The following is a 115,343-nucleotide window of genomic DNA, read 5'->3' on the forward strand; positions in this document are numbered from 1 at the left end:
CTTGGTGTAATTGCGTCCGGATTTTGAATTGTGCTCGCACGATTCATTCCTTTTAAAATCTGTGACATCCGCCGGAGGCTTTATCTTCATTCAGTACGTGTTTGAACACCCACTGAAAAGGAACCGCAACCGAACTCATTTCAACACCTTCAGAGGTGGGAGTCTTTCTACTGAATGAAGATAAAGTTTTGTATGACAAGCCAGGTTGGTCGTTTTATACGCGTCTCTTCAAGGTGAGGACGTTGGTATCGGCTCTTTGTATATAAATGATGAAACTGCCATTTTAGCCGCATCTGCCGTGAAACCAAAAGCCCGGAATCAAGGGATTCAACAAGTATTAATACAGTTTCGTATCAACGAAGCTCTTCAACAAAATTGTAGTTTAATGATAGGTCACGCAAAATTTGCATCTATAAGCCAAAATAATATGGAGCGCTGTGGATTAAGAATGGCTTATACAAAAAGTATATGGACAGAAGCAAAGTGAACGGCTTACAGAAGGTGGAAGGGGATTCAATGCTTGAAATAGAATAAGTAATTGATGCTTTTATCTTCATTCAGGAAAAATGTTTTCTGTAACGAAAGCAAAGCGTCAGCGGCAAATGTTTTTTGTAGCGAAAGCGCAGCGACAGCTACAATTACGCCAAGGCGAAATTGATATAAAGGAGAGAATGGGATGAATCGTTTAAATTTGATTACATTGGGTGTAAAAGATATGGTCGAGTCTCTTAGCTTTTATCGAGAGGGTCTGGGGTTTGAAGTGATTGTTTATGGTGAGGAAACAAACCCGGATGTTATTTTCTTTAATAATGGAGGTACAAAAATCTCACTGTTTCCGATTAACCGTTTAGTAAAAGATATTAACGAAGCAAATCCCCCGGCTATGGGCAATGGCTTTAACGGAATTACACTCGCTTATAATGGGAAATCTAAAGAAGAGGTAGATCAAGTATTTGATTTAGCTAAAAAGGCAGGAGCGAACATCGTCAAGGAGCCCGAAACTGTATTCTGGGGTGGCTATAGTGGCTATTTCCAAGACCCAAACGGCTACTATTGGGAAGTTGCTTATGGGGACATGTGGCAGTTTGATGATAATGATATGTTGATTATTACTAATAATTAAAGATATAGACGTATTTGGGGAATCCAAATACGTTTTTTTATTGTTAGTTTACTTTATCGAGAATTATTGTTAATTTATCGCAGAAATAGAGGAACTCAGTCTAAGAACGCCTCGTTCTGTGGCAACGACTGAGTGACCAACATCTTGCCGCTGACGTTGCGTTAGCACTACGCTTTCGCGCAAAAACATTTGCAGGTCTAAGCACAAAGCCGATTCCGGAATCAATTATGCTGAGGCATAATTGATTGTTATCGCCCAACTTTTTGATTTTATCATCCAACCTTTAAAATTTATCGCCCAACTTTTCGATTTTATCACCCAACTTTTAAAATTTATCACCTAACTTTTTAATTTTATCGACATAACTAGTCCTAAATGTGGTGTTATTAAATGAATCTCTCACTTTACAGACAACGATTGAGTACAAATCTATGAAGTCGTATAATACAGAATAACATTTATTTCTAAAATATAGATTAGATTGGGAGGATTACCATTGTATCGCATATTGTACATAGAAGACGAAAAAGAGATTGCTCAATGGGTTACAAAGGATTTATCAGAAAGAGGATATGAGGTTACATGGCTTGAATCTGGTGAAGAGGTCGATCAGCACATAGCCTCTAAGGATATCGCTATATTGGATGTGATGCTTCCAGGCTTAGATGGCTTTTCGATTGGCAAAAGAATTAAGCGCGAAAATAAAGAAATCCCAATTTTGATGCTGTCAGCACGAACTGCTGTAGAGGATAAAATAGAGGGTCTTAACTTCGCAGATGACTATTTGACAAAACCATTTCATCCAGATGAACTTATAGCTCGTGTTGAGGTTTTACTAAGAAGATATCAAAAGAATGATGATGTGCTAGATCTTCAACATTTAAAAATTTATACGAAAGATATGCGGGTTATCAATAAGCAGACAGATGAAGAAATTCAATTAACGGGTAAGCAGTTCTATCTATTACAGTATTTTATCCGCCACTTAAATCAAATTTTAACGAAGGAACAGCTTTATGAAGGTGTTTGGGGTGAAAGTTACATAGAAGGCGATAAAACATTAATGGTGCATATTCGATACTTAAGAGAAAAAATAGAAATTAATCCAGCCAAACCGACGATTATCGAAACCATTCGAGGCATTGGATATAGGGTGAAGCTATGAAATTTTTTCGATCATTATTAGCAAAGTATATGTTGATTATTTTTTCAGCCATTTTTATTGTTCAATTATCTTATTTTGCTATTGCCGCTTTTGTGTTTGGAATAGGAAAAACTGATTTTTCAAGTGAAGTTCTCAGGGAAAGCGAAGTAGAGGAAAAATGGTTTGAAGAAGCTAAGAGTATAAAAAATGTCACAGAGGAAACGATTGCTCAACATTTTAAAGATTGGAAGGGTCAATACCCTAAATCATCCATGTTCTGGGTAAGTGAGGACGGTACATTACTTACAACATTGAATGTGACGGAGCAATTACCATTAAAATGGACACCAGCATTTACGACAAAATTTATAAAAGATCATTATGGAGAAGATCCGTTTACAGTGATAGCTTTTTTAGGACAGGACGAATCAAATGGGTTTATCGTTTTTGAGATTCCTAGAGAAGTGTTTAATCCACCTCTTAAAAATGTTTATGAACAGTATGGGAACCTTTTAATTGTTGGCGTTATTGCGGTTATTTTATTTTTCATTGCTATATCTTTCTTATTCTTCAGAGGGATTCGAAAACGATTATTGCATCTTCAGGAAGCGATGGAAATTCGTGATGTAGACGGCTTACCTATTGCAACAAAGGTCAAGAAGAAGGATGAAATCGGTCAGCTTGAACATAGCTTTAATCACATGGTATGTGAGCTTAGGGAAAGTAAGAATCGTGAGCAGAAGGAAGAACAGCTAAGACGTGAATTGATTGCTAATTTATCACATGATTTACGAACGCCATTAACGAAAATACGAGCGCAAGCATATTCAATTAGTAAAGAGACATTATCAGAGGATGGAAAACAAGCGATTAAGGCAATGGAAACTTCAATTGTTAATATTGACACTTTAATAGAAAATTTAATGTCCTATACATTGCTGACTGCTAGTAAATATAAATTCGAGCCGAAGGACATCAACGTTATACGTTTTGTACGTGAGCAAATGACGACATGGTATCCGGTGTTTGAAAAGGAAGGTTTTGAAATCGATATTGAGCTACATCCATTTGAGAAAAATGAATGGCAAGTCGATTCGATTTGGCTTGGACGTATATTCGATAATCTATTTCAAAATATTTTACGACATGCGAATAGCGGGAAATACATTGGTGTGGAAACCGAATCTACGGAGCACTATGATGCATTTATCATAAAGGATCACGGAAAAGGAATGAAAAATGAATCCGATGCCAAAGGTGCTGGTATTGGCTTATCAATTGTTGATATTATGGTGAAGGGCATGGATTTAGACTGGGATATTGAGTCCAGCGAATCCGGCACAAAGATTAAAATTAAACACTACAAATAGAATATTTCATGAAGCATGCTAAGGCATGCTTCATTTCAGTAATTGTCCAAACAGTATGCCAGCAAAGCTTATGGCATGCTGTTTTTTTATTCATAATACATATAGACTTCTTGGGAAAGTAGAATGGAGCAGTACTTTATAGTAAGGCGATTGGAATTGAATTGCTATCTTCTTTTTAATGCTCATCACAAAAGTAGGGATGCCATTTGTTAAAACGTACGCCATGTAAATAAGTTGATTGGAGTGGAGGCTGGGTGACTCCTCGGGGATTGCAATAGAGGAACGAAGGCTAAAACCATCACGTCCTGTGATAACGCCTTCGTGACCAACATCCTGCTGCTGACGCTGCGTTAGCACTACGCTTTCGCGCAAAAAACATCTGTTGGCCCGAGACCCTGCAGCGAAGCGAAGCGGCTCATCGGACGCCCCCAGGAAGCTCTGCTCTGCGCGAAAGCGAAGCGTCAGCGGCAAATGTTTTATCTGTGCGAAAGCGAAGCGACAGCAACAAAGCGCCCGGCCGGAACGGAAATCAACCCACGTTATGATAAAGTATCTTTTTTAAACAAAATTTAAACTTGGACCTTACCTGTTTTTAACCTTCATTACTTATGATAATTACAGAGGTGAGGACAATGGAATATATCGTACAAACAGAAAATTTATCGAAGAACTTTGGTAAAGAGCAAGCTGTATCAAATATAAATTTAAAAATACGTAAAGGTGAAATATATGGATTTTTAGGACCTAATGGAGCGGGGAAAACTACGACGATTCGTATGCTTCTTGGATTAATGAAGCCATCTTCTGGGACAATTAAAATCTTCCAAAAAGATTTAAAGAAAGAACGAATTAATATTTTAGCAAAGGTTGGTTCATTAGTAGAGAACCCTTCCTATTATCCACATTTAACAGCCTATGAAAATTTAGAAGCGTTACGGAAAATTTTAGGTGTACCGAAGTCACGCATTGATGAAGTATTAGAAATTGTTCGTTTGAAGGATGCTGCAGATAAAAAAGTAAAAGGCTTTTCTCTTGGGATGAAGCAACGTTTAGGTATTGCTGCATCTTTGTTACATAATCCTGAATTACTTATTTTAGATGAACCAACGAATGGGCTTGATCCATCTGGTATCATTGAAATTCGTAATTTGATTAAACGACTTCCTGAAGAACATGGAATGACGATTATTATTTCTAGCCATTTATTATCTGAAATAGATCAAATGGCAACGCAAGTGGGCATTGTTACGAAGGGGAAAATGATTTTTCAAGATTCTATTGAAGCAATGCGTAGATTTGCTCAGCCAAAGGTAGTAATCAAAGTGAGCGATAGTGAAAAGGGCTGGCGTTCACTAGTTGCAAATGGCATTAAGGCAGAACATAAGGATGACCTAATTTTATTCGATGAATGTTCAGATGAAAAAGTAGCGCATATTGTACAAATCCTTGTACAAGAAGGCATTTCAGTTTATCGAGTAGAGGAAGAAAAGCGATCTTTAGAGGAGATTTTCCTTCAAATGACAACAGGAGAGCAAACGCTATGATAGGGAGACTATTAACTTCTGACTTTTTGAAAATTAAACGCAAAGGATTATGGTTTTTAACAGCTTTAGGACCAATAGGTGTTGTTGCCCTACAAATGGTTAACTATGGTATAAGAAGGGACTATTTGTTAGAGCAAAGCGAGGACGATTGGGGCTACTATTTATTAAACGTTCATTCATTTACACCACTTGCTATAGTTTTAGGGATTGCTATTTTAACTTCATTTATTGCGAGTATTGAAAATGAAACGAACGCTTGGAAGCAATTAATTGCGCTACCGGTATCTAAATTAACAGTGTATTTATCAAAATTCACTGTTCTAGCAATATTATTGTTTATGTCTTCCACGATTTTAATGTTGTTTTCAATGGCTTATGGTGTGTTTTTAGATTTAGGTGATAGCATACCATATGCGGAAATTGCTAAATTTGCGTATTATCCATTTTTTGCTTCGCTGCCAATATTGGCACTTCAGCTTTGGATTGCAAGCGTTTGTCATAATCAGGGGATACCAATTACAGTAGGTATTTTCGGTGTTATATTTGCTTATTCATCATTTGTCTTGCCTGACTGGATGATTTGGAAATGGCCATCTTTAATGAATCAATGGGATGAGCCCGTTATTAATGTCATGCTTGGAGTAGGCATTGGTATTTTACTGTATATTATCGGAATGATAGATTTTGCTAGAAGGGATGTAAAGTAATGGGGTCTATACTGAGCGCTGAATGGTTTAAACTGCGAAAATCTAAAATGGTGCCATTAATTTTTGCGGGGCCGATAATCGGACTTTTTATCGGATTAACATCAAATTTTAGTGACATGTCAGGTTCTGGAATTAACGAATGGTATAGCTCATTAATTTCTATGAATTTATTGTATGCATTATTATTCCTACCTTTAATTTCAGGAGTATTTGCGAGTCTTATTTGTAGATATGAACATCAATCTGGTGGCTGGAAACAACTTTTAGCATTACCTGTGACAAGAGGGAAAGTGTTTGTTGCAAAGTATGTATTAATTATGCTTCTTGTGTTGGCGATGCAGATACTATATTTATGTTCTATATATGTAGTAGGTATTATGAAAGGCTACTCAGATCCTTTCCCAATGGAAATTGTGTGGAAAAGTATTCTTGGCGGATGGTTAGCGACAATGCCATTAGTAGCGTTGCAGCTATGGACGTCCATCATGTTTAAAAGTTTTGCTGCTCCATTTGCAGTAAACGTCACTTTTACTTTACCATCTATATTAGCAGTCAATTCTGCACGTTTTGGACCTTACTATCCATGGGGACAGCCCTTCTTGATGATGAATGTAGGAGGCAATACAGGTGATGTTTTCTTCGTGCCTTGGGATCAATTATTAACAGTTGTAGGAGGAGGATTCGTACTGTTTTTCCTTGCCGGATATTTATATTTCCAACGAAAAGCTGTGTAAAGTTAAAGCCTCGGGACGCAATTATGCTGAGGTATAATTGATTCAGTGGGGATTTACTTCATCCTCACTAATTATTAGTCCTCACCAGTCGGGTGATTACAGGCATTTAATAGATTAAGGGAGATTTTTTAAAATGGTATTTGTTAAAAGGAGCTTTTTATTAATTTCAGCATTATTTCTTTTATTTGCTCTAGCGGGCTGCGGGAAGGGAGAAGCCGTTAAGGACGTTGCAAAATATACATCTGCGGTTGAGGATATCGATATTCCGAATGATGTGAAAGTAATAGGTTTTGGAGAAGCGACACATGGAAACGTTGAATTTCAAACATTAAAGAAGGATGTATTTCAGGCTCTAATTAAAAATGAAAATGTTCGTGTTTTTGTATTAGAAGGTGATTTTGGTGGTGCTCAGCAAATTAATCAGTTTATTTTAAATGGTACTGGCACAGCTGAGGAAGCGGTAAAAGCTTTGGATTATGGTATCTATAAAACGGAGCAAATGATTGAGATTGTTCAGTGGATGCATGATTATAACATGACTGCTGATGAGAAAGATAAAATTTATTTTTACGGTAACGATATGCAACGCTATGATTTTAGTAAAAAAGGGTTGCTGGACTATTACGAAGTAGTTAATAGTGAAGGTGCTAAGAAATATAATGCCCAGCTAAAAGATGTATCGAATAAAACAATGAGAGATTTATCAACTAGTCAGCTAGAGGAACTTGATAAAAATATTGATGCAATCATAAAGGATTTACAAACAAATAAAGACTCTTATGAAAAGCAATCGTCGAAAGAAGCTTATTTATTTGCTACTCAATATGCACAAATTATGAAGCAGCGAACGCAATTATTTTTAAATGATAGTAATTACATGAATCTTCGTGATGAATATTTAGCGAACAACTTACAATGGATTGTTGATTTTGAAGCTGCTCAAGGTCATGATAAAGTGCTGATGTCTGCTCATAATGGGCATATAGAGAAAACTTCTGCAAATGTGGCAGGATACAAATCTATGGGCCAATACTTAGATGAAGTGTATAAAGATGCGTACTTTGCTATTGGGACTGACTTTGTTAACAATACGTTCCAGGCACAAAATGGATCTGGCGAAAGAAAAGAATATACGATTGAACATCATAATGCTTTAGTAGACGCCTTTAGTGAGATCAAGGACAATATTTTCTATGTTGATTTTAAAAAGGCTAAAGAATCTCAGGAGTTAGCTGACATTGTAGCAAAAAAACAAAGAATGGGTAATATCGGAGATGATTTTAGCTTTTGGTACAAGTTCACACAAATGCTTTATACGATTAAAATGACACCTGCCGAGGCATTTGATGGCGTTATAATTGTTCAAGAGGCAACACCAACAAGAGTTATTGAATAACGTGGAGAAAAACTATTGTGACAATGAAATTAAACTATGACTCTTATGGCAAAATGAGGGGTTGATTTCCGTTCCGACTGGGCGCTTTCCTGGGGGCGTCCAATGAGCCGCTTCACTCGCGGTGCTCGCTCCAGGGTCTCATCTGTGACACTAATCCCCAAGGAGTCGCCCAGTCTCCACTCCAATCAACCACTACTTTGCATGTGTTTTTTTTAGATGTCACTCTAGTTTATAGTAATAATAAAATAAGTCAGCAACAATGGATTGTCTGTGCGAAAGCGAAGCGGCAGCAACATTCACAAAATTTTTCTTTGACCATTTTGTTTTTCAACACTATGAAATCGAAGTTTAGATGATGTATATTTCCGTTTCATTACACCTCTAAACTAAGTATTGAATACCTTAATTTTGTTAATGATAAAAAAAGAGGAGGTGTGGAAACGATGGCTCAAGAAATTCTTTGTGAAGTCAATAACTGTACATTTTGGAACTCCGGAAACAGATGTGGTGCAGAAAAAATCTATGTTGTAAGTCAAAAGGGACAACAGGCATCTAATAGTGAAGAAACAGATTGCAAAACATTTAATCCTGAAACACATTAAATTTTTTAAGGGTAACCATATTAATATGGTTACCCTTTTCCCATAGCTTTATAAATAGACATCAATTTTTTCCTTGTTAAATAAAAGCGTATGAGCATTTTTTACTTTTTCCTCTACATAATCTAATGAATACTTTCCATAGGAATCGGTTAAATCGCCAATTGCGCGAGATAAATTATCAATAATAGGAATCAACGTTTCTGAGTGAGTAAGTTCTTCACCTTTATTCATTTTATCAGTAATTTCATGAGCAAGATGTTGAATCTTTCTTAGTCGCAATTTTTCAGATTGCATGGAATCCTCCTTATTGAACAAATAATGATGTCTAACTATATGCCTAGCACCTAATTTTCATGAATAAGATTTAAAAGTAGTTATTAGGACTGCTAAGGGCGTGAGCAATTCCCTTTATACCGACTTCAATTTTTTGGTCAGCAACATTCGAAACATTTAATTTTAAAATTCGTTCTCGGTAAAATCCATCTAAATAATTACGATCAATTGTATCTAAATAAATGTCCTGCTGTGCTAAATGCTGTATAAGCATATTTGTATTGACCTCCCTCGGCAATACGATATGACTATGCATGCAAATTTCTGTAGACGCTTGATATTTTGATAAATAGGTTTTTATGGATTGTTGAAGTATATTGGCACGTACTGTATAGGCTTCGCTCACTTTCTTTTGGTAGCGTTCAAACATACCACTTTTTAAATATAGCTCTAGCGCAGCTTGTGAAATCATGGAACTATCAATATCTGTTGTATTTTTATGTTTCTGAAAACTATCAATGAATGCATTTGGTAATATAGCAAGCCCAATACGTAGGCCAGGGAACATAATTTTAGAGAAACTTTTTAAATATATAACATGCTCCGCAGTATCATCTGTAAATAATGGATCATTTTTTTTGTTTTGATCGAAATCCGCTAAATAATCATCTTCAACGATATAAACATTATATTTATAGGCAAGCTTACGAATATCATCCGTCTCTTTTTTACTAAAGGAAGTACCTAGAGGATTATGCAGGCGTGGCATTGTATAAAAAAATTTAATATCATGCTTCTTAAAGATAATTTCTAAATCTTCTAAATCTATGCCTTTTGATGTTCTTTTAATGCCCATTACTGGTATTTGATATGTTTTTAAATAATCCATGTATAGATGATAGCTAGGCTGTTCTACTAAAATTGTTGTTCGATTATTAGGAAATGGCATTACACTTAACAAGAAGAGAGACTGTTGTACACCAGAAGTAATAAAGATATTGTCTTCCTTTGTGAATATTTGATATGATTCTAACAATTTTTTTGCTTCTATAATTAGCGAAGGCAATCCTTTAGCTGTGCCGTATCGAAATAAGTCTGCTTGGTATGTTTCAATAGCTTTATTAATACAATGCTGAAAATCCTTGTAGGGGAATGCATACCAACTAGGTGATGATGTCGCAAAATCTATACAATTGTACTCTTGTGGCTTATCTGGGAGTTGATTGTCAACAACATAGTAACCACTTTTGGATAGGGCATATATAAGGTGCTGATCTTCCAGTTTCCTTAAGGCGGTCAAAATGGTGCTTTTACTACAAGAAAATTCTTGTGATAAATTACGAATAGAGGGAAGCTTTGCACCAGAATGTAGGGCACCTGTTTGTATTTGGTTCAATAGCTTGGAATAGATTAATTCATATTTAAGCATATACATCCTCCTACGCATCTGTATCGGTACAGATGTGTATTTTTTATATCGTGTGAGCCTTTACTTTTTATTACTATAGATTTACCGGCCGGAATGAAGCGAAGGAGTACATTATATGACAGTAAAAAGAAAGGCGTATTTGGCAGCAATTATTTATGCTTTTGTCATTGGGCTATCCTTTATGTTTGTTAAAGTAACATTGACAGTGGCAAGCCCTATTGATACACTTGCACATCGATTTACTATCGCACTTATTGGTATTGTCTTTTGGATAGTTATTACACAGAATAAGTTAAAAATTAATAAACAAGATGTAGCCAAAATTCTACCTTTGGCACTATTATATCCGATAGCATTTTTTACTTTTCAGGTGCTTGGACTCGCAAGAATTTCCTCCACAGAGGCTGGAATTATTCAAGCGACAATTCCTATTTTTACATTAGTGCTTGCAAGTGTACTTTTAAGGGAAAAAGCTACACGTGAACAAATTATTTTCATTAGTTTATCAGTATTTGGTGTTATCTATATGCTTTTTATGAACAATGGAAGTGCTAGCACAGGAAATTTAATCGGTAGTGGGTTTATATTACTGTCAGCTGGTGCAGCTTCGTTGTATAACGTTTTAGCGAGAAAACTTACAAAACAGTATTCATTACTGACATTAACATATGTGATGACGTTATGTGGGTTTGTCATTTTTAATGGAGTAGCAATTGGAAATCACTTAATACATGGTACACTTCTTCAATTTTTTAGACCGTTTGTACATGTCGGTTTTGTTATAGCCATTTTATATTTAGGCATTCTGTCATCTCTCGTTACTTCTTTCTTGTCAAATTATACTTTGTCAATATTGGAAGCTTCCAATATGAGTGTTTTTAGTAATTTTGCAACGCTTATTACAATACTGGCGGGCGTTATTTTCTTACAAGAAACATTTCATTTCTATCATTTGATTGGTGGAATAGTGATTATTATAGGCGTGATAGGAACCAATTATTTTGGGCATAGGAGGTGGCACAATGAGTAAGTATATTCTTTTACTTTTAATAAGTTTTATTTGGGGTTCTCAATTTTTCTTCGTGGCGTTAGTAACGCATGATGTTGGGGCAGTTACTCTATCTTTGCTAAAAGCTATTATTGGTGCTATATGTTTATCATTTATTAGCTTATTTTTAACAAGAGAAAAAAAATCGACCGATTTCAAATTGTATGTTGGGATTGCTTTTTTTGAAGTAGTGGTACCCTTTATCCTTATAGCCCAAGGGCAAAAGTATGTATCGAGCAGTATTGCATCTATGCTTATAGCTACAGTACCGATCATCACTTTAATTCTTTTCGTTATTTTCTTTAAAAAGAAAGTGAGTCAGTTTCAATTTTTCAGTATTTTTTTGGGCTTTTTAGGAATGGTTATTCTATCATGGCCGACACAAGCAACGAGCGGCTCAGGGACAGTGTTTGGAAATGTGCTCCTTTTATTGGCAGCGATTAGTTTTGCAATGTCATTAATTTTAATGGAAAAATTAGATGGTGGTTCGCCAGTTATTCATATGCGAAATGTGTTATGGATTGCTTCAATTATATTGTTACCATTAGCCTTTATCTTTGAACGACCATTACACATGGATATAAATGGGCTGCAAATAGCCTCAATTGTTATTTTAGGTATTTTTCACGCAGGCATTGTTTACATGCTATATAATCTTTTAATTAAAAAAGAGGGTGCATTATTTGCTTCCTTTAGTAATTACATGGTTCCTGTAGTAGGTGTACTAATGGGGTATTTTATTTTAAACGAATCATTAGTATTGCAGCATATAATAGGGATATTTATTATTCTTTGTGCGCTTTTGTTATCAAATAAACAGGCATTCAAAAGTGACTAGGCAAAGGGGAAGAAAAGTTGACCGTTTGGAGTTTTTAGTAATATCCATAAAAATCTACCTCTTAGATGTTCGCTTCTAAGAGGTGGGGTTTCTATTTTTTAGGTAAAGTAATAATAAACGTTGTCCCATTAGAAGGTTCGCTCTGTACGGAGATAGTGCCATTATGAGCTTGTACGAGTTTATAAACGATCGCCATACCTAGTCCAGTACCTTCAGAAGATGATTCTGTAGTAGTTCCACGATAATATTGTTGGAATATATTCTCCATCATGTGTTGAGACATCCCTACGCCGTTATCTACAATGTGGATTTCTACATGCTCTACCCTATCAAAAATCTGTGTATAAATATTTGTGTAAGGTGGATTGTGGATAACGGCATTCATAAGTATGTTTTGTAATATGCGTTGCATGAATTTCGTATCAAAGTCAATATTTATAGCAGTTGTATCAGTTTTAAAGTGCAATATATAGTCATTGGCCTGTGGATTGTTGCTTATATTGGCAACAATTCTTTTTGTAAAATCCACAATATCCTGATTGGTTTTATGTAAGGGTAACTTACCGTCTGTATTATTAAACTGTATGACGAGACTTAAATCTTGAATAAGTTCCTCCATATGCTTGCCTTTATCAGAAATCTCTTGAATAAAGGAACGAGCTTCCTCTTTGGACCAATCGTATTGATCGTTTAATAGTAGGGTAGAGTAGCCTGTAATATACGTTAATGGCGTTTTTAAATCATGGGATATGCCGGCGATCCATTCTTGTTTCGCTTGCTCAACGTTTTCGCGTTCGGTTTCAGCTGCCTTTAATTTTCCTGATAAGGATTGTAGGTGTTGAAGTACTTCTTGATATAACATATAACGCATGCGGAGCTTTCCTTTGCGTGTATAGATTTTAGGTAGTCCGACTGGCTGTTTGTAGTTTTCCTGTGATAGCTGATGAATCCAAGACATTATAAAACCAAGAGGTCCCCCGAAATACCAACCAAATACAGCGATACAAACAATAGTGCTGAATCCGAATATCCATGCGACTAGTAGACTCTGATAAGCTTCACTAACAGATTTTTTAAAGAGTGGAAGAATACCTTCGAGTCCGATAACAATACAAATTCCGCTTAATAGCATCCACAGAATAATCCCCAGTGCAAGGTGTAACGTAAACCGAGTGTTTATTCGCATAGTGAATCCTCTTTCGGTGGAATGAATTTATAGCCAATACCCCTTAAATTCACAATTATTCTAGGTTTACGTGTATCATCCCCGAGCTTTTTCCTTAGCTTTGAAATATGAATTGTTACAGTTTTCTCCTCACCATATACATCATTTCCCCACACGAATTCATAAAGCTGTGAAGTTGTAAAAATGCGATTTGGATTTTTACAAAAGAAATGCAGTAGCTCTAGCTCTTTCGCCGTACATTCGACGAGCTGATTGTGAACGGTTAATGTAGCAGATTCAGGGTTTAGAGCAAAGTAACCGAAATCAAATTTTGTACTCTGCTGTTGCTGAGAACTCTCATACATTTTTTGACGTCGAAGAATGACCTTTATTCGAGCGACGACCTCTAAAGGATTAAAAGGTTTTGTAATATAATCATCTCCGCCAATACCCAATCCTGTTAATTTATCAAAATCAGTAGAGCGAGCACTGACAAAAATAATGGGTGTATTTGTATGTTTGCGAATTTCTGTGCAAAGTTCAAAGCCACTTATATCTGGTAGCATTATATCGAGCAAAATAATATCGTAATGATTGTCTTTTACAAGCTGTAGTGTGCCTTTGCCTGTTGAAGCAGTATCAATATTTATAAAGTTTTCTTTCCGTAACGTTATTTCTAATAATTTTAAGATGCCAATTTCATCATCTACGATTAGGATTTTTTCAGCAGTTTCCATTTTTATCCCTCATTTCAATTTCATCATAACAGCTTCTGATCTTTATATCCTTACTCTCTTGAAAAAATTACTGTCATTTTCCATTGAATTTACTTTAATTTTACTTTCACTTATTAAGCTTAATGTAACGAATTCAAAATGGTAAGGAGTCAAAAACATGGAAACCGTTATTCAAATACATCAATTAACTAAGAGCTTTAAAGGAGTAGAGACCGTATCGAATGTCAATATGAATGTTAAGAAGGGGGAGATTTATGGGTTTCTGGGTTCGAATGGGGCTGGGAAGACAACGATTATGAAGATGATTTTAAACTTAGTAAAACCAACTTCAGGTGAAATTAAAATATTGAATCAAACCATTTCTACTACTTCCTATCAATACTTGAGCAAAATAGGCAGTATTATCGAGTACCCGGAATTTTACGACAGACTAACGGCAAAGGAGAATTTAGAGCTTCACTGTGAGTATATTGGAGTTTATGAAAAAGTAGCTACTGAAGAGGCATTAAGGATAGTAGGTCTTAATGGTGTTGAACATAAAAAAATACATGAATTTTCTCTAGGGATGAAGCAAAGGTTAGGTATCGCACGTGCCATTGTTGCTAAACCAGAAATTCTTATTTTGGATGAGCCGATTAATGGTCTTGATCCACTCGGAATTAAAGATATTCGAGAGCTCCTGCTACATCTAAAGGAGAAGCTTGGAATCACCATTTTAATATCAAGTCATATCGTGTCAGAAATCGAATCAATAGCAGATACAATTGGCATTCTTCATCATGGGGAATTATTGAAAGAGGTAAGGATGGACGTTATTCGAAAAGAGAACATGGAGTATCTGGAGATTAAAATAGACGATGCAAAAAAGGCGATTCACGTGCTAGAGAACAAGTTAGGAATTCGAAAATATGAGATTGTCAATCAGCATTGTATTCGAATTTTTGAACATGATATTTCTCAATCTCAAATTAATAAAGAACTTATATTAAATAACATTGCTGTTAATGGTATTGAAAAACAGCAACAGCATTTAGAAGAGTATTTCTTAAACCTTATTAATGGAGGGAATCAAATTGCTTAAACTATTAAGACTTGAATGGAAAAAGAATAGTATGTCTAGCTATTTTAAAGGCTTAATCATTTGTATTATTGGGATTTTTGCGGCAGTTGCACTTATGGCTGTTGGTTCTGGGGACGAAAAGATGTTTCTAGATTATACAGATTTTATGTCTTTAACAAATATTTTAATTCGCATTGTGTTTATCATTTTTTCGAGTGTGATTTTATCTCGATTAGTCATTGAAGAATACAAAAATAAGACGGTTCAATTATTATTTACGTATCCATTAAAAAGGAAAAGAATTATTTTTGCTAAGCTGTCGTTAGTTTTCGGATTTTGTTTCTTCAGCATTATTATCGCGACTTTTATGATGAATATCGCTGTATATTTTTTAAATCCAATGATGAACTTGTTTGAAGCTCCTGTTGAGATACTGGAGATGGTAGCTACTATACCGTCTACTTTTATCAATGCATTTATGATGGCTGGGGTAAGCCTAATTCCTTTGTACTTTGGTATGCGAAAAAAATCAACAGCTTCGACAATAACGTCAGCTGTCTTAATTGGATTTTTGATTAATGCAACGGTTTCAAATGGGGATACATCTACTAGTTTATCTCAATTTATCATTGTCCCAACAATAATGTGTCTATTAGGGCTCGTTATCGGCTATCTGTCCTATTATAAAATCGACAAAGTAGATTTAACTTAAAAATGTGAAATGAGGATGTAAAGTGAAAAAGGTAATTATAGCTTTGATATTCGTTATTGCAATAGGAGGAATACTCTTCACCCTTAAAATCAAAGGAGAAAAGAGCATCACTGAAGAGCAGTCCTTTGATGTTAAGCAAATTGAAGAATTAGAAATAAATGTTGAGTCTTGGAATATAGCATTAGAAAATACAGAATCTGAAAAATTAACAATTGAATTTGAAGGTAAGCAACAACAAAAGCAGCAAGACAATCCTGTTGAAATTAAGAAAGACGGAAATAAAGTAAAGGTACTTCAACAAGACACTGAAGAAGGAGTAATGAATAACTTTAGCTTTGGAAAAAAAGATACTATTCACATTTATATCCCTAAAAATGCAGTGAGCAAGATTGTATTAAAAAATAGTTATGGTGATATCAAAATTAACAACATTGAAACAGAAGAACTTTCGATTTCGACGGATTCTGGCGCTAAAATCATTAAAGGGTTATCGGCTGATAAAGGTACTATTACATCAAAAGATGGTGAGTTGAGTATCGTAGACAGTTCTTTAAATGAATTAACAATAACCGCTACAAACGGTGATAGCTATATTACTAGAGTCAATAGTCCGAAAGCGAAAATTACCTCGACTAGCGGCGAAGTCTTAATGAAAGAAATCATCGAAGGAAAAGCACTATTTGTAGAAACGGCTTCGGGAGATATTACAATATCATACAAAGAGGCACCAAAATCATTAGATCTTATAGCGAACAGTGAATCATCTGACATAAGCGTTAATTTAGAAGGTTATCAGAAGAAAGAACATACGGATCAATTAAAGACTGGTAATATTGGCGATGCGTCAAACAAATTGGAACTAATTAGCAAAGAAGGTATAATAACTGTAAAATAAAAACTTACAATCTGTGAGGTTAATGAATAATGTTAAGACGAGAACTTGTTTCAAAAGTAGCGGATCATATCTTAGATTTACAACTTCACCATCCAATTAAAGTAGCGATTAGTGGAATAACAGCTTCAGGGAAAACAACTCTTGCCAATGAACTTGCTGAAGAACTTCGTCGAAGAAAAAAGGAAGTAGTACGAACTAGCATTGACAATTTTCATAATCCAAGAGCAATTCGTTATAGACAAGGGAAGGATTCAGCAATAGGTTATTATGAAGATGCACACGATTATCAAGCACTAATGGAAAAATTGCTAATTCCTTTGGGGGAAAATGGAGATCGCCAGTATCAGACGATTTCATTAGATCTAGAAAAAGATGAATATGTATACGCTGAAAAGCAGGTAGCTAAAGACGATACCATTTTCATTGTTGATGGAACATTCTTATTGAAAAAAGAACTAATACATTTATTTGATTATAAAATTTTTGTACAGACAGATTTTGAGCTAGCTAGAAAAAGGGGAGCAAAGCGGGAGACGATTGCATTCGGAAGCTTTGAAAAAGCAGAGGAAATGTTTTTGGACAGGTATCACGCAGCATCGAACCTTTATTTAAAGGAACATAATCCTCAAGAAAATGCAGATATTGTGGTTAATAACAATGATATCGGTTCTCCATATTTTCTCTAGGAGGTAAGAAATGGCTAAACATATCTATGTAATAAGGCATTGCGAAGCCATGGGGCAGTCGTCAGATGCTTCTTTAACAGAACAGGGCTTTCACCAGGCTGAAGTTTTAGCTGAGTTTTTCGCTGACAAAAAAATTGATCGAATTATTACTAGTCCCTTTTTACGAGCAATTCAATCTATAGAACCGCTAAGTAGGAGGGGAAATATAAATATTGAAATTGATGAACGCCTTTCAGAACGCATTTTAAGCACTAGAAATTTACCAGATTGGTATGAAAAGCTTCAAGCGACTTTTACTGATATGGATTTGAAATTTGATAGTGGAGAGTCAAGTAACGAAGCGATGGAACGTATCGTTAACGTTGTTGAGGAAACTTTTAATAGTGAGTCTGAACATACAATTATCGTTAGTCATGGAAATATAATTACCTTACTTTTGAAAAATTATAATAGTGATGTAGACTTTCAATTTTGGGCTGAACTAAGAAACCCAGATGTTTTTCGGCTAAGTGTTGAGGATCATGAAGTGACTCTAGAACGTATATGGGAAGAAAACAAAACAGCAAACTAGGCACAGTCCTATCTTGCTGTTTTTTTATTTAATATTGAAATTTCACTCGAACAGTCGCATTAATGGCTATTTGACCTTGTTCAATAGGTGTCGAAATTTTGGAATCAACCATCGCCATTGATCTATACAGAACTGGGGCTTTTTCTAGTTCCTCAACAATTTCAATAGGTTGTGGTTGTAAAGGCAAATGCATCGTCTCTGCGATTGTTTTAGCCTTCATTTGAGCATTTTGAAGGGCTAAACTGAGAGCTTGTTGATAATAGGCATCTACATTGCCGATGTTGAATTGGATAGAGGAAATCCGATTTGCTCCATTTTCTACTGCTGTGTCGATAATTTCACCAATCTGGCTCGTATCCGTTACTTTAACGGTAATAGCATTTGTTACTTCGTAGCCTTTAAAAATCTGTTTGCCATCCTCATAATCATAAACTGGTGAAATAGTATAAAAAGCTGTTTGAATATTTTCTCTCGGGATATGGAGAGCTAAAAGAGATTGGATGACACGATTCATAATTATTGCATTTTCTTGCTGTGCCTCTTGTACATTTTTCCCTCTTGTCTGGACTTCTATTTGAATTTGAACATAGTTTGGAGTAGCCATAACTTTTCCATTTCCGGTGACCTCAATCACGCGAGATGCATGGGGCAATTGCTGACTAACATTTGCATAGTACATGGAATACCACCTTTCGAATGGTTCATATAGTTATGCTATGCTTGCTACAGAGAAAATTTGTTTATCATCATTTATTTTGCCTGTCTTTTCAATAATTTATCATGGAAATTTGTAAATAGCAGTAAAGTTAAAATTGTTCCAAGGAAGGCCGAAAACATGTCCCATTGTGCATCCCAGCGATCTCCCTGCATACCTAAAAAGCTCTTTACATAAGACAGAAGCAAAAAAAGCGCCTAGTCGTATTGCACTGACGCTTTGTGAAAAATTGTTATACCATTTTTAATAACGCCTCTACACCAGACATTCCCTCAGTAATACCAAGTTGATGCGCTTCATATGTCACTGATTCTAATGGAGCCGTCAATAGCTCATCAATTGTTTTCACACCAACTGCTCGACCAGCAATAATTTTTCGGTCTGCTAGGCGATCATTTAATAGACCAACATCTAAAGCACCACACATAATGTAGCCCGTATCATTTGAAATTGTCAGCAGTGTTGTTTTTGGCAATTGAACAACTACTGCAGTGAAAAAATGGCCTTTAATCATAATAGGCTCAATTATCACCATCCGAAATCACTCCTTTTCTCTATATACATATGGCGATAGATAAAAAGGTGTTCGACATTTTCACTAAAATTATTTGTTATCTAAAACGAACGACGCAAATGTATTATCCTCGATCATAACTTTTAAAAACCTTATAAATGATGTCACAACCGATTAAGTGAATTCGTTATAAGGAAAAAAGGAGGAGTTACGATGAAGAATATTGTCATTGTAGGCGGAGGTTATGCAGGAATAAATTTATTAGAGGGATTAAAAAAGGAATTTCAAGGTCAAATTGGGAAATCAGTAAGGGTTATTTTAATTGATAAAAATAGTTATCATTTTAAAAAAGTATTACTTGTTCGGGCTACGATAAGGGATATAAATTTGAAAATACCTTTTAGCGAATACTGTCAGAACGGAATCGAATTTATTCAAGGGGAAGCATTAGCTCTTCAGAAGCAAAATCAACAAATTACTATTAAGATGGAAAACGAGAAAACTATAAATTTACATTATGATTACTTGGTGCTGGCATTTGGAAGTGTAATTAGAGAGATATCTAAAGGTTTTGGAGGAATCACTTTAAAAGATAAGCAGAGCGCCATAGAAATAAAAGAACAACTATTGTCACTGATGGAATCATTTAAAGCCTTGGAAAAATCACAACAAAACCAAAGTTTATTTAAGGTAGCTGTTATAGGTGGAGGAATGGCAGGTATTGAAACAGCTGCTGAAATTGCCGTGTGGTCTAAAGAAAAGTTGGCAGAAGCAGGTGTTAATCCAAGTTTAGTGGAAGTTTTACTTTTTGATGCAAAGGATCGACTTTTACCAGAAGCACCTGTGAAAGTAAGTGAAAAACTCGTCAGCCATCTTAAAAATATTGGTGTAGTCGTCAAAAATAAAACAAGGGTTTCTCACTGTACAGAAGGTCAGATATTTACTAATGATGGTCAAAAATATTCTGTAGGAACTTGTATCTTTAATCCTGGGGTAGAAGCAAATCCAATCATTTATAGATTAGGTTTACCTATCTCAGAAGAACATCGAATTATTGTTAATCATTCCTATCAGGTTAAAGATGAGGAACATATTTATTCCATTGGTGATTGCGCATTAGTAGTAGATTATAAAAATAATCATCCAGATGGTATGACATGTAAGGAAGCTATTCCACAAGCGACAAGGCTAAGTAAAATATTGAAGGCATCAATAAACCAAACACCAGTGAACATATTACACGAATCATATCCCGTAAAATTCTTTTGTATTAGTTTAGGACCAAATAACGGGTTTATGTGGACACAAAAATGGGGGCTTGATTTTACGATAACTGGAAAAATAGGTGCAAGAATAAGAAACTACACTTGGGAATTAGCAAGTCTTCAAAAATAAATAGCTTAAGAGGTGAGCAATGGATAATGAGTTAATAAGTCAGTTGTATAAAGAGTATAAATCACTGCTTTTTTCAATTGCCTATCGCATGACAGGTAGTGCATCAGATGCCGAGGATATCGTACAGGATGTATTTGCACAGATAGGGAAAACCGGAGTAAATCATATGGACAATATAAAAGCTCTTTTATGCAAAATGGTGACGAATCGTTGCTTAGATTTGTTAAAGTCTTCAAGGAAAAAAAGAGAGTTATATACGGGAACATGGCTACCTGAACCTCTAGCATTACATGAGAATGATCCTTTGTTTACTATTTTAAATGATACGAGTATTTCATTGGCAATTATGATTTTGTTTGAGGAACTAAATCCAATTGAGCGGGCTATTTTTATTCTGAGAGAAGTTTTTGAATATGAGTATCCAACAATTGCTGCAATCGTTGATAAAAGTGAGATAAATTGCAGGAAAATTTTAAGCAGAATAAAAAAGAAATTACCTGAGTTAGTTAGAAAAAATGGTATAGTTACAGACAAGTTGGAAATAAAAAATATAGTGACTGTTTTCATGTCTGCTTTTCAACAAGGAAAGGTTAATGAACTTGTTCATATATTAAAAGAAGATGTTGTTTATTATGCAGATGGTGGAGGAAAGGCTACAGCTGCATTACATCCTATTTACGGTCGTGAAAAAGTTTTCCATTTATTATCTGCCCTTTTCCGTAAGTTTGAAAATAATGAAGAAAATTATAAATTAGAATTGATGAATATTAATGGTACAACTGGCTTAGCATTAATATTCGAAAATAAAATTCAGGCAGTAATTGGCTTCGAAGTTGGACATGGACAAATAGAAGCAATTTATTATATGGTAAACCCTGAAAAGTTAAGATATGTTGCTGAAAATTGAATTATACGTAAAAAGTAAAAGAATCAACTCGTATCATATGAGTTGATTCTTCTTTTGATTTATTTTGTATAAGAAAGCATAGCTGTTTGCTTGAAATTTTTTAATGCAACCGTTGCCTCGTTTTTAGTTTTATACTCGAACATACGATAAGTATTTTGTTCAAAAACTGTAATAATCCACATAATGGAACATCTCCTTTGTATTTTGTACTATAACAATTGTTAAAATAGTTAACTTTTCATCAAGTTGTTATATATCAGTTGTGCCTTTCATTTTACATCAATCAGTGAAAAAATAAAGTACTATGTGATTGTTTTCACATTTTGTTCAAAATATAACAGGAATTTTTTGAAATAGTTAAGAGGAGAAAACAGCCAAACCTATACAAGTATAATTCATTGTAATTCGCAAATAGTAAGTTGACGGAGATATGTGAATTTGAACTTGGGAGGTGATGCTTATGACACGTAAATATATATTGTTCTTATCCCTTTGTTTTTTAATCATATCGGTATTTTTTACAGGGCGGATAACCTATGCGGATAAAGGTCGACCTTATTATGAGGAGACAGGGGAAGTTGTGTGGGACATTAACACAAAAGACAAAATAATTGCTCTAACCTTTGACGATGGACCTCATCCTAAATATACGGCAGCTATTTTAGATTTATTGGCAAAGTATGATGCAAAGGCGACTTTTTTTATTATTGGAAAAAATGCAGAAAAATATCCAGACCTTGTTTTACGATCTTATTCTGAAGGGCATGAGCTGGCCAATCATACGTATTCACATCCGTTTAAAGCTTCCGTAGCAGAATTACATGCACAACTGCGTAAGACAAAGGAAATAATTTATGGTATTACTGGATTTTCGCCAGTTTTGTTCCGTCCTGTAGGTGGTAACTATAATGATCAAATGATCAATGCTGCTGTTAAGGATGGATACAAAGTAGTTATGTGGTCTTGGCATCAGGATACTCAAGACTGGAAACAGCCAGGGGTTAACAAGATTGTCCAAAAAGTGATGAAGGGGTCAAAGCCTGGAGACGTTATTTTGTTCCATGATGGAGGCGGCGATCGTATGCAGACTATTAAGGCACTGGAAGAAATCTTACCAGAACTTAAAAAACAAGGTTATACATTTGTCACAATATCCGAGTTGATTAAAAGTAAACAGCAACAAGAGAAAGTACAATAAAGGAAAAATAGGCCATCTCAGCAATGAAATGGCTTATTTTTTTCAATGACAGTAAAACTGTCATCGCGCAGCGGATAGTATAATTAGTCATTTCGATATTACCAGAATAATAGTGGTGCTAGTGCAATTCCGGCAACCGCTCCAAGTGCGATTCCAACACCAAAACCTGCTCCTGGTCCTCCCCAACCCCAATATCCTAAACCATAACCGCCAAATCGTCTATCAGGTTGAATCCATACCTGTCTTCTATCCACCCTAGTTATTTCTCCATAATGTACTCTGCCACATGTTTCTTCAATTCTTACGCGTTTACCATGATAACTACAACAAAGATTATAAGTATTAGCTGGATTCACAAACTATCCCTCCTTTCGACTTCCTTACAAGCTAATATATGCGGTTGCAATCATTATCACTAGCCGATTGTCTACTTTAAACATAAGCTATAGTAAGGAGGGAATGTATGCCGGTAATACCAACAGATGAGTGGCTCAATGAATTAATTGCTAGTCAAAGGCTTAATCACAGTAAAAATCCTGAGGACTTACAACGCTCTATTCTTTGCGGTTGTTTAGTAGAGATATTTATTGATGGATCTCCAGATGAAATTCAATTTGAACTACAGCAACAGGGGCTTTTCAAATCACATGAAAAAATAGACATTAACAAATTAAAAAAACAAAAGGTTTGGGAAGTAGTACAGAAGGAATTTATATATTTAAAGGAGAGATGGAGCGGTCCAAATATACCAATCTATATCTTTCCGATAACGCAGGAGCAAACTATTACTAATAAAAACGGTGTTGCCTATCCAAATGCTATGTTTTTATATATTGGAGAGCTTGAAAAACAGGAGCTTAAAGCGTTATTCGCACATGAATATAATCATGTTTGTCGTCTACAATATTTAAATAAATCTCTAGACGAAGTGACAATGTTAGATTCTTTAATTTTAGAGGGATTAGCAGAATGTGCGGTGGAGGAGATTTACGGTGATAAATGGTTAGCACCATGGTTGGGGTCCTACTCAGTGGATAAAATGTTAGAAATTTGGAAGGGGTATTTTTTACCTCAACTCAATATTCAGGGGTTAAACAATCATGCTGAATTTTTATATGGTGGAAAGCTCCCTCAATGGATAGGATATTGTATTGGTTATGAAATTGTAAGGACATATATAAAAAATCATTCATCCAATAGCCTGCATGTAAAAAGCTCAAAGGAAATACTGGCCGGGTCTGATTTTTCATTATAAACAAAAAGGCTCATCACCGAAAGTTGGGGATGGCATTTTGTTGAAATGTATGTGATGAAGAATGGTTGATTGTAGTGGGGACTGGGTGACTCCTTGGGGATTAGCAATAGAGGAACGAAGGCTAAAACCATCACGTCCTATGTTAATATCTTCGTGACCAACATCGTGCCGCTGAATAGCACTACGCTCTCGCGAAAAAAACATCTGTTGGCATGAGACCCTGCAGCGAAGCGGCTCAAAGGAAGCCCCCGTGAAAGCACCCAGCCGGAACGGAAATCAACCCTAAGTTATGATGATATAAAAACAACCAGTTGCCGATTAATATACGACAACTGGTACTCTGGTTTATTTAGATAGCAATAATTCCTATTGCTACAGCAATGAATAGTAAAGTAATGCTCAATCCCCACATCCAGAAGAAAGAGTATTTTAAGTGTTTCCCCATTTCTAAGCCTGATAAGCCTAAAGCTAACCACACAGCAGGGGCAAGTGGCGATACAAATGTACCTACAATATTACCAATAATCATTGCATAGGCAGTTGAAAGAGAATCAATATCGAAAGATAAGCCAATCTGTTCAACTACAGGGAATAAAGCGAAGTAATATGCATCCGTACTTAATAATAAGTCAAATGGTACCCCCAATACCCCGATAATAATATGTAAATAAGATGATAGGGCTGATGGTAGAATGTGTACGGCATTGTTGGCGATCGCAGTTAACATCCCAGTACCATTAAGTATTCCCAAAAATAATCCAGCGGCAATTATGATAGACGCCATCGTTAAGGCATTTGGAGCATGTGCTTGTACTCGAGCCATCTGTTCTTTAGGAGAACGATAGTTGATTGGCAAGGCGATGGCCACACCAATTAAGAAGGCTAATCCCGCTGGTAAAATACCTGCAACTAAAATACCAATAACAAGAACAGTAACAATTGCATTAATCCACAATAATTTTGGCCGTTGTAAGCTAGTGTCTACTTCTGATGAAACAACACCTTGTGTAATAGCATGATCATCGTTTGTGAAATCAAGGGTACCGTATTGTTTCAGAATACGGCGCTTTTCTCTAAAACCAAGGAACACCGCTAAAGCTAACATTAAAACGACACCAATGATTTGAATAGTGATTAAAGGATACCAAAGTTCAGTTACATCTGTCTCTAAAACTGAAGCAACACGACCTAATGGACCACCCCAAGGAATCATATTAATAACTGCTGCAGAACCCCCAACTAGTAACAGCAATAGATATGGATTCATGCGTAAACGTAAATATAAAGGCAACAATGCTGGAATTGTAATTAAAAATGTTGAAGCCCCAGAACCATCTAGTTGCGCTACTACAGCAATTATCACTGTTATTATTGCAACAACAATAATGTTACCTTTTGAAAGCGCAATCATTTTATTGATCAATGGCTCGAATAATCCTACATCCTGCATAATACCAAAGAAAATAATTGCAAAAATAAACATAACAGCTACGTTCATCACAGAGCTTAATCCAGAACTAAAGAACTCTCCTAGTTCTTCGAAATTAAAGCCGGCAATAAATGCTGCTACGATAGGTGGTATAACCATTGCTACAAGTGGTGATACTCGGCCACTAATAAGTAGAGCAACAATAATAATAATTGTTAAAAATCCGATTATACTTAGACTCAAAAACATTTCCTCCCTTCGCGATCAATCATTCAGATTATTTAAAAAATACCATAGTGCCAAAGAGAGGAAAATAATATAGTCATATGTTAAATAAAGACTATAATATTAGTTTTGTTCATAAGTTCCATGATAAACATATTTCCGTTCAGGTCTTCCGACGGTGCCGTAAATCAACTTTGTCTGTAAAAACTGCTCGCCAACTAAGTATTCTAAATAACGTCGAGCCGTTGACCTACTAGAACCAATGAGTTCGCTTAATTGTGAGGCTGTAAGCTCCTGAGTTTTGAGATCTTCAAAAATGCTTTTAACAATTTGTAATGTATGCAAATCAATACCTTTTACAAACGTTTCTTCATCTACTATTTTATTGTTTGATTCACTATAGAATAATGAATCAAGGTCATTTTGAGTGACATTTTTGCTATTTTGAAATAAACGAAGCTCCTGCAAATATTTCTGGAATGCTCGTTGAAGTCTTTGTTCTTCAAAGGGTTTTATTAAATAATCGAAAATTCCTAAGTCTACGATATCCTTTATTAAACTTATTTCAGTTGCTGCTGAGATTACGATAATTTTTATAGATGGATAGAGGTGGCGTATATGGCTTACTAATGAGCTACCTTCAACATCGGGAATATACAAATCTGTTAATATAATTTCTGGCAAACTAGAAGTCATCTTTAGTTTTTCAATCGTTTCTTTTCCAGTACGTAAATTTTCAGTAACGATACATCCTTTTATATTATGAACATAATCTGCATGAATTTTTGCTACTCTAAAGTCATCTTCAATAATCCATACATTTTTTGATATTGTCATTCTCAATGTCTCCTTTAGGAACTATTATTAAAAAACATGCTCCCGATAAATCACCTGAATCCAATAAAATTTCCCCATTTATCTCCTGAAGAGCTTTCTTGCTTATAGCAAGTCCATGTCCGCGATCTAATCCTTCTTTAGTAGATACCCCTTTTGTAAAAATTTTATCGTAAATATTGTTATCGATACCTGGTCCATTGTCTTGAATCTCAAATAAGTAATGGTTTTTATAATTGTTGATTGATAGTTGAATCACTTTATCTGAGGATTCCCAGCTTTTTAAAGTTTCAATAGCGTTTTGAAGTACATTACCAAGAGCTGTTAGGATAGCATTTTCTTGTTGCTTAGATAATTCGATAGATGAAGAAATTTCGTTTAGCCCGAGTTTGATGCCTAGTTCTGCGGCTTCTGCGATTTTCCCCTGGATTAATGCAAGTAGAAGAGGGGTTGTTACATTGCTATTTAAAAAAGCTTGATTTTTAAGTTGTATGTTTCGTTCTTCTTTAATAAATTCAATTGCTTCGTTGTAATGCTTATGAACAAGTAAACCTAAAATAATATGAAGCTTATTAGCAAATTCATGAGTATATGCCCGTTGAACATTTGCATACTGCTTCATCTGTTTTAATTCATCAATGATTTTTTGAATGTCTACTTTCTTTCTAAAGGTGTATAATGAACCAATTTTCCTTTTCTTTTCAACTAAAGGCGTTTTATTTAAAATTATAATATGCTCATCAAGTGGTAGCTCTAAATTATGAATGTTTTTCTCTGCAACAATTTGAGGCGTAAAAATATGTTCGATTTTTGTACCCATCCAATCTGATAGAGATTTATTGTGAGCTGAATCTAACATTTCATAAGCACTTTTATTAATGGTCGTAATTTGATTAAAGTGATCGACAGCCAGTATACCCTCTGCTGTTGTTTCTAAAATGACCTTGTTTTGTTGATATAACTTAGCAATTTGAATAGGTTCCATATTAAATAATAACTTTTTGATATAAATGGAAATAGCTATTGCACCTAATATGCCTATTAAAAGAATAATTACAGTGTATTTGATCCACTTGTGGATATAGCTTTCGATGATTGAGTCGATATTTTCTGTTAAAAAACCGACAGATACAACACCAATAATTTTATTGTCTAATATGATGGGGGCTTTACCTCGAATAGATTCGCCTAATGACCCTATAGTTTTAGAAATATAGGCTTGTCTATCTAGCAATGCAGCATCATTGTCTCCGCCAACCATTTTTTCTCCAATTTTATCTTTTAAAGGATGTGAATATCGAATTCCTTCAGAATTACCAACGACAATATATGCTGCGTCAATTTCTTTTCTTAAAGGCTCGACGATTGGTTGGATGATTTCACTTGGATTTTCTTTATCAAATGCTGTAATGATTTCTTCCATAGATGCGAGGGTTTTTGCAATATTTAATGCTTCCACTCCCATCTGTTTTTCAGTCGTATCCCGGATATGTTCTTGCAATAGATACATAAACATTCCACAGATTAAAAGGATCAGGATACTTATTAAAAAAATCATTCTAGCTGTAAGAGATTGGAACCAACTTTTCATATTTCACCTCTATGTAGTTTGATACTCGTAATCAATTTTTCTATTGTGTAAGGTGACAGACTGCTAATTTTGCGGAATAATAACTATCTCGAAAATAACGCATTTGTCTGATGCTTAGTCTATCATAAATATCAAAAAAATAGAGAGGGGCCTTCAAGCTTGATCTATTTTAGGTCTGCTTTGAATATAAGTTGATCGAGTGGAAGGCAAGGCGGTCGAGGGATAATCGGACGCTACCAGGAAGCTTTCTCTGCGCGAAAGCGAAGCGTCAGCAACAAATGTTTTATCTGTGCGAAAGCGAAGCGACAGCAACAAATGTTTTATCTGTGCGAAAGCGAAGCGACAGCAACAAATGTTTTATCTGTGCGAAAGCGAAGCGACAGCAACAAATGTTTTATCTGTGCGAAAGCGAAGCGACAGCAACAAATGTTTTATCTGTGCGAAAGCGAAGCGACAGCAACAAATGTTTTATCTGTGCGAAAGCGAAGCGACAGCAACAAATGTTTTATCTGTGCGAAAGCGAAGCGACAGCAACAAATGTTTTATCTGTGCGAAAGCGAAGCGACAGCAACAAATGTTTTATCTGTGCGAAAGCGAAGCGACAGCAACAAATGTTTTATCTGTGCGAAAGCGAAGCGACAGCAACAAATGTTTTATCTGTGCGAAAGCGAAGCGACAGCAACAAATGTTTTATCTGTGCGAAAGCGAAGCGACAGCAACAAATGTTTTATCTGTGCGAAAGCGAAGCGACAGCAACAATAAAGCGCGCAGTCGGAACGGAAATCTAATAATTGGATACATGCCCTTCAATGACATTGATACAAATTCTCCGTTACAATATAGGGAAGGAGTGATTGTAATGTCGAATGAACTTAAAAATGTATTATCACCAGTTATTGGCTTGTCAACGAAGGTGTTAATCGTCGGCTCAATGCCAGGGAAGCAATCATTAGAGAAGCAGCAATATTACGGTAACCCACGCAATCACTTTTGGCCGATTATTGGGGAAATATTAGAGATGGATGTACCTCAGGATTATGAACAAAGATTAAAATTGCTAAAGAACAATCATATCGGCCTCTGGGATACAATTGAATCGTGCGAACGTAAAGGGAGCTTAGATGCGGCCATTCGTAATGAAAAACCGAATGATTTTAAAATGCTTTTTGAACACTATCCGAATATTGAGTTAGTGCTATTTAATGGTGCAAAGGCATTCGAGGTTTTTAAAAAGCATATTGGTCTTGAGGTTTTAGATGGTCGGGCATATCAAAAAATGCCTTCGACTAGCCCAATACCAGGTAAAAATATTAAATCTTTTGAAGAAAAGCTTGAGGATTGGCGAGTAATGCACTCTTATTTGCCTAGATAATTACATTACTAAGAAAAGTGTAGCATTTATTATATAACTCCAACCGAAAAATACGAATGCGGTTAGTACGGCTGAACACAAGCTAATAGGCAACTGCTCAACGGTCATTAGCCCTTTTACATATATTGAATTATGTAAAGGGAGGGGTTTATCATGTACAATCCATATGAAGAAATTATGCCACTGCCAGAACCCGGTTTCGAACCATCATTTGGACTGCCCGGTTTTGGTCCACCATCATCTAGACCACCTAGTTTTGGTCCACCACCATCGTTTGGACCTCCAGGTTTTGGCCCGCCTGGTTACGGCCCGCCACCATCATATGGACCACCTAGTTTCGGTCCACCACCAGCAGGTCAAATGCCTCTTGGTCCACCACCTAGCTTTGCGCCATCACTTCCACCTTTTGGGGTAGGTACAAGTGGTATTCAATCATGCTTATTCAGGAATACGTATATATGGATGTTTAATGGATCAAGCTTTTGGTTCTTTCTAACTGCTGTAGGAAGAGAGTTTATTGCAGGATTCCGATGGAGTAGTAGAAGTGGTTGGCGCTTCCAAACTATTGCAAGAAGAAATATTCGCTCGTATGAATGTTCGAGATGGTAATTAAGCAAAACTAGGGGTTGATTTCCGTTCCGACTGTGCGCTTTGTAGCTGTCGCTTCGCTTTCGCTACAGAGCAAGGCTTCCTGGGGAGTCCAACGTAATAAGTAAAGATTTAAGGCATCCGATCTCGGGTGCCTTATTTTTGGGGGCACGCCCGGCATGGGTATGAACTAATGGTGCAAGTCTCGAATCGTGATAGCATTAAATTTTTCCAGCATCATCCACGAGTTGCTTATACTCCGCGAACCATTTCTGCCATTCTTCTATTGGGAATTCTTCATGTATAGTTCCATTTAATAAATCTGAAAGCAAGCCTAAGCATACATGCCAGCCGGCTAAATCTTTAGGTGTATGATCAGTTAACTCACCAATCGATTCAAGTAATACTAATATTGAGCCGCTGCTAGTAGGAGTGAGTTCAAATCTTACCGTATCTTTGCCCCAATCAAATTCGAGTACTTCCTTCTTCACATAGTCTGTAATTGCTATTTCCTTATAAGCATTTGTTCCATCATTCATATTAAAATGGATAATGCCATTTTTTCGAAGATCCATGATTTCTAAATTATTCATCCACTTTTGAAGCTTTTCATTCTCCGTTAATACTGCCCAAACAGCCTCAACTGAATGTAACAGCGGGCGGTTGAATTTTACGACATAGTTATTTTGTTGTTTTTGAATAGTAGCGAGCATAGGAATCCTCCTTATTTTCTTTTTCATTAACTTATCATAGACTACTTTTATAAATCGAATAATTCTCCTTCAAATCGGATGTTTATTAGGAAGAGTTTTAGGGAATATGACATTAGTAACGGAGTAAATAATCCCCTTTAATGGGTCATTTAAACCTAAAACTGTAAGTTAATAATGTAATTTATATCAAAAAAATTTTAGTGTTTTAATGGTAAAAACAATACTATTTCATTTTCTGATTAGATATTTATCTGAAAATTAAGTAAATACATAGGTCTAGCATTTGATGAAAACTATGATTCTGAGCATCTTTGCATTCTTCATTATCATGAATTTGCACAAGTTCACATTGAAATTATAACAAATTTGAGATCACGACATTTGCGAAAGTATGAATACTAAAAAATAATGGGATGAGGTTTTTATATGCGTAAAATAATTCAGTATTTAATAGAAAATCCTAATTTAATCACACTGTTAAAAGAAAAAAAGATATTTTTATAGCTTATGAATTTAAACAAATAAAATTAGAATTATAGAGAGTGGTGAAATACATGTCTTTAAAGTCTTCAAATAATAAAAGAAAAGGTATTATTATATTATTATTCTTTTTATTGTACAGTTTAATTTCAATTCTATATACAATTGTAAAAAATGGTACAATCGCAGGGTCACCGGTTACGTTAGCTTTTGCATCATTATATTTTTTAATCCTATTTACATCTAAAGAAAAGAAATAGCTTACTTTTGCATTTGCATTACGATTTACTCCACCGTCAACTTCAATTAACGTTTAAGGATTCATATTTTTTCAATTGAAACCCTCCCTTCTGAATAGTTGGCAAAAACTATGTCTCTACCCTTAACTAAAATATATCTATCCCACTCAGGTTACACAATTGCGTGAAAATAACTGACTAACATGCTATTTGCATTTCTGAGTAATAAAATTTAATGTGGATTAAAAAAGGAGAAATTACCATGCCATATCAACAAGCTTTAGAGAGCTATATTGCAGCTACAAATTCCCATGATTTTAATAACGTGAAGGAAATTTTGCATCCGCAAGCAGTGTATTGGTTTTCGGATAAAACATGCGTGACCGTAGAAGAAATAGGGGCTTATTTCAATAATGCATGGGATTTGATAAGGGAAGAAGTTTATTCGGCTACCGATGTCCAATGGCTTACGGTGGATGAAAAATCAGCTACCTGTATTTATACATACCATTATGAAGGCTATCATAACGGAAAATTTGTATCAGGTAGCGGGAGAGCAACGAATATTTTTACTGTCGTAAACAATGAATGGAAGTTAATTCATGAACATTTAAGTAGTTAAATTATTTTTATAGCTACTTGAATAAGTAGTAATGAAATGATGATTATTAAAAGTATTTTAGCTGCATTTATCGGAATTTTCGGTAGAATTAAAAGTCCGAGCTGAGAGCCGATAATGGAGCCTATTGCCATTGCAATTGCATAAGGCCATTGAATAAAACCAGTTTGGTAAAATACTATAAATGCCCCTGTACAGCTCCCGAAAATAAGTACGCGTGTGAGCTGTACTGCCTTTATGTAGGAGTAATGATAGCGTAAAAAATGTAGTATGCTGAAGGTTGAAGAGCCAGGTCCAAAGCCGCCATCATAAACCGCAATTAAAAATGGCTGCCATAATTTATTGCTATGTTTAGTGTCACTTTCTTCAGAGCTAACAGTCCATTCTTTATTTTTCAACGTTATAAATAAGGCGAATATAAGTAGAATACAAGCAATAATATTCATTGTTTTTTCCGAGATAGATACTGTTAGGAGTGCTCCACAAACGCCTCCTGCAATGGCTACAGCGACATATTTCATAATAGCTGCTAGTCGAAGCTCCTTATGATAAAGAAGATAAAAGATGCTCGACAACGCTGCAATGCCCGATGAAAATTTATTCGTAGCAATGCCTGTTTGAATAGGTATGCCAACAAGCATCATAGCAGGAATCGTAATTAGCCCAGCTCCTCCAGCAAGGGTACCGATAAAAGCAGCAATAATTCCGATACCGACGAGTGTCAGTGAAAGCTTTGTATAAGAAAGTCCCATTACAATGGCAAAGGTCACAATCAAAATAAAAGATTTTTTCATAAGTGTCTCCTTTAACGTTATTAGTTAAAGGGTACGGGTAAATAATTTATAAATCTAATATATTATTTTTCATTTTGTATAAATGATATTTATGCAAGGTACAAACCTGAGAATCATTAATAAGGAAACAGCGTAAGCATTGGTATGACAAATTCAGAGGTGAATGAAACTGATAAAAACAGAAGAAGAGCTAAAAAGATTAATTACAGCAGATGAATGGATGATGAACATTTTAACAACTTTAGAGAAACTACAATTACCTGATTCATGGGTATGTGCTGGATTTATTCGCTCGAAGGTGTGGGATCATTTACATGAAAAGGAATATAGAACACCATTAGCTGATATTGATGTGATATATTTTGATAAATTAAACTCTTTAGAAAAATATGAGAAGCAGTATGAACAAGAATTGACGAAGTATTTACCTAATAAGCCTTGGTCTGTGAAAAATCAAGCGAGAATGCATGTAGTAAATAATAATGAACCTTATCAATCATCTATTGATGGTATGGCTCATTTTCCAGAAATACCGACAGCTATTGGTGTGAGACTTACTAATGGAAGACTTGAGATAGCTGCACCTCATGGTATCAAGCACTTAGTTTCTGGAATTGTCGCTCCTACACCATATTTTCAGAAGGAGTCTCCAATGCATGAGGTTTATTTGAATAGAGTTCGTAACAAGCAGTGGGAATTAAGTTGGTCGAAGCTACAGATTGTCTACTAAAATGAAGCGAAGGAGCTAATGACTTGTATCACGATAAACATCAAATAATCTCGCATTATGAAAAATCTATCGTATTTGTGGAAAGTTTAGCAAACATAACAGAAGAACAATGGCGTACTCCTTTAGAGCCTGGGAAATGGACGGTAGCAGAGGTCATTGGCCATCTTACTCCATGGGATGAATTCGTGGTAAACCAACGTTTACCGTTTCTTTTTACGGAAGAAGACTTACCAAAAGGGCCAGATGTAGAAGAGATGAATGCTAATGCAGCAAAATCTAGTCGTGCACAAAGTAAAGAAGAGACAATAGCCAATTTTATCAATCAGAGACAGCAGCTAATTGACGCACTTTATCAAATAGTTGATGAGCAATGGCGACAGCCTTTCACAATAGGTGCTTCAGAATTAACACTTTACGGTTATTTTGCTAGTTTAGTAGATCATGATTTACATCATTTCTCACAAATCCAGAATATAGGAGCTTTAAAGTGGATATCAAGCATTTAATTGGTTACTATGCACATGCATCTGTAAGTTTTACGGATGTTTTTACAAATAAGATGGAGCCAGGTCAAATAGATATTGGTCGAACAACAGCCCCTGGGAAGTGTGGTTTGGTTGTGCCGCTTGCGGGTAGTGCTATATTTAGCTTTAACGGTATTCCTTATGAAATGGAGCCGGGTATGGTCGTACATGCAGGGCCACAAATGCCAATCGAAATTAAAGCTTCAGATGATAAGGAATGGGAGTATGCAGTTGTTCATTATCATATCCCTCCTGAAGAAATACCCCAATATCCATTTTCAGATCAGCACTTTTTAATCAATACAGGCTATCATACAAAAATTATTGACTATGTACAGCAGTTAGTAGAAAGCCAAGCAATGCCAGATAATATGTCAATATTCAAAGCAAAGACTTTATTTATGAATCTATTGGAAGCCATTCTTATGTCGGCAAAAGTGAAGGTTCTCGATACTGCTAGTGAACAGATAGAGCAAGCTTTACAGTATATACATGAGAATTATGCTAAACAACTTTCTGTTTCGAAAATTGCTGAAGAATTTGGCGTGGAGCGTCGTAGGTTTGCCTATTTGTTTGAACAGCATACTGGGATGAATCCTAGCGTTTATTTAACGGAATATCGCATACGACGGTCGAAGGAGTTATTAAAATATGACGATTCACCAGTAGCGGAAATAGCTGAATGTGTAGGATATGCAGATTGTTTTTATTTCAGTCGAGTATTTAAAAAATGTATTGGAATGTCCCCGACAGCTTATCGGAAATTAATGATTGAGGAAGCTAAATACGTATAAAAAGTTGTTTCTTGAAAAAAGAATCAGCTTTTTTATTGTTCAAAAATCGGCAAAAGTCCATGAGATTCATGAAATTGTCCATTCACAATAAGTTTTTTCTTTGTTAGGATAGTAACCGTAAATGATAATGAATATCAATTAAAATAATAAATTCTATTGACTTATAAATGAAAATGATTATCATTATCAATATAATCAAGTTCGTTAGGAGAGAATATCTATGAATAAATATTTTAAAATGTGTGCACCTGCTCTATTAGCATTATCCTTGGCTGCGTGTGGAACGGATAAAGCAGAAGAGTCTAATACATCTACAAATAATGCTGCAGAAACTAGTGCGACAGAAACACAAACAAATCAGGCGAAAACACAGACGATTACATACTTAGGCGAAAAATATGAACTTCCTGCAGAAGTGAACAACATTGTAGCAGCAAGCTTGGAATCTATGGAAGATGCAGCGATGCTTGGTATTAAGCCTGTTGGTGTACTTGATATCGGTGGGAAAATTCCATCATATCTTGCTTCTGAATTAGAAGGTGCTGAGCTTGTTGGAAATAAAATGACACCGAATACTGAAGCCATTCTTAAACTTGATCCAGATGTTATTTTAGGTTCCTCAAAATACCCTGAGGAAATGGCTGAAAAGCTTAAAAAAATTCAAACGATGATTCCATATTCACATGTCTCTACAAATTGGAAAGAGAATCTAACATTACTTGCCCAGCTTACAGGTAAAGAAGATGAGGCGAAAAAAATCATTGCTGATTATGAAGCGAAGGTTGCTGATTCTCAAGTGAAATCTAAAGAGCAATTAGCGGACAAGCAGGTTCTAGTTATTCGAGTACGTGGTGGCATAATGTATATCTATCCAGCAGGCGTTTACTTAAACCCTGTTCTATATGAAGATTTAGGGGCTCCGATACCAGAGGTTTTAAAAACAGCAAAGGCACAGGCCGAGCTATCGCTTGAAACATTAGCAGAGGTTAATCCTGATGCTATTTTCCTTCAATTCGAGGAATCAGAAAATGCTGATGCACCAAAAGCGTTAGAAGAGCTACAAAAAAATCCGATTTTCGCAAGCCTAAAGGCATCACAAAATAAACAGGTTTTCGTGAATGCAATTGAACCTTTAGCACAAGGTGGTACTGCATGGTCTAAGGTGAAATTCTTAGATATTGCCGCTGAAAAATTACTTAAATAATTTAGATAGGCTGGTAGTAGATTTGGTGGTATCACCAGGCTATTACCAGCCTTTTATAAGATAAAGCCTCTGGTGGATGTCACGGAATTATGCCGAGGCATAATTGATATAGAAAAAGGTGTGGAAGTTGAAAAAAACAAACATGGTGGCATTTTCAATAGTAGCAGCCTCTCCATTTCTAATTGCGATTGTGGCATTAGTATCCGTTATGTACGGCACAAAAGACATTAGCGCAATTACGGTGTGGCAGGCGATTACTGCATTTGACCCTTCAAATGTGGATCATCAAATAATTCGAACAGGGCGTATCCCTAGAATTGCCGCAGTTTTACTGGTGGGAGCATTTTTAGCAGTAGCTGGGGCAGTGATGCAAGGTATTACACGAAATTATTTAGCGTCCCCTTCACTAATGGGAGTGAATGATGGTTCTGCATTTATGATTACGTTAGCAATAGTATTTTTCCCAGGGCTTCCTAATTACCAAATGATTTTACTTTCAATGCTCGGTTCAGCATTAGGAGCAGGGATTGTCTTTGGTTTTGGCTCTTTAATTCGAAATGGTTTATCACCAGTAAGGCTGGCCATTATTGGAACCGTCATTGGCACGTTTTTAAGCAGTATTGCTACAGCCGTTGCGATGTATTTTCAAGTATCACAAACGGTAAGTGTTTGGTATAACACAAAGGTACATATGGTGGATATGGATATGCTCGTGCTAGCGATTCCATTCGGGCTAGTTGGTTTAGTTCTTGCTTTATTGTCAGCTAAGGCTATTACAATAACTTCACTAGGCGAAGATATCGCTATTGGACTTGGACAAAAAACAAAAGCGGTGAAAATTATTAGTATGCTTGCTGTTGTTTGTTTAACAGGTACAGCTGTTGCACTTGTTGGAAAGATTGCTTTTGTAGGGTTAGTCATTCCTCATATTACACGTTTCCTTGTTGGAGTCGATTATCGCTTCATTATTCCTTGTGCAGCTGTAATAGGTGCGTTTTTCTTAGCGCTCTGTGATTTACTTAGTCGCTTTGTTAATTATCCATTCGAAACTCCAATCGGTGTATTAACGGCCTTGGTTGGTGTCCCATTCTTCTTATATTTAGTTCGTAAACACGGAGGTGAAAAACGTGCGTAAAAAAACCTCAAGTGTATTCGTTATGACTGTTTCCGTCCTCATATTATTTATTTTAGGCGCCAGCTATCTCCATCTGACAAATGGTGTCTTTGATATGTCGGTGATGGATGTTTTAAAAACATTGCTACGCATTGAACCAAATCCAAAATTTGATCTTGTCATTTTTGAATTCCGTTTACCACGCATTGTCATTGCAGCATTAGTAGGTGTTGGCCTAGGGATAGCAGGGGTTGTACTACAAGGTATTACGCGTAATGGCCTAGCAGACCCGGGGATATTAGGGATTAATGCTGGTGCTGGTGCAGCAGTGGTCATATTTATGTTTTTCTTTCAATTACGTCTCACATCTGCAGATATGAGTAGCTGGTTCTCCATTTTGATGATGCCGATTTTTGGATTTGTCGGTGGCGCTATGGCAGCTGTGTTGATTTTCTCATTTGCCCGAAAAAATGGTCATTTAGATATGCAACGACTAATTTTAACGGGGATTGCGATTAATAGTGGCTTTGGGGCATTGTCACTGTTTTTATCATTGAAAATGAATGCTCAAGATTATGAAAATGCAGCAGTTTGGATGGCAGGCTCTATTTATAATGCAAACTGGATATTTGTTGTGACTATGCTGCCGTGGCTTATTTTATTAGGCTTTTATGTTTATCGGAAATCATATTTGCTCGATTATTTTCAATTAGAAGAGGATAGTATTACTAGCTTAGGGATAGCGGTAGAAAAAGAGAAAATGAAGCTGTTGTTGGCAAGCGTCGGCTTAGTAAGTGCTTGTGTATCGGTATCAGGTAGTATCGGCTTTATTGGATTAATGGCACCACATATTGCTAAACAGCTTGTTGGTATACAACATCGTTATGTCATGCCAGTAAGTGCGTTGATAGGCGCGGGACTACTTGTTTTAGCTGATTTTATAGGAAAAACAGTATTTGCGCCTTCTGAGCTGGCAGTTGGTATTGTTGTCTCGATTATTGGGATTCCGTACTTCTTATATTTACTAGTGAAATCGAAGGCATAGGAGGAAAAAGTGTGCAAACTGCATTTAGAATGGAAAATTTATCTTCTGGCTACGAGCAGGTTAGTGTGTTTGAAGGCTTGAATTTAACAATAGAAGAAGGAAAAGTTACGACCATTATAGGTCCCAATGGATGTGGGAAATCTACACTGTTAAAAACAATTGGTCGTATATTAAAGAAGCAGCAGGGCACGGTTTATTTACAGGATCAAAACATGCAAAATTTATCGACGAAGGAAATTGCGAAAAAGCTCGCTATCTTGTCCCAGACGCCAATTGCCCCGGGTCAGTTAAAGGTAGAGGAGCTTATTGCTTATGGTCGTTATCCACATCGTAATAATGTTAATCGCTTAACGAAAAAGGATGAGGAAATGATTGAATGGGCTTTAAAGGTGACAAATACGATGGAGTACCGAAATCGAGAGCTTTCTCAGCTTTCCGGAGGTCAACGCCAACGTGTATGGCTTGCAATGGCCTTAGCGCAAGAAACGAGTATTTTGCTATTAGACGAACCGACAACCTATTTAGATATGGCACATCAGTTAGAGGTGCTAGAAATTGTGAAAAACTTAAACGAAGAGCATCGTTGTACGATTGTTATGGTATTGCACGATATTAATCACGCGGCACGATATTCAGATCATTTAATTGCAATGAGGCAGGGGGCTGTAATGAGAACTGGAACACCTGAGGAAATTTTATGTGTAGATGTTATGCGTAGCGTATTCAATATTAATGCACGTATTATGGAAGATCCAGTTACGAAAACACCAGTATGTTATGGCTATGATGTTATGAAGGAGGCCGACAAATGATTGAGGAGAAAGTCGCGAAGGAACTTGATTATTCGACGCAGCAAATTACTTCGAAGTTTACGGATTATACGTATACGGTAAATATCTATGTACCGAATGGAGAAGTACCGGTAGGAGGTTTTCCAGTTTTATACGTATTAGATGGCTCGTCTTATTTCCATCTTGTAAAGGAAGCGGTTCGCCTACAAAGTCGGAATGCACCTAAAACAGGAGTCTTACCAGCCGTTGTTGTTGGCATTGGGCATGGTGCTGACATGCATGAACGACGATTTTTTGATTTTACAGGACAAGCCGAAACGTATAGTTATCCTGCAAGATTTAAAGGTAAGGGCCATGAGAAACATGGAGGAGCAGAGAACTTTAGTAGATTTTTAGAGGAGGAATTAAAGCCAAGTATTCAGGCTCAATTCCCTGTAAATATGCAGCATGAAGCACTGTTTGGGCATTCATTAGCAGGTTATTTTGTGCTGTGGCAATTATTCCATCATCAAGCAAGCTTCCAACGTTATATAGCGATTAGCCCTTCTATTTGGTGGAATGAGCATGAACTATTCAGTTATGCATCAAAATTTTTAAAAGAGCGTCCATTTGCTTACGAAAAATTATTCATCGGTGTGGGGGAGTTTGAAACCTTTATGGTGGATGATGCGCAACAAATTGCGAATAAATTACAGAAAATCATGGATATATCCTTCTATGAAGCGTCGGAGGAAAATCATGCTTCAATCGTCCCAACTGTTATGAGTAGAGCAATACGTTTTGTGAACAAAAAATAAACAGAAGTAACCGCATTATTTTATGGTAATGCGGTTTATTTGTGATTAAAAGTACATTGTATTGTATTTTAAATTAAAGGGAGTTTTTGATAATTGAACTTTATTTTGGCTCATTACCAAAAGTTGTGGATGTCATTTCTTAAAACGTATGCCATGCATATAAGTTGATTGGAGTGGAGACTGGGCGACTCTTTGGGGATCAGCAATAGAGGAACGAAGGCTAAAACCATCACGTCCTGTGATAACGCCTTCGTGACCAACATCGTGTTGGCCCGAGACCCTGGAGCGAGCAAACGATTATTCATCCGTTAAAGTCGTTGGTTAAATTTGTGATGAGGTCTATAAAATAATAGTTCGTATAAATTTTTCGGAATACTCTGTAACAATTTATTCGATACATTCGTTTCATAGGAAATAACTATGACTTGTAGGGAGTGTAGTAATGAGGCGATGGGTACTTATGATAACAGTGTGGTTATTGTTGGTGGGCTGTACAATGAATGAGAAGACAGTTGCTCTGCCAAATAATTTACCTGACTTTGTGCAAGAAAGTGACTTTAAATCAATTGATTGGGACAAAAAGGCAGTAGAATTTGGAGACAGAGGTATTGTCGGTAATGCAAATAAATCAGGTGTTATCGGGGCCAATATGCCAAGTTTAAACACACAAAAATGGATGTGGCATCTTTGGGGAATTGAAGAAGGTCGTGATAGCAAGTTAACCATTGTCGGGTATCATAAAGAATCTAAAACAGTGCATCCTATCTTAGTAGATGGTTGGACTATAGGGCTTGATGGACCTGTTAATGGTGCAGATGCTCATACACCTTCAAGTGTAAAGATACCAAAACCCGGTGAATGGGCAATTTTACTGTATATTAATGAAAGTTACTTTGATACGTTAATTTACGATATAAATGAATAGAGAGTGAATAATTCACACAATGACCCTCGTTTTGTAAGATGAAATTCTTACAAAATGAGGGTTTTGCATAGAAGAATTAATGCGAATGGCGACAAAAATATAAAATTGGTAATATAAAAAGTAAGAAAATAGAAATGGAGGAGAGCTACATGACCGACTTACGATATCCAATTGGACAATTTCAATTTCCAGAAGTAGTTACAGCACAGCAAGTACAGGAATGGATGAAGGATATTCGTCAATTACCTAAACAAATAGCAGAGGCACTTAATGGTGCGAGTGAACAAGCATTAAAAAAATCCTACCGAGAAAATGGTTGGACGGTTACGCAGCTTGTCCACCATATTGCAGATAGTCATATGAATAGCTTTATCCGTTTTAAGCTAGCTTTGACAGAGGACGCTCCAACGATTAAGCCTTACAATGAGGAAGAATGGGCAAAGCTCCCGGGTTCAAAAATGCCTGTCTCAACATCATATAAAATGATTGAGGGCTTACATGAACGTTGGGTTTATTTGCTGAAAAGCTTAACAGAAGAGCAATTACAGCGAGCGTTTCATCATCCGGATTCAGGGTTAATGACTCTTGAAAAAGCCTTAGCTTTATATGCTTGGCATGGGAAGCATCACCTTGCACATATTCAGATTGCTTTGGCGAAATAAAGGCTATAATTTTTGTATCTAAAAATAGGCGATTTCTTGATTTGAAGAAAATCGCCTATTATACACTTAAATTAATTTTGAGTGTTTTAAAATTTTGAACGGGTGATGATACTGTAAGCTAACCTTTTATCTAATTCAATAGTATCTCTTATACAATATTGATTCCTGCGCTTGCGTTACCTTCGACAGCAGCAACAATCCCTGAGGAAGTAATGGAGAACACCATTAATAAACGATCACCAGCAGCTACTGACACTGGTGTAACGTTTCTAGTACCAAATGTAATAGTACCTACTGCTATTGTTGACAGAGCAGGAGCTAAATCAACAAATGCATCTGTAGGACTGAAAACATTACTTCCCGCAACCGCGCGGTAAATTTGTGCTCTGACTGTTGTTGTTCCTGTAAGGGTTACAGCAACTGTTGCAGACAAAGATGCAGAAATAGATGTAATAGTACCATCACGTGGAACTGAAAAGGCTTCCGTTCCTGTAACAGCTGTTAAATCTATATTTGTGCCAGTAAGAGTTACCCCTGGAATAGAAGTACCGAATCCTACCAAACTTACTGTACCGATCGCACCGCCAAGAACTGATGTTAAAATAACAGGCACAATTCCTGATGAGAATGGGATAATGGAGCCTGTTGCTGGTGGAGTAGTAATACATGCAGCGTCTATAGCTTCAAAAGGACCAAGCGCATGACACTCATTTTGATTATTAGAGCCGCACATTGAATTATTCATACACATTTTTACACCCCCTTTCTCCATTATTCTATTCAGCTAAGATTAGGGGGAAAGGGCAGTTATCTAAATCGTAATTTATATATGTGGAATTTTTGAAGCTTCTATAGAAAGGCTTTGGCATTTTAAGGCTACTAACTGATGGGACTTATTTTTTCAATCGAACATAAAAAAGTCCAATATGTATTTTCATACTTATTGGACGTATTCATCATATAATCGTATAAATCTATGCACTGTACACCGCAGTTTTAAACTAACTCCATTTTCGAAAGAAATTGAAAAATAAAGAGCCTTTCTCTTTTTTATGACCTTCTTCGGCGGATTCTTCTTTTTGCTCAGGTTGCTTGTTTGTCTCTTCAATTGGTGTATGGGTTTCATACACTTCCTCTGAAGTAGGTTCAAAAATCTCGAATTCATCACTTTTTAAAATAGAGGAGTTATTTACGTCCCCCTGCTCATTAACCACCTTAGCTGCTTCAAGAATGACGGGCGCATTAACAGTATCAGCTGCTTCAGGAATGACGGGCGCATTAACAGTATCAGCTGCTTCGGGAATGACAGGTGCATTAACAGTATCAGCGGATTCAAGAATGACAGGTGTATTGACAGTATCAGATGCTTCAAGAATGGCGGGTGTATGGATAGGTTCATTAACTACTTCAGAAGTTACAGGAGTGGAAGGTTCATTTGCTATTACAGAGCTCATTCCATCTAAAGTGACAGTGTTATTAATATCTTCGGATTCTCTATAATTAGCTGAGCCTTCCGAATTAAGGTCATTGTCAGTGGAATTATGGATCTCGGCGTTCGGTAAAGTATTAGATTCATAAACACTAATTGGAATTTCCTGTGCATTGGTAGTGTTTTTAAAATGGAAGGTGGATTCTGTAGTAGTATTTCTATATAAACCATTATATATTTGGCTTGGATGAGTATTTTTTGATTGAAAATATTGTTGATTAAAATGGCGATCTTCGGGTACATTTCTTTGATTTCCATTGTGAGTAGAAGGTATACCGTTATTTACATCTAATTGCGCATTTCTTGCTTTACCTGCCAGACTTTGTAACATTTTATAAGATGGTTGTTTTAATGCAACCGCCGATTGACTTGTTGTCTGTGTAATGATCGGGTCGCTTTGTACACCGTTAGCAATAGATTTAGATGTGTTTTCAGTTTTAGGTGTAGTGGTTGGAGCTTCAGTATTTTCAATCGTGAGTAATTTGTTTAAAACCTTTAGTATTTCTAGGTTCATTTCCTCAATCATTTGATTCAGAGACTCAATTTGTGCCGATAGCAGTTTTATCTGCTCCTCATAGCCATTGATTTGTGAATTTTGCTTATCATCAATTGTTTCAGTTAGCCCTTCTAAAAGTTCCATTTGCGTTTTAATCCCGTCAAAGTCCATTTTCATAAATAGATAATCTTCAATTGAAGTTCCCGTTTTTAATGAAGCTAACGTGTCCTTGTAGGCTTCTAATTTTTGCTTCCACTTTTCAATGTCTTGAGTGCAGTACAATTTCGAATCTTCCATTGCATTTCACCCCTTTCAGTCCATTAATATTTTATTAAAAATATTTACTTTCTGTTACAAATATACCGGTCCTTTCAAATATTTTAGTTTCTCCTTAAGAAGAGGATATGTAAGCAAAAACGATACATATTGATACTTAAGTATTTTAACTTCTTTCAGCAATTATTTTCTGTAGCGAAAACGAAGCGGCAGCTACAATTATGCCGAGACATAATTGATTAATAAAAATCAGAACAAATTACTTTTTAGCCCATGCACTTTTAGTCAGAAAACATAAGATACAAACGAAAGGTAAAAAAAATATGGAGGTGTCAAAAGGATGCAAGATAATATGCCATCCCAGGCGCAGGAACAAATTTGTATAAACGTCGATAAGGTGTTTGACTGGATTGTAAAGGAAGCTACGTTTGAGTTTTCCCCTACTGGCCCAATTGCTTTTCCAGGAGTAACAGCAACGACTGATTTAACTGGTGCAATGGTTACATGTAATGTAGTTCCAAGAGCAACTAATCCTATTGTTATTTTGAACCGTGAGAATCGTCAATTCACTATTGATGGTGCAACGGTATGTCTTCAAAATCTGACTATTCAAAAGAACTTTACTGTTACGTTAGTTGTTACTTTACCAAATGGTACTAAGTTTACAAGCAATCCTATTACAATTTCACGTTGTGAACAAGTTACATTATGCGCGCCGAAAGGGACAGATGTAGAAATTTTATTCACAGATTTAGATTGTTTCGTTTGTTCAACAGGAACTCTAACTGCTGGAGAAGGCACAATTACGTTTACTGCATTAACAGTTACTATATCAGTTTGCCAAAGTATTCAATCTACATTCCCAGTTACTGTGGAATTCTTAGCGACTTTCTGCGAGCCAAGAGCAGAATTACCGTTTGCATGTCCGGGTGTAGTTCGCCCAGCGCAATGCCCAGCTGTATTCCCACCTGTCGGCTAATGGTACTAACACATAGAAGAAAATCATATTGTAAAGAGAGGATAATCCTCTCTTTTTTTTTATGAAAGGATTTCAGACAGTGAGTTGATTAATTTAATACTATTGGCAAGGGGGTACTAATTATGACTACTCGTATCGGTCATGTAGAAGAAAAGATAAATGAACTTAAAAAACAAACGGATTTTTATGTTCATGAAATAAAAAAAACGGTTGAGGAGCTTATTATTCCGGATAGTGTCAACATCATTAGTTATTTCACATCCTCGTTCAATATTTCTTATAATCCTGATGAGGAGAGCTTATGCTTGGGCTCTTATCATATTCGTAATATAGGTAATCAGCCTATAACAAATCCGTATCTATGTATAAAACTGCCTGAAGACTCTCCATTCTCTTTCTCTGGAAGGTATGTCTACGAACATTTCGCACCAAAATTAAAAGGAAACAGTAGCTGGGAGCGAATCAATGATCAATCAAGCAAGGAGGAATTCTGGCTTAGACCTATAGGAAAAACAACGTTAGAGCCAAACGAAACACTATCATTCCCTAACTTTCAAATCAAATGGGGTCATAATTTTTCTTATTCAGGAAGTATCATGGGTTTTACATATTGTGATCAGCTAAAAGATGGTGTCGTTGTCTTAAATCCTATTAATCTCAATGGAATTAGTCATACACAGGAGGATTAAAATGAATGAGTCTGAAAATATAAATCAAAAAATTGATAGTGTTGTCCATCAACTAATAAAGGAACAGCTTACGAATCTATCTAACTCTAGTAATATGAAAAATAACAGCTTTGCTTATCTCGAAAAAGGCACATTGAATCTACTTATTGCCTATTTAATGTCAGGAGAAAAGAGCCAAACTGGAGAAATTGGTGATGAGGAAATAGAAATTAAGATTATTAAGCAACTTGATGAGATGTTAGAGGATAGTAAGGAGCAATTTGAAGAAGTGATTAGTTTACTTAAAAAATTGTCGTGATAGGGGGTGCAAGTGTGGATAATGATATTGTTAAAAACAATGATCCTGTTCAGCTGCAGCAAATGATCATTTTTTTAAGAGCCGAATTAGCGAAATATAAAAATGAAGTTAAAAGGCTCAGAGATAGTGATTATTATTCACTAGTACTGAGATTAGAGCGAGAAAATGTTCAATTAATGATACAGAAAAAGGATCTTTCGATGGAGCTTTTAAAGCAGAAGAGAGAACATGAAAAAAAACTAAAAACTTACTATGAAGATATACAAGCAAGAGAAATCCAGAAGAAAAAACAACTTTCTTCGATAGAAGGGTTATTAAAAGAATTAGAAGAACTGCGTGCAAAAAATAAGCTAATAAAGGAAGCGTTAAAGTCTACTAAAGATGAAATTCTTTCTGTGAATTCAGATGCTAATTATAAGACTTTAGTAGATAGCCTTGAAAATAAGTTGAATGTTTTTACAAAGGATATTAGCCAACAAATGAAGACTATAATTGAAGCCATTGAAGGATCTCGTTTAGAACAAGCTAATTCAAACAATCTTAATAAGCAATTAGCCAAAGAAATAGAGTGGAAAAGCACTGAGATAGAAAAATTATCGGAAGGATTAGCGGATGTAAAAAAACATAAGTTTTCTTTGAGCGGAAAAGCGATAATGAATCCTGAGGTACTTACAAACTTAGATGCTCAAGTAAATAAAGTATTGGCTCAATCAATGGATTTTGAAAAGCAGTTGAATCATAAATTACGCTTGCTTGATGACTTGGAGCACAAATTAAACGAGTTAACTATAGAAATATATACTAATAAAACTGTATAAAGTATGTTGTCGTGGAGGTTGTTTCAAAGTAAGAGGAAACAGCTTCTTTTTTATGTTATTAGGAGATTACCGTGGAATAAACAAAAAAGATTTCGGCTAGGATTCCGAAATCTTTTTTTGAAATACATGATTATAATTTGTAGCATCTCGCAATGCCTTTTCCTCAATTGGAATGCGTACGGACAGCATTGTCACATTTAAAAGTGTAAAGCAAAATGCTGTAAAATACGCTTGGAACATTAATGGCAGAAGAATAATTTCTAAACAAACTACAGCGTAATTAGGGTGTCGCATAAATGTGTAAGGGCCTTTTCGTACAACTTTGGCATCAGGCAATATGAGTATTTTTGTGTTCCAAAAAGACCCTAGTGAACGAATACACCAAATGCGTAATGCTTGAACGGCAATAAATAGTAAGAACAATACCGGAAATAAAGGCGATAAACTTTTATGATTAGTAACTACTTCAATAATTAAAAATAAGAAAAAACCTACGTGTAAGGAAACCATATATGGATAATGAGAGGAACCAACTTCATATGCCCCTTGTGAAAGTATCCATTTTTCATTACGTTTTGCAATGAAAACTTCTGTCAATCTTTGTAGAATGACGAGGACTAAAATAATGTAAATAATCATGCTACTCCCTCCATTTAAGTAATACAGCTTCAGCACAGAAGCCAGGGCCGAGAGCGACGAGCAAACCAGTATCCTCTACTTGTCCTTCGTTTAACATAAATTGCTCCAATACATATAGCACCGTTGGAGATGACATATTTCCGTGAAATTTCAATATTTCCCGAGAAATATCAGTTTTTTTGGAAGCTAGATACAGAGTATCCTCATAAGCTTTTAACACTTTTTTACCGCCAGGATGTGCAATGAAATGGTTAAGCTGTTCACTGTATAGCTCATGTTCCAATAAAAATTGTTCAATGAATGGCCCGAGCCAATTGGTGATTATGGCAGGAATACTTTTCTGAAAAACGACATGTAGACCATTATTTTTAATATTCCAACCCATAACATTTTCTGAATCTGGCATCCATTTAGATCCAGTCCCGATAATAGCAGGTACTGATTTTTTTACTGTAATATTCACTTCATCTCCACAGACGAGTATGCATGCGGCTCCATCTGCAAAAAGAGAGGAACCGATTAAATTACTTTTTGAAAAATCATTTGGCTGAAAGGTTAGACTACAAAGCTCGACACAAACGACAAGAACTTTTGCTTCTGAATGGGCACGACAAAAATCATAGGCTCTACTAACGCCGGCCGCACCACCAGCGCAACCAAGTCCCCAGAGTGGAATACGTTTAAGTCTGTCTGAAAAAGGAAGTTTATTCATAACTCGTGCATCAATACTTGGTGTGGAAATGCCAGTAGAACTCACGAAAATGATGGCATCAATGTCTTTTGGAGAAATCGGTGATTGTAAAAACGCTTCATTTTGTAAACAGGCTTGAATGACGTCAACGCTATATTGTGTAGCTAGTTCAATATATAAATCGTTACGTTCCTCAAACGAATGATCGGTACGGTGCCATTCTGGTGGCACACAAAAATGGCGTGTTGCAATACCACCATTCTCAAAAACTTTTAAGTAGCGTTCTAATTTAGGAATCTTTGCATGAAAAAGCTCCTTCGTTAGCTCCTCCGCATTTGTCTGTTGTAATGTGTACGGTGGTTGGTATGTACTGATAGAAATGATTTTTGACAATTCAACATCTCCTTCGGAAATAGTGGTCTTGTTCATTGTATGCAGGGGGGGAGTGGATAAATGATTATTAGATTATAATTGACAATTTCGGAATATTTCGCTATATTGAAAATAACTAAATCGGAAGTAGGTGATGTGACATGATGAATAGATCCGTTTTTAACGAACTGCAATTCGGTTTGTTCAGTTTCACACGCCTAAAATATACCATTTGACCACTAGTTGTAGTGAGATTTAATTCACGATTGTGGTGATTTGTATATTCTCTTAAATGTGCCTGTGAACCTTGTAACTGCCGAATTGCGCAGAGATAAGGTTTTTTTATGTTTTTATCGATTAATTACAAATGATATGCACATTTAGGAGGAAAACAAATTGAATTTAACAACTTTAGGATTTTTAACATATTTTGAAGAACAAATGACTGGATTTAAGCAGGAGGCTAAACTGGCGAATTGTGTGCCGGCTAGGGTTACTTTAGAGCATAAGCATTCCTATCGTGTTCTGGCAGAAGAAGGAGAATGGCTAGCGACGATTGCTGGACATTACGCGTATACATCATTAGCACGTGAGGATTTCCCCGCTGTTGGAGACTGGGTGCTAGTTGAAAAAATGCCTGGTGAGGAAAAGGCAATTATTCATAAATTGTTTACACGAAAATCAGCCTTTTCCCGCAAGGCCGCGGGATTGGAAATACAAGAACAGATTGTAGCATCGAACGTTGATATCGTACTTCTAGTTATGAGCTTAAATGCTGACTTTAATATTCGTCGTTTGGAACGTTATTTAATAGCTGCGTGGGATTCAGGCGCGAAGCCGGTTGTTGTATTGACGAAGGCTGATCTCTGTGAAGATGTTGCAAGTATGATAAGTGAGGTTGAGTCTGTAGCGTTCGGTGTGGACATTTTTGTGACTAGCGCTCTGTCAGGAGAGGGAATAGAAGATATTCGTGCGCTATTTACGGAAGGTGTGACAGGAGCATTGCTTGGCTCTTCTGGTGCAGGGAAATCCACATTGACGAATGCGCTTAGTGGTGAAGAGCTTATGAAGGTTTCGGATATTCGAGAAGATGATGCGAAGGGGCGCCATACAACAACACATCGTGAGTTAGTTCTATTGCCAGGTGACGGTTGTATAATTGATACGCCTGGAATGCGAGAGCTTCAATTATGGGATCAGAGTGATAGCTTATCTTCTAGTTTTAAGGATATTGAGGAACTTTCTGCGGCCTGTCGCTACAGGGATTGTACACATAAGAAGGAGCCAAATTGTGCTGTGCAGCAAGCAATTACAGATGGCGTGCTTGAACAATCCCGCCTTCAAAGCTACTTTAAATTGCAAAGAGAGCTTGCTTTTATTGAACGCAAAACAAATGCTCAAGCAAAATTAAGTGAGCAACGCAAATGGAAGCAAATTTCGAAAGGCTTAAAGAAAGGTAAAAAATCAAATTTAACTTGATATAAGAGTGAGCGATTTCATAGTTGGAGGCACCAAAATGACAATCCAAAACATAAATCATTTATTATTTTCAGTTTCGAATTTAGAGGAATCCATCGCATTCTATGAAAAGGTTTTTGACGCAAAATTATTAGTGAAAGGTAGAAGCACAGCCTATTTTGATGTAAATGGGCTGTGGCTTGCCCTTAATGTAGAGAAGGATATCCCGCGTAATGACATACATCAATCCTATACACATATAGCGTTTTCTATCCATGAGGACGATTTTGACGATATGTATGAAAAGTTAGTTCATCTTAATGTCAATATTCTGGATGGCCGACAAAGAGATGTACGAGATAAAAAATCGATTTACTTCACGGATCCAGATGGTCACAAATTCGAATTCCATACAGGGACTTTACAGGATCGATTGGATTATTATAAGAAAGAAAAAGTGCATATGGAATTTTTTGATGTCTAATGTTGCAACACTCTTTCTGATGAAAACGTTGATAATAGTAGAAGGGGTGATTTTGTGAAAAAAGCTATTATTTTTGATATGGATGGTACTTTATTTCAAACAAATCTAATATTAGAGCCAGCGCTAGCGGCAACGTTTGATGTGTTACGTGCAAAGGGCCTGTGGCAGGGAGAAACACCAATAGAGAAATACCGCGAAATTATGGGGGTTCCATTACCTGTTGTCTGGGAGACGTTATGTCCTGTGCATACGCTAGAGACACGTGAAGAAAGCAATGCATTATTCCATGTTAAGCTTATTGAACAAATACGAAATCGTCAGGGCGCATTGTATTCAAATGCAGAGCAAACACTGTCCGCTTTGGCAGAAAACTATGATTTATTCATTGCTAGTAATGGGCAAACTGAGTATTTACAAGCAATAGTAGAAACCTATCAATTACAGCGTTTTATCAAAGGTACATATAGTATTCAGTCCATTTCAAGTGGTCATAAATCTGATTTAGTGAAAAAGGTCATTGAGGAAAATGCCATTGAACGCGGAGCAGTTGTAGGTGATCGTTCTTCTGATATTCAGGCGGCGCAAGACAATCAGTTACTCTCAGTCGGTGTCCGATTCGACTTTGCGCAGGATACAGAATTACAGAAGGCAGACATTGTTATTGATGATTTAAAAGAGCTACTTTATATAAAGGTAGGATAAAATATTTCTATCAACTACATTTTTTGATTTATCGCGTAACTTTTTCATTTTATCGAAAACTTTCAGTCATTTATCGACATGCATTGCAATTCAAGGGTAGAAAGAGTAAAATGGTGGAAATCTATAGTAAAAGCTTTGATAAGGAAAAGTAAATTGGGTAAGTATTATATAGAGAGCCTCTGTTGGTGGAAATGAGGTAAATGCCCCCTTTTGAAAATGACCTTTGAGCTTCGTACCGAAAGCAAGTTTGCGAGTAGATTACGACGAGATGGGCACTCGTTACAACAGCGGCAGTATCTTTCATTCCTTTTAAGATGGAACGTACTGATGGAGGCAAATAGTGTGAGCTATTTGTAAATATAGGTGGTAACACGGGTATACTCGTCCTAATCAATTTTGATTAGGGCGTTTTTTTTTTATCTTCATTCAGGGCTTACCTGAATAAAGATAAAACCTCCGGCGGATGTCATGGATTTTAAAAGGAAGAATTGTGCTAGCACAATTCAAAATCCAGACGGCAATTACGCCAAGGCGCAATTGATTTACAATTTTTTTGTACAATTTTTTCGAGGGGAGCAACTTAGGATGACAATCGTTATTGGAGGCGCGTGGCCATATGCAAATGGTTCTTTGCATTTAGGGCATGTTGCCGCATTATTACCAGGTGATATTTTGGCTAGATATTATCGACAAAAGGGCGAGAAGGTATTGTATGTTTCGGGAAGTGACTGTAATGGCACGCCGATTTCTATTCGGGCTGCACAGGAAAATACGACAACGGAAGCAATTGCTAATCATTATCACGAGGAGTTTTCAAGATGCTTCAATGATTTAGGATTTACCTATGATTTGTATACGAGAACCGACGCTCAGCATCATCATGAATCTGTTCAAACAATTTTTTTGCAGCTACTAGCGAACAATTTTTTATACAAAAAGAAAATTGAACAAGCATATTGTGAAACGGACAAGCAGTTTTTGCCGGACCGATTTGTAGAGGGAATTTGTCCAAACTGTGGAGCGAAGGCACGCGGTGACCAATGTGATAATTGCTCAACAATTTTAGACCCACTCGATTTAATCGATAAACGTTGTAAAATTTGTGGGAATGAGCCAATTATAAGGGAGACAGAGCACTTCTATTTTGCATTTAGTCAGTTTCAAGGGAGGCTGGAAACTTATTTAGCAGAAGCAAAGGCAGAAAAACGCTGGAGGGACAATGCTTTAGGTTTGACAGAGCGTTACTTGGCAGAAGGGGTCCCTGACCGTGCGGTAACAAGAGATTTACCAAATGGTATAGATGTGCCCGTACCAGGTTTTGAAGGTAAAAAAATATATGTGTGGATTGAAGCAGTAGCAGGTTACTTAACAGCGAGTATTGAATGGGCGAAGCAGCATCAAATAGCGATTGAAGATTTGTGGAATGAAGAAACGATTTCGTATTATGTGCATGGTAAAGATAATATTCCGTTCCATACTGTTATATGGCCAGCTATTCTTATGGGGATAGGAGCGAAGGCCTTACCTACACATATTGTATCGAACGAATATTTAACATTAGAAAAACGAAAATTATCGACGAGCCAAAACTGGGCGGTATGGGTGCCTTATATTTTGAGTCGATACGATGCAGATTCTATTCGTTATTTTTTAACAATGAATGCACCAGAAAATCGCGATACTGATTTCTCTTGGCGAGAATTTATTTATAGTCATAATGGCGAATTACTTGGCGCTTACGGTAATTTTGTTAATCGAACATTGAAGTTTTTAGAAAAATCAGTTGATCGTCAAGTGCCTCATGCCGAGATAGATGACACTATTCGAAAACAAACAATTCAGCTGTTTAATGAAGTTGGGATTCATATAGAAGCGGGGCATTTTAAACAAGCTTTAGAAGCTATTTTTGAATACATTCGTGGAGCTAATCGATATTTTGACGAACAGCAGCCGTGGCTACAGGTGAAAGAGAATGTGGAGGCTGGCAACCGAACACTTGCAACGTGTGTTTATATTATTGCTAATCTTGGACAGCTGTTACATCCATTTTTACCGTTTTCAGCAGAGAAGGTGAGAAAAATGTTAGGTATCAATGAAGTGATGTGGCATGAGCAAGTGGAGTTACCAACAAGCATTGGCGAAGTGACACCACTATTTGAACGTCTTGATGTTGAATTAATTGAAGAGGAATATCAAAAGTTAGTGGAGGGCAGCCAATAGGAAAAATGAAAGCAGTATGACTCAATATTGTCATACTGCTTTTAACTTCTTTCCGAAAGCATTGTTTATCTGTAGCGACAGCTACAATTATTTAATTCATAACAGGCGTTAATCTAGCAACAACAATACTATTGATAGCATTAATATAAGCTAGCGCACTCGCTTTTAAAATATCTGTATCCGCAGCTTTTGCGATATACTTTTCACCTTCATGCTCGATTGTAATTTTTACTTTACCAAGAGCTTCTTTACCACGAGATACACTATTGATATTATACTCTACAAGTTTCACATCGATATTTGTAATTTCTGCGATGGCTGAATATAGGGCATCAATTGGACCTGAGCCAACCGCACTTGCTTTAAATATCTCGTCACCTTTACGTACTCTCACACTTGCTGACGGAAAGCTTGCATTGCTGACGACTTGTAAATCATCAAAGTCAAAGAATTGATCACTATAATGAGTGGCATTAGCATGGTTTGCGTCATGTTTTTCATAATAGCTTTCCACAATAACATATAAATCGTGATCATAAACTTCTTTCTTTGCATCAGCCAGCTTTAAAAAGCCTTCGAAGATTCCTTCAAATTCATCTGCTGAAAGATTGGAAAAGCCAAGTTTTTCAAGGGCATTTTTCACCGCGTGACGCCCAGAGCGAGCTGTAAGGACTAGCTCCATATCGTCAAGACCTACATCTTCTGGATGTACAATTTCATAGGCATCACGAGATTTTAGAAGGCCGTCTTGATGAATACCAGAGGAATGGGCAAAAGCATTATCTCCAGTAATCGCTTTGTTTACTTGTACGTCTAAGCCCATAAAGCTTGAAACAAGACGAGACGTATTCATAATTTCTCTTGTGTTGATACGTGTCTCTGCATTGTATACAGAACTGCGTGTCTTCAACGCCATAACGACTTCTTCTAATGCTGCATTTCCTGCACGTTCGCCAATGCCGTTAATTGTACATTCTACTTTATCCGCGCCGTTTTTAATCGCAGCTAGTGTGTTCGCAGTAGCCATACCAAGGTCATTATGGCAATGAACACTCAACAAAACGCTATCGTCTAGGTTTTTCATACGCTCATTTAGTTTATAAATCATCGCTCCGAATTCTTCTGGTTCTGCAAAGCCGACTGTGTCAGGTACATTAATCATAGTTGCACCAGCCTTCATGACGGCTTCGATTGTTTTCCAAAGATACTCGAAATCTGAACGTGATGCGTCTTCTGTTGAATATTGGACTTGTGGTAGCAGCGTTTTTGCATACTTTACCGCATCAACGCCAATCTGTAGAATTTGATCCTTGGATTTGCTAAATTTTTTCTCAACATGAATATCTGAAGTACCAAGCACCATATGAATCATCGGATTTTCAGCGTATTTTACAGCGTTATAAACAGCATCAATATCTGCCTGTACGGCACGAGCTAAAGCGGTAATCATAATGTCATTTGTATTTCCGACTTTTTGTGCGACAGCTTTAACTGCATCAAAATCTCCTTGTGATGAAGCCGGGAAACCAGCTTCGATAATATCGACGCCTAATTTTTTGAGTTGCTGTGCAATCTCTACTTTTTCGTATAAATTCAGTTTTGCACCAGGCACTTGCTCGCCGTCACGTAAAGTTGTATCAAACACCCAAATTTTTCTTCCCATTTTCAAACACTCCTTTTGTTGTAGTTGTCATTATATTGATATTGTCTCTGCTTTGAACCGTTAGCTCTGTTAGAGACGAAATCCACACCTAGGCCAATAAACTTTTTGGAATCAATAAAAAAACCCGCCTCTATATAAAAATATAGAGACGAGTTATGCTCGCGGTACCACTCTAATTGACCTTCTCTTTACAGAAAAAGTCCCCTTATCGACAGCTGTCACTGTCTATCCCGTTAACGGAGGAAACCGACGTCCCTTACTCAAAATTCAGGGAGTGGCTCATGGACGAGTTCAAAATGTGTGCCTATCGGTTTACACCAACCACCGACTCTCTACAAGTACACTTGCATTTCTACTATTTCCAATCTTGGCCTACAATAATGTGTTGTTGAAAGCAATAATACTTGGATATTGTTGGTTTGTCAATAATATTCTAAAAATTATTTCTTTTCTGTCTTATGTAATGGCAGTACCTTATTATGGATTCGAACCTTTAATAATATTAAAAAAACTCCCTTATATTTGGCTGATCTCTGAAATTTTGGGATGGCGTTGTTAAAACGTATGCCATGATTGGAGTGGAGGCTGGGCGACTCCTTGGGGATTAGCAATAGCGGATCGAAGGCTAAAACCATCACGTCCTGTGATAACGCCTTCGTGACCAACATCCTGCTGCTGACGCTTCGTTAGCACTACGCTTTCGCGCAAAAGACATCTGTTGGCCCAAGCGGCTCATCGGACGCCCCCAGGAAGCTCTGCTCTGCGCGAAAGCGAAGCGGCAGCGATAAAAGCGCCCAGGCGGAACGGAAATCAACCCTACGTTTTGATAATAATTAATATTTCCCGCAATTAATGTAAATATTTATGAGATAATATTTGGGTAATTAACAGTTTAGAAAGAAGGCGTGACTATGAAATTTGTATTTGATTTAGACGGTACGATTTGTTTTAAGGGTCAACCATTAAGTAAGGGAATTACTAATGCTCTAGAAGCTTGCATCGGGAATGGCCATGAAATCATTTTTGCATCAGCTCGTCCAATTCGTGATTTATTACCTGTATTACCGGAAACAATGCGGAAATTTTCAATGGTAGGGGGAAATGGTGCATTTGTTGCACGGAACGGGGAAACTGTTGAGGTAACTGCATTTGCAGGGGGAATTGTAGAAGAGATTCAAAACATTATTTCAGCATTTCAACTACCGTATTTAGTTGATGGTGATTGGGATTATGCGTATACAGGTAGTGAGGCACATCCGATTTATCAAAATTTAGATCCACTAAAGCTTGCGAAAAATGTGTCATTACATGAGCTAAAAGATATCGTAAAAATTGTTTTATTTCCTGGAGAGCAACATAAAGAAATATTGGCTGAATTACAGAAATTACCGATATCGGTGTATGAACATACATCAGAAAATATTGTAGATATGAGCCCGAATGGAATTGATAAATGGAATGGCTTAATGAAATTAGGTGTTGCTGAAGGTGGATTTATCGCGTTTGGGAATGATGCGAACGATGCATCCATGTTTGTAAAGGCGAAGGAAAGCGTTTGTGTAGGTGTGCATAAAGTACGTGAGCTTGCATCTTTACATGTACCAAGTGAGGAAACAGCAGTGATCAAGATGCTAGATGTGTTAAATGAAAAGTACAAATAAGAGATGACATCAATGGATTTACGTAATGTGTTAAAACTTTTGCATGAGACGGAAGGCTTGAAACGTGAGCTACGACATAGTGGCTTTCAGAAGGAAGACAGGAAAGTGTAGTGGAGGCATACATAGCGAGTAGCATTATGTCGATGGTACCGCAAAAATATCAGCTATCCAATAAATGATATCATTAAAATATACTAGATTTAAAAGATATAAAAAAGTTATCCTCTCCCGAATTGTATTTAATAACCTAATACAATTCGGGATGGATAATCGATAACTTTAATAAAACAAGCTTCTTGAAAAAGATTTTTTACTCCACTTTAAAACGCGAAACCTGTGTTTGTAATTCTTCGGCCATATTTGATAGTGTAGCAGCAGAAGCGGCAACTTCTTCAATAGTCGCTAGTTGTTCCTCAGAAGCAGAAGCTACATTTTGTAGATTTGAAGAAGACATCTGTGCGATTGTTGCAATTTCATCGAAGGATGCGTAAATTTGCTCAGCACTCGATGACATTTCCTCTGAAACTGTTGTTGCTTCTTGAATTTGATGGGATACTTGTTCGATCAGTTCAACGATTTTAGAGAAGCCTTCCTCAGCTACCTTAACCACTCGCATACCCACTTGTACCTCTTGTGTACCAGTATCCATAACAGTTACGGCACGGTTTGTATCCTGTTGTATTTCTGAAATCAGACTTGCAATCTGTTCAGCAGATTGCTTAGATTGATCTGCTAATTTCTTCACTTCATCAGCTACTACTGCAAAGCCGCGACCATGATCCCCTGCACGTGCTGCCTCAATTGCGGCATTTAGTGCTAGTAAATTTGTTTGCTCTGCGATATCCGTGATAAGACCAATAATATTACCAATTTCAATGGAATGATTTCCTAAATTTTTCACAACGCTAGCAGATTCTAAAACAGCTGCATTAATTGTGTCCATCTGTGTAATAACACGGTGTAGCGATTCATTTCCTTTATTAGCTTCAGTATTTGTTTCTATGGCAAGCTCTGAAACGGCAGCTGTCGTCGCAGCCAATTGTTGAATGCCTCTTGTCATAGTTTTCATAGCTGCTGAACTTTCAGTAGCATTTTTCCCTTGCGCCTCGGAGCCACTTGCAACTTCTTGTATAGAGGAAGTAATTTGTTCGGTCGCTTGGATTGTTTGTTCAGCGCTTGCGGTTAATTCAGCAGCAGAACCACTTACTTGCACAGAGTTATGACGTACATTTGTAATAAGGTCCTTTAAATTTACCGCCATTTGATTAAAGGCAAGTGCTAAATCACCTACCTCATCACGATTCTTAATGTGAATTTGCTCAGCTGTTAAATCGCCATCAGCAATCTTTTTCGCAGTTTTTGCCATACTTTTGATAGGGCGAGAAATAAGGCTTCCCATGACCATAGCAATGATGAGACTGATAACAACAGCAAAGATGCCAAGAATAATCATTTGGAATTTAATGGATTCAATTTCTTTAGATGTAGCAGCGATATTTTCTTTTATATATTCATCTTGATAGTTAGCGAGGTTAGCTACACGTTCATCGAATTGTTTATTAATTAGGCGGCCTTGTGAACTATCAAGCTTTTCGTATTGCTCTGTTTCTCCGGCATCCTTTAATGCAAACATTCGATCTGCGAACTTTTGGACATCTTGCTCGCTTTTATTGATTGCCTCTAATAATTCAATAGATTTTTGAGAATCGAACGAAGCCTTTAATTCATCATATTTCTTTTTAAATTCTTCACGCGAAGCCTTATTACTTTGAAAATTTTGCTTGTCCCCAAGTAATAGATATCCTCTCATATTTGCAATTTCTTGTTTAGCAATTGCGCGTAGCTCTTGAATACTAATAGATTTAGTCGTTTGCTCTTCGAGTAACACACGATATGTCTTGTTAACGGAACTAAGCTGTTTAAAATTTAATCCGATTGTGCCAACTAATACTAAAATAACAATAAAAAAACCGAGTACTAACTTCTTGTAGATAGTAAATCGCATAGTTGTTGTTTCCTTTCTCAGTAATTTAGTAGAAATGTTACAAAAAAATGAAATATGTATATACCATTTATATCAGATTATATGAATTTTACAAAGTATTATGAGTATTTTTACATTAATTGATAGAATCAAAAAAGGAAGTAAATTGTAGATAGAATGATAAAAAAAGTAGAATAAATTGCCGATTGAATGTTGGTGAAAGCGGATATTTACTGATGTAACATTAGCAATTATGACAATTTTCACAAATTTGAAACTTAATGAATTGTAGTAACGTAGAATGGATAAAGGAATAAGCAAGGAAGTGGGAAGATGTATAGGCCAATTTTGAAATTGCCGAAAACGAAATATGAAAAGATTTGGGATTATATCGGTGGCGGGTTATTTGTACTGTCCATTCTTTATATTTTTGTAATGTGGGGCAACCTCCCCGAAGAGATTCCAGGTCATTTTAATGGAGCAGGAGAAGTTGATCGTTGGGGTTCAAAAATAGAGTTACTTATCCTTCCGTTCATCGGACTATTTCTATGGATCTTGCTAGGGTTGCTTGAAAAAGCTCCTCATATGCATAATTACCCGGCACGCTTAAACGAAAGTAATGTAGAGGCATTTTATTTGAATAGCCGAAAAGGATTGAATGAAATAAAAAACCTCTGTCTAATTTTATTTGCAGCTATATCATTCCAAATGATACGTATTGCACTAGGGGAGGCAGAGAATATCGGTTGGTGGTTCTTACCAATCGTGCTAATTGTAATAGCCATTCCGATTATTAAAGGAATAGTGGCGACTACAAAAATAAAGTAGTTGTAAACTTTTAACGCTCGAGAAAATTGTTCGAGCGTTTTTTTGTACGAAAATTTCACTAAATCAGCTATACTATCAAAACTAAGAGAAAATTGTATTGATAATTAGAAGAGGTGTCAAAACTATGCAAAAGAAATTTAAAATTAAGGATGGACTGTCCATTGCCATTCATAATCAACCACAGGAGATGCAATTAGAGGGAATATCCCAAACAGGAAATGCACCTTATGATCGAATAATTGCCTTTGTGTTTAATATAGATGAAATGGTAATGTATTTACAGAATGCACTAAAGTTAAACACTCTTACGGAACAAGGCTATTTATTTTTTGTTTATCCGAAAAAGGGGAATAAGAAGTATGAACAGTTTATTCATCGCGATGAAATCTTCCCAGCAATTCAAGTGGACGAGGAAAAATACATTGTTGGCAGTGATTATAAATTTGCAAGTCTTATGTCGTTAGATGAGACATTTTCTATATTAAGTATAAAGAGAGATGGTAAGGGACGCGGCAAGAAGAAGACAGCGAGCAGTCAGTGCGTTAGTGACTATGAAGGTGTGATTCCTCAATTGCGTGATTCACTTGCGGAAAATCAGTATGATTTAACATTTTATGATGGATTAACACCGGGTTATCAAAAGGACTGGGCTCGTTATATCTATAGTGCGAAAAAGGAAGAGACGCAAGTTGTACGCTTAGAAGAGATGCGTGAAATTATTAGATTGGGCTACAAAACAAAGGAATTATACCGTAAGGCAAAGGCCGAGGGTAAAGCATAAATAACATATAAAGATATACACTTGGCAATAATACTATGTTGAAAAGGGGACAGAGTATGAAAAACACTTATATTGAGCAAGTAGATGAAAAATGGCAGGAGGGCTTTGCTAAACTTGTAGATGTGGTAGAAAGCAATTTACCAGAGGGTTTTGAAGAAAATATGTATTATGACATGATAAGCTATGTTGTCCCGTTATCTACTTATCCGAAGGGCTACCATTGTACCCCGAATACTCCGTTACCCTTTATAAGTCTTGCTGCACAAAAACGTCATATTGCAGTGTATCATATGGGCATTTATGCAGATCAAGCGTTACTCTCATGGTTCCAGGAGGAGTATGCGAAACGAGTACCGACGAAACTCAATATGGGGAAAAGCTGTATTCGTTTTACAAACACTAAAAATATTCCTTATGATTTAATTGGAGAGCTTGTTTCAAAAATGACACCAGCACAATGGATTACAAAATATGAAGGGGAGTTAAACAAATGAAAAGTGCCACTACATTTTTAATGTTTCAGGGTCAAGCCAATGAAGCGATTCAGCAATATCAACAATGGTTTTCAGAATTACAGGTGGAAAGCTTAACTTATATGGAAGACTCACAACAGGTTGCGATGGCTGTTCTTAATATAAAAGGTTTGAAAATGATGGTGAATGATAGTGTAATAAAGCATAACTTTACATTTACACCGTCAACTTCTATTTTTATGGAATGTGAGTCTGAAGAAGAAATCGACAGTTTAGTTACTCAAATTTTAGAGGGTGGACAAGCGTTAATGCCACTTAATAATTATGGATTTTCTAAGAAATTTGCCTGGATTCAGGATCGTTTCGGTGTATCCTGGCAACTGACGTATAATTGATTTTCAAAAGAAATATATATAAATGGATGAAATAACTTCATTATGGTAGTAAAGAATGATACAAAATCCGTTGCAATAAGGATTTATCATATTAAAAGGAGAATAGCATATGGTAGTAACTTTAGTGAGACACGATATAAAATATGCGGAAGCGATGCATGCACTGTCCTCTATGCCTCAGGTTCGAGATGCACTAGGGTTACCTGCTGGCAAAGTGGAAGATACGATTAATTTTATTAAACGTGAATGTGTGGACGAAGAAGCTGGAAAGACAGTCCCTCGAGTTGTTCTGGATGAGGAAGGACAACTTATTGGTGTGACGGCATTAATGTTTATTGATCACAATAAAAAGAGCTGTCATATTGGCTCATGGCTTGGCTATGAATTCTGGGGAAAAGGCTATAATCTCCAATCAAAAGTTGCGATTTTAGATATTGCATTCTTTGAGTTAGGGCTAGAGCGTGTTTTTGCAGGAGCTAGAAAGGTCAATATACGCTCACAAAAGGCACAGGAAAAGTTGTCATTTATTCGATTAGGAGTTGAGAAGGATTTTCCGCAGGAGCATTCATGGCTAGAGGTCAAAGAAAAGCAGCCATGTGTTTTAAATGTTTTTGAGCGCGAAGATTTTGTTCGATATCGCTCAGCCTTAAAGAAAGTGGAAGGTGTGCGGGAAGACTATTTACCACAATTATTATTAGCTGATGAAAGTGAAGTAGCTGTTCGAGAATATTTAAATGATGGTGAATTATATGAGATTAAATGTGGCGAGCAGTTAGCGGGTGTAGCGTTACTTCTTGAACAGTCTGATACGACAGTTGAGTTAAAAAATATTGCGATTGTACCGAAGTATCAAGGTAAAGGGCTTGGGAAGGAAGCGCTGCGACAAATAACAACAGTTTGTCAATCTCAGGGATATAAAACGATAATAGTTGGAACTGCAAATTCAAGTATTGATAATATTGCCTTCTATCAAAAAGCTGGTTTTCGTATGGAAGCAATTGAAAAAGATTTTTTCAGTAACTACCCAGAGCCAATCTATGAAAATGGAATTCGTGCACTAGATATGATTTTCTTTTCTAAGGCATTGTAAAGTAATATAGACATAAAGAAATACCCGTCCAACTTGAGTTGTGCGGGTATTTTTATTCGCCAAGTAACAATGCCATCAACTTTTCTTTCGAATGTAAAAAATCATCTAGAGTATAGCGATCTAGGACGGCTAAATAGGCTTGTAGTGCTTCATATAATACGCCTTTTAGCTGACATTCTGGTGCAATTTTACATAGATTATTTTCTTTATCAAAGCATTCGACAAGATGAAAATCCTCTTCTGTATGGCGTACTATTTCACCAATTGTAATGGTCTTTGGATCAATTGCTAGGCGAATTCCTCCGCCACGCCCGCGAATCGTTTCAATATAGCCCAATAATCCAAGTTGGTGTGTCACCTTCATTAAATGGTTTTTCGATATATTATAAGCATCTGAAATTTCTTGGATAGTTGATAATTGGCCATCTTCCTTCGCACCTAGGTATATAAGTGTTCGAAGTGAATAATCTGTGTATAAAGTTAAGCGCATAAGAACACCCTACTTTCTATAGTTCCAAATAATTATAGCATTTTTACCTTGAAGTATTATAAATTCAATACTTTTTTAAAGATGTATTTAAAATACATTAATTATGTCCATTTTGTTAAAGATGTATTTTATATATTGCTTTAAGGGATTGATAGCGTTATATTGTAATCACGAAAGGATGGTATGCGATATGTTAAAACAAGAAACAGTACAAATTATTAAAGCAACAGTTCCTGTATTAGAAGTTCATGGAGTGGAAATTACTAAAACGTTTTACAAAAATATGTTTCAAGCTCATCCAGAATTATTAAATATTTTTAACCATACAAACCAAGAAAAAGGTCGTCAGCAAACAGCGTTAGCAAACACAGTTTATGCTGCAGCAGTCCATATTGAAAATTTAGAAGCGATTTTACCAGCGGTAATGTTAATTGCCCATAAACACCGGAGTCTAGGTATTTTACCTGAGCACTATCCAATAGTAGGAGAAAACTTACTAAATGCGATTAAAGAAGTGCTAGGTGATGCAGCAACAGATGACATTATTAATGCTTGGGCTGAAGCATATGGTGTCATTGCGGATATTTTCATTCAAGTAGAAGAAGAGCTATATCAAAAAGCTGAGGGTAATGGCGGATGGCGCTTATTTAAACCGTTGAAAGTGGCGAAAAAAGTAGTAGAAAGTGATCTTGTAACATCTATTTACTTTGAAAATGAAGATGGTTCCCCTCTACCAGCTTATGAGCCTGGTCAATATATCAGTATCCGTGTGAAAGTACCAGGTGAAGAATATTTAATGAACCGTCAATATACACTTTCACAGGCAAGTACTAAAGACGGCTACCGTATTTCGGTAAAACGTGAAAGCGATCATACGCCAAATGGTAAAGTATCTAACTTTATTCACGACGTATTAGAAGTCGGGGATTTAGTAGATGTAAGTGTTCCAGCAGGGCTGTTTGTCTTAGAAGAAACTTCTGCTCCAATTACATTTGTAAGTGGTGGTATCGGTGTAACTCCATTAAACAGTATGCTTCAATCACTAAAAGATGATGCGGCAAATGAAGTGAGCTTTATCCAATGTGCACGCAATGAAAAAGTTGTAGCATTTAGCGATGACATTAAAGAGAAAGTAAATGTGCTTCCAAATGCAACATATACAGCGTTATATTCTGATGAAGATAAGAAAATCACAAAAGAATTATTAGCTGAAAAAGTAGCCAATAATGCAGATGTTTACGTATGTGGACCTGTTGGCTTTATGGAAGCAGTTATTAAAAATTTACATGAGATTGGCGTGAAAGACGAAAAAATTCATTATGAATTCTTTGGTCCAGCAATGCAATTAGCAAAATAAAATTCAAAATTGTGGTGACGTGCTCTTATTTAAAAGCACGTCATCTTTTTATTTTTATAAAGAATTAGTCTTTAAAATAATCTGGTCGGTGAAATCCTTCGTAGTCCTTATTGGATTCAATAAATTTCTGGAAATCTGCAGAATGATATGCTTCAATTAAATCCTTTACAAACTTTTTATCTTTATCCTCAGTGCGAACTGCTAATAGGTTTTGGTATTCGAAGGGTGGGTCCTCTAATGCTAAATTCGATGATAGTTTTCTTCCGGATGACAAAATAAAGTTACCGTTTACAAGTGCAAAATCTACGTCAGACAGTGAACGTGGCAAATGTGCTTGCTCCATTTCAACGAATTCAATGGTGTATACGTATTTAGTGATATCTTGTTTACTCACTGCAATGGGTGAATAATCTTCTTTTAATTCAATCCATCCAAGATCGTCTAAGATTCGTAGGGCACGTGCAATATTAGCTGGATCATTAGGGATTGCTACTGTATATTCTTTATTTTTTTCTAAACTGTCGATAGAATCAAAACGGTCTGAATAGATTCCCATTGGTGCGGTAGGAACTTTAAGTATTTCTGTCAAATCTAAATGCTTCTCTTTTTTAAAGTTTTCCAAATAGGCCGTGTGCTGAAAGATATTAGCATCAATCGAGCCATCTCCTAAAGCGATATTAGGCTGGATAATATTACTGAAATTAATTGTTTCGATTGTGTATCCTTTTTCTTTTAGTATCGGTGCAATGCCATATTGAAATTGGTCGCTGTATGGACCAGGTGTAAAACCTATTTTAATGGTTTTATTTGATGTTTCTTGTGCAGCCCCGTTTGAATCACAAGCTGCTAATACTAATATCAATAGCATGGTACTTAAAAGGAAAAGAAGTTGTTTCATTATTTTGTCCTCCTAGAAAAGTAATATTGACACTGACTACTAGATATAAGCAATAAAAAAACGCGTAAACGACAATTGTTTACACGCCTCCGGTGATTCCGGTCAGTAATTATTTTAATACCAATTGGATTAGTAGGATTATAACAAACGCTTTTTTATAAATCAATAAGATTTTAACTTCTTTCAGTAAATGTCTTTAGCACAAACAAAACACATTGCTGACACTACTCTTTCGCGCAAAAACATTTGCTGGCCTAAAGCCCTTTGGACGCAATTATGCTGATGCATAATTGATAAATGATTTTTAAAATATACTTGACTTATCGGTTTTATTTGGTTTAATATGTAAATTAATTTATATAATGTGGCGACTGAAAAAATCGGAGCTTTGGTTTTAGGACTAAAAGCTCCGATTTTGTTTTTTCGGCCATAAATAATATTCATAGTGACCATAAAAATGGAGCTCTCATTAATGTCTTAAGCGAAGATTTGCGAAGGGGATTTGGTGGGAGCTTTTTGTGTTCATGAAAAAGGAGTTGGAGATAATAAATGTCTTTTAGTGGAAGTTTGAAAGATGGAAGAAGTGTGTGGCTGGACGGAGTAAAAGTGGACGTAACAACTCATCCTGCCTTTACGGGAACATTAGAAACTATCACGTATTTATTAGCGCTTTTAGATGATGAGAACAATCAAAGCATTGCTGGTTTTAAAAGTCCGAAAAGTAATCAATTTGTTCATAGTGCATTTTATATTCCACGTAGCTATGAGGATTTAATAAAGCGTAAGAAAGCATTTGCTCTATGGTCGAATAAAACCTATGGAGTGATGAGCCGTTTATCAGATTATGCTAATTCTCTAATCACCGGATACTATTTGGATCGTCATCAGTTTGCGCAATATGATGCTGGATTCGTTGAAAAAATAACGAAATATTATGAGTTAGCTAGAGACGAACGGCGAATTGTTACTACTGCAATTTTGGATCCACAAATTGATCGTTCGAAACCAGCAGAAGAGCAAGACGAAGATGCATTATTGCGTATTATACGGGAGACCGAGGAGGGGGTAGTTGTACGAGGGGCTAAAATGATTGCAACTGGTGCTCCTTATGCACATGATGTCATTGTCACCTCTCCGCAAAAATTATCACCAAATCAAATAGCGCAAGCAAATATGTTTATTGTGCCATTAAACTTACCTGGACTACAAATCGTTTGTCGAGAATCATTTGCTTCAAATAAAGAGCATCATAAATTAAGTTCGAGATTCGATGAAATGGACGCTGTTTTATTATTTGACGATGTTTTAATTCCGTGGGATAGGGTGCTTATTAAGGGTTCACCTGAGGGCGTGTTGAAAGCTCATCGGCATCAGCAAATCGATGCACTAGCACAGCATCAAACGGTGGTTCGTTTGCTATCAAAATTAGAATTTATTGCTGGAGTTACAACGGCAATAGCTCAATCAATTGGTGCAGATTACTTTCTACATGTTCAGGAGAAAATAGGGGAGCTTTATACACAAATTGATAGTATTGAAGCTTTATTAATTTCATCAGAAAAAGAAGGGCATCTAAATGAGCAGAATGTTTATTTACCTAATATTACTCCATTACAAACAGCAAGAAATTTAGGTACCCATTTCTATGGCCGTGCACTAGATATTTTAAAGCAGATTGGTGCAGGAGGCTTTATTCAATTATCGTCATCTCCGATTCTAGAAAATCATGAATTATACCCATTATTTTCTAAATACTATAAAGGGGCCAAGGTAGATGCACGAACGAAAGAAAATTTATTTAGAATCGGGTGGGAACTTATTGGCAGTCAACTTGGCTCACGCCACGATTTATACGAACGGTTCTACACAGGAGATCCAATCCGCGTTTATGCATTGCAGTATGAAACTTATGATAAGTCCTATTTGAAAAATAAGTTAAATCATTTTTTGAATAATTTGATTGAAAGGGAGGTAACCGAAGATGAATACGCCGATTCCGTATTTGCAGAGGTTGAATAATGGGCGAACAGTTTGGTTAGATGGGGAGATTGTTAATGATTTAGTAAACCATAAGGCTTTTAAAGGGACTGTTCAAACAATACAGCATTTATTAAATTTACAAACAGTGGAGCCGACAAAATCGATTTTAACGTATGAAACGGAAAAAGGTGCAAATGCCCATTTATCTTTTTTAGTTCCAACATCAATCAATGATTTGAAAAGGAAAAGTTTAGCTTATAAATGTTGGGTAGATGAAACATTTGGGGTAATGAGCCGTTTATCCGAATATTCTCGTTCGCAGTTAGTAGGTTGGTATGCAAGTAGACAACAATTAGATGTTTTGTCACCGGGCATTGCAACAAAGCTTGAAAAACTATACGAAGCGGCACGTGATTTAGATTTATTATCAACGGTAGCAGCACATGACCCGCAAAGAAACCGTTCAAAATCTGCAGAAGAGATAGAGCATGGGAAGTTGCGTGTAGTTACTAAAAATGAAGAAGGAATTTTTGTGAGCGGTGCCAAAACAATTGCTACAGCAGCGCCATATGTAGATGAACTGCTCATAACCTCTTATCATAAACGAGGGTTAGACGAAGCAGCAATGGCAAATATATTTTATGTTCCAATCTCAGCTCAAGGGCTACATATGGTATGTCGAGAATCGTTTGCTTCTACTGATACAAGCAACCACCCTTTAAGCTCTCGTTTTGATGAAATGGATGCTGTTTTAATTTTTGATAATGTTCTAATCCCTTGGGAAAGGGTGTTGGTAGCAGAAGATCCTGAATTAGCTTGGAAGCTACGAATTGAAACGGCATCATCCTTGTTAAGTCAGCATCAAACGGTTGTACGCCTGATTAGTAAATTAGAATCGGTCGTAGCAATTGGCAACGAACTAGCGGAAACAGCTGGAGCGACGGAGTTTTTACATGTAAAAGAGAAGTTAAGTGAGCTAATCATACAGTTGGAAACTATAAAGGGTTTATTAAATGCGGCTGAATATGAAGCTATTGAACACAATGGAATTTATCTACCTAAACAACGATTTTTAACGACTGCCCGAAATTTAGGTACACGTTATTATCCACGTGCTTTGGAAATATTACAGCAAATTGGAGCAAGTGGATTACTGCAAGTGCCATCTACTATTCAAGAAATCGATGGGCCAATAGGTGACAAGTTACAGGCGTATTATGGAGGTACACATACAGGTGCATTTGCAAGAACCAAGTTTATTAAACTAGCTTGGGATTTAATAGGTAGTCAGCTTGGAGCGCGTCACGAATTATATGAACGTTTTTATTCAGGTGATCCTGTTCGTACCTTTGCAGCGCAATATCAAAACTATAGTGAAAAGGATCGACTGTTAAAGTTAGTTGAAGAATTTAATTAGGTAAGGAGAGCGTACTATGAAACCACATTTTTATTGGTTTGCTCCTACAAATGGAGATGGAAGGTATTTAGGGTTAAAGCAGCCTGAAAGAGAGCCGACCTTTGAGTATTTAGTAGATGTAGCTCAAACGGCAGAAAAGGCAGGATTTGAAGGGATTTTGATTCCTACAGGTATTCCTTATTTAGATTCATGGCTTGTAGGGTCTGCTATCATTCATCAGACAAAGCATATAAAACCGTTAATTGCATTTAGACCTGGCTTTGTTTCACCGACAGTTGCATCTAAAATGGCAGCAACTTTAGATCAATTTTCGAAGGGAAGAGTGTTGGTCAATGTTGTAACGGGCGGTTCAGAAAAAGAGCTAGCACAAGACGGTGACTATTTATCACATCAACAACGCTATGAACGTACAGATGAATTTTTAACTGTAGTGAAAGAAACATGGCAAGGAGAATCGTTTCATCATGATGGCGAGTTTTTTAATATAACTGAAGGAAAGTTGATTCCTACTCTCTATCAAGAAAAAGGTATTCCTATTTATTTTGGAGGTTCTTCCGATGTGGCTAAGGAAATCGCTGCTAAAGCTGCAGATGTTTATTTGCAATGGGGGGAGCCAATTGCGGGCATTCAGGAGCAAATTCAAGATGTTGAAAATCGGGCTAAAAAGTATAATCGTCAATTAGAGTACGGTATTCGAATTCATATAGTTGTACGGGATACAGAACAAGAGGCTTGGGATGCTGCTTTTAACATTATTAGTAAAATTGAAAACCCTGTACAATCGAATCTTAATCGATATTACGAAACGGTAGATTCCGTGGCTCAAAAAAGAATGAACGTCCTTACTGCTGAAAACGAGCGATTTGATCAATACAGTTGGGCAGGTATCGGGAAAATTCGAAAAGGTGCAGGAACCGCCATTGTTGGTACACCAGAGCAAGTGAAAGCAGGATTGCAAGCGTATATTGATATCGGTGTAACGCACTTTATTTTATCGGGCTTCCCTCATAAAGAGGAAGCGGAAATTTTCGGTGAAAAGGTATTGCCATTATTTGAATAAATGGAGTGATCATTGAATGGAATTTGTTATTTGGGGCGCAAATTTAGCAGGTGGATTTTTACGTTCTAGGATAGAGCAAAATACAGAAGGAAGCTTTGAGTACAATAAAACATTGATAAAATTAGCAGAAAAATTAGATCTAAATGCTGTTTTATTTCCGATTCGATATATAGGGAATATTGGTGGTAATGGTAGTGCTGAAGAAGGACAGCTGGATGCACTAACGATTGCGGCAGCGTTATTTGCTGAAACGAAAAATATTCACTTTATAGCAGCTGTTTTGCCTGGGTTCATCCATCCGGCTACTTTAGCCAAAATAGGTTCAACGATAGACGTCATTTCAAATGGGAGATTTCATATTAATTTAGTGAGTGGCTGGTTTAAAAAAGAACAAGAAACCTTTGGTATTGAGTGGATCAACCACGAAGATCGCTATCGACGTTCAACAGAGTATTTAGAGGTATTGAAAGGTCTTTGGTCACAAGATAACTTTAGCTACGAGGGCGATTTCTATACAATAAAAAATGCGACACTTGCACCAAAACCAATTCAAAAGCCATATCCTCCAATTTATCAAGGTGGTAATTCAGAGGACGCTCAAGTTATGGCGGGCGCGCACAGTGATGTTTATTTTATGAACGGAGCTCCGCTTGTAGAGTTGCAAAAACAGATTGAAAATGTAACAGAGATAGCAAAAAGAAAGGGTCGGACGATAAAATTTGCTGTTAATGCATTTGTGATTGCCCGTAAAACTTCTGAAGAAGCATTCCAAGAATTTCAATCTATTATTGACCATGCCGATGAAGAGGCAATCCAGCAGTTCCAGAATCGCAAAGAAACGTTAGGGATGTGGAAAAATGCCACTCAGTTAAGTGATTTTGTAGCTAATAATGAAGGTTTTCGTACAGGGTTGATCGGTAGTTATGATGAAGTAATGGCTAAATTACAAGAATTAAGTAGCATTGGTATTGAAAAGGTGCTAATTACATTTAAAGAACCGTTAAAGGAATTACCGGAATTTCATGAACATGTTATCACAAAACTGAATAACAGTATTTTTAACCTTTAAAACATTGTAATTCTATAAGTTAAATACAAAATGTGGGGTGTTATAATTACAAAATTTATCGAAGAGATGTATTAGTAAGAAAGGTGTATTTGATGCGTTTCATCCAGCATCCTTGGAGATTCATGCTGGCGATATTTATGGAATTATAGGATATAGAATGCGGGGAATTAGCAAAATAAATATACAGACCCTTGTTATAAGAAGCGGTTATCTGCACTTGTAGCAAGGGTTTTTGCATGCATAGATATGGAAAATTATTAGATTTTTCAAAGTTATAAAAAAAAAGTAATTGAATTCATAGTAAAACAAGTGGTAATATACCTTATAAGAATACTTGGGTATTGGAAGGGGAATGATAAATGGGTCAAATGATTATTACAGGACTTATTTGTGGAGCTTTGCTTGGATTTGTTATGCAGCGGGGGCGTTTTTGCTTAACTGGCGGATTCCGCGATATGTATTTGGCAAAAGATAACCGTATGTTTTACGCATTGCTTATTGCGATAGCAATTCAAAGTGTTGGTGTATATACATTAATTAGTTTGAAGGTGTTTGAATTCAATGCTGGTTCTTTACCAATCGTAGCTGTTATAGTTGGTTCATTTATTTTTGGAATTGGCATTATTTTCGCTGGTGGTTGTGCAACAGGGACTTGGTATCGTGCAGGAGAAGGTTTAATTGGCAGTTGGATTGCGCTAGCTGGTTATATGCTTGTAGCAGCAATGGTGAAATCGGGCGTATTGTTGCCATTGGATAAGGCTATTAAAGAAACGAGCATTGAAAGTAATTCTATTGCCGAGACAATTGGCGTAAACAACTGGTTGATTATAACGATTTTTGTGGTAGTTGTTGCTTTTATCATTTACCGTGAGCTAAAGAAGCCACGATTGAAAATCCCTGGGTTAAAGCCGAAGAAAACGGGATTAGCACATATTTTATTTGAAAAACGTTGGCATCCATTTATTACTGCAACAATTATTGGTGTGATTGCGACTTTAGCGTGGCCATTAAGTGTTGCTACTGGTCGCATAGGTGGGTTAGGCATTACAACACCTTCCGCTAATATTTTGCAATTTTTAGTGACTGGACAAATTAGCTTCATCAACTGGGGTGTTTTCCTAGTACTAGGGATTTTCTTAGGATCATTATTCGCAGCAAAAATGAGTGGTGAATTTAGATTCCGTATTCCAGATACAAAAACAGCGATTAACAGCTTTTGTGGTGGACTTTTGATGGGATTCGGCGCAGGTTTAGCAGGAGGTTGCTCAATTGGTAATGGATTGGTGATGACAGCGATGATGACTTGGCAAGGTTGGATTTCATTAGGGTTTATGATTTTAGGTACATGGACAGCATCTTACTTTGTATTCGTTCGACCAAGTAAAAAAGCTAAGCAAGCCGCTCGCGTAATAACAGCGTAAAAAAGGAGTGTTTTTATATGAAAAGAACATTAGAAGTGATGGGGATGGTTTGTCCATTTCCTTTAGTAGAAGCAAAAGAAGCGATAAAAGACTTAAATTCAGGCGATGAATTAGAAGTGCAATTTGATTGCACGCAAGGTACAGAATCCATTCCTCGTTGGGCTGCTGAAGAAGGGCACGAGGTAACAGAGTATGAACAAGTTGGCGAAGCTGCTTGGACAATAACTATTAAAAAGAAATAAGTCTTCATAAAGTGAATTTAAGCGGGAAATTCGATGATAAAATCGTCGGATTTCTCGCTTTTTTTGTAACTGAAAGATAAGAAAATAAGGGTAACAACCTGAAAGTGACAGATTAAAGCGTTGATAAAAGAGGGAAATGACATTGTAACGATGATTAAAAAAATTAGAGCCTGCATGTTGACATTATACCTAATGGGGTATATTATGAATCACGTAAGCAAGTTCAATCAATCGTTATGAAAGGAGGCGTGATAGTATGGCTTACGGTACAAAAACAGCTAATCGAGTGAAGCGAATAGAAGGTCAATTGCGTGGTGTTTTACGCATGATGGAAGAAGAAAAAGGCTGTAAAGATGTGATTACACAGCTATCGGCCGTGCGTTCTGCGGTTGATCGGACTATTGGAGTAATTGTGAGTGAAAATTTATTGGAATGTGTAACGACTGCTGAAGGGGATGCGGAAAAAGTGAATATAGTCATCCAAGAAGCGATGGATTTAGTCGTGAAAAGCAGATAAATTTATATACCCTAAATAGTATGTGGAAGGAGGCAGTGTTACTTGGGAACGTGGATTTTACTTGCCGTTGTTATAGCGTTTTTCGTTTGGCGAATGAAACCGACGAAAGGAGTGCGGTCAATTTCGGCGGCGCAATTGAAAAATATTTTGCATGATAAGGATAAAGTTTTTATCGATGTCCGTACACCAGCTGAATATAAGGGTCGAAATATCCCGCAATTTAAAAATATGCCACTTGGTTCAAGTTTTGATAAATTACCGAAGGATAAAGAGATAGTGGTCATTTGTCAAAGTGGGATGCGTAGTAGTCAGGCGTGTAAGCAATTAAAAAAGCAAGGATTTGAACGTGTAACAAATGTCCGTGGAGGCATGAGCGCGTATTAGGAGGAGAACGGCATGAAGGAAATTTCAACAAAGGAAGTACAACAAGCTTTAGAGCAAGGTCAGGCAATAAATTTAGTTGATGTACGTGAAGTGGATGAAGTGGAGTCAGGACACATACCGGGAATTATTCATATCCCACTTGGCTTACTTGAGTTTCGTATGCATGAGCTAAATAAAAATGAATCATATGTTATGGTCTGTCGATCAGGTGGTCGTAGTGGCAGTGCTACTCAGTTTTTAGAAAGCCAAGGCTTCAATGTATCCAATATGGTTGGTGGCATGCTTGCTTGGGATGGTGAAGTAAAGTAAGAAGATGCATGGAACCTGTAGCGCTTACTATATTTTTTTAGTAAAAATAATACCCGTGTAGGTATGAGGGAGGAAGTTATGAGTATTAAGGTGGATTTTCAACTAGATGCCAAGGGGCTTTCTTGTCCTATGCCGATTGTTAAAACGAAAAAGGCAATGGCTGATTTAGTAGATGGTCAAATTTTAGAAGTATCAGCAACAGATAAGGGCTCGAAGGCGGATATTGCTGCATGGGCTGAATCTGTGGGTCATCAATACATTGGGACAATGGAAGAAGAAAGTGTGCTTAAACACTATATTCGTAAATGCTCAGACGACACAATGGATGAGAAAATATTTGAACGAACAATTGGGTTAGAAGAAGCGATGGAAAGGGAAGGCCTTATTCTCGACGTTCGCGAGGAGGCGGAATTCGCTTTTGGACACATCAAGGGAGCGAAGTCTATTCCTATGGGTGAACTAGATGCACGTCTTTCTGAACTTGATAAAAAGCAAGAGGTTTATGTCGTATGTCGAACAGGGAAGCGTAGTGATTTAGCTGCTCAAAAGCTTACGGCACATGGCTTTACAAAGGTATTTAACGTTCTGCCAGGTATGACTTCCTGGACAGGTGATTTAACTGCTTTCAGCTCCGTTGAAATGGAGGAACTCAGTCTAAGAACGCCACGTCCTGTGGCAACGACTGAGTGACCAACTTCGTGTTGGCCTAAAGCCTCCGGTGGGTGTCATGGAAAGGGAAGGGAGTTCAATAAAGGATCTTAGGCTAACTGACCTGCATCACGCAGGCCTAAGCACAAAGCCGATTCCGGACGCAATTATACCGGGGCATAATTGATCAAAAAAACTTTTAGGAGGAATTTATTATGTCAAATAAAGTAGCAATTATTGCAAGTAACGGTGGTCTTTTCGATGCATATAAGGTGTTCAATATCGCAACAGCAGCGGCGGCTACTGAGAAAGAAGTAGCTATCTTCTTTACATTCGAAGGGTTGAATTTAATTCATAAACAAGGAATGCATGCATTACCTATGCCTGCGGGAGCGGAGCATTATGCAGAAGGGTTTGCTAAAGCTAATGTACCGGCAATTCCTCAATTAGTGGAAATGGCACAAGAATTAGGTGTGAAATTTATCGCGTGTCAAATGACTATGGATGTAATGGGTTTAACGACAGATGATTTTGTTGAAGGTATCGAGGTCGGGGGAGCTGTGACGTTCTTAGAGTTTGCAAAAGATGCAGCACCGTCATTAACATTCTGATTAATTTGAAGCTAAACTAACAATACAGGCGGAGAGGGCAACCTTTCCGCTAAAAAAATCAATAAAACAATACCTTGGGGGGTAATAAGAGTGTCGGTTTTAAAATGGAGTGCAGCGCAGGTAGCGAAAAAAGTAATTAATAATGAAGAATTATTTATTTTAGATGTTCGAAATACAGATGCATTCGAAGATTGGAAAATTGATGGCCATAAATTTGAATACCTTAATATTCCGTATTTTGAGCTGTTAGACGGCGTAGAGGATATTTTACCGAAGATACCAGCTGATAAAGATGTGTTAGTCGTTTGTGCGAAAGAAGGTTCATCGCTGATGGTGGCTGAGATGTTATCGGAAGCGGGACGTACTGTAGCTTATTTAGAAGGTGGAATGAAAACGTGGAGTGAATATTTAGAACCTATTAAAGTTGGAGATTTAACAGGTGGTGGTGAGCTTTATCAATTCGTACGTTTAGGGAAGGGTTGCCTTTCTTATATGGTCATCTCTGAGGGTGAAGCGGCGATTATCGATGCTGTGCGTTTTACAGACGCATTCACAAGCTTTGCAGAAGAGAAAAATGTAAAGATTAAATATGTGTTCGATACACATTTACATGCTGATCATATTTCTGGTGGTCGACATATAGCAGCTACTACTGGTGCGACTTATTATTTACCACCAAAAGATGCCGAAGAGGTTGTGTTTGACTATACACCTTTGCTTGACGGAACAGCTGTACAAGTTGGCGCCTCTAAAATTGATGTAGGAGCGATTTATTCGCCTGGTCATACAATTGGTTCAACGTCATTTGTTGTGGACAGCAAGTATTTATTAACTGGAGATATTTTATTTATTGATTCAATTGGACGCCCTGATTTGGCGGGTCTTGCAGAAGACTGGGTTGGTGATTTACGCGAAACGCTGTACAAACGTTACAGAGAATTATCAGAGGATTTAATAGTTTTACCGGCGCATTTTATGATTATTGATGAACTAAATGAAGATGGGACTGTAGCAAAACATCTTGGACAATTATTTGCTGAAAATCACGGCTTAAATATTAAAGATGAAGCAGAATTCCGAAGTGTCGTAACAGAGCATTTGCCTCCGCAGCCAAATGCATATCAAGAAATTCGTCGAGTAAATATGGGGAAGATTACCCCAACGCAGGATGAGCAAACAGAGATGGAGATTGGTCCGAACCGCTGTGCAGTTCGATAGTTAAATTTATAAAAGAATGTTGAAATGCAATGATTACGCATGCGTGGTTATAGCGTGTAAATACCGCGAAGCGAAGGCGCTCATCCTTCGAAAAGTCGTGAAAAAACAAACAGAACTGGCAAAATCGCTTACAACCTTTGCCGTTCCAAAGGAGAAAAATATGAAATCAAACTTACAACTAGACGCAAAGGGTTTATCTTGTCCGATGCCTATAGTGAAAACAAAAAAAGCGATAGATACATTAGCTTCAGGGGAAATTTTAGAGGTTCAAGTAACAGATAAGGGGGCTCTAGCGGACATCCCTGCTTGGGTAAAAGCAGGTGGTCATGCAATTTTAGACAAATCTGAAGATGCTGGTGTCATTACATTCTTTATTCAGAAAGCTTAAGACTGGTGGGGTTGTCTCTTCTATTTGAAGGTAGAACAACCCCCCCTTTCATTTAATATTAGTCCTTAGTGAAGTAACCAGAAAGAAGGAAAAGTATGGATTTGGCATGGATCATTACAATATTTTTAATTGGCTTTGTAGGTTCGTTTGTATCAGGTATGCTAGGAATTGGCGGAGCAATTATTAAATATCCAATGTTATTATATATCCCACCTTTACTTGGTTTTGCAGCATTTTCAGCACATGAGGTATCGGGGATTAGTGCAGTAGAAGTGTTGTTTGCTTCTATGGCAGGGGTATGGGCATATCGAAAAGGTGGGTATTTAAATAAATCACTGATTATATATATGGGTGGTGCCGTATTAGTAGGTAGTTTCGTTGGTAGTTATGGCTCCAAATTTTTATCTGAAGTGGGAGTTAACATCGTTTATGGTGTATTGGCGTTGATTGCTGCAGTGATGATGTTTATTCCTAAGAAGCAAATTGACGACAAGCCTTTAGATGAAGTAACGTTCAATAAAACAGTAGCAGCCGTGTTAGCGTTTATAGTTGGTATTGGATCAGGGATTGTAGGGGCAGCTGGTGGTTTCTTGTTAGTACCTATTATGCTAGTGGTATTAGGGATACCAACGCGTATGACAATCGCTACAAGCCTTGCTATTACCTTTATATCCTCAATAGGCGGGACGATTGGAAAATTGATGACGGGACAAGTTAATTACTATCCTGCGATCATTATGATTGTAGCTAGCTTAGTAGCTGCTCCTCTAGGTGCAAAAGCGGGGAAAACATTAAATACAAAGATTTTACAAGCTATTTTAGCGGTGCTTATATTGGCAACTGCTATTAAAATTTGGGTGGATATATTGTAGGAGGCAGTAGCATATGAAAATTGAGGTTTTTTCGGATTTTACATGTCCGTTCTGTTATATTGGCAAACGGGAACTGGAACGGGCTATTGACTTAGCGGGTTATTCAGGGCAGGTAGAAATTGAATATAAAACACATCAAATTGGACCACATACGCCTAAGGAAGACGCACCAACTTTATATGATGGGATGGCTGCGAAATTTAACTCTACATTAAAAGAAGTGAAGGAAATAATTGAGGGTATAGCAATGCGGGCTGGAGAGGTTGGCTTGCGTTACAATTTTGAAGATATGAAAACAGCTCATACTGAAAAAGCTCATCGATTGGCAAAATGGACAAAGCAGTTTGGTAAAGAGTCGGTTTATACGGAAGAGCTAATGAGGGGTTATTTTACGGAAGGAAAAGACTTAAACGATGATAGGTTCTTATTAAAAGTCATTGAAAATTTAGACTTAGATGTTGAAATAGCAAAGGGTGTACTAGCATCAAACGACTTCGGTGAAGCTTTAGACAGAGATCGTTATGATGCCCAACAACTAGGTGTACAAAGTGTTCCGTTCTTTGTTTTTGAAAATCGCTACGGTATTAAAGGTGCAGAGCCTACTGAGGTTTTCGTACGAACTTTACATCAAGCAGCAGAGATAGCTGGTATTCAGCCGATACTAAAGATGGTAGGTGATGGTGAAGCTATTTGTGCTGATGGTGAATGTAAATTATAAGGGAACGTTATAATGTCGGGTGCAATGCTGTGCTCGGCATTTTTTTATCTTCATTCAGCGGATATTTTCTGTGCAAAAGCGAAGCGACAGCTACAATTACGCTAAGGTTAAATTGATTAGGAAATAATACATACTGCAAGAGGTATTAAGTCTCGTTTAATGTGTTATAGAACAAAAGAATTTATAATTTTATCCTCTAAATGGTTCTATTTACGTGAGGTGTGAGAAAATTCACATCGAAAAACATGCTACTTTGCTAAAATATAGGTGATTATACAAAGGGGGGTATTATAGATGAAACCTATAGTAGCAGGAGTAGCGGGGACAGTACTGTTAGCAGGTACGCTTTTTGTAGGAGCAGTCATTAGCGACAAAATTTTAGGGGATGCTAAAGGAGAAAGCGAAGAAGCCGCTGTACAAACAAAAATACCAACATCAGCAGCTGCTCAGTCAGTTGTCTATGCGCCACCAAGTATTGAAGAAGTACCGGATGGACCTATGAAGGAAACGATATTATATGGCTATGAGCTTGTAAATAATACACATGTTGCCGCAGAAGAATATGTTGGGAATCAGTTGTCTTGCACAAGCTGTCATGCAGGGGCGGGTTATGATGAGCAAGTTTCGTCATTGGTAGGTGTTATGGCGAATTATCCTCAATATATTGCACGCTCAGGTGATATTGTAACGATTGAGGAGCGTATTAACGGTTGTATGGTTCGTAGTATGAACGGTAAGAAATTTGACATGAATAGTAAAGAGTTAGAAGCAATGGTCTCATACTTCGCCTACATTTCAGAAGGTGTACCTATCGGGGCGGAGCGTGAATGGGTAGGTACAAGTACCATGAAGGACATTCCTATACCGGATGTTAAGAACGGTGAGGAAGTATATGCTCAGTCTTGTATTGCTTGTCACGCAGCTGATGGCTCAGGTACAGGTGCTAATACAGGTCCGGCATTATGGGGTAAAGACTCATTTAATGATGGAGCGGGTATGGCGAGAATGTCGAAAATGGCTGGCTACATCAAAAATAATATGCCAGTGGGTGCAACAGGTACTTTGACAGATCAAGATGCCGCTGATTTAGCAGCCTTTATTTTATCGCAGGATCGACCTGAATGGGGTAATCATGGTAAAGATTGGCCTAAGGGCGGCCGTCCTAATGATATTATGAATAAAGAAAAACGGGAGCAAGTTAAAAATGGCACAATAAATTGGGAGCAAGTGCTTTCCACTAACAAATGAAGTGGAATCGCCCCTTACAGATAGAAATAATTTACGTTTTGATTTACCTTTAGATAATTTTTGTCTAAAGGTATTTTTTTATCTAAAGATGGAAATCTACATCTGAGGCCGTATAGGCGCGTTATCCTTCGATTGCTATATTTAGTAATGGTGATTGCTATTATGGATTTTAGACATAAGGAGGAAGTTTATTATTAAAAAAATGTTGCGAAAGTATGGTTACACAAATGGTGCTTTAACAGGATTTATTTTATTGTTATGGATCAGTGTCTTTTTTATTGGAGGCATATATGGAGCGTATTCATGGGCAATACTTAAATTAGTTTTACCAATCCTAGGGGCGCTAGGATTGATGATTAATTTGATTATGTTGATTATATCTATAGTTAAAAAGCAGAAAAGTGTAAAGTTGTTTATTAATATAATCGTAAACATAATGCTAATCTTTCCAATACTAATGACCATGAATATTATTCCCTTTGCTTACCCGAACACTATTGAACGTGCTCATCCATCTATAGCTGTAAGATGGCCATTAACTTCAGAAGCTGTAGTAGGGTGGGGCGGTAATGATGTTAAAGATAATTTGCCTCATGCAGTATGGGCATCAGAGAGATGGGCCTACGATTTAGTAATGAAACCATATAGTATTAATAGTGAAAGCAATGAGGATTACGGAATATGGAATAAAGAAATTTACTCACCTGTTTCTGGAATTGTTATTGCTGTTTCAAATAATGAAGCTGACATTACACCAGGGACAGAAGATTTTAAGTCGATAGAAGGAAATTATGTGTACATAAAAATAAAAGAAACAGGTACGTATCTTTTACTCAATCATTTAAAAAAAGGTAGCGTTTCTGTTGAAGTGGGAAATACTGTAGAACCTGGAGATTTCGTAGGACGTGTTGGAAATAGCGGTTCATCCTCGGAACCCCATTTGCATATTCACCATCAAAGACAAGATCCAACAAAAGCTATACATCCTGTCTTAGCGGAAGGACTGCCTCTATTTTTTCAAGATATAGATGGTAACTCAATGCCGAATAAAGATACTTTTATAAAACCACACCCTTTATTAAAGTAACTATTTCTCAGGTTTCTGGATCTATACAATAAAAGAAGTACAGGGCGTAATTTGTTATACTAGCAGTATTAGGAAGTAGCATCGGAGGTGACGCTGTTGATTTATTTGAAATTTGCAATCCAAATCATTGTTGTGTTAGTGCTTATTTATTTTGTAAGTGGTCGATTAATTGGTTCAAACATTAATTTTATACGCAGGGTTCTTTCTGTAGTCATTAGTGTGACACTAACGTCCTTTGTTTACTGGTATTCCTATTTACGTCATACAGACTTTTTGTATGAACCAATGATGCATACAGTGACAGAGGTAAGTACACTTGTTTGGATTGGCTGCATGCTACTAATTTCGATGTTGCTCTATCTCGTTTTTGAGCTTTTTGATCCAAGTGGTATTACAGCTAGAGACCGTCGAAATGGCAGAAAAAATTTATTATTACGCCTTCATAGCTACTGGCGACAGCAAAAACGTTTGCGTCAGGTGTTAAAAATAGCAGTGACAAATGGCGTTGTTCAAACGATTAAATACGCAAGACAACGAGAAAATGAAAAGGAGCTTGCCGTTGCTTTAAGGATAACTTTGGAGCAATGTGGTGGGATATTTATTAAATTTGGTCAGGTGCTTTCTACTCGTAAGGAACTGTTTTCGCCTATCTTTATTGACGAGTTAGAGAAGTTACAAAATAATGTGAAGCCTTTATCGTCTGAACAGGTAACGCAAATTTTGGAAGATTCACTACCTAAGCCTATGAATGAAGTATTTGCAAGCTTTCAAATGGAGCCTATTGCGGCAGCATCTATTGGACAAGTGCATAAGGCGCGATTGAAAAATTTTGATGAAGTCGTGGTGAAGGTACTACGTCCGGAAGTGAAGGGAATTATGCGAGACGATCTCGAAATTTTAGAGGAGTTTGCCAATTGGCTTTCAAAAAAATCAACATGGGCTGAGTCACTTGGCTTTCGAGAGCTTGCAAAAGGATTTGCCAATGGGTTACGCGAGGAAACTCATTTAGATATTGAGGCTCGTAATACTATACAGGTGACGAATGCTCTTGCTAAAAGCGATTATAAGGTGAAGATTCCTAAAATCTATATAGAATATTGTAATGAAAATATTATTGTCATGGAATATGTTCCGGGGAAAAGCGTTGCAAATACTACGGCTGAGTTTAATCGATTTGGAAATAATCGTAGGCAGTTTGCACGGACTGTTTTATATTCCTTCTTTGAACAAATGCTTTTTTCGGGTATTTTTCATGCAGATCCACATCCAGGAAATATTCATATTGATGAGACAGATGGCACACCGATACTACTTGATTTTGGGGCTGTAGGCCGTTTGGGAGCTACACAACAAGAGGGGTTAAAGTTAATAATAATGGGGATTCATCTAAATGATTCAAGCACAGTATTTGACGGCGTAACATTATTGGTTGAAAATGCTGATCATGCAGAGCGTGCAAAGATAGAGCAAGCAATTGATCAAATTCTCTTGAAAATCTCTTACGTGGATCGAATTCCAACAGAGGAATTAATACATTCGTTATTTACGGTTGTTCGTGATTTCGGTCTTACTTTCTATCCGGCAGTAGGTTTAGCACTTCGTTCATTAGTAACATTGGATGGGACATTACGGGTAATTGACCCAAGTTTTGATATCTTTACGGAAGCGAAAGATTTTTCATCCGAATATATGCGAGCAGCCTTCTTGAAGCCGTTTAAAGAACCGATGGCAACAAAGGAACGTTTACAAGAAGAATTAGTAATGCTTATTCCGACATTGCGCAAAATACCAAGGCGAGTTGACCAGCTCATTCAACGGGTGGAGAGTGGGAAAATCACCTTACATCACGATGTTTTTTCGGATGAGGATAATGCTCGTTTTATTACACATTTGTTTTCCCGTTTCGTCTTACTTCTCGTAGGTATTACTTTTGGCATTATTTCTGTAGCACTTTTAGCAATATCACAATTTATTCGTGAAGCGTACGCTGTTTATTTAAATACAGCTGCATACTTAGGGTTATTTTTATGTGCCATTCTTTTAGTACGCCTTTCTATCCAAGCGCTACGTTCTATGAAGCAATAGGAAGCGCCAAATCGAAGTGAAAATCAATCTTTGTTTATTGAAACACATTAGTTATATCTATTCTGAGGTAGGGGAGATGCTCCCTTACCCTTTTTATTTTAACTTATTTCAGCGGGTGTCCAAACATCCGATGAAATAAAGGAACTCAGTCTAAGAACGCCACGTCCTGTGGCAACGACTGAGTAACCAACATCGTGTTGGCCCAAAGCCGATTCCGGACGCAATTATGCCGAGGCATAATTGATAAATGTTCTCGAGAAATATTACAAAAACATTACAAAGCAAATAGTAGGACTAATGGTAAAGCAGTTAATATCGTTGCTATGTAGAATAAAACGTGATTTTGTAGAATTTATAAGAATTTACGTGAATGTTACAAGAATGTTTCGAGTTTTACTAAACGATTAAAAAGACGTGAAATAGTATAAAAGTTATGCTAATAATGCTAAACTTTAAAAGGCTAATAAAATATAAGAATATAAATAGAATCGTTCCAGTGATTACATAAAAATACTAAGAGCGAAATTGACTAGTGAAGGGAAAGAATAACGTGGGTAAGCGCAATAAATGGCGTAAGTCGATGGTGCTAGCATTAACACTAGCTGGCGGCTTATTATTTAATACAGTTCAACCAACAGTAGTGCACGCAGAAGAAACTTCTCAACAAATGATTGATAAGAAAGCTAAAGTAGATACAGAGGTTAAAAAGCTACATGAAGAATTAACTAAACTACAAAAAGAGATCGATGAAAAAGTAAAAGTATTTAACAAAGTACAAGCTGATATTAAAGAAGTTGATGCAAATATTGTAGATACTAAAAAACGTATTGAGCAACGTTCAACGATTCTAAGTGATCGTATGGCTGCATACCAAGCTCAAGATAATACTGTGGGTACTTATTTAAATGCTGTTCTTGAAGCAAGAAGCTTAGCAGATTTAATGGACCGTGTCGTAGCGGTAAAAACATTAATGGATGCTGACCAAGAATTAGTAGACCAACAAGAAGCAGATAAGGCTAACTTAGAGAAACAAAAAACAACATTAGATGAAAAACAAAAAGAGCTTCAAAAGCAATTCCAAGAGCTTCAACAAAAGGAAAGCGAAATGGAAGTGAAAAAAGCTGAAAATGAAGCGAAATCTCTTGCATTAAAGGCACAAATTGCAACGAAACAAGAAGAAGAACGTTTAGAAGCAGAACGTAAAGCAGCAGAGGAAGAAGCAGCTCGTTTACGTGCACTTCAAGCAACTACTCCAGTAGTACAAGCAACAAACAACAACGATAACAACGATAACAATAATAACAGTAACGATAACAATAGCAACGCTAACAACAGCAGTAAAGCGAACAATGTAGAATCACCACAAAAAGTAGTTGTTGGTTCTGGTTCAGGTACTGCATCTTCAGGTGATGCAATTTCAACTGCAAAGCAATTCTTAGGCCGTAGCTATGTTTGGGGAGGCAGTAACCCATCAACAGGATTTGACTGTTCAGGTCTTGTACAATGGTCTTACAATCAAGCAGGCGTATCTTTACCACGTACAGCATCACAACAATATTTAGCGACACAACGTATTTCAGCAAGTGAAGCACGTGTAGGTGACCTAGTATTCTTCAGCTATGGTTCAGGCGTAGCGCATGTAGGTATTTACTTAGGAAACAACACGATGATCGATGCTCAAAATAAAGGTGTTGTCATTGAATCACTTGATTGGTGGAATCAATATTTAGTAGGCTTCGGTCGTATTCAATAAGCCTTACTATTATATAGACGATTGAAATAGCAAAAAGGTCATCTTTGTAAAAGAAAAATTACAAAGATGACCTTTTATTATTTGATGGTATTTAAGATCCTGCAAGTAAACCAATCATGATATAGTTATCCATTAATTTAGGCTCGACTACTCGGTGAATAATGAGTAAAATAACATCTGTAATGAATAAATTTACACAGGTGGATATATTTACTGCTATAGTCCCGGTTACTAAAGTGGAGCCGAGGAAAGGGATCGCAACATTTATTTATAAAATGATTGTCGTCATTATGGCGTATTTTCCTTGAGTCAATTCCAATCATAAAGCTAACACGTAAAATTTGTCTTTAATAGTCGAAAGAAATGTTTCCTTGCATATTGATCCTCATTTCTGATAATTTTGAGATATACAATTAAGGATCTTTGTTTGGAAATAAAGTTATTTGTGACTTTAATTTAATAGTAGTAAAGTAACCAATTATATAAATTAAGACAACACCTATAAGTTCGCCATTTTTTACGTTCTGAAACAATAAAGGTAGGGATGATCATGGAAAAAGAGATTTTGCAACTTTTTAGTAATTTAACAGAGCGTGACCGTGATATGCAATACAAATCATACGAAGAGTTGATGAAAATTATGCAGGAACCAGTTGATTGGACATATTCAGTTTGGGAACAACTTGTTCAGGCTCTTACATACAAAAATGGACATGTGCGTGCAAGTGCTGCACAAATTTTATGCGCGTTGGCTGCAAAAAGTGATCCTGAAGAAAGAGTATTAGAGGACTTTTTAAAGATTTGGGCAGTAACGTATGATGAAAAAACAGAAACTGCGAGGCATACTTTGCAGGCAATTTGGAGAATAGGTTTAGCAGGGCAGGTACAAAGAGATTTAGTCGTATCATATTTGGCGAAAAGATTTCAAATATGCTTAGACGAAAAGCACCCGACGTTGATTCGCTATGATATTATTGTATCTTTTAAAAAGCTATTCGATGCAACGAAAGACCCGAAACTACTAGAGATTGCACGGCGTTTAATTGAAGAAGAAGAAGATGTTAAATACAAAAAGAAATATAAGAATGCCATCTGTTAAAAGTTGTGAAAAAGCTGTTTTTTGCGCAAATTCTCTCGGTGAGAGATAGCCTTTATAACATCAATCTAAGAAGTATAAGAAATCCCTGCACAAGCATGAGAGATACCCGTGTGGGCAATAAGATCACCCGAGTGCATAAGGTAATACCTGCATGATTTTTATCCAACGTATTTGTTTATTCTAATTCCACAGCTATTTTTTCCTATTAATCTATGTTAAACTGCTTAACAAGTGAATAATTCTTGCAGAATAAGGGTGCTGAACTATAGCATAATCGGGAATTCGGTGAAAAACCGAAGCTGTTTCCGCAACTGTAAGTACAGGAATCATAAAGATATACCACTGTCGAATTGTCTGATGGGAAGGTTTTTATGACTCACAACGTGATTGAATGTTGTGAACTGTACAAGCCAGGAGACCGACCTTTGTTTGAACGTATGATAACTCTTCGGAAGCTAGGAGAATATGGGGCAATTACATAGGCTATATCGTGTCTGCTACGACACTATTTATGTTATTTTCGTTGTTTCCTTAGGAGTGGGAACAACGTTTTTTTTATGTACACTTATAATTCACCTGAAGAAATCCTAGGAAGAGTGTGAATGAAGTAAGAATTTTTCACGAAGGAAAGCGGGGACTTAGATTTGAAAAAAGATGCGCGTTATTCTTGTTATCCATTTATGCGTGAAAAGGCATCAACAGTTGATTTTGAAATTCGAACGGATAGCCTTACAACACATATTGGCGTCGCATTGGCGGCGGTAAAAAAGGAAACGGTAGAGGTAGTAGCAGATGATTTACTAGCCATTTTACCAATGGCTTACCATGTAAATGGGTCAGTCCGAGGTAAATTGGCGGTAACTGAAGATGATTTGACTTGGCTTAGTGATCGCTATGATTTCTATGTTAGTCATGTTAAGGATGAAATACAAAACTTCGTATTACCTCAAGGGACAGGGGCTGCTACTGCATTACATTTATGCCGTAGTGAAGCGAAAAAATCATATCGCGTTTTACACAAAGTGTCTGAAGAACGGGAAGTACCAGCTATTCTCTTTGATTATTTAGGATTACTAGCCAATGTCTTTTTTGTAATGGCTGTCTATATGAATCAGTATGCTGGTATTGCTGAAATACCGTTTATTAGTAAGTCGTACCCGATGAAGAAGAAAAAGGAGAATCAATGAAATGAAGAAAATGTTTAAACTACAATGGCTTTCTGTGTTGATGCTGGCACTCGTATTAGTTGGCTGTGGCACGAAAGAGGATACAAATAAAGAGACTGTTTCTAAGGAAGATCAACAAGTTGAGAAAACTAGCTATAAAGTTAAGGATGACCGTGGCGTAGAAGTAGAGTTTGCTGCTGTACCTAAAACTATTGTTTCATTACAACCTAGTAATACAGAAATTTTATTTTCTCTAGGTGTGGGTGATAAAATCGTTGGTGCTACTGAGTATGATACGTATCCAGAAGAAGCGCAAAAAATTGAGCGTGTTTCTGATTCTGTAAAATTCAACAGTGAGCGTATTTTAGCGTTAAAGCCAGATGTCGTTATTGCCTATACAACTGGAGGCAAAGATGAAGAAAATTTGAATGCATTAAAAGGTCTTGAGGATGCGGGTATCAAAGTGTTTGCCATTCAATCAGCTACCTCATTTAATGATGTTTACGGCGATATCCAACAAATCGCAACGGTTATGGGAATCAAAGATAAAGGCGACAAGTTAAATGAAGATATTAAAGGTAAAATTGCAGAAGTCCAAGCGAAAGTCAAAGATGTGAAAGAACCAAAAAAAATCTATTTAGAAATTGGTCCAAAGCCAAACTTATACACAGCTGGTTCTGGCACATTCCAACAAGAGATTTTAAATGCTGCGAATGTTAACAATGTATTTGCAGACCTCAAAAGCTGGGCACCGGTATCTGAGGAAGATGTCATTGCGAAAAAACCAGATGTCATTTTAACAACAGTAAACTATGTGAAAGACCCAGCGGCAGAAATCCTTTCTCGTGATGGATGGAATTCAATCACTGCTATTCAAAATAAAGCGGTTTACTATATAGATACTGATATTTCAAACCGTCCGGGTCCACGTATTGGCGAAGCTGTTGAGTTAATAGCAAAAGCAGCATACCCTGAGTTATTTAAATAGTCTATATTGAAAAAGAGTATTTTGGAGCTGTCCTTTATGGGCAGCTTTTTAACTTCTTTCTGAAAATGCAAAGTCGACTCCGGGCGCAAATATGCCGAGGCATAAGTGATCGGTTAAAGTGGGTAACTGCTCCGCTTTGATGAAGAAGTGAACGGGTAGGGTGGATAACTGCTCCGCTTTGGAGAAAAAGTGATCGGTTAAAGTGGATAACTGCTCCGCTTTGATGAAGAAGTGAACGGGTAGGGTGGATAACTGCTCCGCTTTGGAGAAAAAGTGATCGGTTAAAGTGGATAACTGCTCCGCTTTGATGAAGAAGTGAACGGGTAGGGTGGATAACTGCTCCGCTTTGGAGAAAAAGTGATCGGTTAGAGTGGATAACTGCTCCGCTTCGAAGAAAAAGTGAACAGATAGATTGGATAACTGCTCCGCTTTGATGAAGAAGTCATCAGGTAAAGTGGAAACCCGCTCAGCATTGATGAAGAAGTGATCAGGTAACACGGCCACCTGCCTCGCTTCGATAAAGAAGCGGTCAAATAGTTCCCCTCATGCTCAAAGTACTGTATGACATTTCCTAGTGCGAAAATTGGTATTATATCGAATTGTTCTATAAAATAGAGATAAGAATGCTTGCTAACAGAGAGAGGTGCAGTGAGTGAAACAGTTTGATATAAAGATTGTTCCGTTTGAAGCAGTTCATAATTTTCGTGATATGGGTGGATATAAGTCGAGAGATGGGCGTGCTGTTAAGAATGGTTTGATTTATCGTTCAGCAGCACTTGGTAAAATGACGAAAGCGGATAAGGAGCTATTTGAAAAGCTAGGTGTGAAAACAATTTTTGATTATCGAGACAACCACGAGGCTCAAAATAATCCTAATCCGGTATTTCCGTATGCCAAGTATATTCAAATACCGGCAAAGGGAAATCATGCTTTTGAGATGCCTACAAACACTGGTGGAAAAGATTTTTATAAGGTTGTAAGCCCAGAGATGTTCCGAGACTTTTATGCACAAATGCCTTTTAATAATGGCTCGTTTAAAAAGTTAATAGCAACGATTCAACATCCTGAAAATTTAGGGCTTGTTCATCATTGTGCGGTCGGGAAAGATCGAACAGGTATTGGCAGTGCACTTATTTTACTTGCTTTAGATGTACCTGAGGAAACGATAATGGAGGACTATTTAGATACAAATGTACATCTACGTCCCTTAGTAGAACGAATGGCTCAGACAATTCAGCAAGATTATAACGATCGAGAATTACAGCAATTTTACGCCTTAATGTCTGCCCGTGAGGACTATTTACAAGCAGCATTTAATGCAATAGATAACCGATATGGCTCTAAGACTTCTTTTTTAGAGCAAGAGTTTGGTTTAACAATAGAAAAACGTAAGCAATTGCAGGACCATTGCTTAATATGATAAGAAACCCTTTCACATAAAATTGTGAAAGGGATTTTTTACGTATTATACTAGCTTTACAATGTTTCATAATAAAAACTCTTTACACCCTAAAAATCTATGATAAGATACTATATATTTTTATCCCGCGGTAACGGGTAGTAATCTATCGGTACCGAAAGCGAAGAGTTAGGTACAAAACTCCCATCTTAAAATGGGTAGTTGGGAGATTAACTGCCCGTAAAATCTTTATAAAGCGTATAGGAGAAGTGAAAATTGTCAGACACATTAAGGGAAAGTGATATAAAAGAGACAAATAAGTTAAGTTTGTTCCATTTAACGTGGCCGATATTTTTAGAAGTATTTTTGTTTATGTTAATGGGACTAGCCGATACTTTTATGCTCAGTGCTTTATCAGATAATGCAGTATCAGGGGTTGGTGCAGCCAATCAGTATATCCATATTGCGATTTTAATACTTGAAGTAGTTGGTAATGGTGCTTCCATTGTTGTATCTCAATATTTAGGTTCAAGGCGCTTTTTTGAAGCAGCGAAGATTTCCGCTTTAGCAGTTACGATGAATTTGGTCGTTGGACTAATGATGAGTGTCTTATTTTTCTTCTTTTCGAGCCATTTAATGACCATGATGAACTTGCAGGGAGAAGTGCTTAAATATGCTCAAAGCTATTTAGTAATCATAGGAAGTTTTATTTTTTTACAGGCAATTATAAATGCGTTAGCAGCGATTATCCGTGTACATGGATGGACAAAGCAAACGATGTATGTATCGCTAGGTATGAATGTGCTACACGTTGTATTAAACTACGGTTTAATTTTTGGTAACTTAGGATTACCGGAGTTAGGTGTAAAAGGAGCGGCTATTTCCTCAGTTGTAAGTCGGGGATTAGCAGTTCTTGTGTTTTTCTGGCTGTTGTATCAAGTCATGGAAGTAAGAGTGAAGCTAGAATATTATTTCGAGTATTCAAAGGAATATATTCGAAAAATATTAAATATAGGCTTACCTTCAGCATTTGAGCAGGTACTTTATCAGTTCTGTCAGATTGTCTTCCTTTATTATGCAACGTATTTAGGCACAGAGACACTTGCTGCAAGACAATATGCTATGAATATTTCGATGTTTACGTATTTATTTGCGATTGCAATCGGGACGGGCACAGCTATAATTATTGGGCGAAATGTCGGTGCTGGTAAAAAAGATCAAGCTTATCATCAGCTTTGGTTAAGTGTACGCGCAGCTTTTGCCTTTACGATAACTATGGTTGCAGTTGTGACGATATTCCGTAAGCAACTTATGCACGTTTTTACTGATAATCAAGAGGTCATAGCCATCGGAGCGTCTGTCCTAGCATTAAGTATTCTGCTTGAAACAGGGCGTACGATGAATATTGTAGTTATTAACTCATTGCGTGCCTCAGGGGATGCAAGATTCCCAGTGAAAATCGGTTTCTTATCAATGGTATGTATGAGCCTCCCACTAGGTTACTTGTTTGTCTTTGTTTTAGATTGGGGGCTAGTAGGTATTTGGCTAGCGATTTCGGCAGATGAATGGATGCGAGCCATTATCGTATACTTTAGATGGAAAAGTCGTAAGTGGGAGCGTTTTGCACTTGTTTCACCTACAGAACAAAAGGAGGCGAATTAATGGGAGCACTTTCTAAAAGAGCTGCAGGGGCAGCCTTAATGGATAAAAATATTACACTTTTTGCTTGTCCAATTTGTCAGGAGTCAATGGGTGTATTTGAGCAGGGTAGATTAGTATGTTCCTCAAATCATTCTTTTGATATTGCCAAGCAGGGCTACGTCAATATGCTGACACATAGTGCGGTTTCTAAGTATAGTAAAGATCTTTTTGAATCTAGAAAAGCAGTTATTGATAGCGGCATCTATGATTTAGTAGAAGATAAAATCGGAGAGCTAATTGCTAATGCAGAAACCGTGCTTGATACAGGGTGTGGTGAAGGTTCACATCTAGCCCGTATTATGGGGGATAAAAGAGGTAACTGTATTGGCGTTGGTATTGATATAGCGAAAGAAGGCATACTTGCTGCATCCCGACATTATCCAGAACAAATTTGGTGTGTTGGCGATTTAGTGAAAAGTCCATTTGCAAAATCAAGCTTTGATGCCATATTAAATATTTTATCGCCCGCCAATTACGAAGAATTTAAACGTCTATTAACTCAGAATGGTTGTGTTGTTAAGGTTGTACCTCAAAGCGGGTACCTACATGAGCTTCGAGCCCAATTATATGCGGATTCTACAAAAGAGTCGTATTCAAATGAACAAATAGTTGCTCGTTTTAAAGAAAGCTTTGCTGATGTTAGTGTAGAACGTATTACTTATACAGTACCGCTAGCTACAGAGCTTTTACCAGCACTGCTTGAAATGACACCGATGGGCTGGCATAAAAAAGAAGAAGTCAATATCCAGTTAAATGAAATTACGATTGATGTTGATGTATTAGTGGGAAGAATCTAGTTATTTCATATGCAATTGCTATATACCGGTCTTTTCGATTACAATGGGTATAACTATTGAATAAGGTAGGATGAGACAGTGTATAAATTTATAGCAAATCTTATAAAAGTGATATTAACATTAACGGGCTCAAAGGCGCGTGTATATGAGGAGCAAAACTTACCGAAGGAAGGTGGGTTTATTATTGCATGTACACATACGGGCTATGTTGATATTTTAAACCTTGGGGTTTCAATGACTCCTCGAGAAATTCACTTTATGGCTAAAAAGCAATTATTTGATATAAAAGGCCTTGGCTGGCTTATAGAGCGTTTAAATGCCTTTCCGGTAGACCGTGACAATCCAGGGCCAAGTGTTATTAAAATCCCTTCACAGTTATTGAAAGAGGGTAAAATCGTCGGGATTTTCCCATCTGGTACACGAAATGCTGATGGTACGGATTTAAAGCAAGGTGCGATTACTATAGCACAGCTCTCTAAAGCTCAAATTGTACCAGCCGCTTACGTTGGTGCGCGTAGTGCCGGCGATGTTTTTAAGCGTGGAAAGGGTTATCTAATTTATGGAGAGCCATTTTATGTAACAGGTAAAGGTAAAGAAGGACGCGAGGAATTTACTCATCGTCTTGAGCATGAATTAGTAGCGTTAACTGAAGAATTAGAGAAGCGAATTGCAGCAGAAAAGAAATAAAGTGAAACAAATTCAGATGAGGCCTCCCTGTGAAGAAAACGAACCTTCACAACCTTTTGAAGTGGAGTAGCTTCCTGCCAGTCATATGCTGGATACCTAAGAAGGCACTCAGAATCATTGATTTTGAGTGCTTTATCTTCATTCAGAATTTGTTTTCTGTAGCAAATAGCAAAGCGACAGCTACATTGTTTATCTGCGCGACAGCTGCAGTTACGCCATGGCAAAATTAATTGTGGGAGGATATAGAAATGATTCGAGTACTTTTTGTATGCTTGGGGAATATATGTCGGTCACCAATGGCTGAAGCGGTCATGCGTGATTTGGTAGAGAAAGAGCATTTAAGTCATAAAGTTGAAGTAGATTCGGCTGCAACAAGCTCTTGGCATATTGATGAACCTCCTCACAGAGGAACACAAGAAAAGCTAAAGGAGTATGGCATCTCAACAAAAGGGATGAAGGGCCGACAATTACAAAAAGCTGACTTTGAAAATTTTGATTACATTATTGGTATGGATGACAGCAATATACGTAATATCCGAACGAAGCTTGGCGATATTGATTCTCCAAAGATTTTCCGCTTTTTAGATTTAACCGACCATCGAAAAGACGTGCCTGATCCATACTATACAGGAGATTTTCAAGAAACCTATGATTTAGCTTTAGAAGGCTGTCATGCACTATTAGAAAAAATTAAAGTAGAAAACCAATTGTAAAGTAGCTCTAAGTGAAACAATTTTTTTGATTATTACCATAATGTGTGGTTGATTTCGGTTCCGACTGGGAGCATTGTCGCTTCGCTTTCGCACAGAAAAACATTGTTGCCGCTTCGTTTCGTTATCACTCCGCTTTCGCGCAGACGTTTTAACAAATGTCATCCATAACTTTTGGTAATGAAATGTTTTTACAATTAATGCTTAATAAATTCACCTTAAACATTGGGATATCTAGCCTTGAAAGCATCATTTGTGTTATTATTTGCAGAGTAAAGATACGATAAGTATTTAACTTCTTTCAGCAGAAGTCTCCTTCCTCTATAGGTGGTGAGATGAATGCTGGTTTAGGTAACTTTTCAGCCGGTGTCCAAACACCTGTACCTGTCGCTACGATTTCGGTACAAAAGACACTTGCTGAAAGGAGTTAAAGCCTCCGGCGGATGTCACGGAATCGGAAAGGAGTTCTTTAAGGATGTTAGCCTAAAATCATCGCATCCATGCGATAACGGCTAACTGACCTGCATCGGTAAAAACGCCACGTCCTGTGGCATACCGAAATGACCGACATCGTGTCGGCCCTCGTGCAGGCCTAGCACAAAGCCGAATCCGGACGCAATTATGCGGAGGCATAATTGATTTACCTACCATTTACAGATGTGCAACTGCGCATCTATTATTTTTATAAACTTATAATTTGAAAGAGAGTGGAAACTATGGGTCGTAAGTGGAACAATATTAAAGAAAAGAAAGCGTCTAAAGACCAAAGCACAAGCCGTATCAATGCAAAATTTGGACGTGAAATTTATGTAGCAGCAAAATCAGGCGAGCCAGATCCTGAGTCAAACCGTGCTCTTAAAGTTGTTCTTGAACGAGCAAAAACATACAGTGTTCCTAAACATATTATTGAAAAAGCAATTGATAAAGCGAAGGGTGGCGGCGACGAAAGCTTCGACGAATTACGTTATGAAGGTTTCGGACCAGCTGGTACTATGTTAATCGTTGATGCTTTAACAAATAATGTTAATCGTACTGCTTCTGATGTACGTGCTGCATTCGGTAAAAATAATGGGAATATGGGTGTCAGTGGATCTGTTGCCTACATGTTCGATTCAACAGCAGTTATCGGTTTAGAAGGTAAATCAGCAGATGAAGTTCTTGAAATTTTAATGGAAGCAGATATTGATGCTCGTGATATTCTAGAAGAAGATGAGACTGTCATTATTTATGCAGAGCCAGAACAATTCTTTGCTACACAAGAAGCTTTAAAAGAAGCTGGTGTTCAAGAATTTACAGTAGCAGAACTTTCAATGCTCCCACAAACAGAAGTAGCCTTAACTGGTGATGACGTTGCGAAGTTTGAAAAATTAATTGATGTATTAGAAGATTTAGAGGATGTCCAAAACGTTTACCATAATGCTGATTTAGGCGAATAATATAAACAAATAAAACCAGTAGCAAATTTAAGCTACTGGTTTTGTCTGTAGACAAACGATACTCCTGATGGCATAAAGTTCATGGTAATAGGCTTTCCTTGGATATAAAAATAATAATCAAACATATTCTATAATTATTTAGGGTGGATCTCTTTATTCAATACTATTTGGCTCATCCATCTTAATAATGAGGTGCTGTTGATTTTTCACGGAGAGTGGCGACACCTGTGAAAAGCGCCAACTCGGAGTTTTGTTTATGGATATACATTAATTTATTCTTTTATCGACAAGGTAAAACCAGTGGCATTAAGCTACTGGTTTTTAACTTCTTACAGCGGGTGTACGAACATCCGTACCTGCCGCTACGCTTTCGGTACAAAAAACATCCGCTGATAAAGAGGAACTCAGTCTAAGAACGCCACGTCCTGTGGCAACGACTGAGTGACCAATATCATGCTGTGTTGCCGCTGTCGCTTTGCTTTCGCGCAGATAAAACCCTTTTGCTGCCGCTTCGCTTTCGCACAGACAAAAACACGTTGCTGCCGCTGCGTTAACACTACGCTTTCGCGCAAAAGACATCATGTTGGTCCAAAGCCTTTGGCGGATGTCATGGAATCGGAAAGGAGTCCTTAGAGGATGTTAGCCTAAAATCATCGCATCCATGCGATAACGGCTAACTGACTTGTATCGGTAAAAACGCCACGTCCTGTGGCATTACCGAAATGACCGACATCGTGTCGGCCCTCGTGCAGTCCTAAGCACAAAGCCGATTCCGGACGCAATTATGCCGAGGCATAATTGATTTAGGGAGGAAAACAGTGCAAGCTCTTTTAGCGATTGTTATATTTTTAGTAACTTTATTTTTTGTAATAGTGCAGCCACGTAAAATATCTATCGGCTGGTCTGCTTGTATTGGTGCTGCAATTGCGTTGACGCTCGGGGTTGTTACTTGGCAAGATGTTGTTGAGGTAACAGGGATCGTTTGGAATGCAACGTTATCGTTTATAGGAATTATTTTTATTTCACTTATTTTAGATGAAATAGGATTCTTTGAATGGTCTGCCTTACATATGGCACGCATCGCAAAGGGAAGTGGTATCCGCTTATTCATTTATCTTTCCTGTCTAGGTGCTATTGTTTCAGCATTATTTGCAAATGATGGTGCAGCTTTAATACTAACCCCAATCGTTTTAGCGATGGTCCGTAAGTTGGATTTAAGCGATAAAATGGTCTTTCCATTTATTATTGCAAGTGGCTTTATAGCAGACACAACATCATTACCGTTAGTCATTAGTAATTTAACAAATATTGTGTCGGCAGATTATTTCGGTATTGGATTTATAGAATATTTCTTACATATGCTGATACCGAACTTAGTTTCTTTACTGGCAAGTATTGCTGTACTTTATATGGTCTTTCGCCGTTCAATCCCAAAAGAATATTCACTTGAGGCAGTTGATAATCCGAAGCTGGCAATTCGTGATACGAGATTATTTTTATTATCATGGTATGTTATAGCGATATTATTAGTTGGTTTCTTTACGAGTGAGTTTTTCAAAATTCCTGTGTCATTTATTTTATGTGGTGTAGCGGCAATATTTTTCCTGCTCGCACGACGTAGCCATATTGTAGATACTAAGAGAGTTGTGAAAGGGGCACCGTGGAATATTGTGTTCTTTTCTATTGGTATGTATGTAGTTGTATATGGCTTGAAAAATGTAGGAATGACAGGATTGCTAGCGAGTCTATTAGAGCACTCGATACAGCAAGGATTGATGGTAGCGACGATAACGATGGGGTTTGTAGCAGCGATTTTGTCAGCTTTTATGAATAACCTACCAACTGTAATGATTGATGCATTAGCTATTGCTGAAACTAGTGCAACTGGCATTATTAAAGATGGGCTTATATATGCAAATGTCATCGGCACTAATTTAGGTCCTAAAATGACACCGATTGGCTCACTCGCAACATTGTTATGGCTCCATATATTGGCGAAAAAAGGAATAAAAATTGGCTGGGTGCAGTATTTAAAAATAGGTATTGTTTTAACAATCCCAACTCTTTTCGCTACTTTAATAGCTTTAGTGGCTTGGATTATGATTATTTCTTAGGTAAATACGATGAAATTAAAAAACTATTTTTCTATAAGGCATATTGCTGTAGAAAGATAGTTTTTTCTTTTATTCCAGCTCATCGGTCGCCCCAGGAAAGCGCCCTAGCTTATCCATCTACGTTATGGTGATCGAGCATATCGGGGTAAAAGGGCGAATAATTCATGCTTAAATTACATTTTACCCATTGTAGAAAATTAAAAATCATAACATAATATAGATTAATAGTCATGGTGATTGATGAGGAAAAGGGGGCTAAAGAATGAAGTTTTTACGTTCGATACAGGGGAAATTAATTATTATTTCATTAGCATTATTAATTATACCTAGTCTAGTAATAGGTTTGGTTAGTTATAGCAAAGCAAAAAAAAGTATGGATAATATTGGCGAACAAGTTATTAAAAACAGTGTTGAATCTACTTTACAATTAATCGAGCTTGCGAATGAGAGTGTTAAAAGGGGCGACGTTCCTTTGGAAGTTGCACAGGAGCGAGTGAGGGAGGCACTTCTAGGACCAAAGGATAGTGAAGGAAAGAGGCCAATTAATTATCCTGGAGACTTAGGGGAGTATGGTTATATATATGTTTTAGATGATAAAGGGACATTTATAGCCCATCCGACTAAAGAAGGGGATAACCTATGGGACGGTCAAGATAGTAAGGGCAATTATTTTATTCGGGAAGTAACCGAAAAAGCACTTGCTGGTGGAGGATTTACACAATATGAGTTTGAGCTACCGGGTCAAGATGTATTAGCTGATAAAATAATTTATTCTGCAAAGGATCCTAATTGGGGATGGATCATTGCATCGGGTACATATATGCAAGACTTTAATAAAGGGGCTAATTCATTATTACTCGTTATTGGTATTACATTATTAGGTGCCATTATTATAGGTACTGTAGTTGTCATAATGGTTTCGAGACATTTAGCTTTACCTGTTCAAAAGTTATCTAAACGAGTACGTGAGGTAGCAAAAGGGAATTTAACTGTAGAAATTGAAAATCTACAACGCTCAGATGAGATTGGTCAGTTAAATGAAGGATTTAATGAAATGGTTGATCAACTGAAAACATTAATTACAGATGTAGAGGAAGCAATTGTAGAAATTCAATCGACATCGTCAAATTTAACATCTGTGGCAGAGGAAACAAATGCTTATGGAGATGAAATAGTAAAGGCGACAAATGAGGTTTCGGACGGTGCAGTAAAGCAGGCTTCAGAAGCTGAAGATACAAATAGAACTGCCATTGATTTTGCTCAGCAGATTGAAGTATTGCATGACAAAAATGAAATAATGCTTGATGCATCTCGACATATGAAGCGGTCAAATCAAGAGGGGCTCTTAAATTTAAACAGCTTAAAAGAGAAATCACACGAGTCTTCAGAATTGATTAATAATGTTTATGCTGTATTTAATAGCTTAATCGTGAAAGTAAGGGAAATTGAAGGCATTGTAGGTACCATTACCGAGATTTCTGATCAAACGAATCTACTTGCATTAAATGCATCGATAGAGGCAGCTAGAGCCGGTGAGCATGGCAAGGGCTTTGCGGTTGTTGCTGAAGAGGTACGGAAGCTAGCGGATCAAACATCTGTAGCAACTGAGCAAGTGCGTACAACCTTAAAGGGAATCGAAAGTGAAACTAATTTAGTGAACGATGAGATGAAGAAAACAAACGTCATTGTTCATCAGCAAAATGATTCGGTTGCCATAACAGAGTCATCCTTTAAGGAAATTGAATTGGCCGTAGAGAAAATTATTACTATCATTGGAGAAATGACTGCGGGAGTAGAATATTTGAATAACTCAAAGGATAACATTATGCAATCTATCGAAAGTATTGCGATGATTAGTGAGAAAAATGCTGCTGCATCAGAGGAAGTAACGGCATCTGTTGATGAACAACAGCGTGCCATTCAGCTTGTTAGTGAGTCTTCCAGTGATTTAACAGATGAAATATCGGCACTACAGGAGTCTATTAAGCGCTTTATATTAAGATAATCAATTAGGATGTTTGTACAATAATTCTTGTACAAGCATCCTTTTTATATGCCTAAACGTTAGTAAAAGGTAAAGGGGGGAGGAAATGTGAAAAAATGGGTAACGAGATTAGGGGTTATACTACTTGCTATTTGTATTGTTGTTTTTATTTGGCTAGGCGAGGAGATGAAACAAGGTGTCCAGCCGGCTGCAAATGGAACAGCTACATACATAATTGTCCTGGGAGCGAAGGTAAAACCGGGTGGGATTCCATCGCTTTCTTTGAAAAATAGATTAGAGGAGGCTGTAAAGTATTTAAACAAATATCCTCATGTAAAAGTAATTGTTTCAGGTGGGCAAGGGGCGGATGAAGATCAGACAGAGGCTTCAGTAATGTTTAAATACTTACAGGACAAGGGTATAGATACAAACAGAATATTAGTAGAAGAACAATCTACTTCAACTTATGAGAACTTACTATTTTCTAAAGAACTTTTGCCTAAAGGAACAAAGAAAATCACGATTCTCTCTAATGATTTTCATTTGAAGCGTGCAAAATATTTAGCTGAGTCTTTAGGTTTTGAAGTAGATGTCGTTGCGGCAGAAACGCCAAAATCAGTAGAAATAAAGTTAAAGCTACGTGAAAGGGCTGCGTTATTAAAAACCTATATAATTGGCTATTAAATTGTTTCTTAATAGTATAGATTTGGCATATAATAGAAATATCACAAGGGATATGATAGAAAGAGGGGACTTTAATGAAAATGTTTAAAGACTATGAATACAGCCGTCCGAATATCGAGGCAATGAAAGAGCAACAATTATCCTTAATTGAGCAATTTAAAAGTGCTCAAACGATGGACGAGCAAAGTGAAATAATTGAGAAATTAAATGAATTGAGCAACGACTACGCTACGATGGCAAACCTAGTGTACATTCGTGCTTCGATTGATACAAATGATGAATTTTATCATGCAGAACGCGATTATTTTGACGAGGTTGGACCTGAGTTGGAAGAGGTAACAACAGAATATTATAAAGCGCTAATCGTTTCACCATTCCGTGAGCAGCTAGAAGAAAAATGGGGTCAGCAATTATTTGATTTAGCAACCTATCAAATTAAAGGTTTTTCACCAGCAGTCATTGATTTAATGCAAAAGGAGAACAAGCTCGTTTCAGAATACAATAAACTTGTTGCCTCTGCACAAATTGACTTTAATGGTGAAACTTTAACGCTTGCTCAGCTTGGACCATATGCAGAGTCTACTGATCGTGTAACGCGTAAGGCGGCAACAGATGCACGCTTTGGCTTTTTTGCTGACCATGAAGATGAATTTGATCGACTGTATGATGAACTTGTCAAGGTGCGCCATGAAATCGCTGTTAAATTAGGCTATAAAAACTATGTCGAGCTAGGTTATATTCGAATGAATCGCATTGATTATAATGCAGATATGGTAAAGAAATTCCGTGACCAAGTTCGTGATTTAATCGTACCTATTGCAACAAAATTATATGAACGTCAGGCAAAGCGCATTGGTATTTCTGATTTTAAGTTCTATGATGAAGCATTCAACTTTGTATCAGGAAATGCTACACCAAAAGGCGATCCGGAATGGATTGTTGCGAACGGTAAAAAAATGTATGAAGAGCTATCACCTGAGACTGGTGAATTCTTTAACTTTATGATTGATCATGAATTAATGGACTTAGTGGCGAAGAAAGGAAAAGAGAGTGGCGGTTATTGTACATTTATCGAAAACTATCACTCACCATTTATCTTCTCGAACTTTAATGGTACTTCAGGCGATATCGATGTGTTAACACATGAAGCTGGACATGCTTTCCAAGTCTATTCAAGTCGTAACATTGGAATCCCAGAATATTTATGGCCAACATATGAGTCTTGTGAAATTCATTCGATGAGTATGGAATTTTTCACGTGGCCATGGATGGAGTTATTCTTTAAGGAAGACACAGAAAAATATAAGTTCACACACTTAAGTAGTGGCTTATTATTCCTTCCTTACGGTGTAGCAGTTGATGAGTTCCAGCATGTAATCTATGAAAATCCGAATATGACACCAGCTGAACGTAAAGCTGCGTGGAAAAAAATTGAGGAGACATATTTACCACACCGTGACTATGATCATAACAGCTATCTAGAAGCAGGTGGTATATGGCAACGTCAAGGACATATTTATTCAAGTCCGTTCTATTACATTGATTACACATTAGCACAAATTTGTGCATTCCAATTCTGGAAACGTTCACGTGAAGAATTTGAAGCTGCTTGGAAGGACTATATTCATTTATGTGGTCTAGGCGGCTCTATGTCCTTTACGAAGCTTGTAAAAGAAGCAGGCTTAATTTCACCATTTGAGGACGGCTGTGTTGAATCGGTAATTGGTGATATTGAAGATTACTTAAATTCAGTAGAAGATACAAAATTATAAACTGTTCATTGTAGAACATTAATGAAAATTTGTGACTCTCCTGTTGGAGGGTTGCAAATTTTTTGTTTTGAATACTTTGTTATTTGGAAATTAAATAGTAGGATGCTTGCGAAATGGTTAATATATAAGTAGTATTTTCAGTATCTGTGATAAAAGGAAGTGAATAAAAGTGACGAGGAAAGTTTGGTTTCAAGTAGGAGTAGGGGTTTTGCTTGCTCTACTAATCATTAAATATTTTATAGAGATTCATTGGATTTTTTCGCCGTTTGTTATTATCTTAAAGGCTATTTTTATACCTTTGTTGCTTGGCGGTGTTTTGTATTATGTTACGGAGCCGATTCAGAGGTTTTTAGAAAAACGTAATTGGCCGAGATGGGCAAGTATATTAACGATAATCATTGGACTAATAGCGCTAGTTGGTGGCTTTGGTTGGATCGTTGGTAATCCGATTTCAGTACAGGTAAATAATTTAGTGAAAAATGTACCAATGATTAGTGCTAGCATTCAGGACGCAGCTGATTATGTGTTTAAAAACAAGGATAACTTCCCACCACAGTTGAAAGACTTTATCGACAATATGGCAGATTCTGCGCAGCATTTTGCCGTTGCAGCAAGTAAGGGGCTAGTTTCGTTTTTACAATCAGTTGTATCAGTTTCTTTATTAGCTATTTTAATTCCGTTTTTCTTTATTTTTATGTTGAAGGATCATGAAAAATTTGCGCCGTCAGTTTATAAATATTTCAGTGGTGAACGTCGAGAATGGGTGAAAAAGACGTTAAGTGAAATTGACGATGTTTTACGTAGCTATATTCAAGGGCAGCTGCAAATTAGTTTTTTACTAGCACTAATTATGTTTGTCGGTTATTTAATTATAGGTCTAGACTATTCGTTGCTACTTGTTATATTCGCGTTCTTTATGAATATGATTCCGTTTATTGGACCATGGATCGCCTTTACACCAGCACTGATTGTGGCTATTGTTCAGGATCCAGTGTTAGTCATCTGGGTGTCTGTTGTTACACTCGTGGCGCAGCAAATTGATAGTAACTTTATAACTCCTAATGTAATGGGGAAAACACTCGATATCCATCCGTTAACAGTTATTACAGTTATTTTAGCAGCAGGTAATATTGCAGGCTTCATTGGTATTATCATTGCTGTACCATTTTATGCAGTAGTAAAAGTGATCGCATCTAATATTTATGATGAACGTAACGCGATTAAGAAAAAGGCAACGAAGTCGGTATAGGAGTCGAAAAAAATGGAACAAGAAATTGTGAAAGTTTTTAATGAACAGCATGAACAGATTGGGACAGCAACTAGAGCAGAGGCACATGAAAAAGGACTGTGGCATGAAACATTCCACTGTTGGCTTGTTAATGAGGACTATATCTATTTCCAAATCCGTAGTTCACAAAAAAAGGACTACCCTGGCTTGCTTGATATTACAGCGGCAGGGCATCTATTAGCAGTAGAGACAGTAGAATCAGGAACTCGTGAAGTGAAGGAAGAGCTAGGGCTCGATGTCGACGTACACGAAGTTGTTAAAATGGGTATGACATCATGTAGTATCGTTTCAGAAAACATGATTGACAATGAATTTTGTCATGTTTATATATATCCGTTCAAACATGATTGGGAATCATTTAAATTGCAGTATGAGGAAGTGGCAGGGGTCGTTCGAGCAAAACTTGATGAGGCAGAGGCATTCTTTTTAGGAGAAACGGCTACTCTGAATATTGAAGGCTACGAATATTTCCCTGATGGACAACGAGCGAAAATTGTGCGCCCAGTAGGTGCTGCACAATTCGTCCCTTACCGTGAACTATACGTTGCTCATGTTATTCGATTTGTAAAAGATAAAATGTTTAATAAAAGATTATAATTTGTGAGGGTTGTCTGAAAAAGCCCTTCATAAGAATTTTAGTATATTGTAAATGGTAAAATCCGCTTCTCTTTCTGTGGACAGGGTATGAGCCGCATCGGTGTGCTCTTGCTTTATCCGCAGGGAGTTTTAAGCGGATTTTTTTACCTTTATATTAGATAATTATTAGGCTCTGGCTTTCGTAAATATACTACTATTTTTGTCTTATCATCAAAAGTTAGGGTTATTATTTTTTTAGGGTTTGCCATGTGAATAAGTTGATTGGAGTGGAGACTGGGCGACTCCTTGGGGATCTAGCAATAGAGGAACGAAGGCTAAAACCATCACGTCCTGTGATAACGCCTTCGTGAGCAACATCGTGCTGTTGCTGTCGCTACGTTGCACTACGCTTTCGCACAGACAAAAACACTTTGCTGCCGCTACGTTAACACTAAGCTTTCGCGCAAAAAACATCTGTTGGCCCGGGACCCTGCAGCGAAGCGGATGTTTTCTGTGCGAAAGCGAAGCGACAGCAACAAATCTTTTCTGGATCGAAAGCAAAGCGACAGTTACAAATGTTTTATCGGTGCGAAAGCGAAGCGCCAGCAACAAATGTTTTCTGTAGCGACAGCAAAGCGACAGCTACAAGTGTTTTATCTGTGCGAAAGCGAAGCGACAGCAACAAAGCGCCCAGTCGGAACGGAAATCAACTACACGTTATAGAAGAGGAGCCTCTATTTTACTTTTAGAACTGCCCAATTTACTTCGATATAACAGAAAAAATAAGTTATACTGTAAGATAGATTGAATAGAAAAGGAGCATTTTTATATGCTAACATTTGAACAAAAGCAAGCCATCATCGACTCATTTCCTGAACTTACGAAGAAGGAAATTTCATTGAAACGCCTAAATTATCACTTTATGGACAGCCTTTATGAAAAGACCATTGTTGTAGAAAAGCTACACCCAAATGGCAACGGCTTCGTTTTTGTTGGTGATTTATTGCGCTATGAGGAAGAAGCAAACGATAAAGGCCTAGTAAATATTCGAGACTACGATGAACAACAGCTTCGTGAAATTATTGAAGATGCCATTCAATATTTATCGGCAGAAGAAGAAGAGCAAGAGCCGATTGAAGAGCTTTGGCAAAATCGTGAAGGTGCTCAATTAAAGTTAGCCTTTGAGCAACGTTCGTGGAATGTTTATCATGGAGAAAATTTAGAGGAAGCCTTTGGTACACAAGAAGCGGCGAAAGAATATTTACTAGAAGAAGGTTTTCGTAAAAAGAAATAAGTAATTCGGGGGATAACGAATGAATGGGAAAAAAATAGTGGGAGTAGTTATTGTTGCTGTTATAGCTGTTTGTTTATTTTCGGTATTTACAATTACAAAGTTTTATAAAGACCATGAAGAACAGCCGAATCGTGAAAATCGAGAAATTAATAAGTCAAAGAGCTTGAATTTAATTTTGCCACAGGCTACAATTATCTCGAATTCAAGATAATCGAGAGGTGACTGTAAATGCAACACGTTTTTCATAAAGGAACAGATGAAACAAAACCAATTTTTTTACTGTTACATGGTACAGGTGGAAATGAACAAAGCTTAATTGGCCTTGCAAAGGAAATTGATGAAACAGCAAGTATTTTAAGCGTTCGTGGAAATGTCCTTGAAAATGGTATGCCACGCTTTTTCCGTCGTTTAGCGGAAGGTGTTTTTGATATAGAGGATTTAATTTTCCGTACGAAGGAATTAAATGACTTTTTATTAGAAGCAGCACAGCAGTATGGATTTGACCGTAATCGAGTGGTTGCTATCGGCTACTCTAATGGCGCGAATATTGCTGCTAGCCTATTATTCCATTATAAGGATGCTCTAGCAGGTGCAATACTGCATCATCCTATGGTGCCTAGACGTGATATTGAATTGCCTACACTTTCTTTAATCCCTGTCTTTATCGGTGCTGGGACAAATGATCCAATGTGTTCTGCTCAGGAATCTGAGGATTTAGAGGCGCTTTTAACGTCGGCTGGGGCAGATGTGACAACAGTATGGTTTAATTATGGACATCAACTAACAATGCCTGAGGTAGAAGCTGCAAAAGAATGGTACGACCGTATTTATTCAAAATAAGAAAAATCCGCAACCTTTGAGTGAGGGAGAGCTCACGGAAGGTTGCGGATTTTTTTTTACTTCTTTCAGTCGACTTCGGACGCAATTATGCCAAGCCATAATTGATCCCTATCTATTTTGTTTCTTCGCGAAGGGTAGCCACCAATTCCAGTCCCCAAATAGCTTCATAAGACTTGGAACGAGCATTAGACGAATAATAGTTGCATCGATGGCGACCGCAATAGCTATACCGACTCCAATTTGCTTCACAGGCATTACATCTGTAAAAGCGAATGCCCCTGTAATAACAATCATAATAAGCGCTGCAGACGTAATGATACGACTTGTAGAGGTTAGACCGTCAATCGTTGCACGTGTATTATCGGCCCCTTTTTGATATTCCTCTTGAATACGTGATATTAAAAAGACTTCATAGTCCATACTTAAGCCGAATACAAGACAAAAAACAATTACCGGGATAATAAGGACAATCTTACCGGCTTCAATTCCTAAATGTCCATATTGGAAAATATAGACGAGAATACCGAAAGCTGATGAAAGTCCAATGATATTCATAATAATCGCTTTCAGTGGGATTAAAATAGAGCGGAAAGCGAGCATTAAAATAAAGAACGTTGAGACGATAATAATGGATACAGCCAAGAAAATTTTACTGGAGATTTCATCGAAAATTTCTTGGTTGAATTTCGCATGACCTCCAAGAGCAAAATCGACACCTAAATCTTTATCTTTCCATGTTCGAGCGAATTGTTGAGCGGTAGTTGATGAACCGGCTGCATCCAATGTAATGGGGATAAAGAGTTGCTTATCTTTAGAAAACGTATTTAGTATTGGTTTTAATTGTTCTGCAACTTGTGGAACTTTCAAAGAAGCTGTTAGTTCCTCAGGTGACTTAATGTTAGCCGTCGTATAAATGGTTGATACATGACTCACTAGAGGATCATCAAGTAATTTTTCTTGAATATTAAAAATAAGCTCTCTTGCCTCACTATCTTCCCAGCCCTCTTTACGTTCTGCTAGCAAATATAAAGTTGAGGTATCACCGAGTCCGAACGTTTCGTCTAACTGATCATAGGCTGCACGTGCATCATATTTTGTCGGTAATGAATCCACCTGAGGAATTGTAAGTTTAATATCCTTCAATGGAATCATACCAATACCTAATAATAATAATGCTGCAATAACGATGGTAACAGGATGTTTCATGACAAAGCCAGCAAAGCTACGCCAACGATTTGCTCCACCAGGCTTTACACGTAATAAGCGCCATTTATTTAGGTTATCTCCTATTAGCATCATCGTAGCAGGTAGCAAGGTTAAGCCAGAAAGTACTGCAAGGAATACAACAATTGCGCCTCCTAAAGCGATATTGTGGAAAATTTCGACGTCAATAACAATCATGGCACCTAAGCCGATCATGACACAAACAGCAGAAAAGATGATAGAACGGCCAGCTGTCTGTATAGCTGTTTGAATAGCCTGAACAATGGATGTATGGGCACGTTCTTCGCGATATCGATTAATAAACAACAAGGCAAAATCGATGCTTAACGCAAGTCCAAGCATTGGTACTATATTTAACACAAAAATCGATAAATTGACATTACCGCTAAACAAAGTCAAAATTCCAAACGCAGTTACAACAGTAACAATGCCGATAATGATAGGTAAGATTGAGGCTATGACAGTACCGAAAGCAAGTAATAGCACTATAATAGCGATTGGTAAGCCTATTGCTTCCGCTGATGCTAAATCCTTTTGACTTGCTGTATTGATGTCTTCAGAAATAACAGGCCCGCCTGTAATGCTCACACCGTCATTCTCTATTAATGAACGGATGTCTTTCACAACATCAGGTAGATGATCAACATTATTTTTAATGTGAACCATAGCATAAGCTATACCATTCTTTTGTAAAGAAGCATCATCAAGTGGTGACTGGATTGAGTGAATCTCTTTAATTTTTTTAAGTTTTTTTAATGTATCTTGAATTTTCTTATCGTCAGCTGGATTGAAGACGACCAAAATTGTATCCGAAGGCAAATCAAATGTTTTTGCAAGCTCATTTGTTACGTAGGTATGATCTCCTTTAACAAAAAAACCGTCTCCATGAAGCTTACTTGGAAGTTGTATTGCAAACATAGCCAAAGTAATAAAAATTACGAACCATAAGGCTACGATAGCTTTAGCGTGGGCTGTTATAAAAGCTGAAAAAGTTTTCATTGTAGATACTGTCCTCCTTTTTAAAATAGTGTAAAGGATGTGTCACCTTTTGTCGTGTGACAATATAAAGACTCCTGTTCAACAAGGAACAGGAGTCTTAGTATGCGATCAAATTAGAAGAATAACGATAAAAATAAGTAAATAATAGCTGCCATAACTGCAGAAATTGGCATTGTAATAACCCAAGTAGTTACGATTTTACGCGCCATCCCCCAGTTTACACCGCGTACACGTTGTGCAGAGCCGACACCCATGATAGAGGAAGAAATAACGTGTGTTGTAGATACTGGTAGGTGAATTAATGTAGCACCGAAGATTACTGATGCAGATGCTAAATCTGCTGCAACTCCGTTTACAGGTCGGATTTTCATAATTTTACCGCCGACTGTTTTTATAATTTTATAGCCGCCGATAGAAGTACCAAGCCCCATTGCAGTTGCCGCTGCAGCTCGTATCCAGAACGGAATTTCATCTCCTGTATGCAAACCACCAGCGATTAACGCCATCGTCATAATCCCCATTGCCTTTTGAGCATCGTTTGTACCATGTGTAAAAGATTGAATTGCGGCAGTGAAAATTTGCATCGTACGGAAACCTTTATTCGTACGATATAAGTTTAAGTTTTTAAACCATAATTTAAACAGTGTCATCATAATAAAGCCGGCGCAAATCGCAAGAATTGGTGATAGCACTAAGGCCATAATGATTTTAGTAAAACCGCCGTAGTTTAGAACTCCGAAGCCAGCAGATGCAACTGCTGCACCGGCAATGGACCCAATCAGAGTGTGTGAAGAACTCGATGGAATACCGAAATACCATGTTAGTAAGTTCCAAATAATAGCGGAGATTAATGCTGCTAAAATAACGATTGATCCGGTCGTGTCCCCTTCAAAGGCATTTAAAGAGAATGGATCTACAATGTCTTTTGTTAAAGCCTTTGCAACACCGACGAAGGTAATAGCTCCGATAAAGTTCATCGTCGCAGCCAACATGATAGCTACACGAGGCTTCAATGCTCTAGTGGAAACTGAGGTTGCGATAGCATTTGCTGTATCATGGAAGCCATTGATAAAGTCAAATGTTAGGGCAAAGATAACGACCAGTACAGTAAGTATAATGATTGTGTTCATTGTAAGTGCCCATCTCCTAATTACGCGTTACGCATGATAATTGTTTCCATAGTATTTGCAACGTCTTGGCAATAATCAGCGATATCTTCAAGTTGTTCATATATATCTTTATATTTAATAATTTGAATTGGATCTTTTTCATTTAAAAACAATTTCTTAATAGACGAACGTTGCACTTCATCACATTCACGCTCGTAGTCTTTAATAAGAATTGCGTGTGGGCGCATGCCAATAAGATTCTTTTTCTTTAACTCTTCTGTTGCTTTAACAATTTCATCAGCACTTTTTGAAATATAGCCTAAGAAAATACGCATTGACTCGTCAACTTCTGTTAGAGAGAACATTTCAAAATGAGCGATACAATGCTCCGTACCATCTAATACGTCGTCCATACGAATTGCGAATTCTAGAATGTCTTCGCGTTCGATAGGTGTCATAAATGATTTGTTTAGCATCACGATTAGTTCATGAATGAGCTTATCACCAGCTGTTTCGTAATTTTTCATAGTAATGCTAATCTCTTTTAGGTCAGCCACACTGTTAATACGAAAATCATTTGCGTAATGTACGGCCTCTCTCATATTCTCAGCAATTTTATGCAAAGCTATAAAGAAAGGGTCTTGTTTTTTTGAGTTAAGCATGTAAATCGAATCCTCCTGGATATAAATAAATTGGCCTCTAAACTTTACTATCATAACAAAATCTTTAAATTATCTACATAAAATTCTTCTATTCTACAGAAAACTTTACAATCCTGTAATATACAATTTGTTCACAAAATAATAAAGGTATCTCTGTATTTGTTTTTACTAATACAGATAAAGGCCTTGAAGATAGGATTTATAAAGAGATTCCTCTCTGTTTAATACAAAAAGATACTATTTGGACATAAAATAATGATTAAATTTTCGGATGAATTGTAAAGAGAATGTAAAGTAAATGTTTTGCTAATAGTCTTCCATTTTCTTAAGAATATCTTCATTTTTATCCTTCAACTTTATTAAGAATTATTTACTACAATGGAGAAGGAAAGGCTCATAACCTAAAACTTAGGATGACTTTTGTAGGAAATCAACCCTAGTTTTGATGATGAGTCAGAAGAATGTGGAAGGAGCGTTTATTTGAAAATGATTCAAGTCGAGAACTTACAACATACATTTTTAATTGGAAAGAAAGGTAAGGAAAAGCAGGTTCCAGTATTAAAAGGTGTCAATTTTGAGGTGAAAAAAGGAGAGATTGTCGCAATTGTTGGGAAAAGTGGCTCCGGGAAATCAACCTTATTACAAATATTAGCTGGATTTATGAAATCTGAACAAGGATCTATTATGGTAAACGGAAAGGAAACAGCTCATCTCTCCGAAGTAGAAAGTGCAGCTTTTCGCTTGCAACAGTTCGGATTTATCTTTCAAAACTTTCAACTAATGCCAGGCTTAACAGCGTTTGAAAACATTGAACTACCTTTGAAGTTGCAGGGTATCAAGAAAGCTGAGCGTATAGAAAAAGTGAAAAAATTAATGGACAAGGTTAGTTTAACGGAAGTGGCAGACCACTACCCAAATGAATTATCGGGTGGTCAGCAACAGCGTGTTAGTATTGCAAGAGCCTTAATTACAAATCCTCCTATTTTGTTGGCAGACGAGCCGACAGGAAGTCTTGACTCAGAAACTGAGCAAGATATATTGCTACTCATTCAAAGTTTAAACCGTGAGCTTGGTTTAACATTTATTATCATTACTCACGACGAGGAAGTAGCAACAATAGCTCATCGACGTTTCCGTATGTACGATGGGGAACTCGTGAAGGAGGAAGCATAACATGTTATTTAAAGATCAATTAGACTTTGTTACACAACATATAAAGAAAAATAAATTACGCGTATTTATGACAGTACTAGCGGCAACGATGGGCTGTGCATTTTTGATTGTCCTTGCATCAGTTGGATTTGGTCTCCAGGATTCCATACGTAATGAAATATTATCAAATGAAAAAGTTACGAAAATTCAAGTGTTTGGTAATGATAAATTTACAGAGGACCAAATACACGAAATAAAAGGTATAGAACATGTGGAAACGGTACTCGAGACGATTACTGTCAATGCATCCGCACATTCATTTTTTGAGGGTCGTGATACACAATCTAGTTTATCTGTCGCTAATATGCATGATTTTGAGCAAGTAAATGGCAAGCTTGCGGAAGGGAAGTATCCAACAAAGCCAAACGAAATCGTTGTAGGATATCATTTTGCTCAAACATTAGTCAATGATGCTGAGCGCAAAATTATTGAAGAAAAGAGTAAAAAAGCTGAAGCAGAAGGTACGTATTATAATGGTAGTGAGGAAGGTTATAAGGACTCATTAATTGGTAAAGAGATCGAATTATCATTAATGCCACCTATTGATGGGGCAGAAGAGACAGAGAAAATGAAGTATACGATTGTCGGTGTTAAGAAGAAGCCTTCTTATGATTGGATGATCGATAGCTCAGTTTATATGGATACAGAGCAAAAGCCAATGCTAGCTACAAATTTAGCTGCAACAGGTAAGGTTAAAGAGGATGACATGTTTTATTCGGAATTTAATATTTTTGCGGATAGCATGGAAAATGTAAAGTCGATATTAGACAAACTAAAAGACAAAGGCTATAGCGTTTATTCAGTTACTGAACAATTGGATAAAATGAATGTATTTTTCCTAGTTTTAAAGATTGGTTTAATATTTGTTGGAACAATTGCTGTCTTGATTGCATCGATTGGCATTTTCAACACAATGACAATGGCTGTTACAGAACGTACTCGTGAAATCGGTGTTTTAAAGGCGATTGGAGCAAGTCCAAAGCTTATTCAACGATTGTTCTTAATGGAAAGTACATTCATTGGTATTGTTGGCACTTTGATAGCTGTAGCTATTTCATATGTAATTAGCTTTGTAGCAAATGCTGCATTGCCTTTAATTCTAAAAGCAGCAACAGGGGAAGATGCTTTTGGTAGAAATGAAATTACATTCTCCCTTATTCCTTGGCAGCTTGTTCTTATCGCTTCAGCGATTAGTATTGGGGTAGCGATGATTTCAGGCTATCGTCCAGCACGTAAGGCCACAAAAATAGACGTTATTCAAGCATTACGACAAGAACTATAATTGAAAGGGCGGTCCAGAAGTTATTGGACCGCCCTGTTAATTTGAATTGCGCAACTCCATGAAATACTCGTGGAAGGATAGAGAATACCCACGCTACGACCAACCATAAATACAGCGATTCTTATAGGTAAGCTTGTAATTCATTCGCTAAAAACGGCTTGGCATTTAGCAACTTTAAAAAGGCATCATAGTTAGCGCGCTGTTCAGAGCTTGGCTTTTTACCTGTATGATAAGCTCGTATTAAAATGTTTTTTGGTGTATTTTCCATATCTATAAACTCTAGCAATTGTGCCTCATAGCCAACGAGTGATAAAATTTCCGCTCGAATTGCATCAGTTGCGAGCGCTGCAAAACGTTCGCGTACGAGACCGTGCTGAAGCATGATATCCATTGCTGGTGTGTTAAGCTGGCGATTTAGTTCATGCTGGCAACAAGGGACACTTAAAATAACGCTAGCTCCCCATTTCACAGCGCGAGCTAATGCCATATCAGTGGCAACATCACAAGCGTGTAGCGTCACCACCATATCCACTGCAGATTCATCGTTATAATCATTAATATCTCCAACTAGAAATTCGAGCTGCTCATAGCCTAAATCCTGTGCAATTTGTGAGCATTCCTCAATGACTTCCTTCTTTAAATCCAAACCAGTGACACGAATGTCTAAGCCTTTTTCGATTTTTAAATAATGGTATAAGGCGAATGTTAAATAGGATTTGCCTGAACCAAAATCTAAGATACGAACCTGACGATCCTTTGGCAAATATGTTAATGCATCATCAATAAATTCGATGAAACGGTTGATTTGTTTAAATTTATCGTATTTTTGTTTTTTTATTTTACCTTCTTCTGTTTGTACTCCGAGACGAATTAAAAATGGGTAGGGCTTATCTTCTGCTAGTAAATAGTTTTTCTTGCGATTATGTGTTAAATTGACTTGCTTTGGTGCTGAGGATTTATCGGACTTCCATAGTACTTTGTTCTTTTTTGAAAGCTGTACTTGTATTTTTTCATCAATAAAATCAACATGCGCTTGACGAAAATCGTTAAAAAATGTTTCTAGCTTCTCACTGAAATTTTCTAATAGAACATTTTCGTGTTTTAAAATGCGTTCAAATTGATATTCAACTTGTATATGGTAAGCATCCTTAAGTAATAAAGGTTTTAACTTTATACGCTTTACTTCGTTTGACTTCATACGTGGTTGACTGATGGTAGCAGTAACGAGTTGCTGTTGTAAAATACGCTCTATAAGCTGAGCTTTCATTTCTTCAAATGTCATATATTTCGCCTTCTTTATCGTGTTATTGATGGCACTAGTTTAACACAATTTATGAAGCGCAATGCTAGTATAAATTTCAGTATTCATTTTTTGAATATTTATAGGTTATTTTGTATATTTGTGGTATTTTAATTATAGAGAATTTTTTAACTTCTTTCGACAAGTGTATTGGTAGCGACAGGTACAGATGTCTCCCACCTCTATAGTGAGATGAATGTGGGGTTTAAGTTACTTTTTAGTGGGTGTCCAAATATCCACTGAAATAGATGAACTCAGTCTAAGAACGCCACAGCCTGTGGTAACGACTGAGTGACCAACATCGTGTTGGTCTGAAGCCTCCTGCGGATTCCGGACGCAACGAGGCATTTATTGTTTAAAAAGATTAAAGGGGAAATAGGGGGAAATTTATGTCTGAAAACATGTATCAATTACTTGCGATTATTATTTATATGATCGCCATGCTAGGAATCGGTTGGTATGCATTTGTTAAAACATCAAATTTAACGGATTACATGCTCGGCGGGCGTTCGCTTGGCCCTGCTGTTACTGCGCTAAGTGCAGGTGCAGCAGATATGTCTGGCTGGCTGTTAATGGGTTTACCGGGTGCGATCTATTTATCTGGATTAGTTGAGGCCTGGATTGCTATTGGTTTAACAATTGGTGCCTATTTGAATTGGTTACTTGTAGCACCGAGACTACGTGCATATACACAAGTTGCTAATGACTCAATTACTATTCCGAGTTTTTTAGATAATCGTTTACGTGACAACACAAAGATGATAAGAATTGCGTCAGGTATTATTATTTTAATCTTTTTTACATTTTATGTTTCTTCAGGAATGGTTGCAGGAGGCAAGTTTTTTGATAGTTCATTTGGCTATGAATACCATACTGGTTTATTGATTGTATCTGCTGTTGTTGTGGCATACACATTGTTTGGAGGATTTTTAGCGGTTAGTTATACAGACTTTTTACAGGGGCTAATTATGTTTGTAGCACTTATTTCTGTACCGTTATTTGGATTGTTTTTAACAGGTGGAATTGGAGACACAATAGCATCTATTAAAGCTGTTAATCCTGAACACCTGAACTTATTACCTGCAACTGCAACTGCTACGGCAATTATTTCATCAATTGCATGGGGACTAGGTTATTTTGGACAACCACATATTATCGTGCGCTTTATGGCAATAAGTTCAGTAAAAGAAACAAAGCAGGCACGTCGTATCGGTATTGGCTGGATGATGTTAAGTTTATTCGGTGCGATTGCAACAGCTTTAGTAGGTGTAGCTTATTATGAGCAAAATGCAGGTGAGTTAAAGGACGCTGAGACAGTATTTATTGTACTTGGCCAACTCCTATTCCATCCGTTTATTGCAGGTATAATGCTAGCTGCCATTTTAGCCGCGGTGATGAGTACAATTTCATCACAACTAATTGTTACTTCGTCAGCACTTGTAGAAGACATTTACAAAGCTATATTTAATAAAACAGCAGATGATAAGCATTATGTTTTTATTGGCCGTGTAGCTGTTTTAGTTGTAGCAATTATCGCAGCGATTTTAGCATGGAATCCAGATAGTTCTATTTTAGGCCTAGTAGGCTTTGCTTGGGCTGGCTTTGGTGCAGCATTCGGTCCAGTAATATTGCTGTCCCTATATTGGAGAAAATTAACGAATTACGGAGCTCTCAGTGGGATGATAGCAGGTGCTACAACCGCCTTCATTTGGGGGAAAATAAAGTTCTTATCTGATACATTATATGAGATTGTTCCAGGCTTCTTCGTATGCTTAATCGTTGCGGTTATTGTCAGCATCTTGACATATAAACCAAATAAAGATATTGAAGACGAGTTCAATCGCACTGAGGTATTGTTAAAAGAAGAACGTATGAAATAAATAAATGTAGTGCGCCTTTTTGTATAGAAGGCGCATTTTTTACGATATACATGTTATTAAAGATAAGATAACTACTAAACAACACGAATTTGGACATTATATGGTAAGATGAAGAAAATTTGTCGTAGTATCATCAAGGCATTGGTGGGAGGTTTGTGGATGGATAGAATTAAAGAAGTAGATATATTGGTGGAAAGAGCTATTTTAGTTGGCGTAAATTTACGGAATGAGAAGCATTTTGATTATTCAATGGAAGAGCTAAAAAATTTAGCTGAAGCTTTAAATGTTGAAGTTGTCGGCATTGTCACACAAAATTTAGAGCGCATTACGCCATCTCATTATGTTGGCACTGGGAAAATTGAAGAAATAAAAAATTTTTATGATGAAGCACAAGCAAATTTAGTGATTTTTAATGATGAATTATCACCTTCACAAATCCGTAACTTAGAACGTGATTTAGAGACGAAGGTTATTGATAGAACGATGTTGATTCTAGATATTTTTGGACGTCGTGCTAAAACAAGTGAAGCGCAGATGCAAGTCGAGTTAGCACAATTGCAATATATGCTACCACGTTTAGTCGGCTTGCATGCATCTCTCAGCCGTCAAGGTGGTGGCACAGGTGGTGGCTTTAAAAACCGTGGTGCTGGTGAGACAAAGCTCGAGCTAGACCGTCGGAAAATTGAGGATCAGATTTCGAAAATAAAAAAGGAGCTAGAGCATGTAAAGGAGCAACGAGAGACGCAGCGTAAACAACGACGTAAAAATGCCGTACCTGTCGTTTCCATTGTCGGCTATACGAATGCTGGTAAGTCAACTATTATGAATCAGCTACTTTCGAAAATAGGACAAGAAGAGCATAAACAAGTGTTTGAGAAGGACATGCTTTTTGCCACACTTGAAACATCCGTCCGTCAAATAGAATTAGCTGATAAAAAGACATTCCTATTAACAGATACAGTTGGTTTCGTTAGCAAATTACCGCATCATCTAGTGAAGGCATTCCGCTCAACATTGGAAGAGGCTCGTGATGCCGACTTATTACTCCATGTTGTAGATGTTTCCAATTCTGAGCACGGCTTTATGATGGAAGTAACAAATGAAACACTTAAGGCAGTTGGCGTTGAAGGGATCCCGACAATTTATGTGTATAATAAAGCGGATATAGCAAACGTTCCTTATCCTGTTATTAGTGGTGATAATGTTTGGATTTCTGCGAAGCAAGGGGTTGGATTAGAAGAATTATTGCAAATAATACGTCAGCATATTTTCTCTGATTATGTAACATGTAAAATGCTCATTCCGTATGAACAGGGGAATATCGTCTCTTATTTAAATGAACATGCTTCTGTCTATGAAACAGCATATGAAGAAAATGGTACGCTGCTAACGCT

The 115,343-nt window shown here is 37.0% G+C and carries 122 protein-coding genes, 1 riboswitch and 2 other annotated features (2 of these 125 only partly in view); of the genes, 92 read left to right on the plus strand and 30 right to left on the minus strand.

Features of this window, described 5'->3' with window-relative positions:
• The 5 genes from ACZ11_RS01665 to ACZ11_RS01685 all read left to right on the plus strand — a co-directional run.
• Positions 1–27 carry the final stretch of a hypothetical protein gene (locus tag ACZ11_RS01665; protein WP_049663070.1) on the plus strand. It extends 513 nt beyond the left edge of the window, so the window shows 27 of its 540 coding nt (coding positions 514–540); its start codon lies beyond the left edge, outside the window; the stop codon is at positions 25–27.
• 178 nt (positions 28–205) lie between these two features.
• Positions 206–487 carry a GNAT family N-acetyltransferase gene (locus tag ACZ11_RS01670; protein ID WP_053093184.1) on the plus strand — a complete coding sequence of 94 codons (282 nt, stop codon included), beginning with the start codon at positions 206–208 and terminating at the stop codon, positions 485–487.
• 189 nt (positions 488–676) lie between these two features.
• The gene (locus tag ACZ11_RS01675; protein ID WP_049663075.1) at positions 677–1,123 is read left to right on the plus strand and encodes a VOC family protein; all 447 of its coding nucleotides are present in this window, start codon (positions 677–679) and stop codon (positions 1,121–1,123) included.
• Between the two features lie 496 nt (positions 1,124–1,619).
• Positions 1,620–2,288 (plus strand): response regulator transcription factor, encoded by a 669-nt coding sequence (locus tag ACZ11_RS01680; RefSeq protein ID WP_049663077.1) that lies wholly within the window; start codon positions 1,620–1,622, stop codon positions 2,286–2,288.
• On the plus strand, positions 2,285–3,637 hold the full coding sequence (locus ACZ11_RS01685; protein ID WP_049663079.1) for a HAMP domain-containing sensor histidine kinase: 1,353 nt from the start codon (positions 2,285–2,287) through the stop codon (positions 3,635–3,637). The genes ACZ11_RS01680 and ACZ11_RS01685 overlap by 4 nt, the downstream gene beginning before the upstream one ends.
• A 90-nt stretch (positions 3,638–3,727) precedes the next feature.
• On the opposite strand, the gene ACZ11_RS25450 is transcribed toward ACZ11_RS01685, so the two are convergent.
• Positions 3,728–4,009: a hypothetical protein gene (locus tag ACZ11_RS25450; RefSeq protein WP_134008296.1), complete on the minus strand. Its 282-nt coding sequence runs from the start codon at positions 4,007–4,009 to the stop codon at positions 3,728–3,730.
• A gap of 260 nt (positions 4,010–4,269) precedes the next feature.
• Here ACZ11_RS25450 and ACZ11_RS01690 point away from each other — a divergent pair, with 260 nt between their 5' ends.
• From ACZ11_RS01690 to ACZ11_RS24820, 5 genes are all read left to right on the plus strand, one after another.
• Positions 4,270–5,181, plus strand: a complete 912-nt coding sequence (locus tag ACZ11_RS01690; RefSeq protein ID WP_049663081.1) for an ABC transporter ATP-binding protein — start codon at positions 4,270–4,272, stop codon at positions 5,179–5,181.
• On the plus strand, positions 5,178–5,888 hold the full coding sequence (locus tag ACZ11_RS01695) for an ABC transporter permease (protein WP_049663082.1): 711 nt from the start codon (positions 5,178–5,180) through the stop codon (positions 5,886–5,888). Before ACZ11_RS01690 ends, ACZ11_RS01695 begins: the two co-directional genes overlap by 4 nt.
• Positions 5,888–6,622, plus strand: coding sequence for an ABC transporter permease (locus ACZ11_RS01700; protein WP_049663084.1), 735 nt, complete (start codon positions 5,888–5,890; stop codon positions 6,620–6,622). The genes ACZ11_RS01695 and ACZ11_RS01700 overlap by 1 nt, the downstream gene beginning before the upstream one ends.
• Positions 6,623–6,755: 133 nt before the next feature.
• Positions 6,756–8,018 carry an erythromycin esterase family protein gene (locus ACZ11_RS01705; protein ID WP_049663086.1) on the plus strand — a complete coding sequence of 421 codons (1,263 nt, stop codon included), beginning with the start codon at positions 6,756–6,758 and terminating at the stop codon, positions 8,016–8,018.
• A 443-nt stretch (positions 8,019–8,461) separates the two neighbouring features.
• The gene (locus ACZ11_RS24820) at positions 8,462–8,620 is read left to right on the plus strand and encodes a DUF1540 domain-containing protein (RefSeq protein WP_082172635.1); all 159 of its coding nucleotides are present in this window, start codon (positions 8,462–8,464) and stop codon (positions 8,618–8,620) included.
• Between the two features lie 48 nt (positions 8,621–8,668).
• Here the strand turns inward: ACZ11_RS24820 and ACZ11_RS01710 are convergent, their stop codons facing one another.
• Positions 8,669–8,914 (minus strand): hypothetical protein, encoded by a 246-nt coding sequence (locus ACZ11_RS01710; RefSeq protein WP_049663088.1) that lies wholly within the window; start codon positions 8,912–8,914, stop codon positions 8,669–8,671.
• 70 nt (positions 8,915–8,984) lie between these two features.
• Positions 8,985–10,322 carry an aminotransferase-like domain-containing protein gene (locus ACZ11_RS01715; RefSeq protein WP_049663090.1) on the minus strand — a complete coding sequence of 446 codons (1,338 nt, stop codon included), beginning with the start codon at positions 10,320–10,322 and terminating at the stop codon, positions 8,985–8,987.
• A gap of 115 nt (positions 10,323–10,437) precedes the next feature.
• Between ACZ11_RS01715 and ACZ11_RS01720 the strand changes: the two genes are divergently transcribed.
• On the plus strand, positions 10,438–11,352 hold the full coding sequence (locus tag ACZ11_RS01720) for a DMT family transporter (RefSeq protein WP_049663092.1): 915 nt from the start codon (positions 10,438–10,440) through the stop codon (positions 11,350–11,352).
• Positions 11,345–12,208 (plus strand): DMT family transporter, encoded by an 864-nt coding sequence (locus ACZ11_RS01725; RefSeq protein WP_049663094.1) that lies wholly within the window; start codon positions 11,345–11,347, stop codon positions 12,206–12,208. The genes ACZ11_RS01720 and ACZ11_RS01725 overlap by 8 nt, the downstream gene beginning before the upstream one ends.
• 91 nt (positions 12,209–12,299) lie before the next feature.
• Here ACZ11_RS01725 and ACZ11_RS01730 read toward each other — a convergent pair whose 3' ends face one another.
• Positions 12,300–13,394 carry a sensor histidine kinase gene (locus ACZ11_RS01730; protein WP_049663096.1) on the minus strand — a complete coding sequence of 365 codons (1,095 nt, stop codon included), beginning with the start codon at positions 13,392–13,394 and terminating at the stop codon, positions 12,300–12,302.
• The gene (locus ACZ11_RS01735) at positions 13,385–14,110 is read right to left on the minus strand and encodes a response regulator transcription factor (RefSeq protein WP_049663099.1); all 726 of its coding nucleotides are present in this window, start codon (positions 14,108–14,110) and stop codon (positions 13,385–13,387) included. Before ACZ11_RS01735 ends, ACZ11_RS01730 begins: the two co-directional genes overlap by 10 nt.
• A 157-nt stretch (positions 14,111–14,267) precedes the next feature.
• On the opposite strand from ACZ11_RS01735, the gene ACZ11_RS01740 reads away from it, so the two are divergent.
• Genes ACZ11_RS01740 through ACZ11_RS01760 form a run of 5 tightly spaced genes read left to right on the plus strand, consistent with a single transcriptional unit; the run spans position 14,268 to position 18,034 of the window.
• A complete protein-coding gene (locus ACZ11_RS01740) occupies positions 14,268–15,191 on the plus strand; it encodes an ABC transporter ATP-binding protein (protein ID WP_049663101.1) in 924 nt (307 codons plus the stop codon).
• A complete protein-coding gene (locus ACZ11_RS01745) occupies positions 15,184–15,882 on the plus strand; it encodes an ABC transporter permease (protein WP_049663103.1) in 699 nt (232 codons plus the stop codon). The genes ACZ11_RS01740 and ACZ11_RS01745 overlap by 8 nt, the downstream gene beginning before the upstream one ends.
• A gap of 22 nt (positions 15,883–15,904) precedes the next feature.
• The gene (locus tag ACZ11_RS01750) at positions 15,905–16,777 is read left to right on the plus strand and encodes a DUF4097 family beta strand repeat-containing protein (RefSeq protein ID WP_049663105.1); all 873 of its coding nucleotides are present in this window, start codon (positions 15,905–15,907) and stop codon (positions 16,775–16,777) included.
• Between the two features lie 29 nt (positions 16,778–16,806).
• The gene (locus ACZ11_RS01755) at positions 16,807–17,463 is read left to right on the plus strand and encodes a nucleoside/nucleotide kinase family protein (protein WP_049663107.1); all 657 of its coding nucleotides are present in this window, start codon (positions 16,807–16,809) and stop codon (positions 17,461–17,463) included.
• A gap of 10 nt (positions 17,464–17,473) precedes the next feature.
• Complete coding sequence (locus tag ACZ11_RS01760) at positions 17,474–18,034, plus strand: histidine phosphatase family protein (protein ID WP_049663108.1); 561 nt, start codon at positions 17,474–17,476, stop codon at positions 18,032–18,034.
• A 28-nt stretch (positions 18,035–18,062) separates the two neighbouring features.
• Here the strand turns inward: ACZ11_RS01760 and ACZ11_RS01765 are convergent, their stop codons facing one another.
• The 3 genes from ACZ11_RS01765 to ACZ11_RS01770 all read right to left on the minus strand — a co-directional run bounded on the left by ACZ11_RS01765 (position 18,063) and on the right by ACZ11_RS01770 (position 19,284).
• Positions 18,063–18,713, minus strand: coding sequence for an SIMPL domain-containing protein (locus tag ACZ11_RS01765; RefSeq protein ID WP_049663110.1), 651 nt, complete (start codon positions 18,711–18,713; stop codon positions 18,063–18,065).
• A 71-nt stretch (positions 18,714–18,784) separates the two neighbouring features.
• Complete coding sequence (locus ACZ11_RS27385) at positions 18,785–18,937, minus strand: DUF2238 domain-containing protein (RefSeq protein ID WP_276525226.1); 153 nt, start codon at positions 18,935–18,937, stop codon at positions 18,785–18,787.
• Positions 18,938–18,981: 44 nt separating this feature from the next.
• Positions 18,982–19,284: a YunC family protein gene (locus tag ACZ11_RS01770; RefSeq protein ID WP_049663111.1), complete on the minus strand. Its 303-nt coding sequence runs from the start codon at positions 19,282–19,284 to the stop codon at positions 18,982–18,984.
• Positions 19,285–19,476: 192 nt separating this feature from the next.
• Here ACZ11_RS01770 and ACZ11_RS01775 point away from each other — a divergent pair, with 192 nt between their 5' ends.
• Together ACZ11_RS01775 and ACZ11_RS01780 are read left to right on the plus strand one after the other, a co-directional pair.
• On the plus strand, positions 19,477–20,658 hold the full coding sequence (locus ACZ11_RS01775; protein WP_049663113.1) for an NAD(P)/FAD-dependent oxidoreductase: 1,182 nt from the start codon (positions 19,477–19,479) through the stop codon (positions 20,656–20,658).
• Positions 20,659–20,677: 19 nt separating this feature from the next.
• A complete protein-coding gene (locus ACZ11_RS01780; protein ID WP_049663115.1) occupies positions 20,678–21,565 on the plus strand; it encodes an RNA polymerase sigma-70 factor in 888 nt (295 codons plus the stop codon).
• 59 nt (positions 21,566–21,624) lie between these two features.
• Here ACZ11_RS01780 and ACZ11_RS27165 read toward each other — a convergent pair whose 3' ends face one another.
• Positions 21,625–21,747 carry a hypothetical protein gene (locus tag ACZ11_RS27165; protein ID WP_256469487.1) on the minus strand — a complete coding sequence of 41 codons (123 nt, stop codon included), beginning with the start codon at positions 21,745–21,747 and terminating at the stop codon, positions 21,625–21,627.
• 278 nt (positions 21,748–22,025) lie between these two features.
• Between ACZ11_RS27165 and ACZ11_RS01785 the strand changes: the two genes are divergently transcribed.
• Complete coding sequence (locus ACZ11_RS01785; RefSeq protein WP_049663116.1) at positions 22,026–22,763, plus strand: polysaccharide deacetylase family protein; 738 nt, start codon at positions 22,026–22,028, stop codon at positions 22,761–22,763.
• 98 nt (positions 22,764–22,861) lie between these two features.
• Here ACZ11_RS01785 and ACZ11_RS01790 read toward each other — a convergent pair whose 3' ends face one another.
• A complete protein-coding gene (locus ACZ11_RS01790; RefSeq protein ID WP_049663118.1) occupies positions 22,862–23,119 on the minus strand; it encodes a hypothetical protein in 258 nt (85 codons plus the stop codon).
• A 107-nt stretch (positions 23,120–23,226) separates the two neighbouring features.
• Here ACZ11_RS01790 and ACZ11_RS01795 point away from each other — a divergent pair, with 107 nt between their 5' ends.
• Positions 23,227–24,018 carry a DUF2268 domain-containing protein gene (locus tag ACZ11_RS01795; RefSeq protein ID WP_049663120.1) on the plus strand — a complete coding sequence of 264 codons (792 nt, stop codon included), beginning with the start codon at positions 23,227–23,229 and terminating at the stop codon, positions 24,016–24,018.
• Between the two features lie 349 nt (positions 24,019–24,367).
• Here ACZ11_RS01795 and ACZ11_RS01800 read toward each other — a convergent pair whose 3' ends face one another.
• The 3 genes from ACZ11_RS01800 to ACZ11_RS01810 all read right to left on the minus strand — a co-directional run bounded on the left by ACZ11_RS01800 (position 24,368) and on the right by ACZ11_RS01810 (position 28,097).
• On the minus strand, positions 24,368–25,690 hold the full coding sequence (locus ACZ11_RS01800; protein WP_236690758.1) for a CitMHS family transporter: 1,323 nt from the start codon (positions 25,688–25,690) through the stop codon (positions 24,368–24,370).
• Between the two features lie 105 nt (positions 25,691–25,795).
• Complete coding sequence (locus tag ACZ11_RS01805) at positions 25,796–26,509, minus strand: response regulator (protein ID WP_049663123.1); 714 nt, start codon at positions 26,507–26,509, stop codon at positions 25,796–25,798.
• The gene (locus tag ACZ11_RS01810) at positions 26,478–28,097 is read right to left on the minus strand and encodes an ATP-binding protein (protein ID WP_049663126.1); all 1,620 of its coding nucleotides are present in this window, start codon (positions 28,095–28,097) and stop codon (positions 26,478–26,480) included. The genes ACZ11_RS01805 and ACZ11_RS01810 overlap by 32 nt, the downstream gene beginning before the upstream one ends.
• 191 nt (positions 28,098–28,288) lie before the next feature.
• Here ACZ11_RS01810 and ACZ11_RS01815 point away from each other — a divergent pair, with 191 nt between their 5' ends.
• The 3 genes from ACZ11_RS01815 to ACZ11_RS01825 all read left to right on the plus strand — a co-directional run bounded on the left by ACZ11_RS01815 (position 28,289) and on the right by ACZ11_RS01825 (position 30,078).
• Positions 28,289–28,885, plus strand: coding sequence for a hypothetical protein (locus tag ACZ11_RS01815; protein WP_152911451.1), 597 nt, complete (start codon positions 28,289–28,291; stop codon positions 28,883–28,885).
• Positions 28,886–28,956: 71 nt separating this feature from the next.
• Positions 28,957–29,469, plus strand: coding sequence for a DNA-deoxyinosine glycosylase (locus ACZ11_RS01820; protein ID WP_049663131.1), 513 nt, complete (start codon positions 28,957–28,959; stop codon positions 29,467–29,469).
• Positions 29,470–29,622: 153 nt separating this feature from the next.
• Positions 29,623–30,078, plus strand: coding sequence for a hypothetical protein (locus ACZ11_RS01825; protein ID WP_134008302.1), 456 nt, complete (start codon positions 29,623–29,625; stop codon positions 30,076–30,078).
• A gap of 200 nt (positions 30,079–30,278) precedes the next feature.
• On the opposite strand, the gene ACZ11_RS01830 is transcribed toward ACZ11_RS01825, so the two are convergent.
• Positions 30,279–30,770 (minus strand): SRPBCC family protein, encoded by a 492-nt coding sequence (locus ACZ11_RS01830; RefSeq protein WP_049663132.1) that lies wholly within the window; start codon positions 30,768–30,770, stop codon positions 30,279–30,281.
• 981 nt (positions 30,771–31,751) lie between these two features.
• On the opposite strand from ACZ11_RS01830, the gene ACZ11_RS01840 reads away from it, so the two are divergent.
• Positions 31,752–32,111 (plus strand): YybH family protein, encoded by a 360-nt coding sequence (locus ACZ11_RS01840; RefSeq protein ID WP_049663137.1) that lies wholly within the window; start codon positions 31,752–31,754, stop codon positions 32,109–32,111.
• Here the strand turns inward: ACZ11_RS01840 and ACZ11_RS01845 are convergent.
• The gene (locus tag ACZ11_RS01845; protein WP_236690762.1) at positions 32,108–32,860 is read right to left on the minus strand and encodes a sulfite exporter TauE/SafE family protein; all 753 of its coding nucleotides are present in this window, start codon (positions 32,858–32,860) and stop codon (positions 32,108–32,110) included. The genes ACZ11_RS01840 and ACZ11_RS01845 overlap by 4 nt on opposite strands.
• Before the next feature lie 205 nt (positions 32,861–33,065).
• Here ACZ11_RS01845 and ACZ11_RS01850 point away from each other — a divergent pair, with 205 nt between their 5' ends.
• The 10 genes from ACZ11_RS01850 (at position 33,066) to ACZ11_RS01895 (ending at position 41,488) form a co-directional block, all read left to right on the plus strand.
• Positions 33,066–33,632, plus strand: coding sequence for a nucleotidyltransferase family protein (locus tag ACZ11_RS01850; protein ID WP_049663142.1), 567 nt, complete (start codon positions 33,066–33,068; stop codon positions 33,630–33,632).
• A gap of 23 nt (positions 33,633–33,655) precedes the next feature.
• Positions 33,656–34,138: a DinB family protein gene (locus tag ACZ11_RS01855; RefSeq protein ID WP_049663144.1), complete on the plus strand. Its 483-nt coding sequence runs from the start codon at positions 33,656–33,658 to the stop codon at positions 34,136–34,138.
• Positions 34,120–34,950, plus strand: a complete 831-nt coding sequence (locus ACZ11_RS01860; RefSeq protein WP_049663146.1) for a helix-turn-helix domain-containing protein — start codon at positions 34,120–34,122, stop codon at positions 34,948–34,950. Before ACZ11_RS01855 ends, ACZ11_RS01860 begins: the two co-directional genes overlap by 19 nt.
• Positions 34,951–35,170: 220 nt before the next feature.
• The gene (locus ACZ11_RS01865; protein ID WP_049663147.1) at positions 35,171–36,154 is read left to right on the plus strand and encodes an ABC transporter substrate-binding protein; all 984 of its coding nucleotides are present in this window, start codon (positions 35,171–35,173) and stop codon (positions 36,152–36,154) included.
• A 127-nt stretch (positions 36,155–36,281) separates the two neighbouring features.
• The gene (locus tag ACZ11_RS01870) at positions 36,282–37,289 is read left to right on the plus strand and encodes a FecCD family ABC transporter permease (protein ID WP_049663149.1); all 1,008 of its coding nucleotides are present in this window, start codon (positions 36,282–36,284) and stop codon (positions 37,287–37,289) included.
• Positions 37,282–38,313, plus strand: a complete 1,032-nt coding sequence (locus tag ACZ11_RS01875) for a FecCD family ABC transporter permease (protein ID WP_276525227.1) — start codon at positions 37,282–37,284, stop codon at positions 38,311–38,313. The genes ACZ11_RS01870 and ACZ11_RS01875 overlap by 8 nt, the downstream gene beginning before the upstream one ends.
• Before the next feature lie 29 nt (positions 38,314–38,342).
• The gene (locus tag ACZ11_RS01880; protein ID WP_049663513.1) at positions 38,343–39,125 is read left to right on the plus strand and encodes an ABC transporter ATP-binding protein; all 783 of its coding nucleotides are present in this window, start codon (positions 38,343–38,345) and stop codon (positions 39,123–39,125) included.
• Positions 39,122–39,901, plus strand: a complete 780-nt coding sequence (locus tag ACZ11_RS01885; protein ID WP_049663151.1) for an alpha/beta hydrolase — start codon at positions 39,122–39,124, stop codon at positions 39,899–39,901. Before ACZ11_RS01880 ends, ACZ11_RS01885 begins: the two co-directional genes overlap by 4 nt.
• Before the next feature lie 496 nt (positions 39,902–40,397).
• Positions 40,398–40,826 (plus strand): hypothetical protein, encoded by a 429-nt coding sequence (locus ACZ11_RS01890; RefSeq protein ID WP_338048267.1) that lies wholly within the window; start codon positions 40,398–40,400, stop codon positions 40,824–40,826.
• A 149-nt stretch (positions 40,827–40,975) separates the two neighbouring features.
• Positions 40,976–41,488, plus strand: coding sequence for a YfiT family bacillithiol transferase (locus ACZ11_RS01895; protein ID WP_049663155.1), 513 nt, complete (start codon positions 40,976–40,978; stop codon positions 41,486–41,488).
• A gap of 148 nt (positions 41,489–41,636) precedes the next feature.
• On the opposite strand, the gene ACZ11_RS01900 is transcribed toward ACZ11_RS01895, so the two are convergent.
• Together ACZ11_RS01900 and ACZ11_RS01905 are read right to left on the minus strand one after the other, a co-directional pair.
• Positions 41,637–42,239: an exosporium glycoprotein BclB-related protein gene (locus ACZ11_RS01900; protein ID WP_049663157.1), complete on the minus strand. Its 603-nt coding sequence runs from the start codon at positions 42,237–42,239 to the stop codon at positions 41,637–41,639.
• Positions 42,240–42,489: 250 nt separating this feature from the next.
• The gene (locus tag ACZ11_RS01905; RefSeq protein WP_049663161.1) at positions 42,490–43,770 is read right to left on the minus strand and encodes a hypothetical protein; all 1,281 of its coding nucleotides are present in this window, start codon (positions 43,768–43,770) and stop codon (positions 42,490–42,492) included.
• Between the two features lie 319 nt (positions 43,771–44,089).
• Between ACZ11_RS01905 and ACZ11_RS01910 the strand changes: the two genes are divergently transcribed.
• The 4 genes from ACZ11_RS01910 (at position 44,090) to ACZ11_RS01925 (ending at position 46,533) form a co-directional block, all read left to right on the plus strand.
• Positions 44,090–44,728, plus strand: coding sequence for a BMQ_0737 family morphogenetic spore coat protein (locus tag ACZ11_RS01910; RefSeq protein ID WP_049663164.1), 639 nt, complete (start codon positions 44,090–44,092; stop codon positions 44,726–44,728).
• Positions 44,729–44,850: 122 nt separating this feature from the next.
• Positions 44,851–45,417 (plus strand): hypothetical protein, encoded by a 567-nt coding sequence (locus ACZ11_RS01915; protein WP_049663165.1) that lies wholly within the window; start codon positions 44,851–44,853, stop codon positions 45,415–45,417.
• Between the two features lies 1 nt (position 45,418).
• Complete coding sequence (locus ACZ11_RS01920) at positions 45,419–45,715, plus strand: hypothetical protein (protein ID WP_049663167.1); 297 nt, start codon at positions 45,419–45,421, stop codon at positions 45,713–45,715.
• 14 nt (positions 45,716–45,729) lie between these two features.
• On the plus strand, positions 45,730–46,533 hold the full coding sequence (locus tag ACZ11_RS01925; RefSeq protein WP_049663169.1) for a hypothetical protein: 804 nt from the start codon (positions 45,730–45,732) through the stop codon (positions 46,531–46,533).
• 96 nt (positions 46,534–46,629) lie between these two features.
• Here ACZ11_RS01925 and ACZ11_RS01930 read toward each other — a convergent pair whose 3' ends face one another.
• Positions 46,630–47,172 carry an isoprenylcysteine carboxyl methyltransferase family protein gene (locus ACZ11_RS01930; protein ID WP_049663172.1) on the minus strand — a complete coding sequence of 181 codons (543 nt, stop codon included), beginning with the start codon at positions 47,170–47,172 and terminating at the stop codon, positions 46,630–46,632.
• Between the two features lies 1 nt (position 47,173).
• A complete protein-coding gene (locus ACZ11_RS01935; protein ID WP_049663176.1) occupies positions 47,174–48,256 on the minus strand; it encodes a type III polyketide synthase in 1,083 nt (360 codons plus the stop codon).
• Positions 48,257–48,676: 420 nt separating this feature from the next.
• Here ACZ11_RS01935 and rsgA point away from each other — a divergent pair, with 420 nt between their 5' ends.
• From rsgA to metG, 4 genes are all read left to right on the plus strand, one after another.
• Positions 48,677–49,714 (plus strand): ribosome small subunit-dependent GTPase A, encoded by a 1,038-nt coding sequence (gene rsgA, locus ACZ11_RS01940; RefSeq protein WP_201778492.1) that lies wholly within the window; start codon positions 48,677–48,679, stop codon positions 49,712–49,714.
• 37 nt (positions 49,715–49,751) lie between these two features.
• Complete coding sequence (gene fosM, locus ACZ11_RS01945) at positions 49,752–50,177, plus strand: FosM family fosfomycin resistance protein (protein WP_049663180.1); 426 nt, start codon at positions 49,752–49,754, stop codon at positions 50,175–50,177.
• 54 nt (positions 50,178–50,231) lie between these two features.
• Positions 50,232–50,879, plus strand: coding sequence for an HAD hydrolase-like protein (locus ACZ11_RS01950; protein WP_049663182.1), 648 nt, complete (start codon positions 50,232–50,234; stop codon positions 50,877–50,879).
• Between the two features lie 126 nt (positions 50,880–51,005).
• Positions 51,006–51,271, plus strand: a binding site (T-box leader).
• Positions 51,272–51,464: 193 nt separating this feature from the next.
• Positions 51,465–53,099, plus strand: a complete 1,635-nt coding sequence (gene metG, locus ACZ11_RS01955; RefSeq protein WP_049663184.1) for a methionine--tRNA ligase — start codon at positions 51,465–51,467, stop codon at positions 53,097–53,099.
• A gap of 91 nt (positions 53,100–53,190) precedes the next feature.
• Here metG and ACZ11_RS01960 read toward each other — a convergent pair whose 3' ends face one another.
• Both ACZ11_RS01960 and ACZ11_RS26490 read right to left on the minus strand, forming a co-directional pair.
• On the minus strand, positions 53,191–54,762 hold the full coding sequence (locus ACZ11_RS01960; protein WP_049663186.1) for a 2-isopropylmalate synthase: 1,572 nt from the start codon (positions 54,760–54,762) through the stop codon (positions 53,191–53,193).
• A gap of 141 nt (positions 54,763–54,903) precedes the next feature.
• Positions 54,904–55,140 (minus strand) — a binding site (T-box leader).
• A 177-nt stretch (positions 55,141–55,317) separates the two neighbouring features.
• Positions 55,318–55,470 carry a hypothetical protein gene (locus ACZ11_RS26490; RefSeq protein WP_169776062.1) on the minus strand — a complete coding sequence of 51 codons (153 nt, stop codon included), beginning with the start codon at positions 55,468–55,470 and terminating at the stop codon, positions 55,318–55,320.
• Between the two features lie 203 nt (positions 55,471–55,673).
• On the opposite strand from ACZ11_RS26490, the gene ACZ11_RS01965 reads away from it, so the two are divergent.
• Entirely contained in the window at positions 55,674–56,423 is a 750-nt protein-coding gene (locus ACZ11_RS01965) for an HAD-IIB family hydrolase (RefSeq protein ID WP_049663189.1), read from the plus strand.
• A gap of 310 nt (positions 56,424–56,733) precedes the next feature.
• On the opposite strand, the gene ACZ11_RS01970 is transcribed toward ACZ11_RS01965, so the two are convergent.
• The gene (locus ACZ11_RS01970; protein ID WP_049663192.1) at positions 56,734–58,428 is read right to left on the minus strand and encodes a methyl-accepting chemotaxis protein; all 1,695 of its coding nucleotides are present in this window, start codon (positions 58,426–58,428) and stop codon (positions 56,734–56,736) included.
• A 312-nt stretch (positions 58,429–58,740) separates the two neighbouring features.
• Between ACZ11_RS01970 and ACZ11_RS01975 the strand changes: the two genes are divergently transcribed.
• The 5 genes from ACZ11_RS01975 (at position 58,741) to ACZ11_RS01995 (ending at position 61,974) form a co-directional block, all read left to right on the plus strand.
• Complete coding sequence (locus ACZ11_RS01975; RefSeq protein ID WP_049663194.1) at positions 58,741–59,235, plus strand: DUF1648 domain-containing protein; 495 nt, start codon at positions 58,741–58,743, stop codon at positions 59,233–59,235.
• Between the two features lie 124 nt (positions 59,236–59,359).
• Positions 59,360–60,016: a YdeI/OmpD-associated family protein gene (locus tag ACZ11_RS01980; RefSeq protein WP_049663196.1), complete on the plus strand. Its 657-nt coding sequence runs from the start codon at positions 59,360–59,362 to the stop codon at positions 60,014–60,016.
• Between the two features lie 56 nt (positions 60,017–60,072).
• Positions 60,073–60,510 carry a DUF1801 domain-containing protein gene (locus ACZ11_RS01985; RefSeq protein WP_049663198.1) on the plus strand — a complete coding sequence of 146 codons (438 nt, stop codon included), beginning with the start codon at positions 60,073–60,075 and terminating at the stop codon, positions 60,508–60,510.
• The gene (locus tag ACZ11_RS01990) at positions 60,507–60,884 is read left to right on the plus strand and encodes a VOC family protein (RefSeq protein ID WP_049663201.1); all 378 of its coding nucleotides are present in this window, start codon (positions 60,507–60,509) and stop codon (positions 60,882–60,884) included. Before ACZ11_RS01985 ends, ACZ11_RS01990 begins: the two co-directional genes overlap by 4 nt.
• 109 nt (positions 60,885–60,993) lie before the next feature.
• Entirely contained in the window at positions 60,994–61,974 is a 981-nt protein-coding gene (locus tag ACZ11_RS01995) for a GNAT family N-acetyltransferase (protein WP_049663202.1), read from the plus strand.
• A gap of 52 nt (positions 61,975–62,026) precedes the next feature.
• Here the strand turns inward: ACZ11_RS01995 and ACZ11_RS02000 are convergent, their stop codons facing one another.
• A complete protein-coding gene (locus ACZ11_RS02000) occupies positions 62,027–62,464 on the minus strand; it encodes an Rrf2 family transcriptional regulator (RefSeq protein ID WP_049663205.1) in 438 nt (145 codons plus the stop codon).
• 190 nt (positions 62,465–62,654) lie between these two features.
• Between ACZ11_RS02000 and hmpA the strand changes: the two genes are divergently transcribed.
• Positions 62,655–63,821, plus strand: a complete 1,167-nt coding sequence (hmpA, locus tag ACZ11_RS02005; RefSeq protein ID WP_049663207.1) for an NO-inducible flavohemoprotein — start codon at positions 62,655–62,657, stop codon at positions 63,819–63,821.
• A gap of 64 nt (positions 63,822–63,885) precedes the next feature.
• Here hmpA and ACZ11_RS02010 read toward each other — a convergent pair whose 3' ends face one another.
• Positions 63,886–64,719: a MetQ/NlpA family ABC transporter substrate-binding protein gene (locus ACZ11_RS02010; protein ID WP_049663210.1), complete on the minus strand. Its 834-nt coding sequence runs from the start codon at positions 64,717–64,719 to the stop codon at positions 63,886–63,888.
• Positions 64,720–65,268: 549 nt separating this feature from the next.
• Between ACZ11_RS02010 and ACZ11_RS02020 the strand changes: the two genes are divergently transcribed.
• From ACZ11_RS02020 to ACZ11_RS02125, 22 genes are all read left to right on the plus strand, one after another.
• On the plus strand, positions 65,269–66,738 hold the full coding sequence (locus ACZ11_RS02020) for a 4-hydroxyphenylacetate 3-hydroxylase family protein (protein WP_049663215.1): 1,470 nt from the start codon (positions 65,269–65,271) through the stop codon (positions 66,736–66,738).
• Positions 66,701–68,116 (plus strand): 4-hydroxyphenylacetate 3-hydroxylase N-terminal domain-containing protein, encoded by a 1,416-nt coding sequence (locus ACZ11_RS02025; protein WP_049663218.1) that lies wholly within the window; start codon positions 66,701–66,703, stop codon positions 68,114–68,116. The genes ACZ11_RS02020 and ACZ11_RS02025 overlap by 38 nt, the downstream gene beginning before the upstream one ends.
• A 16-nt stretch (positions 68,117–68,132) precedes the next feature.
• Complete coding sequence (locus ACZ11_RS02030) at positions 68,133–69,176, plus strand: LLM class flavin-dependent oxidoreductase (protein WP_049663220.1); 1,044 nt, start codon at positions 68,133–68,135, stop codon at positions 69,174–69,176.
• Between the two features lie 16 nt (positions 69,177–69,192).
• Positions 69,193–70,245 (plus strand): LLM class flavin-dependent oxidoreductase, encoded by a 1,053-nt coding sequence (locus ACZ11_RS02035; protein WP_049663222.1) that lies wholly within the window; start codon positions 69,193–69,195, stop codon positions 70,243–70,245.
• Between the two features lie 359 nt (positions 70,246–70,604).
• The gene (locus ACZ11_RS02040; RefSeq protein WP_049663224.1) at positions 70,605–71,666 is read left to right on the plus strand and encodes a YeeE/YedE family protein; all 1,062 of its coding nucleotides are present in this window, start codon (positions 70,605–70,607) and stop codon (positions 71,664–71,666) included.
• Positions 71,667–71,683: 17 nt separating this feature from the next.
• Positions 71,684–71,908 (plus strand): sulfurtransferase TusA family protein, encoded by a 225-nt coding sequence (locus ACZ11_RS02045; RefSeq protein WP_049663225.1) that lies wholly within the window; start codon positions 71,684–71,686, stop codon positions 71,906–71,908.
• A gap of 256 nt (positions 71,909–72,164) precedes the next feature.
• Positions 72,165–72,425: a metal-sensitive transcriptional regulator gene (locus tag ACZ11_RS02050; RefSeq protein ID WP_049663227.1), complete on the plus strand. Its 261-nt coding sequence runs from the start codon at positions 72,165–72,167 to the stop codon at positions 72,423–72,425.
• A gap of 42 nt (positions 72,426–72,467) precedes the next feature.
• Entirely contained in the window at positions 72,468–72,809 is a 342-nt protein-coding gene (locus tag ACZ11_RS02055) for a rhodanese-like domain-containing protein (protein ID WP_049663229.1), read from the plus strand.
• A 12-nt stretch (positions 72,810–72,821) separates the two neighbouring features.
• Positions 72,822–73,118: a rhodanese-like domain-containing protein gene (locus tag ACZ11_RS02060; RefSeq protein WP_049663231.1), complete on the plus strand. Its 297-nt coding sequence runs from the start codon at positions 72,822–72,824 to the stop codon at positions 73,116–73,118.
• A 78-nt stretch (positions 73,119–73,196) separates the two neighbouring features.
• On the plus strand, positions 73,197–73,808 hold the full coding sequence (locus ACZ11_RS02065) for a sulfurtransferase TusA family protein (RefSeq protein WP_082172636.1): 612 nt from the start codon (positions 73,197–73,199) through the stop codon (positions 73,806–73,808).
• A gap of 173 nt (positions 73,809–73,981) precedes the next feature.
• Positions 73,982–74,377, plus strand: coding sequence for a DsrE/DsrF/DrsH-like family protein (locus ACZ11_RS02070; RefSeq protein ID WP_049663234.1), 396 nt, complete (start codon positions 73,982–73,984; stop codon positions 74,375–74,377).
• A 90-nt stretch (positions 74,378–74,467) separates the two neighbouring features.
• Entirely contained in the window at positions 74,468–75,595 is a 1,128-nt protein-coding gene (locus tag ACZ11_RS02075; protein WP_049663235.1) for an MBL fold metallo-hydrolase, read from the plus strand.
• Positions 75,596–75,755: 160 nt separating this feature from the next.
• Positions 75,756–75,983 (plus strand): sulfurtransferase TusA family protein, encoded by a 228-nt coding sequence (locus ACZ11_RS02080; RefSeq protein WP_049663237.1) that lies wholly within the window; start codon positions 75,756–75,758, stop codon positions 75,981–75,983.
• Between the two features lie 95 nt (positions 75,984–76,078).
• Positions 76,079–76,855 (plus strand): sulfite exporter TauE/SafE family protein, encoded by a 777-nt coding sequence (locus ACZ11_RS02085; protein ID WP_049663238.1) that lies wholly within the window; start codon positions 76,079–76,081, stop codon positions 76,853–76,855.
• Between the two features lie 13 nt (positions 76,856–76,868).
• Positions 76,869–77,573: a DsbA family oxidoreductase gene (locus ACZ11_RS02090; protein ID WP_049663240.1), complete on the plus strand. Its 705-nt coding sequence runs from the start codon at positions 76,869–76,871 to the stop codon at positions 77,571–77,573.
• A 294-nt stretch (positions 77,574–77,867) separates the two neighbouring features.
• Positions 77,868–78,821 (plus strand): c-type cytochrome, encoded by a 954-nt coding sequence (locus tag ACZ11_RS02095; protein WP_049663242.1) that lies wholly within the window; start codon positions 77,868–77,870, stop codon positions 78,819–78,821.
• A 154-nt stretch (positions 78,822–78,975) separates the two neighbouring features.
• On the plus strand, positions 78,976–79,908 hold the full coding sequence (locus ACZ11_RS02100; protein ID WP_236690759.1) for a M23 family metallopeptidase: 933 nt from the start codon (positions 78,976–78,978) through the stop codon (positions 79,906–79,908).
• Positions 79,909–80,004: 96 nt separating this feature from the next.
• Positions 80,005–81,993, plus strand: coding sequence for an ABC1 kinase family protein (locus ACZ11_RS02105; protein ID WP_049663243.1), 1,989 nt, complete (start codon positions 80,005–80,007; stop codon positions 81,991–81,993).
• Positions 81,994–82,525: 532 nt separating this feature from the next.
• Positions 82,526–83,746, plus strand: a complete 1,221-nt coding sequence (locus ACZ11_RS02110; protein WP_049663245.1) for a C40 family peptidase — start codon at positions 82,526–82,528, stop codon at positions 83,744–83,746.
• A gap of 550 nt (positions 83,747–84,296) precedes the next feature.
• On the plus strand, positions 84,297–84,845 hold the full coding sequence (locus tag ACZ11_RS02115) for a hypothetical protein (protein WP_049663246.1): 549 nt from the start codon (positions 84,297–84,299) through the stop codon (positions 84,843–84,845).
• A gap of 235 nt (positions 84,846–85,080) precedes the next feature.
• Positions 85,081–85,286: riboswitch (cobalamin riboswitch) on the plus strand.
• Positions 85,287–85,489: 203 nt separating this feature from the next.
• Positions 85,490–86,032: a hypothetical protein gene (locus ACZ11_RS02120; protein ID WP_049663248.1), complete on the plus strand. Its 543-nt coding sequence runs from the start codon at positions 85,490–85,492 to the stop codon at positions 86,030–86,032.
• A 1-nt stretch (position 86,033) separates the two neighbouring features.
• Complete coding sequence (locus tag ACZ11_RS02125) at positions 86,034–86,999, plus strand: ABC transporter substrate-binding protein (RefSeq protein WP_049663250.1); 966 nt, start codon at positions 86,034–86,036, stop codon at positions 86,997–86,999.
• Positions 87,000–87,047: 48 nt separating this feature from the next.
• Here ACZ11_RS02125 and ACZ11_RS02130 read toward each other — a convergent pair whose 3' ends face one another.
• Positions 87,048–87,497 (minus strand): hypothetical protein, encoded by a 450-nt coding sequence (locus tag ACZ11_RS02130; RefSeq protein WP_152911452.1) that lies wholly within the window; start codon positions 87,495–87,497, stop codon positions 87,048–87,050.
• A gap of 154 nt (positions 87,498–87,651) precedes the next feature.
• Here ACZ11_RS02130 and ACZ11_RS02135 point away from each other — a divergent pair, with 154 nt between their 5' ends.
• The 6 genes from ACZ11_RS02135 (at position 87,652) to ACZ11_RS02160 (ending at position 93,729) form a co-directional block, all read left to right on the plus strand.
• The gene (locus ACZ11_RS02135) at positions 87,652–88,419 is read left to right on the plus strand and encodes a tyrosine-protein phosphatase (RefSeq protein ID WP_049663253.1); all 768 of its coding nucleotides are present in this window, start codon (positions 87,652–87,654) and stop codon (positions 88,417–88,419) included.
• A gap of 255 nt (positions 88,420–88,674) precedes the next feature.
• Positions 88,675–90,060 carry an MATE family efflux transporter gene (locus tag ACZ11_RS02140; protein WP_049663254.1) on the plus strand — a complete coding sequence of 462 codons (1,386 nt, stop codon included), beginning with the start codon at positions 88,675–88,677 and terminating at the stop codon, positions 90,058–90,060.
• Entirely contained in the window at positions 90,060–90,896 is an 837-nt protein-coding gene (locus ACZ11_RS02145; protein ID WP_049663256.1) for a putative RNA methyltransferase, read from the plus strand. The genes ACZ11_RS02140 and ACZ11_RS02145 overlap by 1 nt, the downstream gene beginning before the upstream one ends.
• A 78-nt stretch (positions 90,897–90,974) precedes the next feature.
• On the plus strand, positions 90,975–91,583 hold the full coding sequence (locus tag ACZ11_RS02150; protein WP_049663257.1) for a lysophospholipid acyltransferase family protein: 609 nt from the start codon (positions 90,975–90,977) through the stop codon (positions 91,581–91,583).
• A 248-nt stretch (positions 91,584–91,831) separates the two neighbouring features.
• A complete protein-coding gene (locus ACZ11_RS02155) occupies positions 91,832–92,296 on the plus strand; it encodes a low molecular weight protein-tyrosine-phosphatase (protein ID WP_049663259.1) in 465 nt (154 codons plus the stop codon).
• A gap of 713 nt (positions 92,297–93,009) precedes the next feature.
• A complete protein-coding gene (locus tag ACZ11_RS02160; protein ID WP_049663261.1) occupies positions 93,010–93,729 on the plus strand; it encodes a YebC/PmpR family DNA-binding transcriptional regulator in 720 nt (239 codons plus the stop codon).
• Between the two features lie 321 nt (positions 93,730–94,050).
• Here ACZ11_RS02160 and ACZ11_RS02165 read toward each other — a convergent pair whose 3' ends face one another.
• On the minus strand, positions 94,051–94,311 hold the full coding sequence (locus ACZ11_RS02165) for a hypothetical protein (protein ID WP_049663262.1): 261 nt from the start codon (positions 94,309–94,311) through the stop codon (positions 94,051–94,053).
• Positions 94,312–94,547: 236 nt separating this feature from the next.
• On the opposite strand from ACZ11_RS02165, the gene ACZ11_RS02170 reads away from it, so the two are divergent.
• The 10 genes from ACZ11_RS02170 to ACZ11_RS02210 all read left to right on the plus strand — a co-directional run bounded on the left by ACZ11_RS02170 (position 94,548) and on the right by ACZ11_RS02210 (position 104,281).
• Positions 94,548–95,843 carry an arsenic transporter gene (locus tag ACZ11_RS02170; RefSeq protein WP_049663265.1) on the plus strand — a complete coding sequence of 432 codons (1,296 nt, stop codon included), beginning with the start codon at positions 94,548–94,550 and terminating at the stop codon, positions 95,841–95,843.
• 262 nt (positions 95,844–96,105) lie between these two features.
• The gene (locus tag ACZ11_RS02175; RefSeq protein ID WP_049663266.1) at positions 96,106–97,848 is read left to right on the plus strand and encodes a methyl-accepting chemotaxis protein; all 1,743 of its coding nucleotides are present in this window, start codon (positions 96,106–96,108) and stop codon (positions 97,846–97,848) included.
• A gap of 87 nt (positions 97,849–97,935) precedes the next feature.
• A complete protein-coding gene (locus ACZ11_RS02180) occupies positions 97,936–98,511 on the plus strand; it encodes a YdcF family protein (protein WP_049663268.1) in 576 nt (191 codons plus the stop codon).
• Positions 98,512–98,585: 74 nt separating this feature from the next.
• Positions 98,586–100,283, plus strand: coding sequence for a M3 family oligoendopeptidase (locus ACZ11_RS02185; protein ID WP_049663270.1), 1,698 nt, complete (start codon positions 98,586–98,588; stop codon positions 100,281–100,283).
• Positions 100,284–100,452: 169 nt separating this feature from the next.
• Positions 100,453–101,532 (plus strand): AI-2E family transporter, encoded by a 1,080-nt coding sequence (locus tag ACZ11_RS02190; RefSeq protein ID WP_049663272.1) that lies wholly within the window; start codon positions 100,453–100,455, stop codon positions 101,530–101,532.
• Between the two features lie 12 nt (positions 101,533–101,544).
• Positions 101,545–102,168: an NUDIX hydrolase gene (locus ACZ11_RS02195; protein WP_049663273.1), complete on the plus strand. Its 624-nt coding sequence runs from the start codon at positions 101,545–101,547 to the stop codon at positions 102,166–102,168.
• Positions 102,169–102,660: 492 nt separating this feature from the next.
• Positions 102,661–102,870: a hypothetical protein gene (locus ACZ11_RS25480; protein ID WP_161804419.1), complete on the plus strand. Its 210-nt coding sequence runs from the start codon at positions 102,661–102,663 to the stop codon at positions 102,868–102,870.
• A gap of 106 nt (positions 102,871–102,976) precedes the next feature.
• Entirely contained in the window at positions 102,977–103,441 is a 465-nt protein-coding gene (locus ACZ11_RS02200; protein WP_049663276.1) for a hypothetical protein, read from the plus strand.
• Positions 103,442–103,460: 19 nt separating this feature from the next.
• Positions 103,461–103,652, plus strand: coding sequence for a hypothetical protein (locus tag ACZ11_RS02205; RefSeq protein WP_049663279.1), 192 nt, complete (start codon positions 103,461–103,463; stop codon positions 103,650–103,652).
• Positions 103,653–103,669: 17 nt separating this feature from the next.
• Positions 103,670–104,281, plus strand: a complete 612-nt coding sequence (locus ACZ11_RS02210) for an alpha/beta hydrolase (RefSeq protein ID WP_049663281.1) — start codon at positions 103,670–103,672, stop codon at positions 104,279–104,281.
• 108 nt (positions 104,282–104,389) lie between these two features.
• Here ACZ11_RS02210 and ACZ11_RS02215 read toward each other — a convergent pair whose 3' ends face one another.
• The 3 genes from ACZ11_RS02215 to ACZ11_RS02225 all read right to left on the minus strand — a co-directional run bounded on the left by ACZ11_RS02215 (position 104,390) and on the right by ACZ11_RS02225 (position 108,275).
• Positions 104,390–106,504 (minus strand): MMPL family transporter, encoded by a 2,115-nt coding sequence (locus ACZ11_RS02215; protein WP_049663283.1) that lies wholly within the window; start codon positions 106,502–106,504, stop codon positions 104,390–104,392.
• Positions 106,505–106,617: 113 nt separating this feature from the next.
• Positions 106,618–107,634, minus strand: a complete 1,017-nt coding sequence (locus ACZ11_RS02220) for an inorganic phosphate transporter (protein WP_049663285.1) — start codon at positions 107,632–107,634, stop codon at positions 106,618–106,620.
• A 20-nt stretch (positions 107,635–107,654) separates the two neighbouring features.
• Positions 107,655–108,275 carry a DUF47 domain-containing protein gene (locus ACZ11_RS02225; RefSeq protein WP_049663287.1) on the minus strand — a complete coding sequence of 207 codons (621 nt, stop codon included), beginning with the start codon at positions 108,273–108,275 and terminating at the stop codon, positions 107,655–107,657.
• A 486-nt stretch (positions 108,276–108,761) separates the two neighbouring features.
• Here ACZ11_RS02225 and ACZ11_RS02230 point away from each other — a divergent pair, with 486 nt between their 5' ends.
• On the plus strand, positions 108,762–109,448 hold the full coding sequence (locus ACZ11_RS02230) for an ABC transporter ATP-binding protein (RefSeq protein ID WP_049663519.1): 687 nt from the start codon (positions 108,762–108,764) through the stop codon (positions 109,446–109,448).
• A gap of 1 nt (position 109,449) precedes the next feature.
• Positions 109,450–110,769 carry an ABC transporter permease gene (locus ACZ11_RS02235; protein ID WP_049663288.1) on the plus strand — a complete coding sequence of 440 codons (1,320 nt, stop codon included), beginning with the start codon at positions 109,450–109,452 and terminating at the stop codon, positions 110,767–110,769.
• A gap of 121 nt (positions 110,770–110,890) precedes the next feature.
• On the opposite strand, the gene ACZ11_RS02240 is transcribed toward ACZ11_RS02235, so the two are convergent.
• Complete coding sequence (locus tag ACZ11_RS02240) at positions 110,891–112,051, minus strand: class I SAM-dependent methyltransferase (RefSeq protein ID WP_049663291.1); 1,161 nt, start codon at positions 112,049–112,051, stop codon at positions 110,891–110,893.
• Positions 112,052–112,458: 407 nt separating this feature from the next.
• On the opposite strand from ACZ11_RS02240, the gene putP reads away from it, so the two are divergent.
• Together putP and hflX are read left to right on the plus strand one after the other, a co-directional pair.
• Complete coding sequence (gene putP / locus ACZ11_RS02245) at positions 112,459–113,949, plus strand: sodium/proline symporter PutP (protein WP_049663294.1); 1,491 nt, start codon at positions 112,459–112,461, stop codon at positions 113,947–113,949.
• 159 nt (positions 113,950–114,108) lie between these two features.
• Positions 114,109–115,343, plus strand: partial view of a GTPase HflX gene (gene hflX, locus ACZ11_RS02250; protein ID WP_049663297.1) — the 5' portion only. 52 nt of this gene lie beyond the right edge of the window; the window shows 1,235 of its 1,287 coding nt (coding positions 1–1,235); it begins with the start codon at positions 114,109–114,111; its stop codon lies beyond the right edge, outside the window.

Source organism: Lysinibacillus xylanilyticus (assembly GCF_001183605.1).
Lineage (GTDB): Bacteria > Bacillota > Bacilli > Bacillales_A > Planococcaceae > Lysinibacillus > Lysinibacillus xylanilyticus.

Excerpts from the sequence above, each read along its gene's own strand:
- ACZ11_RS01865 (WP_049663147.1), top strand. The coding sequence starts at position 35,171 with ATGAATAAATATTTTAAAATGTGTGCACCTGCTCTATTAGCATTATCC.
- ACZ11_RS02210 (WP_049663281.1), top strand. The coding sequence starts at position 103,670 with ATGCAACACGTTTTTCATAAAGGAACAGATGAAACAAAACCAATTTTT.
- ACZ11_RS01995 (WP_049663202.1), top strand. The coding sequence starts at position 60,994 with ATGGTAGTAACTTTAGTGAGACACGATATAAAATATGCGGAAGCGATG.
- rsgA (WP_201778492.1), top strand. The coding sequence starts at position 48,677 with ATGACTGGATTTAAGCAGGAGGCTAAACTGGCGAATTGTGTGCCGGCT.
- ACZ11_RS02175 (WP_049663266.1), top strand. The coding sequence starts at position 96,106 with ATGAAGTTTTTACGTTCGATACAGGGGAAATTAATTATTATTTCATTA.
- ACZ11_RS01710 (WP_049663088.1), bottom strand. The coding sequence starts at position 8,914 with ATGCAATCTGAAAAATTGCGACTAAGAAAGATTCAACATCTTGCTCAT.
- ACZ11_RS01920 (WP_049663167.1), top strand. The coding sequence starts at position 45,419 with ATGAATGAGTCTGAAAATATAAATCAAAAAATTGATAGTGTTGTCCAT.
- ACZ11_RS02155 (WP_049663259.1), top strand. The coding sequence starts at position 91,832 with ATGATTCGAGTACTTTTTGTATGCTTGGGGAATATATGTCGGTCACCA.
- ACZ11_RS01685 (WP_049663079.1), top strand. The coding sequence starts at position 2,285 with ATGAAATTTTTTCGATCATTATTAGCAAAGTATATGTTGATTATTTTT.
- ACZ11_RS01760 (WP_049663108.1), top strand. The coding sequence starts at position 17,474 with ATGGCTAAACATATCTATGTAATAAGGCATTGCGAAGCCATGGGGCAG.
- ACZ11_RS01720 (WP_049663092.1), top strand. The coding sequence starts at position 10,438 with ATGACAGTAAAAAGAAAGGCGTATTTGGCAGCAATTATTTATGCTTTT.
- ACZ11_RS02090 (WP_049663240.1), top strand. The coding sequence starts at position 76,869 with ATGAAAATTGAGGTTTTTTCGGATTTTACATGTCCGTTCTGTTATATT.
- ACZ11_RS02000 (WP_049663205.1), bottom strand. The coding sequence starts at position 62,464 with ATGCGCTTAACTTTATACACAGATTATTCACTTCGAACACTTATATAC.
- ACZ11_RS02185 (WP_049663270.1), top strand. The coding sequence starts at position 98,586 with ATGAAAATGTTTAAAGACTATGAATACAGCCGTCCGAATATCGAGGCA.
- ACZ11_RS01965 (WP_049663189.1), top strand. The coding sequence starts at position 55,674 with ATGAAATTTGTATTTGATTTAGACGGTACGATTTGTTTTAAGGGTCAA.
- ACZ11_RS01975 (WP_049663194.1), top strand. The coding sequence starts at position 58,741 with ATGTATAGGCCAATTTTGAAATTGCCGAAAACGAAATATGAAAAGATT.
- ACZ11_RS01820 (WP_049663131.1), top strand. The coding sequence starts at position 28,957 with ATGTCGAATGAACTTAAAAATGTATTATCACCAGTTATTGGCTTGTCA.
- ACZ11_RS02160 (WP_049663261.1), top strand. The coding sequence starts at position 93,010 with ATGGGTCGTAAGTGGAACAATATTAAAGAAAAGAAAGCGTCTAAAGAC.
- ACZ11_RS02030 (WP_049663220.1), top strand. The coding sequence starts at position 68,133 with ATGAAACCACATTTTTATTGGTTTGCTCCTACAAATGGAGATGGAAGG.
- ACZ11_RS02230 (WP_049663519.1), top strand. The coding sequence starts at position 108,762 with ATGATTCAAGTCGAGAACTTACAACATACATTTTTAATTGGAAAGAAA.
- ACZ11_RS02235 (WP_049663288.1), top strand. The coding sequence starts at position 109,450 with ATGTTATTTAAAGATCAATTAGACTTTGTTACACAACATATAAAGAAA.
- ACZ11_RS01755 (WP_049663107.1), top strand. The coding sequence starts at position 16,807 with ATGTTAAGACGAGAACTTGTTTCAAAAGTAGCGGATCATATCTTAGAT.
- ACZ11_RS02045 (WP_049663225.1), top strand. The coding sequence starts at position 71,684 with ATGAAAAGAACATTAGAAGTGATGGGGATGGTTTGTCCATTTCCTTTA.
- ACZ11_RS02025 (WP_049663218.1), top strand. The coding sequence starts at position 66,701 with ATGAATACGCCGATTCCGTATTTGCAGAGGTTGAATAATGGGCGAACA.
- ACZ11_RS27165 (WP_256469487.1), bottom strand. The coding sequence starts at position 21,747 with ATGTGGATTATTACAGTTTTTGAACAAAATACTTATCGTATGTTCGAG.
- ACZ11_RS02085 (WP_049663238.1), top strand. The coding sequence starts at position 76,079 with ATGGATTTGGCATGGATCATTACAATATTTTTAATTGGCTTTGTAGGT.
- ACZ11_RS01930 (WP_049663172.1), bottom strand. The coding sequence starts at position 47,172 with ATGATTATTTACATTATTTTAGTCCTCGTCATTCTACAAAGATTGACA.
- putP (WP_049663294.1), top strand. The coding sequence starts at position 112,459 with ATGTCTGAAAACATGTATCAATTACTTGCGATTATTATTTATATGATC.
- ACZ11_RS01740 (WP_049663101.1), top strand. The coding sequence starts at position 14,268 with ATGGAAACCGTTATTCAAATACATCAATTAACTAAGAGCTTTAAAGGA.
- ACZ11_RS01715 (WP_049663090.1), bottom strand. The coding sequence starts at position 10,322 with ATGCTTAAATATGAATTAATCTATTCCAAGCTATTGAACCAAATACAA.
- ACZ11_RS02115 (WP_049663246.1), top strand. The coding sequence starts at position 84,297 with ATGGAAAAAGAGATTTTGCAACTTTTTAGTAATTTAACAGAGCGTGAC.
- ACZ11_RS02060 (WP_049663231.1), top strand. The coding sequence starts at position 72,822 with ATGAAGGAAATTTCAACAAAGGAAGTACAACAAGCTTTAGAGCAAGGT.
- ACZ11_RS01900 (WP_049663157.1), bottom strand. The coding sequence starts at position 42,239 with ATGTGTATGAATAATTCAATGTGCGGCTCTAATAATCAAAATGAGTGT.
- ACZ11_RS02070 (WP_049663234.1), top strand. The coding sequence starts at position 73,982 with ATGTCAAATAAAGTAGCAATTATTGCAAGTAACGGTGGTCTTTTCGAT.
- ACZ11_RS01730 (WP_049663096.1), bottom strand. The coding sequence starts at position 13,394 with ATGCGAATAAACACTCGGTTTACGTTACACCTTGCACTGGGGATTATT.
- ACZ11_RS02240 (WP_049663291.1), bottom strand. The coding sequence starts at position 112,051 with ATGACATTTGAAGAAATGAAAGCTCAGCTTATAGAGCGTATTTTACAA.
- ACZ11_RS02020 (WP_049663215.1), top strand. The coding sequence starts at position 65,269 with ATGTCTTTTAGTGGAAGTTTGAAAGATGGAAGAAGTGTGTGGCTGGAC.
- hmpA (WP_049663207.1), top strand. The coding sequence starts at position 62,655 with ATGTTAAAACAAGAAACAGTACAAATTATTAAAGCAACAGTTCCTGTA.
- ACZ11_RS01675 (WP_049663075.1), top strand. The coding sequence starts at position 677 with ATGAATCGTTTAAATTTGATTACATTGGGTGTAAAAGATATGGTCGAG.
- ACZ11_RS02205 (WP_049663279.1), top strand. The coding sequence starts at position 103,461 with ATGAATGGGAAAAAAATAGTGGGAGTAGTTATTGTTGCTGTTATAGCT.
- fosM (WP_049663180.1), top strand. The coding sequence starts at position 49,752 with ATGACAATCCAAAACATAAATCATTTATTATTTTCAGTTTCGAATTTA.
- ACZ11_RS01805 (WP_049663123.1), bottom strand. The coding sequence starts at position 26,509 with ATGACAATATCAAAAAATGTATGGATTATTGAAGATGACTTTAGAGTA.
- ACZ11_RS01795 (WP_049663120.1), top strand. The coding sequence starts at position 23,227 with ATGCCGGTAATACCAACAGATGAGTGGCTCAATGAATTAATTGCTAGT.
- ACZ11_RS01885 (WP_049663151.1), top strand. The coding sequence starts at position 39,122 with ATGATTGAGGAGAAAGTCGCGAAGGAACTTGATTATTCGACGCAGCAA.
- ACZ11_RS01890 (WP_338048267.1), top strand. The coding sequence starts at position 40,398 with ATGAATGAGAAGACAGTTGCTCTGCCAAATAATTTACCTGACTTTGTG.
- ACZ11_RS01735 (WP_049663099.1), bottom strand. The coding sequence starts at position 14,110 with ATGGAAACTGCTGAAAAAATCCTAATCGTAGATGATGAAATTGGCATC.
- ACZ11_RS02215 (WP_049663283.1), bottom strand. The coding sequence starts at position 106,504 with ATGAAAACTTTTTCAGCTTTTATAACAGCCCACGCTAAAGCTATCGTA.
- ACZ11_RS02195 (WP_049663273.1), top strand. The coding sequence starts at position 101,545 with ATGGAACAAGAAATTGTGAAAGTTTTTAATGAACAGCATGAACAGATT.
- ACZ11_RS02125 (WP_049663250.1), top strand. The coding sequence starts at position 86,034 with ATGAAGAAAATGTTTAAACTACAATGGCTTTCTGTGTTGATGCTGGCA.
- metG (WP_049663184.1), top strand. The coding sequence starts at position 51,465 with ATGACAATCGTTATTGGAGGCGCGTGGCCATATGCAAATGGTTCTTTG.
- ACZ11_RS02200 (WP_049663276.1), top strand. The coding sequence starts at position 102,977 with ATGCTAACATTTGAACAAAAGCAAGCCATCATCGACTCATTTCCTGAA.
- ACZ11_RS02225 (WP_049663287.1), bottom strand. The coding sequence starts at position 108,275 with ATGCTTAACTCAAAAAAACAAGACCCTTTCTTTATAGCTTTGCATAAA.
- ACZ11_RS01895 (WP_049663155.1), top strand. The coding sequence starts at position 40,976 with ATGACCGACTTACGATATCCAATTGGACAATTTCAATTTCCAGAAGTA.
- ACZ11_RS02050 (WP_049663227.1), top strand. The coding sequence starts at position 72,165 with ATGGCTTACGGTACAAAAACAGCTAATCGAGTGAAGCGAATAGAAGGT.
- ACZ11_RS02065 (WP_082172636.1), top strand. The coding sequence starts at position 73,197 with ATGAGTATTAAGGTGGATTTTCAACTAGATGCCAAGGGGCTTTCTTGT.
- ACZ11_RS01810 (WP_049663126.1), bottom strand. The coding sequence starts at position 28,097 with ATGAAAAGTTGGTTCCAATCTCTTACAGCTAGAATGATTTTTTTAATA.
- ACZ11_RS01700 (WP_049663084.1), top strand. The coding sequence starts at position 5,888 with ATGGGGTCTATACTGAGCGCTGAATGGTTTAAACTGCGAAAATCTAAA.
- ACZ11_RS24820 (WP_082172635.1), top strand. The coding sequence starts at position 8,462 with ATGGCTCAAGAAATTCTTTGTGAAGTCAATAACTGTACATTTTGGAAC.
- ACZ11_RS01985 (WP_049663198.1), top strand. The coding sequence starts at position 60,073 with ATGAAAAACACTTATATTGAGCAAGTAGATGAAAAATGGCAGGAGGGC.
- ACZ11_RS02040 (WP_049663224.1), top strand. The coding sequence starts at position 70,605 with ATGGGTCAAATGATTATTACAGGACTTATTTGTGGAGCTTTGCTTGGA.
- ACZ11_RS02095 (WP_049663242.1), top strand. The coding sequence starts at position 77,868 with ATGAAACCTATAGTAGCAGGAGTAGCGGGGACAGTACTGTTAGCAGGT.
- ACZ11_RS01980 (WP_049663196.1), top strand. The coding sequence starts at position 59,360 with ATGCAAAAGAAATTTAAAATTAAGGATGGACTGTCCATTGCCATTCAT.
- ACZ11_RS02220 (WP_049663285.1), bottom strand. The coding sequence starts at position 107,634 with ATGAACACAATCATTATACTTACTGTACTGGTCGTTATCTTTGCCCTA.
- ACZ11_RS01695 (WP_049663082.1), top strand. The coding sequence starts at position 5,178 with ATGATAGGGAGACTATTAACTTCTGACTTTTTGAAAATTAAACGCAAA.
- ACZ11_RS01705 (WP_049663086.1), top strand. The coding sequence starts at position 6,756 with ATGGTATTTGTTAAAAGGAGCTTTTTATTAATTTCAGCATTATTTCTT.
- ACZ11_RS01845 (WP_236690762.1), bottom strand. The coding sequence starts at position 32,860 with ATGGGACTTTCTTATACAAAGCTTTCACTGACACTCGTCGGTATCGGA.
- ACZ11_RS02080 (WP_049663237.1), top strand. The coding sequence starts at position 75,756 with ATGAAATCAAACTTACAACTAGACGCAAAGGGTTTATCTTGTCCGATG.
- ACZ11_RS01775 (WP_049663113.1), top strand. The coding sequence starts at position 19,477 with ATGAAGAATATTGTCATTGTAGGCGGAGGTTATGCAGGAATAAATTTA.
- ACZ11_RS01990 (WP_049663201.1), top strand. The coding sequence starts at position 60,507 with ATGAAAAGTGCCACTACATTTTTAATGTTTCAGGGTCAAGCCAATGAA.
- ACZ11_RS02035 (WP_049663222.1), top strand. The coding sequence starts at position 69,193 with ATGGAATTTGTTATTTGGGGCGCAAATTTAGCAGGTGGATTTTTACGT.
- ACZ11_RS01830 (WP_049663132.1), bottom strand. The coding sequence starts at position 30,770 with ATGCTCGCTACTATTCAAAAACAACAAAATAACTATGTCGTAAAATTC.
- ACZ11_RS01880 (WP_049663513.1), top strand. The coding sequence starts at position 38,343 with ATGGAAAATTTATCTTCTGGCTACGAGCAGGTTAGTGTGTTTGAAGGC.
- ACZ11_RS01915 (WP_049663165.1), top strand. The coding sequence starts at position 44,851 with ATGACTACTCGTATCGGTCATGTAGAAGAAAAGATAAATGAACTTAAA.
- ACZ11_RS01725 (WP_049663094.1), top strand. The coding sequence starts at position 11,345 with ATGAGTAAGTATATTCTTTTACTTTTAATAAGTTTTATTTGGGGTTCT.
- ACZ11_RS02010 (WP_049663210.1), bottom strand. The coding sequence starts at position 64,719 with ATGAAACAACTTCTTTTCCTTTTAAGTACCATGCTATTGATATTAGTA.
- ACZ11_RS01905 (WP_049663161.1), bottom strand. The coding sequence starts at position 43,770 with ATGGAAGATTCGAAATTGTACTGCACTCAAGACATTGAAAAGTGGAAG.
- ACZ11_RS01840 (WP_049663137.1), top strand. The coding sequence starts at position 31,752 with ATGCCATATCAACAAGCTTTAGAGAGCTATATTGCAGCTACAAATTCC.
- ACZ11_RS01825 (WP_134008302.1), top strand. The coding sequence starts at position 29,623 with ATGTACAATCCATATGAAGAAATTATGCCACTGCCAGAACCCGGTTTC.
- ACZ11_RS01960 (WP_049663186.1), bottom strand. The coding sequence starts at position 54,762 with ATGGGAAGAAAAATTTGGGTGTTTGATACAACTTTACGTGACGGCGAG.
- ACZ11_RS02145 (WP_049663256.1), top strand. The coding sequence starts at position 90,060 with ATGGGAGCACTTTCTAAAAGAGCTGCAGGGGCAGCCTTAATGGATAAA.
- ACZ11_RS01690 (WP_049663081.1), top strand. The coding sequence starts at position 4,270 with ATGGAATATATCGTACAAACAGAAAATTTATCGAAGAACTTTGGTAAA.
- ACZ11_RS01780 (WP_049663115.1), top strand. The coding sequence starts at position 20,678 with ATGGATAATGAGTTAATAAGTCAGTTGTATAAAGAGTATAAATCACTG.
- ACZ11_RS01770 (WP_049663111.1), bottom strand. The coding sequence starts at position 19,284 with ATGGTGATAATTGAGCCTATTATGATTAAAGGCCATTTTTTCACTGCA.
- ACZ11_RS01850 (WP_049663142.1), top strand. The coding sequence starts at position 33,066 with ATGAAACTGATAAAAACAGAAGAAGAGCTAAAAAGATTAATTACAGCA.
- ACZ11_RS01785 (WP_049663116.1), top strand. The coding sequence starts at position 22,026 with ATGACACGTAAATATATATTGTTCTTATCCCTTTGTTTTTTAATCATA.
- ACZ11_RS02165 (WP_049663262.1), bottom strand. The coding sequence starts at position 94,311 with ATGATGTCTTTTGCGCGAAAGCGTAGTGTTAACGCAGCGGCAGCAACG.
- ACZ11_RS01910 (WP_049663164.1), top strand. The coding sequence starts at position 44,090 with ATGCAAGATAATATGCCATCCCAGGCGCAGGAACAAATTTGTATAAAC.
- ACZ11_RS01765 (WP_049663110.1), bottom strand. The coding sequence starts at position 18,713 with ATGTACTATGCAAATGTTAGTCAGCAATTGCCCCATGCATCTCGCGTG.
- ACZ11_RS01970 (WP_049663192.1), bottom strand. The coding sequence starts at position 58,428 with ATGCGATTTACTATCTACAAGAAGTTAGTACTCGGTTTTTTTATTGTT.